The following is a 112642-nucleotide window of genomic DNA, read 5'->3' on the forward strand; positions in this document are numbered from 1 at the left end:
AGGTTGTAGGTTGGGCCCTTGGAATACGAAACCCAACAGCATCCCTATAATGTCTTAATATGTGTTTGTGTTGGGTTGCACTTCGTTTAACCCAACCTACTGATTATTTTGAGAGAGATATTGAGTCAAGGAGATCGCACTCAATGATGGTTGAAGAAGATTATTTTTAGCTTGTAGGTTGTAGGTTGGGCCCTTGGAATACGAAACCCAACAGCATCCCTATAATGTCTCAATGTGTATTTGTGTTGGGTTGCACGTTTGTATACCCAACCTACTGATTATTTTGAGGAGGATATTGAGGGAAATGATATTAGTAACTAATTGTCTAAAATTTTGTAAAATCAAAGCATGTAGGCCACTAGCTGGAGGCATTAGTTTAAGTTTTCCGTTGACTAATTCATATTTATTATCTGTTTTGTCTTTATAGTTTAAATATTCAGTGAAAGAATAAGTTTTTGTTTCTAGTTGAACCATTGTAAATAAGTAATAGTTAATCTTAGATTTAAACAAGCGATCGCCCTTTTATAGCGCTACGCATTCAAGTTAGGAGATTTTTAAGTGGTGAAACCGAATACTAGAATAACTATTTCCTGTTCGGGAGTCAATACTGCTTTTGTTAAGAGAAAATTATTGATTAGAGTAAGGTTGAAAGGAGATTAGGTACAAAGCCAAAAACCCCTCTGTTGAAGCTCCCGTGCTCCGGTGCTCCCTGCTTTCTCAGAAGGAATATGTTTGATTCAAAACCTACGCAGTATTGGTTCGGGAGTTCCTTTTGTATCAAGTAGCGATATAACTTAGTTTAACGTAACCGAAAAAAAATCCTCGGTATTTTAAACCGAGGAATGTTTGAGATTAAGTAGTTTGAGCTAATTTTTGCATTGCTTTAGATAACTCTGCGGCTACTTCAGGGCGAGAAAATTGTGGAGGAGGCAACTCTCCACGTCGAAGCATTTCACGTACTTTTGTTCCAGAAAGGTGTATACGTTGTTCTTTAGTAGCAGGACTAGTTTTAGTGGTTGCCATCTGTTCTGTTACTTTACAGTAGAAGGCGTGCTCAAATTTCATTGGTACGATACCCAGTTCCCCTGGTTCAAACTTATCAAAAATATATTGAGCGTCATAAGTACCATAATAATCGCCTACCCCTGCATGGTCCCGACCTACAATAAAATGAGTACATCCGTAATTTTTACGAATTAAAGCATGAAAAATAGCTTCTCTTGGACCTGCATAGCGCATAGCTGAGGGATTAATCGCTAAAACCACTCGGTCTTGAGGAAAGTACTTATCAATCATGATTTCATAACAGCGCATTCTCACATCAGCGGGAATATCATCTTGTTTAGTTGCCCCTACGAGAGGATGTAAAAATAATCCATCTACTGTTTCTAGAGCACATTTTTGAATATACTCGTGGGCACGGTGAATGGGGTTACGAGTTTGAAATCCGACGATAGTTTTCCAGCCTTTTTCAGCGAAGATAGCTCGTGATTGAGCCGGGTCTATTTGATAAGCTGGAAACTGAGGATGAGCTTCTCTTTCTAACAGCCAAACAGGACCTGCTAAATTTACAGGTCCTTGTTCATAGACTACTTTTACTCCAGGATGTTTATCTTCGTCAGTACCATAAACGTTAATAGCTTCATGGGCTTTGCTGTAGTGATACTTATGGGTTAATTCCAAAATACCAATGAAGCGACCTTGGGAATCATCTAAGCGTACCCAGTTACCTTCTTTTAGGGGTTCTGCTACTTCTTCGCTCACAGAGAGGGTTACTGGAATTGACCAGGGAGTCCCATCGGACAAGCGCATATCTTCAACTACTTTTTCGTAGTCTCCTTGTTCCATGAAGCCGTTAAGGGGGCTAAAGCCACCAATGGCAATCATGACTAAATCAGAAGTTGCTCTTTTATCTAATTGGACTCTGGGCAATTTATCAGCCTGTTCTAAGAATTCGGCTTTTTCTGCTGCTGTGGCCACTCTATTTACTAGTTGACCACCGTGGGGTGTGATTCCTTCTACCTGTATACTCATATTTTTTTTTGTGATTATTCACCAATCAATAGTATCAGTCTTTAGCACATTTGTTAACTCAATGTGAACAGCTACTAAAAACTTTGCACAGAATCACGTCCTTGGGCTTTAGCTGTATACAGGGCTTGATCTGCTCTTTGAATTAATACTTCTGTTGATAAAAATATATGGGGAATAATACTAGCTACTCCTAAACTTAGGGTAACTTGATGATAATTGGAACTAGCATGGGTAATATTCAGAGCTTTAACTTGCTTACGAAGAGAGAGAGCAAGGTTGACACTGAATTGGCTAGAAACTCCCGGTAAAATAATCGCAAATTCTTCTCCTCCGTAACGGGCTACTAAGTGCTCGGGATTAGTTACTGAATTAGCAAGGGTGTTGGCGATCGCTTGTAAGCATTTATCTCCTGCTAAATGTCCGTATGTATCGTTATACTTTTTGAAGAAGTCTACGTCACAGAGGATTAGGGATAGGGTTTCTTGTGACGTTAATAACTCCTGCCAACATTCTTGTAGATAGGCATCGAAGTGATGACGATTAGCCACTTGAGTTAAACCATCTATACAGGAAAGCTTTTGTAGTTTTTTATTCGCTATTTGTAGCTGTTTGTATAGTTCTCCTTGATGAATAGCGATCGCTATTTGGGTTGCTAATTGACTTAAAAGACTTATTTCTTGTTCTTTCCATTTACGAGTTTGGTAACATTCGTGAGCAATTAGTAAGCCCCATAATGTTTTTTGATGAATTATTGGCAGTACCAGATTACTTTTTATCTGGTAGCTTTGCAGTAAATTTAGATGACATTCTTGTATGTTTGCTGTCGTTACATCTTCTATAGCTCTAATTCGTCCTTGGAGATAATATTCTACGTACTTTTCTCCAAAACATTCATCTTTTATCGATTTTCCCAGTATAGATAGTTTTGATTCTGAGACTGATTCTACTACTACTTCCCCTAGATAGTGTTCGTCAAATTTAAATAAAATCACTCTATCTGTATTTAGGACGTGGCGTACTTCGTTAACCGTAGTCTGTAAAATATCTTCTAAGTTTAGAGATTCTCTAATTTTTTGAGCTATTTCTCTCAGCAAATGCTCTCGCGTGCTGTTTTCTTTTATTTCCTTTTGTAGTTCTTCATAAACTTGTATTTTTTGAGTAAGTTTTGTTTCTATCGAGATAATATTTGACTTATTTATATCTTCACATACTTTTTCTTGAGAAGTTCGACTATTAAGAGGGGCTGATATTTGAGTTGCTGGCAATTCTAGTTTGTTTACAATATTTTTAACTAGCATATTAGTGAGATGTTCACTATCAAGAGGTGGACTAATAAAATAGCCCTGGATTTCATCACAATCGAATTGTTTTAGTAAACTAGTTTGTTTTTTATTTTCTACACCTTCGGCAATCACTCGCAAGTTAAGAGATTTTCCCAGCATTATAATACTTTGACAAAGTTTAGCTGAATTTTCTGATTTTTCTAGGGTGTCTATAAACGATTTATCGATTTTTAAAACATTTACTGGTAAATCTTTTAATATACTCAAGGAAGAATAACCTGTCCCAAAATCATCAATGGCTATGCTGATTCCTTTTTGAGTTAGCTTAGTAAGAAGTTTAATAGTTTGATCGATATTTTTTAATATAGTACTTTCAGTAATTTCTAATTGCAAGTAGCGAGGATTAATTTGAGTAGATTCAAGTATTGACTCTACTTCTGCTAAAAATGTTGGTTTTTGCAGTTGAATAGGTGATATGTTCACTGACATTTTTACACTGGGAAATCCGGTTGATTCCCAAAAATGTTGTTGTTTACAAGCTTTAGTTAAAATCCACTTTCCTAATTCATGAATCATGCCAATTTCTTCGGCTAGGGGAATAAATTGAGCGGGAGAAATCCAACCTAATCTTGGGTGATGCCAACGCATTAAAGCTTCTACGCCGATGATTTCTCCTGTTTTTAAACATACTTGTGGTTGATAGTGCGCGATTATTTCTTGACGTTGTATTGCTTGTCGTAAGTCTGATGCTAAGGTTAACCAGTTTAGATTTTGTTGTTTTAATTCGGGATTATAAAATTTATAGGTGTTTTTCCCTTGGTTTTTTGCTTTATACATTGCTGTTTCAGCATTTTTAATCAGGGTATCTATGTTGTCTCCGTCGTAGGGGGCCAGGGATACTCCTATACTAGTACTTATATATATGTATTGATTTTGACATTGAAATGGCTTTTGCACTATGGCTAATATAGATTTACATATTCCAATTAATTGATCTGCATAAGTTAATTTGTGCCATAATATCACAAATCTATCTCCATGCCAACGAGCTAAAAAAGGTTCTAAGTTTGGTAAGGTATCTATATAATTTTTTAGTCTTTCGGCTATTTGTTGTAGTAAATAGTCTCCAACTGTATGACCTGCTGATTCGTTAATACGCTTAAATTGGTCTAAATCAAGCATCACGATTCCAATAATCTCACCTTGGTAGATCGCATCTACTAAAGATAAGTTGACTTTTTGGCTAAAAATATAATTATTTGGTAATTGAGTTAAGCTATCGTAGTTAACTTGATGCTCAATGATATCGTTTAATCTTTGTTGGGTTAAGAGTATGTAGAGATATCTACCAATTTCTCTGGCTAAATTTATTTCTATCTTAGTCCAGTAGGGAGAACCTCGTTTAGTTTCGCACCAAGCTTGAAAGGATTTACGAGGTTTTAAATGGCGTTTATCTGTGTCTTGTCTCCCTGCCCAGAGAATCTCCCATTGTTGCTCTTTACGGAATAAAGCTATACAACCAATCCATTGATGATGATGATGTAGAGATATAAATAGAAAAGAATGAATATTAGGATTAAAGAAGTTTACTAATTCTTTATTTCCTAAAGCTGCGATTAATTCTTCCCTTGTATAAATTTGAGGATTGTCAGGGGAGGTATTTTTTTTCTTAATATCGTTGAGAGCTATTTCTTTAATTACATTCAAGCAATCAGAAGAAATTTTCGGTTTTTCATGGCAGACGACTTCTCCGTAATCATAGATTTGAGCTGGTGCTCCTGTCAAATCTGGTACAAGATAAACTAAGCCTCCATCTGCCTGGAGATATTCTGTCCCTATAGCTAAAATCTTTTGCCATTTCTCTTGCTGGTTTGTTTGATTATCCCACCAAATATTATTAATTCTTTCTGTAATTAATTGTTGGGTTTTTTGATATTGGGATTGAGCCATCAGAGTTTCTTTATTTAGACCTAGGGAAATTTGCTTACTTAGTATTTGTACTAGGTGTATTTCCGATTGCTGAAAGCGACGAGGTTGGCTATGATGAATAACTAATAATCCCCAGAGTTTTCCCCAGTCAAGTATAGGAATAGCTAATGAAGACAATACTCCCATGGCTAATAAGTATTCTAAGTGACAAGGATCTACTAGTTGATAAGTTACTTGATTTGCCTCATCACTACTATTATGATCGCAGGAATAATCTTGATAGATAATTTTACGCTTTGCTGTAACATCTATTGCCACTCCTCCCAGAGATTTAATTAGTGATTGTCTCACTTGAGATGGTATATCTGTGTGAGGAAAATGCAATCCTAGAAGAGAGGGGAGGCGATTTTCCTCGTATGCCTCAGCTATTACTTCTCCATTATTCTCTGAGTCGAATTTGTAAATTTTCAGTCGATCTACTTTTAAGATGTCTCTGGCTTCTGTGGCGATCGCCTGTAAAATTAGACAAAAATCTTTATTTTCTCGTTGCGTGTAGATTAAATTTGTCATTTTTGCTAAAAATATTTTTTGACTTATCATTTATTTTTCCTTCTTAAACGTTTTATCTCTTGATATTTTTTTATTAATAAATAAATTTTATAGTAATCTTAACTCAAGTAAACTACAATAATTATTGCTTTAATGTTGAAGGTAGAAGAATCAGCTTTCTGGGATACCGAGCAGAGATGAGACAATAAAAATGCTATATTTTATTTGACACTAAGGTTAACTTATAAATAATCGATCTAATTATCAATTTACCTTGTTTTCGTGTGAAATGCCAGCAAGCACATTAACTATTTTAATCTTTCCCTGTTGCTTTTTCTCTATAATTTATGGGTTACGTGCTTCGCGGGGTTCACATCCTACCTTTTAACTTGCATCTAACGGGGTGACAATAAGGTTAAAATCGAAGCAGGTGTAAGGTTTGGTGGTTTTTAAAGACAACTGACTTTTATTATCAAGGGAAATTGGTATTGTCAAGTCAGTCAGAATAATTAAGGACAAGCTATAATGAGTAAAAATATATAGATAGAAAGATGACACCAGAACTTGAGCAAAGAATTAAACAACTAATACAAACTCACAAAATTTTAGTCTTTATGAAGGGCTCTAAACTAATGCCTCAATGCGGTTTTTCCAACAATGTTGTGCAGATTTTAAACAGTTTGGGTGTTCCCTATGAAACAGTAGATATTCTCGAAGATCCTGAAATACGCCAAGGAATAAAGGAATACTCTAATTGGCCTACTATTCCACAGGTTTATGTTAATGGGGAATTTTTAGGAGGTTCAGATATTATGATTGAACTTTATCAAAGTGGGGAATTACAAGAATCCTTAGAAGTCGCTTTAGCTTCATAGTGTGAACTTGAAATATTTTCATCTGAAAACATCTGAATAGGTAGGGTGAGATTCAATTTCACCCTACTTATTATTGTTAATAATATTCTACTTCTGCTTCTGGTAAAGGTTCTACAAAATTAGAAGAGTCTTGGAGAAAGCGAGTTGCTTCTTCTTCGAGACGATGAATCAAGTAAATTTCGAGAACATTAGTCTGACGAAGACAAGTTAAATAGCCTTCTAAGTACATTTTTAGATGATCGTAAGTATAACCGCGATGGTGAAAATCGACGAGATTATCAGTAAGTTTTTGATAGTATCGGATGGATTGAGTATTTTGTAGCATAAGTTTATTTTATCGTCCTGGTCAGGGGCTCACAATGAACCTACTATTCTATCTTAACAATAAGATTTCTCTGTTCTAAAGTATTTTTATAGCTTCATATCAAGTTCTTCTCTCACAGTGAGAATAAAACAGATATGTTAAGACTGAGATGATCACCTCTAAAACTCAGATCTTGCATCTTTACCTAATGTTACTGGTTGTGGTTGAGTAATGAGTTTTGAAGTAATGAGTTTTGAAGTAATGAGTTTTGAAGTAAGAGAATTAATGCTCAATCGTTTTTTAGAATTTTTTAATCAATTTGATATAACAGGCAGTATTTTCAGGAGGATAAGTTAGGGATCCTTGAACTAGAATAGACATAAATAAATTAAAATTAGTTTAAGATAGAAAATAGTCTATGATATAAAATATTAAAGCAAAATCAAGTTATGATTCACGCAACCCTCCATCAATTAGCCGTTTTTGAAGCTACAGCACGCTTAGGTAGTTTTACTCGTGCCGCCGAAGAGCTATTTATTACACAACCAACAGTTTCTAGTCAAATTAAACAATTAACTAAAGTAGTTGGTTTACCGTTATTTGAGCAAATTGGAAAGCGTTTATATTTAACCGAAGCCGGGGAAGAGTTATTAAAAACTAGTCAGGACATTTTTAACCGTTTAGAAAACTTTGAAATGAAAGTCGCCGATCTCAAAGGCACAAAACAAGGAAAATTACAAATAGCTGTGATTACTACGGCAAAATATTTTATTCCGAGGATGTTGGGAGCTTTTTGTGAGGAGTATCCAGGCATAGATGTTTCTCTAAACGTGACTAATCATCAACAGATGCAACGTCGGATGTTAGAAAATCAAGATGATTTATATGTTTTAAGTCAACCACCCAAAGAGATTGATTTACATAGTCAAGCTTTTCTGGATAATCCTCTAGTAGTGGTAGCCCGTGCTAATCATCCCCTAGCTGGGAAAAAAAACTTGCCAATTCAAGCTCTCGATGGTGAGCCTTTTATTATGCGAGAATTGGGATCCGGCACCAGGGCTGCTGTGGAAGAATTATTCTCTAAATATGGAATTAAAGTATCGGTTAGATTAGAGTTAGGTAGCAATGAGGCAATTAAACAGGCGATCGCTGGTGGCCTCGGTATTTCTGTTTTATCTCAACATACTCTAACTTCCGAACAGTGTAATTCTGAGTTATGTATTTTAGATGTACAACATTTCCCCATTAAACGCCGTTGGTTTGTTGCTCATTTATCAGGAAAACGTCTTTCAGTAATTGCTCAAGCTTTCTTAGCGTATTTAATTGAAAAGAGCAAATATATCAATATATCTTTTGAGCCTAGTCTAGTGGAAAAGAAAAGTTCATACAGGTGAGATAGATATATAGAGGGCGGGTTTATTCCCACCCTCTATAGCCTTACGCATTAATATTAGGACATTTTTTGTTGTTCCCGTCCGGCGTTGGACCCCGCGCCGGGTAACGGCGCTCTCTTCCCTCCGCTATTCCAAGCATTGCCTAGGCGTAGCGCTATCTTACTAACTTTGGTTAACAGAAATGGGCTGTGATTGATTTTGAGCTAGAAACTTCTCTAACTCTGTAATAGCTTCGCCATCGATTTTAGTTTGCATAGGACAGAATTTTGGTCCACACATAGAACAAAACTCAGCAGTTTTGTAAATATCTGCGGGTAGAGTTTCATCATGATACTCTTTAGCCCTATCTGGGTCTAGAGATAGTTCAAATTGGCGATTCCAATCAAAATCATATCTAGCTTGAGATAGTTGGTCATCTCTGTCTCTAGCACCAGGGCGGTGACGAGCAATATCAGCAGCATGGGCAGCAATTTTATAAGCAATTAACCCATTACGTACATCTTCTGCATCTGGTAACCCTAAATGTTCTTTTGGCGTTACATAACAAAGCATAGCTGTGCCGTGCCAACCTGCGATCGCTGCTCCGATAGCGGAGGTTATATGGTCATAACCAGGTGCTATATCTGTTACCAGAGGACCTAGTACATAGAAGGGGGCTTCTGAACACTCTTCCATTTGTTTTTTGACGTTAAATTCGATTTGGTCGATGGGCACGTGTCCGGGACCTTCTACCATCACTTGTACATCATGTTCCCAGGCTCTGCGTGTTAATTGCCCGAGGGTTTTCAGTTCTGACAGTTGAGCCTCATCTGACGCATCGTGTAGACAGCCTGGACGTAGAGAGTCTCCTAAACTGAAAGATACATCATATTTTTTGAAGATCTCAATAATCTCATCAAAGTGAGTGTATAAAGGGTTTTGTTTGTGGTGATGTAGCATCCATTTAGCGATAATCCCTCCACCTCTAGAAACAATTCCGGTGATCCGATTTTTTACTAGTGGTAGGTATTCAATCAGCAGACCTGCATGAATAGTCATATAATCAACGCCTTGTTTTGCGTGTTTTTCAATTATATGAAGAAAATCTTCTGCCGTTAGATTCTCGATGCTGCCATGAACACTTTCTAGGGCTTGATAAATAGGTACCGTCCCGATTGGTACAGATGAAGCTTTAATAATTGCTTCGCGAATTGTGTCGAGATCTCCGCCTCCTGTAGATAGGTCCATTACTGTATCAGCACCGTATTTTACTGATAGTTTTAGCTTTTCTACCTCTTCTTGGATATTGGAAGAATTTGGAGATGCACCAATATTAGCATTTACCTTACATTTAGAAGCGATACCTATACACATTGGTTCTAGATTTGTGTGATTGATATTCGCTGGAATAATCATTCTGCCTCGGGCTACTTCATCGCGAACTAGCTCTACAGGGAGATTTTCCCGCTTGGCGACGTAATCCATTTCTTCTGTTAATATTCCTTGACGAGCATAGTGCATTTGAGATACATTTGCCTGTCCACGTCGCTTAGCGATCCATTCTGTTCTCATATTTGTTTTCCTCTATTTACAGCTTCCCTCCGCTGGTATTATCCAGTCTCAGGTTCTAAGAGTATATCTCAGCTTGGTTGAGCCAAGCACCCCTAGCTATAGAAGTTCATTTTAGCATAATTTATCTTATTGTTTTCTTAACTTATATATAATTACTGCTATCAAAAAAGCAGCAAAAATACCAGCACTAATAATCACAGAAGAGTTATCCTGATTAGCTACTCCAATCCAACATAGAGCCCAGACAATTACCAGAGGATAGGCGAAATCAGACTTTTGCCCACAGGGGATTGCTCCCAATATAGTTCCCACTCCCATCATAATTATCGTCCAAACTGAAGGACTCAACCCCCAACCATTCCAGTTATTATAATCTAAGGCACTAGCTATGTTAACAATAGTCGCCACACTAATCCAACCCAGATAAATACTCACAGGTCGATGTATCAACCATTTAGTTTTACTGGATCTACTCATAGGTATACGATAATAGAGAATACTTAACATGGACAAAATCACCAGCATAGGTAGGATAGAAGCTGTAAACCAGCGATACTGAAAAAATACTATCCAGATAATCTGCGCTAAACTAGCCAAAGGTAAAAAATAACCTAAATAGCGTGTAGTTTGACTAGATGAGGGGAAAAATTGGTAAATAGCGAGACTGATTAATCCTAAATAAATTACTCCCCAAATTATAAAGGCAGAATTAGCCGGAATTATCAGCACGTTGGCGAAAAACTTATTAGAAATTTCGCCTATGTTTAAACCATTTAAAGGCACTATATTAGCTAATATATTGGCAAAAAAAGCTCCAATAATAGATATTAAATTACTCCATTGTCTGAGACGGTCTGAGGTTAGCTTAATCATAAGGGGCCTGTTTAAATCGCCAAAGTTACGTACATTATCCCTCACTTCTTATGTTTTCTCAAGGCAGAGAAAAAACCTAAATTAATATTAATTGTTAAACTTTGAAAAGAAAGCTCCTATCTTACTGAACAACTTATAATATTGATAATGTGGATTAATTATATACATTTCTATGTAGAAGATGCAGAAAAATGGCGAGATTGGTTTGTGACTAGCATGGGGTTTCAGGCGATCGCCTCTATAAATGATGGTAGTACCCTAACTGAGATTATCTCTACTAATAAGATTACTTTTGTTGTTTCTAGTCCTCTAACCCTTGGTAGTCCAGTCTCTCAATATTTTCTCAATCACTCCTCTGGAGTAGTTGACTTAGCTTTTTTAGTTCCAGATCTAGATAAGATTGTTACTATAGCAAATAAACAGAAGACTAAATTTTCTCAGCCTTTACAAGTAGATATTCAAACTAATCGTAAATGGTGCCAAATTATCAATCCAGTGGGATTTAAACATACCTTAGTCGAAGGTAGAGATGATTCTCAGTTTATCTTTCCTGCTGTGGATTTATTACCCATCTCACCTGTTACCAGCAATAATAATATATTTACTCATCTAGATCATCTAGTTTTAAATGTTGGTAAAGGTAAACTAAACAAGGTGGTAGATTGGTATCAAACTATTTTGGGGTTTCAACCACAACAAACTTTTGAAATCGGTACTGAAAACAGCGCTTTATCTTCCCAAGTCATGGTTCATCCTGATACTGGAGTACAACTACCGATTAATGAACCTATAGATAATAATTCTCAAGTGCAAGAGTTTATTAACTTTAATGGTGGTGCCGGAATTCAGCACATTGCCTTAGGTACAAGTAATATCATTGCTGCTACTTCACATCTTAAAGCTTTTGGGGTTTCTTTTTTAAATATTCCCGATGAATATTATGAGTATCTACCTTCAATGGATTTATCTAGGGTAGAATATCAACAATTGAAAAACCTGGGTATTTTGATAGAGTCCCAAAGCACCACGGTAACAGGTTGGCAACCTTTGTTGTTACAAATTTTTACTCAACCTATTTTTTCACTACCTACGTTCTTTTTTGAATTAATTGAACGTCGTCATCAGGCTATTGGCTTTGGCAATGGAAATTTTCAAGCTTTATTTGAAGCCATTGAAAGAGAACAGTTAAAAAGAGTACTAAAATAATAAAAAAACTACATCTAACTCAACTAAACAAGTTAGATGTAGGAGGAAATACCAAGATTTAAGCTAATTAAAGCCCCTGCTATCTTGCCAAAGCAATTCAGCAGGGGTTCTGTGCCTTTATACGGCTTCTAAGTCTTTTTCTCCGGTTCTAATTCTCACAATTTGTTCCACAGGAGAAATAAAGATTTTACCATCCCCAATTTCTCCTGTTCGTGCTGCTGCAATAATCTTGTCAACTACAAGGTCTAATTGATTATTTTCAACTACTATTTCTATTTTGAGTTTTTGTAAAAACTCAACTGTGTATTCTGAACCGCGATAACGTTCTGTTTGTCCTTTTTGACGACCAAAACCTCTAACTTCTGAAACTGTCATTCCCACAATTCCGGCATTGACTAGGGCAATTTTTACTTCGTCAAGCTTAAATGGTCTGATAATTGCTTCTATTTTCTTCAACTTTTTAGACTCCTCGATTGATTAATTTAAATTATTGTTTACTTAACTAAGTCTGTAAACTTTTATCACTAGAGATCAAGAATTTTTGTAACTTATTTTACAATTATTGATTTTCAGAGTGCAACCATTTTATGATCATAAGAGGTAAGGGAGTTTTTAGTCTAGTTTGGGAATTGATAGCAATATGTTTAGTCATAGCTTTAGCAACAATTTCCTCTTCTTTTAGTACATGATAGCTGATGTTAAAACTAAATTCACTAGTTTGCCTGGGCCATAGTTGAATTAGTAATTCATCCCCACAAACTAAAGGACGAAAAAAGTCAATTTCTCCATGAGTGATTGGTATGGCGATCGCTCCTTCCCTAACTATTTTTTTAAATTCTACCTTGGATTGAGACAAACACTCTTCATAAGCTTCGTGACATATTGATAACAGTTTAGCGAAATAAATCACCCCAGCTGCATCTGTATCTCCTAGGTATACTCTTCGTCGGTAACTATAAATGATTTTGTTTTACTCCTTTTTTGCTTAAATCAGCATATATGCTTACCGGATATCTGTATAAAAATCAGTAAAATAGAATACATTTTTCCCAAAAAAAAAGATATAATAAAGTTAATTAAGAAATCATCTGAGGGGAAAAAAATGTTAAAAGGAAACAAAAGTGAAATTCTCAAAGAAGCCACCGCTAATCATCGTCAAAGTTTGCTCAAAAATCTACAGCATCGCTTAGAAGTAGCAAGAGCAAAAGGTGATGAAAAGCTGATAAGTCAACTAGAAGCAGAAGCCAAATATTTACATATCATGTAATTTGGGGAATTTTGGGAATTTTGGGAAAAAAGGATAATCGTACAATACATATTGAAATAGCCCACATAGTGAAAAAGGAACTAATGTGGGTATTTTATATGATTTTAAAAGATATGAGTATAAAGGCCAACTAAAATGGTTATAATTAGACAATAAAACCAATCAACAAATAACTTATTAATATTGAATGTCTGCTTATTCTGATGACCAGTCAAAACCAAAGTCAGAAAACCAAAACCAACAAGAAGAAAAAAATTGGGTAGATGAAGATATAACAGAATCTCCTCAATCATCTGTACCAAGTAAGCCTTCACCCTTAACTCAAGATTCCAGTAAAACCATAGCGATGGTGGAAACAGCTTTTTTAGCGAGTACTTCGGCGATAATCTGGCTAATTAACTATTATTTTCCCCTAGGACCAGTACTGAGGATTTTTTTCCCGATTCCTATTGCCTTAGTTTATTTGCGACGAGGAAATCGTGCGGCTTGGATGACAGCTTTGGTATCAACCCTGCTATTATCAGTACTAATGGGACCAGTAAGGAGTATTGTTTTTTTGATCCCCTATGGTCTAATGGGAGTGCAACTGGGTACTTTTTGGCGACGAGGAGGGAGTTGGTACTTTTCCCTAGCAGTAGGAGCAATTATTGGGACTTTTGGGATCTTTTTCAGAATATACCTATTCTCAATATTTTTAGGGGAAGATTTGTGGAGTTACTTTATGGTTCAAATCACAGAATTAGCTGATTGGATTTTTCTAAAATTAGGGCTACTAACTCAGCCAAGTATGTTGTTAATAGAAATATTAGCCCTGATCATGATTATCTTGAGCAATCTTTTTTATCTTCTGACTGTTCATTTAGCAGCACTATTAGTTTTAGATAAATTGGGGAATCCTATACCTCGACCACCAGAATGGATTAAAGTAATCTTAGACTATGATTGAAGTCTATACAGCTAAGAAAACAGGAGAAAACTGGTTAAACAGCTATCGAGGCAAAAAACCCCTGTTTGCTTGCATTTTAGGATTTACAGCCACAGGACTAATTCCCAATATTTCGGCAGCGGGGGCAACACCTCAACAACGTCAGTATACAGCGATCGCTGATGCAGAATTCTTAATCAACGGTGGGGCAAAAGTACCAAAATATCCTTTACCACCCTTAACGGCGGGTGCCTCTCCAGCCTTAATCAGTCGAGCAGTGGTAGAAAGTTGTAATCTACCAGTTTATTTGTTTAATGCCGGATTACCCACTCCTCCAGCAGTGCCAGCCATTGACTTAGGGGGAAAACCTGCCCAATGTGTAAGTAGTGGACAAGCATTATCAAAAGAGATAGTTAAGCATTTATGGCAACAAGGTTTAGAATGGGGAGCAAAGCTAGGGAAATTAGCTCAAAACAGTTACGTAATTATTGGTGAATGTGTAGTAGGAGGAACAACTACAGCCCTAGCCTTACTTACAGGATTAGGTATAGACGCAAAAGGAAGAGTAAATAGTAGTCATCGCCTTTGTAATCATCAGCAAAAATGGGAAATTGTCCAACAAGGATTAACTCAGGCAGGATTTAAATCTCCTTACCAGAAAATTGATCCTTTTGAGTTAGTAGCTGCCGTGGGAGATCCCATGCAAATAGTCGCCGCGGCGATGGCGATCGCCGTCAGTAAATATGCTGGGGTAATGTTAGCAGGGGGAACCCAAATGTTAGCTGTTTATGCTTTAATTAATGCTGTAATGGCTAAATATAGTCTTGAAGCTAAACTAGAGCAAATGGTGATTGGTACAACTCGCTGGGTGATTGAAGATTCTACAGGTGATACGATTGGTTTAACTACCTTGATTAGTCAACAATATCAATTAGGTACTATTCCTCTGATGGGTACTCAACTCAATCTGAGTACATCAGCATATCCTAGTTTAAGAGCTTATGAACAAGGCTATGTCAAAGAAGGAGTTGGTGCGGGAGCTTGTGCGATTGCTGCCTCTGTTTATCAAGATTATACCCAAGAAGATTTACTTGGAGCTATTGAGAAAATAACTAAGTTCTGCTGAAAAAGTAAATCTTTATGAAGAGGTGGCAACCACTCAGAGACAACGAGTTAGATTGTTGGGTTTCGTTACCAAGGGCCCAACCTACAGTATATAATATGAAACTAGGGCGTGCTGAATAAATCTAAAACTGTTAAATTTTTCGTATCACTCCGGCTATATGAGGACTGACCACAGGGAAGTCTAATAGAAATTCACGGTAATCTAGAATTTCCCATTCCAACTGTTGAAGAAAACTTCCGGTTTCTCGATTGGTGTGGCAGTTATCAAAGAAAGTTTTCCATGCTGGTTTAAGGCTATCTTGAACTCTTCTGGTCCAAGTTCCTGATTTGGCAGCCACATGTTCAATAAAAATGAATTTACCCCCAGGTTTCAATATGCGTTTAATTTCTTGAAGACTGCGGCTGGGGTCTTGAACGGAACAGAGAACATGAGTACTAACAACGGCATCGATACTTTCATTCTCTACAGGTAGATTTTCTGCTGTTCCTTGATGAATTTGAATGTTACTGAGCCCCTGTTTTTTTGCTTCTGTAGCTAAATAGGAGTGCATAAAGGCATTGGGTTCAATTCCTATCCACTCAATATCTTGAGGATAGTAGCTTAAACTTGCCCCAGCACCGGGACCTATTTCTAAGACTCGTTCCTCTAAATTACCTAGTAATGATTGTTTTAGCTGTCCTAGGCTTTGATACTTGGGGCAATCTTTGAGCTTAATTTTATGAGCATCAGCAGCATTAGCTCTTCCCATACCCCAAGCAAATAAACGTTTTTGTACAGTTGAAAAATCTAACATGATGATTAACTTTTAAGAGAATTCAGACTTGTGAATAGGTTTACAGTATTTGTGGCTAATACCTTGAACTGTTTGGTTAGCAGTTTTAATTTTAAGTTTGTAACCCGCGATGATTAAGTTCGGCGCCCCAAATTAAATTATTTTAATTAATTTATTGAGCATGTTCTTCTATTATCGGTGGCCCAAAGATTCTGTCGGTTAGTTTCACATACCAAGCGGCGGATTGAACTTGAATAATGTATCCCATGGCAATAATTAGAGCAATTTCTGAACCTTTTTCTGAACCAAAGACGGTAATGGCGATCGCCAAAGCAATGGAAAGATTACGCATGACTGTACCATACACTAAAGCAATAGCATCATCACGATTAAAGAAGCTTTTGCCAATAACCGTACTAATCAGGAAATTCAAACCATAAATAATTAATAGAGGTACAAAGAAGGAAAGAACTTCTACGGGATTGTTGATTATTGATTTAGCTTTTAAAGCCATAGCTACACAGACAATTCCTAATACACCCACAGTAGAAAAAACTGGGAATTTTTGTTTGATATTTTTATTGTATTTACTTTCCCCTACTGTGGCGATTAAAATTCTTTTGGTGACAAATCCTAACAACATTGGCAGAAAGACGATGAACACAATTTGCTTAAATACATCAATTAAGGGAATTTCTACCACTGTACCCATCAAAAACTTAGCATACAATGGTGCAGCTAAAGACCCAGCAATTAATCCAATTACTGTCATTTTGATGGCTGCATTAAGATTTCCTTTGGCAAATCCTGTCCAAGAAATGGTCATACCACTAGTGGGTAATAGGGAAGTCAGTAACAATCCTAATAAGATTAAGGGGCGATCGCCAAAAAACAGTTTCCCAATCCCAAAGGCGAAAAAAGGAATTACTGCAAAGTTTAGTAACTGAGTAATTGCTTGTAATTTTAAATCCCCCCCAGAAAAAACTTTGGCAATCTGCAAATTAATCATCATTGGATATACCATCAAAAAAGTTAAGGGGATAATCGCTGCTTTCAAGAAACCAGCATCAAATACGGCACCAAAGATAATGCCACCAATCATAAAAGCTGGTATTGACCACACTAAGTTCTCTTTGAGAGCTGATAAAATTTTCCACATTTGCTTAAATTCCTCTAAATTTACTTATTTTTTTGACTCTTTTGCCCTAGGGGCTTTCCCTTTACTCATAGGCAGTCCTAATTCTTTCCAGGCCATCATTCCCCCAGTAATGTTGTAAACTTGAGTAAATCCGGCTTCTTGTAGTTTCTTTGCCGCAATAGGACTACGATGAGCCGAAAGACAAATTAAGGCGATTGGTTCATCTTTTGGTAATTCTCGAAACCATTGAGGTATTACCCAACGACTGAAAAAAGAATTTACTCCCATCAAAATGCGCGGCAAACTGAGATTAATGGCTTCTGGAGCATGAAATAAACGATATTCCAAATTACTACGTACATCAATTAAGCGGGGAGGATTAGCAATTTTCCTAAATTCTTCTGGTGATAAGTTAGTAATTTCTCTTTGAGAATCTTTAGTAAATGTCATAGATAACTTCCTGGTATTGTTTCAACTAAAATTTTTTACCTAAGTTTATAAGTAGGCTGAAGTACCTTCGGTCCTTGCATACTTTCAAACTCTGATCTAGGCTTAAGTATGCAAGTTTTGATTAAACTTTCTCACTTTCGTTTTACTTCTTCTGCCTCAAACTTCTTTCCTTGTACATTTTCTTTCCCCTTACTGAGTAAGAGATGGAAAAGGGGGGTCAGTTTGGGGAGAAAGGGTAAAGTTTTGATAAATTTGCTGTTCAAGCTATTGGCGTGGAGATTACTTTGGTCTAGGAGAAAAAATGCGCTCTATGAATAGTGGTGGCTCATATCACTCCCATCAAAACCCACTCATTTACTGGTTAGGCAGCACCGGGAGCACCGGGAGCACGGAAGAGAAAAACCAGAGAATTGCCAAAGCATTGGGTCAAAAGCTTGGTGCGCGTTCCCAGATGCGAGGTCTCCTCGCATCTGGTCGCACCGCAAAATTGACTTTTTCTCTGGTTAATTGAGTACAAAAATACTGGTTTAAGTGATGTGAGAACAAGGAAGATAATATAACTACCCAAAGTATTTTTTTGGCTTATCTTCACTACAAGTTCTTGGTAAAAAACTGAAAATAACCCCATCAGGAGAAAGTCTCCAATTTCTTTTTATCTTTCTCATAATTAAACCTTAACAGTCAGCTATAGGTACTTCAAGAGATATGCTTATTTCTCTGCCAGTTCTTGTGTTTTTATTGGCTTTTATCTTTAGTTAGCATAGATCTTGCACCCAGTACCTTTTTACGATAATTGGTAAATAGCTAGAAATTTATTTAGTTTTTTTGAGGATTACGAGTGTTAATTCCTAATAAACCATAAAGGGCACAAGAACCAGCTAACGCACTAATGCCTAAAATACCCGCACCAACGGTTAAACCTATACTAAGAACTGAACCACTGTAAATAAATATTCCTAAATAGGCTAGGATACTCCCTAACAGAATACGCATAATACGATCAACTATGCCAACATTATTAAACATAGTTATTTCCTCCTTTAAGTTAAATTAAGTTTGAGTTACTAGTTCTGGTTTATTTAAATGTTCCATGACTGCCTGCATTTTTTCACTGGCTTCAATGGCTATTTCTTTCGCTTTAGGACTGTGAATGGTTAAAAACATGATGATTGGATTTACCGCTGAAACTTCTACTCGGCCATCTTCATGTTCTTGGACAACTACGTTACATGGATAGAAGACTCCCGCTTTGTCATCTTCTTGCAACATGTTATAGGCGATGCCTGGATGACAAGCTCCTAAAATTTTATATTTACGAAAATCTGCATTAAGTTTCTTTTTGAAGGCACCTTGCACATCGATTTCTGTAAGAACACCCATTCCTTCTTCTTTGAGAGCCTGAGTTACTTGTTCAATTGCTTCTTCAAAGCTCATGTCTAGTATTTTACTGAAGTGATTCATATATAGTTCCTCTTTTTTCTTGAGGTAGTGATAAGCCTTATTTTAGGCTCCTTGCTATAATCATATAACTACTTGTTCATTTTAGTCAAGTAAAAATTAAATTATTTTTTAACACTTTATCATACATGGAGATTATAAATTTCTCCTCATCGGGGATCAGTGAAGATGGTTTTTTGAAGTTTTGTTTTACTTATTTTGACAAATAGTTAAATTATGATATGATGATTGCATGATAAGCTTAATTAGGTAAATAATTAATAAATTGTCAAAAAAAGTGAGTGTTCACGATCATGAAGCTTATTGTTGATAGATAATAATCAAGAAAAACCAGAGGAATATATCAATGGCTAATGTTGTAGTAATTGGAGGAGGACTCGGAGGATTACCGACAGCCTATGAACTAAGGCATTATTTGCCCAAAGAAGATAATGTAATTCTGATTTCGGATAAGCCAGAATTTACATTTATTCCGGGATTGATTAGGGTGGCATTGAATATGAAACCCCTAGAACATATTCAACTAGACTTAGAGAAATTAACGAAAAAACACCGGATAGAATGGGTATTAGGAAAAGTAACAAACCTAGATAGTCAAAGCCAAACAATTACAGTAGCAGGAAATCAAAGTATAAATTACGATTATTTAGCGATCGCCACAGGAGCATCGTTAAACTTTGCAGAAATGCCAGGACTAGGGCCCCACGGAGGTTACACCCAGTCGGTATGTACACCTGAACATGCGTTGCAGGCTAGAGAAGCTTGGTTAGAATTTCTCAAAAATCCAGGACCACTAGTAGTAGGGGCAATGCCAGGGATAGGTTGTTTTGGACCAGCCTATGAATTTGTGTTCATGGCAGATTACGAATTACGGAGAAAAGGAATTAGAGACAAAGTAGAAATTACCTACGTGTCTCCAGAGCCCTATATTGGGCATACAGGAGTAGCAGGAATTAAAAATGCTGAGAAATTAACCAAAGAACTAATGGCGGAAAAAGGAATTAAAGCGATCGCCAATGCTAGAATTAGCAGAATAGAGGAGCAAACTATCAGCTTAGGGGATGGTCGTCAAATTCCCTTTAAATATGGAATGATATTACCCTCTTTCTTAGGAGCTAAATTTCTCAAAGAAGTACCAGGCTTAACAACAGAGAAAGGATTTGTGCCCATCTTACCCTCTCAAAGACATCCAGATTTTGCCAATATTTATGCCTTAGGGGTAGCCGTTAATTTAGAACAACCAGACAAAACACCAGTGCCCATTGGTTTACCAAAAAGTGGAGAAATGACTGAAGCTATGGGAGCGGCAGTAGCTCACAATATTGCTGTAGAATTAGGTGCTCTCAAACAACCCTTAACCACACCCACTCTAGAAGCCCTTTGTTTTGCTGAATATGGGGATACAGGTATAGCCTACATAGCTGCCCCCGTATTACCAGATCCGGTTACAGGTAAAAGACGCTATTCCTACGCAGTAAGAGGAAGTTGGGTAAACTGGGTTAAAGCGGCCTTTGAAGAATATTTTCTGCTGAAAATGCGTTTAGGCTTAGGTATGCCATGGTTTGAGAAGTTAGGCATCCGTTTATTATTTGGTTTATCCCTATTGAAAACTTGGCAACCATTAGCCACTAATCCACAAGCAATGATTGCTAAAAATCAAAAAGTGGTTAGTTAAAACATGTCAATAAAATATTTACAAAATTATCTAGGAGATATTGTCAATGACTACTAAATTAGTAACTCAACCCCTGAAAACTGGTCAAGTCACAGTAATGAGTAATGTCAGCAGTTTTACTGTTACTGGGCGTCAAATATCAATATTAGAAGATCAACCCGAACCAGGTCAACAAGATTCTTCTGCCATTCATTTAACTTTTGATGTAGAAAACCCTCAAAAACTACCCAGTGTTTTAGACGCAACAGAAGAATTATGCTTTATTATTAACCGAGATGATGCAGTAAAAATTAGTTTATCACTCTTAACCATGGCTATGGACAATAGGACTCCTGAAGATATAGAAGAGATTAAAAGCAATTTGTCAAGAGTGATTCCTCAATTAGCATAATCTAGTATAGTTTGAAAGCTTCTCTCACCCTGCACCCTACTCACCAAGCTCCCCTGCTTGTTTATAAGGGCTATTTCAATCTCCAGAAATCTGTGATCATTTTCTGGAGATGATTTTTTATTATACTAGATCCCCCTGAGAAAATTGTCTCTCGCTACAGCCAAGGATCAAAAAATAAACTTTTTCTCGGGTTAATTTAGGGCGCTTTGAATGAGCGCCCCTACTGGTGCGAGTGATGTGAGGTCACTAAACTAGAGCAAATGTTAATTGCTACAAATACCGGGGCATTGAAGACTCTACTGGTGATACAATTGGTTTAGCTTTCTTGATTAGTAAACAATATTAATTAGCTACTAAGCTCACTAATACCAGAGTATTTAAACCAAGTACGTGTTAATCTTAAGCTTAGTTTAATCTAAATTTAAACTATCTCCTGATATATATGATTACATTAAAGAGAAATTAGGTGTTATTTTATGTTATCGTTAGAATTGCCAAAGGATGCCTCTCTTGCCTCAAGTAGTGAATCTACTCCTAGAAGTCGTATTTTACTTATAGAAGATGAAGAGCTAATTTGCGATATGGTCATTTTAGCTTTAGAAGAACAAGGATATGAGGTTGTAGTGGCTTCTGATGGACGCAAAGCCATAGAATTATTGCAGAGTCCTGAGGTAACTACGGGAGAATGTCCCCTAGAACTCGTGATTCTTGATTTAATGTTACCGTTTGTTAACGGCTTAGATATTTGTAAACTATTGCGTTACCAAGGTAGCACAATACCTATTTTAATTATCAGCGCTAAAGCAACCGAAGCAGACCGAGTGAGGGGTTTAGAAATAGGCGCAGATGATTATTTAACTAAACCTTTTAGTGTGCGAGAATTAGTAGCGCGTTGCGCTGCTTTATTACGTCGCAAAAACTACACATATTTATCTAAATCACCAATGCGTCAATTTCGCGACGTGATTCTTTTTGGGGATGAATGTCGTGTTATAGTTAGAGGTAGAGAAATTAGCCTATCTCCCAAAGAGTTTAAACTTCTAGACTTATTCATAAGTTATCCTCGCCGAGTTTGGTCCCGAGAACAGCTAATCGAACAAGTATGGGAACCAGATTTTATTGGAGATACTAAAACTGTAGATGTACATATTCGTTGGTTAAGAGAAAAGCTAGAAATCAATCCCAGTGAACCAGAATATTTGATTACTGTACGCGGTTTTGGCTATCGCTTTGGCTAAAAAGCATGATTTCTTTTCCCTTGATCAGCTTTTGTTTAGGTTTGGCGATAGGCTTTGTTATTTTCTATGGCAGAGAACGTCGCCTAAAACGGCGTTTAAAACAAATTTTAAGTTCATTATCTGTAGAACACGATAGTCAAGTTTCTCTATCTATAACTTGGCAAGTACGCCGACAATTTTATCTATTTGAAGAATTAGTCAAAGAACAAAAACAAGAATTACACACTTGTTATGATTTAATCTCTAAAATACCTCTAGGTTATCTACAAGTTGACAAGGATAATCAACTAGTATTTTGTAATCACAAGGCCCAAGAGTTACTAAAAATAACCAGTTGGCAGAATCATCCAATACGTTTACTATTGGAGTTAGTACGCTCCTATGAATTAGATCAACTGATACAAAAAACTCGTCAATACCAACAGCCTCAAGTAGACACTTGGGAATTTTATACCAAAGACTCAACAAATCCACATCAAATTAAAGCAATTACTCTCAAAGGTTATAGTTTTCCTTTGTTAAAGGGAAAAGTAGGGGTATTTATCGAAAACAAACAACCAATTATTGAAGCAGAAAGATTACGGGAACGAGCTTTTTCTGATTTGACCCACGAACTGAGAACTCCCCTAACTGCGATAAATTTAGTAGCAGAAACTTTAGAACAGCGTTTAGAGAATCCTGAAAAAAAGTGGGTAACCAAAATGCTCAAAGAAACAAAACGTTTAATTGAATTAGTAGAAAATTGGTTAGAATTGAGCAAAATTAATGACAATCCCGCAGCTTTTCTTGATTATCAAAGTTTAAGTTTACGAGAAGTTATTTTAACAGCATGGCAAACTATTGAACCCCTAGCTATGCAAAAAAGAATAAGCTTAGATTTAGAGAGAGATAAAGATATAGAGATAGATGGCGATCGCTCTCGTCTTACCCAAGTTTTTCTCAATCTCTTTGATAATAATATCAAACATAGTCCTCTCGATGGTAGGATTGAAGTTTCACTAGAACTTCTTGACTCTAATCAAGTAAAAATTGATATAGTAGATTCAGGCGCAGGGTTTGTCCCTCAAGACTTACCCTATGTTTTTCAGCGTTTGTATCGTGGCGATCCTTCTCGCACTAGACAACAAACTAATGCGGGAGGTAGTGGTTTAGGCTTAAGTATTGTAGAACAAATTATTAAAGCTCATCACGGAGAAATTAAAGCACAAAATCATCCTGAAACTGGTGGTAGTTGGCTGCAAATAATTATACCTCAAAAAAATTAGTTATAATATCATCAGAGTCAGTAAATCTATCTTTCTATTTAATTATTTTTATAATCAGAAAGATAAATGATTGTTTAGCAAAAGACGAAGTTAAACTGACAACATCAGCAATAGTGATTTATTACTATAAATCCCTAAATTCCTCCTTTATCCTCTTTAGATACTAGCTATCTGCCTTATAAACAATTCCTGTGGATAATAAACCTCACAATAATACTAGTACTAGTGATTTTGCTCACTTTAACCCCTCCATAAAAAAGGTTGAAGAAAATGTTTTAAGGATGGGATCCCTTGTGGAGCAATCTTTTCGTCTCAGTCATCAATGTCTATTTGAAGGTAATTTAGATGCAGCTAAACAAATAATTAGTCTTGACAAAACAATAGATCAGTATTATCGTCAAATAGAGTTAGACTGCGCCATGAATATTACTTTACAAGCGCCAATGGGTAAAGATTTACGCTCCCTAAGTGCCTCTATGCAATTAGTTAGAGATTTAGAGAGAATTGGCGATTATGCTCAAGATTTAACCGAAATTGCCGTAAAGCTGTTTTGCTATCCACCTCATCCTTTATTAAGCAAGATTCAGCCTATGTCTTATCATGCTCAATTTATGTTGGCAACTAGTTTAGAAGCATTAGCTAACTCCGATGCTACTAGTGGACTATCAGTAAAAAAGCTAGATGATACCGTAGATGATGCCTATGAACAATTGTATCAACAATTGTCTGCTCAGCGAGATATAAAAGGTTCAATAGAACCTACTCTACTTCTCGCTTTAGTAATCCGTCACCTAGAAAGAATGGCAGACCATGCTACTAATATCGGTCAAAGAGTTGCTTATATAGTCACTGGTTATCGGAAATAAAAGATTATTTCAAAAAAACTAAATGCTACCTGGTCACAACTCGCTTTAATAGAAAAAAGAAAGGTTGAGATATATTCTTTAAATCCATAACCCCTTAGCTTTTTAGCAGAAAAGTAATATTTATACGTAGAGGAGTACTTCGGATACAATCTTAAATACAACATGTATTTTTAAAAGTACCCTGTTAATCTTAAACTACTTTAAGAAAATATTAATTGATGAATGTTTACTGAAGAAATTGGGTTATAAAAAACAGGTAAGTGTTGATGGTTAAATTATATCATTTACTTAAGTTTTATTATTGAGGATATACCTGTGTCACAATCTTTAGTTTATTCTGCTTTTATCGTAGGGATTATTAGTGCTTTTTCTATGCCTCTAGGAGCATTCACTTCTCTAATTTGGAGTCCAAGAAATCGTATACTCGCTTTTTTAATGGCTTTTGGCGCTGGAGCTTTACTTTCAGCATTGGTTATTGATTTAGTGGGCAGTGCTAGAGAAAAAGGACATATTATAGAATTAGTTGTTGGTTCAATCATTGGTAGTTTATTTTTTACCATGATTAATAAAGTTGTTAATAACTCAGGAGGATTTTTACGCAAATCTTCAACAACTTTAGTACATTTGAGCGAAAAACAAAGTCAACAGTTTACCAAAAAAGCTAGTCAATTGAAGCGAATTAATTTATTTAGGGATTTAGAACCAGCATGGCGGCAAAAATTAGCAGAAAACTTACTACTAGGAAGCTATCCTGAAGGCACAACTCTTTATCGTCAAGGAGACTCTAGTGAAAGTCTTTATATTATAGAAAAAGGTGAAGTAAATTTGTTAGATCCTAACAATAATTTAGAGCTGATGGCAAAATTAAGTGTTAACGACACTTTTGGTAAGTTAGCTTTTTTTACTGGTAGTCCTCACCAAACAGTAGCAGTGACTGTTAAGGATACCAAGGTAAATATTCTACCACGTCCAGATTTTGAAGATTTGTTAGAAGTATCGCCTAATTTATTAGAAATTACTACTAACTTTTTACAAAGTGAAGAAATTGCTAATTATTTACATACGAGACAAAGGTTAAGTGTCGATGAAATTAAGGCTTGGGTATATGCGGCGATACTAGCTTTAAAAAAAGAGAGGAAAATTCTGGCAGCAGTGGAAATTGAACAAAAAAAAACAGAATTTTTGCAGTTAAGTCGCCAAATTAATCGCTTTCCTGTGTTTAGTTACTTGCCAGAGGAAGATTTAGAAGATATCGCTAGTCGTTTAATTTATCAAAATCAAGACAGTGGTTTTGTTTTTTTTCAACCGGAAAATATGTGCGATCGCCTCTATATCCTTCATACTGGAGAAGTAGAAATTATTTACAAGAGTGAAGTTAAAAAGCAGCCTATTGTCTTAACTGGTGGAGATGCCCTTGGGGAATTATCATTTGTGACAAAAAGTCTCCATACAGTAACGGCGATCGCCAAAACCGATGTTAGTTTTTGGATGTTGAGACAACAAGACTTTAGTGAAATGCTACAACAATCTCTCAGTTTAGAAATAGCTGTTCAAGACTTTTTAAAACAACCTAAACTTAAAAAATATTTAGAAAATCGACAAAAGTTAAGTTCTAGTAAAGCAGGAGATTGGGTAAAAATAGCCTTAAAACAAATGAATGCAGAACATCTGATTCCCTCAGCTAGAAATATGAAGGAAACAGAAGAACATCAAGATGCCCCCATGGCTATCTGGTTAGGCTTACTTATGGATGGCATTCCCGAAGCCTTAACAATTGGCGCTCATTTAGCGAGTAATCCTATCAGTGCTTCTTTATTAGCAGGATTATTTATGTCTAACTACCCTGAAGCTTTATCTAGTTCTGAAGGGATGAGAGAACAAGGTTTCAGTGTAACCAAAATTCTGGTTATGTGGACTTCAATTATGTTAGTCACTGGCATTTTGGCTGCCGTAGGTAGTGTTATTTTTTTTAATGCCCCGGAATCAATGATATCATTACTTCAGTCTATAGCAGCTGGAGCAATGCTTACAGTTATCGCAGAAACTATGCTACCGGAGGCTTATGCTATAGGAGGCTCCATTGTTGGCATGTCTACACTCTTAGGCTTTTTGAGCATTATTGTAATTAACACAATTATTCCAGAAAGCTAATTTAATCATTCCAAGGATAATAGCTTAATGAATCGATAATCTTTTACTTCTCCCAAAACACGATAAGGAATAGATAAATTATCTTCTTTTTCCTTAGATATCCAAATATAGCTATTAGAGGAAAGTTCTGTTACTTCTTTTAATTGTTGAGCAGATTTAGGAGTATAAAAATTTAGCAAAACTCCCGTCTTACCACCTACATCAACAAAATCCACTTGATTATTATCTAACAGTTGTTGTATCTCAGATTGTTGAAAAAACCCTTTAACTTCTGGATTATAATCACCAATTAAACCATTACTTCCTGCTACTGCTAAAGCAAGCCAGGGAGTAACCAACCAACAAGTTATCCAGTAATTTGTGGTTAGGGAAATATTCCCCCAATTGTGACGATTAATCCAGACTAATAATAAAATTAACCAACCACTACCTGTAGCTATACCAATATTAATATAGGAGCGCAAATTATGATCGCCTCTAAGAGTAAGAATTAAAGCTGCTAATAATAATAATAAACCGATGATTCCTAGAAAATAACTAAGAGTGTTTAACAATTTACTATAATTTTTTTGTTTCATTTGTCTAGCCAACCAGTCTAAAGCTAGAGCTGCTAAAAAAGCAGTAAATGGATATAAGCAAAGACTATAATGAGGTAGGCGTGTAGAAAAAATACTAAGTTCTATTAATAGGGTTAGAGGGAAGCCAACTAAGATGGATTTGTAAGCCATTGTAGAGTTACGAATCGTTAAAATAAAACCTAAAATTGATAAAAATGACCAAGGAAAAGATTTAATAGGTACATTCCAAAAGTAAAAAAAAATATTATTATTATTGCGTTCTTCGGAACTCAAACGCCAAAGAAATTTAAATAATTCCTGAAAACCATCACTACCATAGTGTAAAAAGCTTTGCCAAATCCAGACAAAGCTAGGAATTAAACTAATTATTAATCCTAAATATAAAGTGGGATTGAATAGATGACGATGCTGGCGATGTTTTGCTAATAAGTATGGCAATAAAGCAACTATTGGCAAAATAATCATAAACCCTCTTATTAAAAAGCCTAATCCCCAGCTAATCCCCGCCATAAATACCCACAAGTTACGATATTTTATGTTTAATTCTCCTTGAAGTAAAGACCACAGAGATAATAGAGTCAAAAAAATCATGGTTACATCAGGAGTGCCTAATCGACAATATTGTAACCAAAGAAATTGTACATTTAAAATTGCCGCAGCTAACCAAGCAATTCTCTTATTGAGAATAATTTTACCAATTTCGTACAACACTAAGGTGCTCAAAATTCCTAGAATCATGCTAGGTAGTCTGACACTAGTTTCATTAACTCCAAAAATACTATAAAAACAGGCGATCGCCCAATAAAAACCGGGTGTTTTGTGATGGGCAGTTTCCCAGGGATGTATCCACTCTCCAGAATCAAACATTTGACGTGCTCTCAAAGCATATAGTCCTTCATCATGAGCCATTAAACTATTACTTTCAGAACTAAATAGTAATAGTGGAAGTATCCACAAAAGTAAAGTTATATAAGGAAATATAAAAGATAAACTTTTAGGTAGCGACAGAAAATCAAATCGGTTTTTATGTAACATTTATAAGATAAAAGTTTAATGCTATGAATTCCCAAAATATAACCGAAAAAGCTGTGATTGGCAAAAAATTAGCTTGAGTATTAACTCATATCAAAGCACCAGTACTTATGTACTAAATTAACCTCAGAAAAAGGGCGTTGCTGAGTGAACAGTGGATTAGCTAGAATAAGGTAAGTAAAGAAAGCTGATAAAATTTTATGGATTGTCCTCAATGTCACTCTTCTAATGTTAGGAAAGATGGTCATCAAAATGAATCAGTGCAAGTCTTTATATTAATAGCTTTTCAGGCAATTTTCTTTCTTTCATGCAACCCGCTACCAGTTCTCATAAAAGAGCAAGTAACGATGAATTTTCATCTTCATAAAATAATTTTATCGTGTTAAACTCTCGACGAAGCAAATTTTCAACTTGTGATGTGGAACAATTCCCAATTCGTAGCCAAATGACTTTTGGTGGACTCCCAAAGACTAAACTCAGATCGTGCATATCGGAGTCTTTCGAGACGAGCATTAAGTTGTTGTCTTTTGCATAATCCCAAACTATCGGATCAATTGTCGCTTTCATTCCTATATCTCGAACATGAAGTGAGTTAGGAAAAAGCTCAATCAAACGATTCGGCAATTTAGGCGATAAGTTTTCGTCAAATAGTAACTTCATGGGGATAAAGGGGCGATAATTAACCGACGTTCACGATCAGCGGCATACGCAATACAAGCCTTTAAATCTTCTCGTGTTAGATCAGGAAAATCATCAAGAATTTCTGCTTCTGTCATCTCAGAAGCCAAATATTCAAGAACCTCATAAACCGTAATGCGCAAGCCACGCACACAAGGCTTACCACCCCGTTTGTTTGGTTCGATCGTAATATAATTTCTGTAGTTCATAGTCAATCTTCTCATGATTTAGAAATATCTACAGTCAATAGTAACACGCTGGTTAGTCATAATGGTGATTTCGGTTCTGTTGCAAAAAATATCAGTCAAAGCGTACCGATGTTAGAATATCTCAGACCAAAGCATCTTTACCCAAAGTTACTGGTTGTGGTTGAGTTTTGAAGTTTTGAAGTGAGGAAGTAATGAGTAAGAGAATTGATGTTAAACCCGCTACCAGTTCTAAGAATGGTTTTAGCTGTTGGAATTCTCCAATGAAGTTATGGCAACTGCTATAATTACTTAACTAATCTTAATATTCCCCTGGTTTATTCATGAGATTAAGTGAGTTAAATTCATGCTACTAGCGAAGATAAGATCTGCTATAAAGATAGCAAAAAAATTACAAAAGGAATTAACCTAAAAACGTTAAACTAATTAACTGTCTCAAAAAATTACGGAGTTTAAAACTAAATGTCTCAAAGTGAAGCGGATGCACGTTCTCAGAAAGTTAGTCTCTTGCGAGAACAAGGAATTAACCCATATCCTAGCCAATCATTTTCCCGAACACATACCTCAGCGCAAATTATAGAGTTATTTAGTCAGCCAGGAAACGAAATTGAAAAGGGAAAAGCAGACCCCAATCAAATTCCCATCACAGTTTGTGGACGAATTGTTTCTAAACGTGATAGTGGTAAACTGATATTTATAGATTTGCAAGACATAGCTGGCAAAATCCAGATTTTAGCCAGTAAAAGCGAACTTCTTGGAGAAGAAGGTTTAGACTTCAAACAAGTAGGAAAACTTCTTGATGAAGGAGATTTTATTGGAGTAGAAGGAGTGGGATATTGTACCAACAGGGGACAATTATCAATACAAGCCAAGAAACTTACTTTATTGTCAAAAGCCACTATTCCTTTTCCTGACTCCTACTATGGAATCAACGATCCAGAAATTTGCCGTCGCCATCGTGAAATGGATATGGCTTCTAATTCAGAGGCATTCAATCGTTTTGTGATGCGCAGTAAGATAGTTCAAAGCATTCGCACCTATTTGTGTAATGCAGGATTTTATGAAATAGAAACGCCGATTCTCCAATCAATATATGGAGGTGCAGCCGCTAGACCCTTTATTACACACCATAATGCTTTAGATATTGATTTATACTTACGAATTGCTCCAGAATTATTCTTAAAAAGAGCAATTTGTGGCGGCTTTGAAAAAGTTTTTGAAATCGGAAGAGTCTTTAGAAATGAAGGGATTGATAATACCCACAATCCCGAATTCACTTCCCTAGAAGCATATCAAGCTTATGGAGACTACTATGACGCCATCGAACTTATCGAAAGTATTATTGTCTTTGCTATTGAGTCTGTAGGTCTTGACAAAACCAAAATAGAATATGGTGATAAGATTATCAATTTTGAACGTCAATATGATTATAGTGACAAACTTCCTAATTTAAAAGGAAAGCACTGGCAAATCAAAACCATGGTGGAAGCAGTAAAAGATGAAACTGGTTTAGACTTTGAGCAATTAGATTTATCTGAGGCACTTACCGCAGTAGAGAAATTAAATATAAAATTATCTGATTTAGAGAAACAAAACTTAGGATATTTACTTTATGCGGTATTTGATAAAAAAGTAGAAGAAACCTTGATTCAACCTACCTTTGTCATCGATTTTCCCGTGGAAGTTAGCCCTTTAGCTAAACGTCATCGGCATCAACCTCAATATACAGAAAGATTTGAATTGTTTATTGATGGAAAAGAGTTTTCCAATTGCTTTTCGGAATTGAATGATCCTCAAGAGCAATTTGAACGTTTTCAACAACAAATAGCTCAAAGAGAGGCAGGAGATGATGAAGCTCATCCCATGGATACCGATTTTATTCAAGCTTTATCTCTTGGGTTGCCCAACTGTGTGGGAATATCTATTGGAATAGACCGACTAGCTATGCTGTTAACCAATTCTAAGAGTATCAGAGATATTGTGATGTTTCCAACCATGAGAACTATTAAAGAGTGAAGTTAACAAACCTACACTGTACCTCAAGCCTCAGTGTAGGAAAATTTCATGAATTTATAGAAATGTAATTAGGTTGAGACTTAACTCTTTTTATCCAAGCTTGAATACCAGGAAATTTAGTTAAATTAAAACCTCCTTACTTTTTCTATTTTACGTTTAATTTTGACTACCTACTTAAATATGAATAACAATGAGCAACCAGAAAATAAACTAAAAAACTGGTATTCAAAATATAAAGATAAATTTACTAATTGGTTTTCTCAAGATACTCAAAAAGAAATTATTCTCCCTCAATCTTTAGAAGATATTCCTCCAGAAATAAGCGATAAACTCAATAAGTTAGTAAAAAATTTATCTCCATGTAAAGCTACCAAAGAAAAAACTACAGAAGAAATTAATAATGCTATTAAACAATGGCAAAAAAAACCAGATCAGCCTGGTAATTCTCTAACAATTATTAGCAATTCAGTAGAATCAAGGAGAGAAATTATTACAGAAAGCTTAGGAGAACTATCAACAGAAATTAATTTACCAATTACTTGGTTAGAATGGTTACAAAGACCAGAAGATATTAATAAAATTGCTGAAAAATTAAGACAACAGCTAGGAAAAGTTAGTATTTATCATCAAGAAAAATTAAAAGAAATAGTGGTTATTCCTAGCTTAGAATGGTGTTTTTTACGCTCAGTATCGGGATTAAACGGTATTGATTCCCTGAAAAAAAATATCTTAGCTGATTCTTCTAGATTTTGGATAATTTCCTGTAATCAAATAGCTTGGAACTATCTTAATTGTGTCTGTCAACTACATGCCTATTGTCCAAAAACTTTTGTGATACCTAGTTTAGACAGGGAAGAATTAGAAGCTTGGTTAACTCCAGTGATGGAAGAAATAAACGTAAATTTTGATTTAGATCAAGATCTCGCGCCAGATAAAAAAACTGAGTTTTTTCAGCAATTAAAAGTTGTTTCCCACGGTCTAAGTACTGTAGCCGCGCAATTACTGAGACATTCTCTTGCCTTTGACTCTTCACAACTTGTTACTAAAGTTCCTACCTTACCAAAATTACCAAACTTATCTTTAGAAGATCACTATCTACTTTATTCTCTATTGCTACATCAAGAAATTACTTTAGAACATTTAGCTGTTACTCTTGGAGATCCCCCCGCTACTGTACAAAATGGTTTACAAAAGTTGTACAGTCAAGGAATAATTGAAGAAGATTCACAACTATTTCGATTAAATCCTATCTACTATCCTAAAGTAAAAGAAGAACTGGACGGCAATAATTTTTATATTGGTGAATAAACCATGATCTTGGAGTTGAACAGCTTGATTTTAGCTCAATCTGGGGATGATATTACTTCAGAAACTAAAAATCAAGCAGAAAAATTATTAAATGAAATAACTGTTAGTAAGATTACTCAAGCTGTCTTAGTAATTGTTGCTGCTTACTTAGCCATAATTTTATTAGAAAAACTAATTAATTGGTTCTCCGAACGAGTTAAGCGAGAATGGCGTTTAGGGATTAAACAATCTCTGCCTTTTTTCCGCACAGTAGTTTTGCTGATAGCAGTAACTATTCTAGTTAATTTATTTATTAACTTGTCTAGAGAAAATATTTTTGCTTTGACTGGTACGGTTGCTGTAGCTTTGGGTTTTGCTTTTAAAGACTATGCTAGTGCTGTAATTGCTGGATTAGTTAGTTTATTTGAAAGTCCTTACAAGGTAGGCGATCGCATTCAAATCAATGAACACTACGGAGAAGTAATTAACTATGGATTACGCAGCATTCGTTTACGTACTCCCGACGATTCTATATTAATTATTCCTCACAATTTAATTTGGACAAATGTAGTTTCTAACTCTAATGCTGGTCAATTAGAAGCCCAAGTTGTGACAAAATTTTATCTTGCCCATGAAAATGATTTAGACTTAGCAATACATCTTCTCTATCGAGTTGCTTACGCTAGTAAATATACTCAAGTTAAAATGCCTGTAGTGGTTATCGCTGAACAAAAACCCTGGGGTATTCTCTTGAAACTAAAAAGCTATCCCATAGACGCTAGAGACGAATTTATTTATCAAACTGATTTAATTAAACGAGCTAAAAAAGCATTCTCTCATCATCATTTTACCTATCCTAAAGTAACTAGGTTGGTTTAATTAAGTTTGTTTATTGTTCACAATTTCCTGTTGATTTTTTCTGGGTAGCGATCGCCTTTGGGGTTTTTTGGGAGATCGCTACAATTTTTTTGCCTAAAAACCCATAATTTCGTAACCTGCATCTACGTAGATAATTTGTCCAGTAATGCCACTAGCTAAATCGCTACATAAAAATGCAGCAGTGTTTCCCACTTCAGCTTGAGTCACAGTACGTTTTAGGGGTGCTTTGTCTTCTACATGGCGAATCATATCTAAAATACCCCCTACCGCCGAAGAAGCCAAAGTACGAATTGGTCCTGCGGAGATTCCATTAACCCGGATATTACTAGGTCCCATCTCGGCTGCGAGATAACGAACACTCATCTCTAAAGCAGCTTTAGCCACACCCATCACATTATAGTTGGGAACTACTTTAACACCGCCTATATAAGTAAGGGTAACTATACTGCTACCTGGATTAAACAAGGGTTTAGCCTCTTTAGCTAAGCTAGTAAGAGAATAGGCACTAACATCTAAGGCGGTACTAAATCCTTTTCTGCTAACATTACTAAAGTCTCCTGAGAGATCTTCTTTGTTAGCAAAAGCTAAACAGTGAATGAGAATATCGAAGTTACCCCACTTTTCTTTGACTTGGGCAAAAGTTTCTCTAATCTGTTCGTCATTTTGGACATCACAGGGGAGAAATAGAGTAGGATTAAGAGGTTCTACTAATTCTCCTACTTTTTTTTGGAAACGTCCCTTGTCATCCGGTAAATAGGTAACACCTAATTCGGCTCCAGCTTTGTTTAGTTGTTGTGCAATACCCCAAGCAATTGAGCGGTTATTGGCAATTCCAGTGACTAAAGCTTTTTTCCCTGATAAGTTTAACATAGTGGTGTAGTTGAAAATGTTTTTAAATTTAAAGTTGACAATCTCTTGATATTATATGAAGAAGAACTATTTGAACAGATATTAAATATTCTCTAAAAAAAAAGTATAATGCTATACCAAAGGGTGTAAAATTATTCTGTAAAATCTGTAGCTCTAATCTTTGATTAATGTAAAGCTTTTTTAGTAACTAAAACTATAATGGAACTATCCGTAAGTCAAGATAAACCTTTAGCCTCCGTTTTCCGCCAAGTAGGAGGGGGAATATACCCCCCCGTAGTAGAAAGCTTTGATCGCGGGAAAACTATATTTTTTCCGGGAGATCCAGCAGAAAGAGTCTATTTTTTGTTAAAAGGTGCTGTAAAACTATCCCGAGTTTATGAAGCAGGAGAAGAAATTACTGTAGCTTTACTAAGAGAAAATAGCGTTTTTGGAGTATTATCACTAATTACAGGGGAAAAATCAGACCGCTTTTATCACGCAGTAGCTTTTACACCAGTAGAACTATTAAGTGCTCCAATCGACAATTTCCGCAAATCTCTGAAAGATAATCCAGAACTGTCAATGTTAATGCTACAAGGACTATCGTCAAGAATTTTACAAACAGAAATGATGATAGAAACTTTAGCACATCGAGATATGGGTTCTCGTTTAGTAAGTTTTTTGTTGATTTTATGTCGCGATTTTGGCGTACCAACAACAGAAGGAATTAGAATAGATTTAAAATTGTCTCACCAGGCGATCGCAGAAGCAATAGGATCAACCCGCGTAACAGTAACTCGCTTACTAGGAGAATTAAGACAAGAAGAAATGATTTCAATTCATAAGAAAAAAATAACAGTACATAATCCAGTAGTATTGAGTCAACAGTTTGCCTAAAGCTATATATGACCACCAGTGCTTTAGTATTAATAATAGCAATCATAGTATTAGGTGGAACGATCGCAGCTTTAGGCGATCGCCTAGGAACAAAAGTAGGTAAAGCCAGACTAAGAATATTTAATCTACGTCCTCGGCAAACCGCTATGTTAGTAACAATTTTCACCGGATTAGTAATTGCCGCATCAACTCTGGGCATTCTCTTTAGTTTAAGTGAAAACTTACGGAAAGGAATATTTGAAATTGATCAAATTCGTAAAGAACGCAGAGAAGCTCAGAGGGGATTGTCGCAAGTAACTGAGCAAAAAAAAGAAATAGAACAACAACTAAGTATAGCTAGACAGGAAAAAGAAGCAATAGAAGATTATTTAGTTGAATTAAATCAAAACTTCCAAAAAGCAAACATTGAACTAGAATTAGTCAGGCAACAAGTCTCTAGCTTAGAAGAGGAAGTAGAATCTTTAGCTACAGAAAGAGAAGAATTAATTGAGTTGAGAACACAATTAAATCAGCAAATCGCCTCCTCCAAAGAAACTATCGCTAATCAAGCAGCACAAATAGAAAATCAAAACCAAGACTTAGTACAAAGACAAAGAACCATCGAACAATTAGCCCGACAACAACAAGCTCTACAAACAACTATAAAAGAAAGAGATCAAAAAATTAGAATCCTCGATAAAGCAATCACCAGGAAAAATACTCGATTAGCAAACCAACAACAGCAATTAAAAGAATTAGAAGAACAGATTAGCTTTTTGAATCGAGAAGTAAATACCCTTGAACAATACTACCAAGAGTATCAAACACTACGAGAAAGTCAAATAGCTATTGTCAGAGGACAAGTTTTAGCCTTCAATGTGGTACAAATTTTAGACCCCGAAGCCGTTACCGAAGCAATTAACTTCTTACTGCGACAAGCCAATCAAACGGCTATTAAAGCCGCTAATCTTGATAATATTCAAAAATATCAAAGAATCGTACAAATTACTGAATCTCAAGTCAAACAATTAGCCAGAGAAATAGATGATGGAGAAGAATATGTGGTGCGTATTCTCGCCGCCGAAAACTATGCCGCAGGAGAAGAACAAATTAGAGTTTTCACAGACGTAACACCCAATAGAGAAGTATTTTCCCCAGAACAGGAAATAGCCTCAGTTTCTCTCGATATAGAAGAGATGAGCGAAGCACAAATACAAGCTAGACTAGATTGGTTGTTAGCTGCTTCAGAATTTCGTGCCCGTCGTGCGGGTATTCTCGGAGATATTCAAATTGAAGAGGGAAAACTCAAGACAATTGTTAACTTTGTTGAAGCAATTACCGAAGCAGAAGAACCTCCTGACGAAATAATTGCCTTGGTTAGCGAAACAGCCTATACTTCAGGACCCCTGAAGCTTCAGCTCATTGCTTTAGTTGATGGCAAAATAATTATTAGTACCTAAGTCATATCTGCTTTGGATTTTAAATCGAGGGTTTGTCATCATAAATTCAGTTATGAAAAAATCGTAGTTATAAATAAGCAGGGAGAGAAAAGATGCAGAACTTTAGCAGAAATGACAAATAAAGATGTGAGTGAAAACCTATGGTCAAAAAATCTTCCCCTTCCTTTGTTAGTATTGCCAAAATCGTTGCCTTAGCAACCCTGATTAGTAAAGCTTTTGGTTTAATCAGAGAACAATTAGTCGCCGCCGCCTTTGGTGTAGGACCTATAATTAATGCTTACGCATACGCCTATGTGATTCCTGGCTTTTTGCTCATTCTCTTGGGAGGTATTAATGGACCATTTCATAGTGCTTTGGTAAGTGTATTAGCTAAAAAAGATAAATCAGTTTCTGCTTCTTTAGTCGAAACTGTCACTACTCTAGTTAGTTGTTTTCTGTTATTAGTGACGGTTATCTTATTTATTTTTGCACCTTTATTCATTGATTTACTTGCCCCAGGTTTAGATACCCAAGTAAGAGATATAGCTATCACACAATTAAGAATTATGTCTCCTCTAGCTTTACTGGCAGGCTTGATTGGTATCGGCTTTGGGATACTTAATGCTGCCGACCAATATTGGTTACCTAGTATTAGTCCACTCTTTTCTAGTAGTACTATTATAATTGGAATAGCAATACTAATTTGGCAACTAGAAGAATCAATTAACGCCCCTGAGTATATACAACTCGGTAGTCTGGTGTTAGCAGGAGGAACTCTAATTGGCGCAATTCTACAATGGTTAGCTCAGTTATTCGCTCAATGGCGATCGCATACAGGGGGCTTACGGTTACGCTTTGATTGGCGCACCCCAGGAGTTACTGAGGTTCTCAAAATCATGGCTCCCGCTACTCTTTCTTCAGGGATGCTTTATATCAATGTGTATACAGATTTATTTTTTGCTTCTTATTTAGATGGTGCGGCCGCCGCAATGCGGTACGGTAATTTTATTGTTCTTACACCCTTGGGTATTATTTCTAATATGATTTTGGTGCCTCTATTACCAATGTTATCCCGTCTGAGTGCCACAGAAAACCGAGAAGAATTAAAATTACGTATTCGCCAAGGATTAATTTTAACAGCTTTGACGATGTTGCCATTAACAGCTATTTTTATTTCTCTAGCTTTACCAATTGTTCAAGTTATTTATCAAAGATTTGCTTTCTCTGAATCTGCTTCTTTGTTAGTTGCCCCTGTGTTGATGGTTTATGGCTTAGGGATGTTTTTCTATTTAGGGCGTGATGTTTTAGTAAGAGTATTTTATGCTTTAGGTGATGGGGCTATTCCTTTTCGTATTAGTGTTATTAATATTCTTTTAAATGGTGTACTTGATTATCTGTTGGTGAATATTTTTGGTACTCCTGGATTGATTTTAGCCACTATTGGGGTCAATTTGATTTCTATGGTGATTTTTCTCTCCATTTTAAATCGCCGCTTAAATAAATTGCCCTTGGGAAGTTGGTTAGTTACTATTTCTGGCTTATTTGCCGCTACTGCTATTGCTGGGTTAGGTAGTTGGTTAACCAGTCAAGGTTTAGAGAGTGTTTGGGGGTTTGGTAACTTGTGGATACAGTTATTAAACATTGGTATTAGTTCTTCAGTCGCTCTAATTTTGTTTTTCTTAAGCGCTTTGGTGTTGCGATTACCTGAATTAAAAATGCTCTGGCAAAGAATTAAAGCTAAGTTTTCATAATAATTTAACAATATTTAGCCTTCGTTTGCTAGAACGAGACTCAGTAAACTTAGATACGCTTTGTTGTTTGGGTCATAAGGCAATACTGCTAGGTTAAGAAGATTATCTGTTGAGACTGCAAGGGAGCACCGGAGCAGGGGGCGGGGGAGAAAGCCGAAAATCCCTCTCCCTGCTTCGGTCTCAGAAGCTCCTCTGCTTGCCTCAAAGAAAAGTCAAAATCCAAAACCTACGCAGTATTGGGTCATAAGGCCATAGGCAGTAGCGCTATACTTTAATAATCCTCCCGCCTACGCCTCATCTTGTTTTCATACATTCTTTTATCAGCTAAAGCTATAGTTTCTTCTAAGTTTGTATGAGCTGTGCGTCTTGCCCAACCCACAGAAACCTTAATTTTGCCCTGATGTAGTTTAACTTGAATTCGTTGAGCAACTTCTCTCGTTTCTGCATCCGTTACTTCAAGTAATAAGATAGCAAATTCATCTCCACCAATTCTGGCGACAATATCCTCCTCACGTACACATTCCCGCAGATACTTTGCTGTATATTGTAAAGTAAGATCCCCTTTAGAATGACCGTATGTATCGTTAATAGTTTTAAAATCATCTAAATCTACAATAATCACACTCATTGTCTGTCCATAGCGTTGACAACGAATTTCTTCTGATTGTGTTAAATTATCCCAACCACGACGGTTATAAATACCTGTAAGACTATCCATTTGAGCTTCCATTTCCGCCCTTTCGTAAAGACGGGCATTTTTTTCAGCTTCTAGTTGATTATACAAAATAGTCGTTAACAATTTCGATAAAAGATTAATTAACTCTCTCTCCCTATGTAACTCTTCTGACTGAGGTTGAGGATCTATGGCACAAAGAGTTCCAAATAGCTCCCCATCTCGGTTGCATATTGGAATACCTATATAAGCTTTAATCGGTACCGCTTTACCTATAGGAGAATTTACATAAACCTTAACTTGATCTGAATTTGGTGCTATTTTTGGGCCTAAACCTTTAGTCATTCGCGAACAAAAGGAATCAGACCAGTTAAACACATCTCCGGTTTGAACACCATAACCGTGGTCATTCGCTTGTAAAACAACCCAGTCATTTCCTTCTACTCGCGTGAACATCCATAGCTGAAATCCTAAGCGTTGATGTAAAAAATCTAGAACGCTTTGAACAGCAAATTCAAAATTATCATAGGGTTGAATAGTAGGTATTTTCATAAGTGCATTATTAAACTCAAACCATAAAATAAATATACAATAATATTAAGTAGACATTAAGTTTTATTAATTATGACCGTAATTACCGACAATATTAAAAACATTAATTCAGCAGAAGCATCCTCCGCGGGTGGTAAAAATCCAGAGCGCTTTGATTGGTTAGAGGTGTGGTATCCCCTCTATTATGTAGAAGATTTAAATAAACAAAAACTCAACACTTTTACTTTATTAGAAAAAAATTTAGTAATTTGGTGGGAAAAAGATACAGAAACTTGGCGAGTTTTTATCGATAAATGTCCCCATCGCTTAGCACCTCTATCTGAAGGTAGAATTAATGAAGAAGGTTATCTAGAGTGCCCTTATCATGGTTGGACTTTTTCTGGCACTGGTGAATGTCAAGCCATCCCACAACAAAATCCCGGAGAAAAGGCTCAAACCTCCCGGAGGGCTTGTGTTACCTCATTACCTACCCAAGTAGCCCAAGGCTTACTATTTGTCTATCCAGGCACACCAGAATTAGCCGATACAACTAAATTGCCCATAGTAGACGCTTTAGAAACAGATTCTTCAGAATGGGTATGTTTAAATACTTTTAGAGATATCCCCTATGATGCCCTAACTCTCATGGAAAATGTCCTGGATTCAAGTCATATTCCCTATACCCATCACAAAACTGTGGGAAATCGCTCTAATGTAGCTCCTGTCAATCTAGAAGTAGTAAATTTTGGCAAAGAGGGTTTTACTGGAGTATGGGAAGAAGGTCCTCGACGAGGCACATTAGGCAAACAAGATACTACTTTTATCGCTCCTAATTTAATGTGGCACGACCTCACCTCCAAACAATTTGGAAGAACTTTAACAGTAGTATATGCTACACCAATAAGTAAGGGAAAATGCCGTTTATTTGCTCGTTTTCCTTTTAAGTTCGCCTCGAAGTTTCCTAAGCTATTTTTAAAACTGACTCCCACATGGTATTCTCATTTAGGACAAAATCGTGTTTTAGAAGATGACCAAATCTTTCTCCACTACCAAGAAAGATATTTAGAAAGTGATGGGGGTAATCAAGAATTTGCTAAGGCATTTTATTTGCCAACAAAGGCAGATTCATTCGTAATAGCTTTACATAATTGGATTAATAAATATCAAGCTCAACCTTTTCCAGAAAGTAAGTTATCTCCACCCCTATCTCAAGAATCATTATTAGATCGCTATCACTCTCATACTAAACATTGTGCAAGCTGTAGTCAAGCTTTACTCAATCTACAGCGAATTAGAGTGGGAATGTTAATCGCCTCTGGTTTGATTTGGGCTTTGACTCCAGTCTTACTAATTTATATGAATAAATTGCAACTAGTGCCAATATTAGTGAGTAATTTAACAGTAGTTAGTACCCTGTTAGTTTGGTGGTTATTAGGTAGATTAGAAAGAGGATTTAAACAGGGGAAACCTATTCCACCTCGCAATTTATAAATAAACTATGGATACATCTACAGGTACAACAATAGCAGGTATCGCCACAGCGGTGGTACCTCAACAGGGTAGTATTAATATTGTCAGAGTTTCCGGTGACAAAGCCTTAAGTATCGCCGAGAAACTATTTTACGCACCAGGTAAACAAGCCAGGTCAACCCATCGTATCCTTTACGGCTATATTATTCACCCCCAAACCTCAGCTACTATTGATGAAGCCTTGTTACTAATTATGAAGGCACCCCGTTCCTATACCAAAGAAGATGTGGTAGAATTTCACTGTCATGGGGGTATCATACCTGTGCAACAGGTGTTGCAATTAGTTTTAGAATTAGGCGCAAGATTAGCTCAACCGGGAGAATTTACCCTGCGGGCTTTTTTGAATGGGAGACTAGACTTAACTCAAGCAGAAAGTGTCTTAGAAATAGTTAAAGCTAATTCTAATGCAGCAGCAGCAGTAGCCTTAGCAGGATTAAAGGGTAAACTCGCTCAACCTCTTCAAAATTTGCGCCATAACTGTTTGGATATTCTCGCAGAAATTGAAGCTAGAATTGATTTTGAAGATGATTTACCCCCTTTGGATATAGAAAAAGTTAAATCTGATTTGCAACAAGTTTCTAGGGAAGTTGAAACAATTTTGAGTACAGCATCCCGAGGAGAATTACTGCGCAATGGTTTAAAAGTAGCTATAGTAGGACGTCCTAATGTAGGTAAATCTAGTTTACTCAATGCTTGGAGTCGGTGCGATCGCGCCATTGTTACTGAACTACCGGGAACTACTCGCGATGTGATAGAATCTCAATTAGTAGTAGAGGGGATTCCCATTCAAGTACTAGATACAGCGGGGATTCGGGAAACCACAGATACAGTAGAAAAAATAGGAGTTGAGCGATCGCGTCAAGCTGCGGTTACTGCTGATTTAGTGCTTTTTACCATTGATACTGTAACGGGTTGGACCTCAGAAGATGATGAGATTTATCAGCAAGTTCAACATTTACCAATCATTTTAGTAATTAATAAAATTGATTTAACTAAGTTAGATACAGTAAATTATCCTCAAGAAATTACTAGTATTGTGACTACTGCGGCTATTGAAAACCAGGGTATAGACAGTTTAGAACAGGCGATTGTTAAATTAGTGCAAGAAAATCAAATTACAGCAGCTAACCTCGATTTTGCCATTAACCAAAGACAAGCAGAAGCCTTAACTCGTAGTCATCTAGCACTTACTCAAGTACAAAATACCATCAAAGAAGAGCATCCTTTAGACTTTTGGACAATCGATTTAAGAGCAGCAATTCAAGCGTTAGGAGAAATTACTGGGGAAGAGGTCACAGAATCGGTTTTAGATAGAATATTTAGCCGATTTTGTATTGGTAAATAAATTTAAAATAAATTTATTGAACATCAGAATTTGGAGGAGCTAATTGATAGCTTTCTTGAGGTTCACAATGTTTAACCCCCTCAATTTGATAAAGACTATTAAGTTTATCATTAGAAATTGAACCTATGATAACACCAATAGTTAATAGAGTTTGCTCTACATTCATCCCACATAATTCTAATTGTTTAGAGACTTGTTGAATTTGAGGTAAATGAGCATCATCAACAGAAACGGATATTTTAACTTGAGACATATTAGGTGCGTCAACAAAATTTAGTCAGGAAGAGTTAATATTTATTTTAACTTATTAGCCAATTTAAAGTGACTTTCAATCCTCCGTTGAATCTTAGAGAAATTCACGGAGGAAGAAGCAATTAACCACAACTTATGTTAAGCTAATGCGCATTTAAACTATATATTATCAAATTCACGAGACTTAGACCAAAGCAAGCAAGTGCAAAAGTACTAAATAGGCCAACAGGCGAGAATCAATTTTTAAGGGGTTAGGATCAATTCTTTAACTCATTACTCATTACTCATTACTTATTACTCAACCACCACAAGTAAATGAGTGATAAAGAAGCAAGATCTGAGTTAAAGTGGTGCTTGAACTAAACCAATTCCCACATCAGTTGAAAAAAGTTCTAATCTTTGAGCATTACTCATTAAAAGAGCCCAAAGTTCTAAACCTCTTTTACCAGTTGCTTGAGCATACAAAGCAGCAATTCCTGCTACATGAGGAGTTGCCATGCTAGTGCCGCTAATGGTTTGATATCTTGATGGTCCGAAACCAGCAGGAGGTTGAATTGCGCTGGGGTCTGTTGACCAAGTCGAGTAAACATCTACTCCTGGTCCCGCAATATCAATTGCTCCACCATCAGGATTAATTGAACCATTGGAGAAAGAGGCAACTTCTAATTGATTATCCAAAGCAGCTACAGCCATAATAGAGGGGCAGTTAGCAGGGCGACCTACAGGCGCTATAAATCCTGGTCTAAAACTATCATTACCTGCTGCCGCAATAATCAAAGTTCCACGGGCTAAAGCTCGTTTTGCCACTTCTTCATAAATTGGAGAAAAAGAAGTTCCTGGTCTAGTCGGCGCACCTAAAGACATAGAGATAATTTGACAGCCATTAGCAATTGCCCAATCAATTCCATTTAAAATACCACCATCGGCACCAGAACCCTGATTACTCAAAACCTTGCCCACGAATATTTCTGAATTATAAGCGACACCGTAACGTCTTAGAGAAGATGAATCCGGTGGGTTCAAAGGTCCACAAGCAGTTCCAATACAGTGAGTCCCGTGACCTTGTAAATCTTGAGTGTCTTCTCCCAAGATAAAAGAGCGCTCTGTTATATTTCTCTCAGCAAAATCAGGATGTGTTAAGTCTAAACCTGTATCCAGGACAGCGACTTTGATACCAGCGCCAGTGTAAGGACTATCAACAACTTTAGTAGCTTGTAGCCCCCAAGTATTATTATTAGTATCAGAAAATACAGAAGCAGTTAATTGTGAATCTGGTAAAACTTCACCTTTGGTTAAATTGTTCACCAGATTTGTTACACCATCTTTATAACCTTGAAGGTAGTTTGAAGTATTACCACTAATTGAAGGGCCGCCAATGGCATACATAATTTGTTCTGGTTCGCTCGCCAATATAGGTTGTGAACCAGCCACAGCAGCATTGAGAGACCTTACTTGATCTGGATCTAGAGTAACTACTGCAACCCCTAGATTGCTCATACCTGAATCATCAATATCTCTAGCTCCCGTGGAGTCAGTTAATGCTGACATTCCTAATCTAACATCTTGTTCAGGTAAAAGAACTAAATAACGACCAGTTGTTTGTACTGGTTTGATTGATATATTATTAGCCATAATAATTTTGTGTCAGTGTCTAATAACTAAAATAATCCTCAAATGACACATTTAAGTGTTAATAATCTTTAAGATCAAAAAGGGTATACTGTTGAGAAAAGAGGCGATCGCTTCTTAGAAAAAAAGATGTAGCATTTTCGGACTCATGATGTTGTACCTAACTCGGAGCCTCTCTTGCCTCATATCAAAGCACCAAAACAAAAGTACAGAAATTGGCCGACAAGGGAGAATCAATTTTTAAGCGCGATCGCATTAATTCTCTTACTCATTACTCATTACTTATTACTTCAAAACTCAACCCTCACCAGTAAATGAGTGATAAAGATGCTTTGGTCTGAGGTGCCTCCTGCCTCAAAAGGATAACTGCTGTACCTCACCAGTATGATAATTGCTATATAGTAGCTATTTTAGTCAAAAATCATGACCACCTTCTAACACACATAACATAAAATAAAAAAGTTAAATCTTTGATCGAACTCTAATTTTATGACCATAAACAAAATTTCCCTGAAGGAAACCATAGAAGCACTTAGGACTGAACTAGCTTGATCAACATTGTCTGCTGAAGGAAAAGAAATTGGTTTTGAGGTAGGAGAAATTGAATTAGAAGTCCAATTCCTGGTAGAAAAAACGAAAGAGGGAAAAGGAGGAATTAAATTTTGGGTGCTTGAAATGGGAGGGGGAGTGAGTGAAAAAAATGCTACTGTACAAAAATTAAAAATTCCTCTTAAACCTATTTGGAAAAATAACCCTAATCAATCTTTTTATACTGGTAGTGATGATATTCCTGATTAATATATAGTCTTGTACGGTGCGTTAGCGCGAAGCGCGTAACGCACCATCATTGAGACATTGCTATAGCAATGAGCGTTGTATTGTTAACAATATTTATATTTACAGATCCCCCCTTCCCCCCCGCAAACTCGGGCAGGGGTGCAATAAACTTACTCAAAATTGCCAGCCTTGCGGAGAGCGCCTTAGAGGCTGTTTTTTGGTCAATAATCTTGAGTTATTGGGAGGCGCTCTCCGCCACTTCATAAGTTATTTGTGACCCCAAACCATTAACTGGTAAAGGCTGGCAATTTTGAGCAGGTTTTCTCTCGCGGCTGTTTCGTTCTTGACAAAGAAAATGGTGAGGAGGAGCACCGGAGCACGGGAGCAGGGAGCAGGGAGAAGGGATTTTTTGCTAATAATAAATCACCTTTTTTCTAATAATAGCTAAAAAGAGCGTCAACTTTTGTGGTGTCTAGCTTCTAGCTTACGAAAAATTTTAGAACGAAACAGCCCTGCCCCTTAACAAGGGGGGCTTTTCATGATAACTGTAAACATCTATTTGGTCATTGCTACATTTACATTTTGACTGTAATAAGCAAACATAAAATTGTATTAAAATAAAATAAAAGAGCAAAAATTGACTTTACAGCTATATTCCAACAATCGCCATAACAGTTACTACACTGCTATATCAAGTCTTGTAGGGTGCGTTAGCGTCAGCGTAACGCACCATCATTAAGACATTGCTATAGCAATGAGCGTTGTATTGTTAACAATATTTATATTTACAGATCCCCCCTTCCCCCCCGCAAACTCGGGGGGCTTTTCATGATAACTGTAAACATCTATTTGATCATTGCTATAAATTTACATTTTGACTTTAATAAGCAAAAATTAAATTATATTAAAATAAAATAAAAGAGCAAAAATTGAGTTTACAGCTATATTCCAACAATCGCCATAACAGTTAATACACTGCTATATCAAGTATCAACCATCATCTATGAACCAAATTCAGTAGATGGAAAAGTTGTTCCCCCAGAGCGATCGGGAGAAATTAGGCTAAAGTTAAATATAAAACGGTAGTGCATCAAATAACTGTGGGATAACAAATGAGGTCATTCCAACTCCATCTGTGTTCTGTTAATCCGGCTCTCATTGCTGCTGTTGTTTATAAACGAACGTTTTCCCAAATCCAGTTGTAATAGCTGATTACTAATTTGGTCGTTGCTTTCGTTGGTAGTGTTGTAGATAGAGTGAAATTTTGTTAATTATCAACTTATCTACAACACTACCGTCTGCATGATGCTCTAGATAATGCTTTTAGATTACTGTCCTAACCAACTCTTTTGTTGCTATAGAACTTAACCATAAATACTTGTCTTAACTAAGAATTTTTTAAAGCTTCAACTGTCCCCAATTGGGGACATCAAATTGCTATCGGTGGCCAATCAAATTATTTTAATTTCATAATTTCACCACATCTATAACTACTATCAATATTAAACCTATCGCACTGGTTCACTCTAAATAAAAGTGGATGAAAAAGAAAGTTTATTCAGCCACTCCTACAATACAGGGATGAGCAGAACTCAAAAGACTCGAATGCTGCTATACCAATTGTACTGCTTAATATTTTTTTAGGTTTCAAATGTCTCCAAATTGGAGACATTAAATTATTATCATTTATCTTTATTTACTATATAGTTATTAAAACATAAAAGGTTTTAATTTTTGCGATTAGGGAACAATTTGTTCCCTTTTAGATTGAATAATAATTTTATCGTCTAGGAACAGACCAAGATTTCTGTAGAGTCACTTGACGATAATCACTCCTGTCAGCAACTCACCTACACCCCCTTCAGCTTCTCGAATCTCACCTGATAAACAAAACTTGAATAAAACCTTAAAATTGTTGTTAAACAATAGCCATGGTGATATTTGTTAATGTATCATGAATATATGAGTTACATTGAATTTCATGCCCAGAAAAGTTATTCACGAACCAATTAGAACTTTAACAATTCAACTCCCAGAAAGTGAGTTTGAATTGCTGGAGAAATATTGCTTTCAACAGCAAGAAACTAAACGTCAAGTAATTCGTATGTTCATAAAGCGCTTGGCAAGAAAGGTGAGTGATGAATGAGTTGGAACTTTTAGAACATCTGGAGCAATTAACTCCTGTTCAGTTTAATAGGTTGATTTTTGCCTGTGGAGTTTCTCAGACCCTTTTACCTGCTGAAAATACACCTCAAACAGAAAGAGCGATCGCACTAATGGATTTAGCTAAAACACCTGGAGGAATAGGACTGGACAAAATAGAGGAAGTTTTAGAAAAATTGTGGAGTGTTAGTAGAAATGAAGACAGTATCTTAAAAAATTCTCAAACAAACGAGATTCAACCAATGGAATTAAAAGATCGCCAAGAAATACTCGCCAGTGTGGTTTTTTTGTATATTAACAACTATGATTTACCAAAGTTTTCTCAAGGAGATAGAAGTGAATTAAGTAAGAGATTTCGCTCAGTAATTGATAGCTTAGAAAAAGTCAAGAAAAAAAACATTTTTCCTAGTGGTGAGAATTCATTTTTCTTTTCACCAGGTGGCGATGGGGGAATATTAGTTTTACCAACCAAGCAAGATGTTTCTCTTGAAGAATATACAGAATTAGCCTTTAAATTAATTGAAGAATTAGAAGTCGAGTCAGATAGCAAACAAGAAAATATACAGGTAAAAAGCAGAGTGGGAATTCATTATGGCCCTATTACTTTGTATCAAAATGCCGAAGGAATTAGCAGACCAACTGGGAGCAACTGTTTTATTGCCGATGAAATTGCCTCCGATGCGATCGCCAAAGAAAAAGGCGGTATTGTAATTACAGAGAAGATTAAAAGTTCACTTTTTGGTGGTAATGAGCAAAAATTTCAAGAAGAATATGAAGAACTACCATTTTTAAAGGAAGGACCAGCAAAAAATATTCAAAGATACGTAAAAAAAAAAGTTTTCCAACCGGCAAAAATTTTGAAGCCACAGAAGGAAGGGTATAAAGGGGTTTTTATCTCCAAGATTGAAAATCCTCCAGGTAATGAAAAAGGTAGTAAATCAAGAATTTGGATTGGAAACACTACTAGTTGCACGATCTATTTTGATTCAGTTAGGATAATTCATACAGAAGGGCGTTGTCAGTCGATGCTTAAGACTGGTCAATATGATATTGATGCGGACCTACAATATAATTTTAGGTGTGGTTCAGATACTCAACATATCATTGAAAAAACGTTAATTGTAAGTGCCAATACCACCCGAATGGGTAAGGAGTTAATATTTGATTTAGATTTAATACCAGAAGGACATTTTGGCAGTAGCGGAGGTCATGTAACAGCAATACTGTATTATCACTACAATGGTTGTAATGGTCAAATACCTTTAATTAAACAAGAAACACACAAAAAGCTTTTTGCTCAAATTTTACAAAGTCCTATTATTGATTCTCTTTGTATATCATCTTACAGGAGCATAGGAAGTCCTATTATTGATTCTCTTTATATATCATCTTACAGGAGCATGGGATCAGAAGAAATTAAATATGTCATCAGTGAACAGGGGGTAATCTACGGATATGATAATAATAATGCTAACCTACCTATTTTCGATTTTAAATTTATAGATATTCCTAACTTTAATTATATGAATAAGGCTGATTTCTTAAATTTCCTTAATACACTTAATACAAAAGAAAAAAAAATAAAGAATATAGATATTGTTTTTAGTTGGTTTAAAAAAGTAAAAGATCGTCCAGAATTATTAAAAGAAGAGATTTTAGAGAAAAATATTTATGCAATTGAATTAAGCATATTTTCAGAGGATGATAGCATTATAAATTCATTACTTAAAATCTCTGAGACTGAGAATGATAGCTCATTGTTTTATTTTTATTCTGTTTGTGAAGCATTTGCAATTAGTTCATTAATTGGGAAAGAAAGGAATATTTATGATTTTATTCGCAAAAATGTGCATCGAACCATTAATTCAAGGGTATCATTATCACCTAGTATCCAATGGTTGTTGATAGCTGCGTACTTTAAAGATCGGAAGCAGTTTTCCCAACTTCAAGACTTAATTACGCATGATAGTTATTATCAAGATTTTATTAACAATTTGATGAATTGCGGCGTTTGAGTAGCTGTAACGGACCTCATTCTAACGGATGAGAGTGGGGGAGAAAATTTCTGGCAACGATTCCTGAAAAGTTGCACGGAAGAATAGAGGTTTCAGATGATGGTGTTACACCTAACTGGGTGACAGGTGGGCTGAAAAGCTTGTGGAGATTGAGGGGGGTTTTTGGCGATCACGCAGTGGCTCGCCTAAGGCGAGATCGCGTCTGGCCATAATAAGTAAAAATTAGTAACTATTGCTACCAACTGACATTGTATTTGAGCAGAAAATGATTGTAACCAACCAGCAAATTCCATCCACCCATCTTCATGAATAATTCTGATAACTGTTTCAATTACACATTCCCAATCAAGTTCCAGAAACTGTGCTAAAAGCTCATCTGACTCTCTCTCTAAATTATTAGAAAACCTACTATTAGTACTAAGTAGGTTTTCTAATAATTTTTTCAAACCTCTCCAATCCCCTAAAGGAGAATCTTTCAGGATTTGAGATACTCGCCCTTGACTAACTCCCAAAGCAAGTGCGATCGCACTTTGAGTAACCTTCTCTCCTAACTTATGTAACTGTTGTGCAATTTGCCAAATCTTCCAACGATTCTGTTGCTGTTGTGTTCCTGCGAATGGAGTCCAACTGAACCCATCGGAAACTTTATGAGTTATATTCAGGTGAGAGAGGAAATCAGAGTTGATATTTGAACCAATCAGATAGATAGTAAATTGCTGATGGAGATAATGATGATGCCTAGCACGTCCAATCAATTGAAGATACTCTGATTCAGTTAATTGTTGATAGTACTCATCAAATCCCTGAGTAGTTCCATGTAAAATCAAATATTCGTCCAGTGCAGCACCCACATTAATATTAGGTGACCCAAATGCTGTAATAGCTGTTTTCCCCTTTAATTCATTAGTGCCACGATTATGAGCAAACCACCAGCCGTCAAGTTTTAGTTTGTTTTGCCATTTTTTCAATCCCAACACAGTTAATTCAGGATGCAAGGTTTGGAGTTTTTCAGTTAAGGCGATCGCGCGTTGCAAAGCAGTCTCACTTGCCTGGGATGAACCTAGACCTTTAACGTTGATAACCTCGACATTAAGATTATTCATAGATGGTGGTTCTTGCTCAATTTGTGTACTTTTAATTAATTGACCTGCTTCTTCTATTACCAGTGTCGAATATTGGTAATCATAGTCTGGCGCTAATTGTTCAATATGTGCCCTTTTCTTGGGAGTAGCGATCGCATCTTTCCTCAACTTCCGAAACCCGTAGCCATCACCGACTTGACTAGAACAAAGAGGCTTTCCGTTGTCTCCTTTTTGCTTAAAGAAAGGACATCTGGCACATATTGAATTAACTTGATATGAGTTGCCATTAGAAGTTTGTCTTTCCTCCTGACTAAAGTCCGGGTCATAGCCCTTTTCTTTGAGTTGATAAAACAGTTCAGCATTGATACAGTTGCTGCTTACTGCGACATCTTGATTATCTTCAGTGGGGGCAGTTACTAAAAAAGGGTTTCCTAATGCTGTCTGTCTGGAGTGATTGTGATATAACCCATTATGCTTAATAGGTAAATCAGTAAAGTTTTGTTCTATGGTAGCTACAGAAGGGTTGCGGTGATTCAAGTCTAAGTACCAAATCTCGCCATTTCTAGTTTTCATTTCTCCAGAATTAGCATCCATAACTTGATAGTTATCTGGTTCTAATAAACCTAGTTCATGAGATTTCCCTAACCCCATAAAAGATTTATCATGTACGAACTTCCAACCGGATTTTTTAGCTGTGGCAATTACTTTCAATCGTTGTTTTGGTTTAAATCTAATCACCCCATTAAATTGATTGGGCGATGGTAAGACCATCCCTTCTTTAAAGTGAATTATATTGGGCATAGACAAAGGTTTTGTGGCCTTAAGCATTTGCTGAAAACTTGACCCAAAATATTTAGTAGGACATAAGCCAAGACTTAATTGCTTTCTCAACCAATCAAAGAAGTTATTCTTGGGTTCTAGTTCCGTTTCAATTAACTCTTGTTCGGCAAGTGTTTCTACAAATTCCTGATATTCTTGCTCATCGGGTTCAAATTTTGATTCTATTTCTTTTTGATGAAAAGCAATCCATTGTGCTTTTAGTTCCTCTTTTGCCCATTGGGGATATATCCAGTTTCCTAAGTCCTTTGCTACTCTAAATAAGACTGGAGGTGGCAAGTCCTTGTGTATCGCTCTTACTACTCCTGGTATATTCCAGCCACATTGATACGATGGAGAATGCTGTTCTAATAATGCGATCGCTCTTTCTTCTCCATACCTACTTTTAAGTACAGTAGCCACTTTGAGGTAATATTCGTAGGTGTTCTGCCCTTTGATTCTTTGGGGAATGACTGATAGAGCGTCGGTAATTAGACGGTCTACTAACTCATCAGAATCATAACTAAACGTACTACGATAACGGGGCTGTAAATCTTCTTCTTTTTGGTTAAGTACCGTCCTAACTTGAGCATAATCCCTTTCAAGACGAATAGCCTTCTTTATTTCTCGCCATCTGTTTTCGCTAATATTCTCAGGTAAGGGAAGGTTTAAGGCAGCAAAAGCTTTCTTAAAACCAACAATAAATTCTTCGTAACTATAGCGATTATGGCTATATTGAATTAATTCTTGCTCGCCTTGTTTCTCCTTACGATAAAACCCAGGGAATCGCATCGGTTGATGAGGATTAACTACAGCAGGGTCCCCCATGGTGGCAATACATAGAAGCTGGTCTAAGTAAGTAGCCTTTTTTATGTCTATTGCTTCATCAAGTAACCAGTGAGGATGAAGAGATTTACCCCCAGAAGTAGTCGTAAATGCTGGTTCTAAGCCAGATACTTTTATAAACCAGTCGATTTTATCTAATTGTTATTCAGTTGTACCAAAATCAAACTCAGTACTAACATCCTGTGAGGTATGAATATATTCCTTAAGAGGGAATTCTTCGGCATTGGTGGGGATATAGAAAACTCCACCAACAACAAGTTCTGATTGCTTACGTAGATAACTAAATCCATCTTCAATCAAGTCGGTAGTAACGCGATTGGTTCTATTCCCTTTGGTGGCATGTAAGGAAAAGTTACCGCTGCTATTTACTTCACCTACGAAGAATCTGTCATGTCCTAGTTTGAACCATACTTTTTGAGGCTTGGGGTAGATGAGAGCGATCGCCAATCTAAATGCTTCGATATTTTTCATTGTCAAATTCGTGAATTCCTTTCTATGTGGGTCAATAAGAAAAGCACCCTGGAGAAATATTTCTTTTCTCCAAGGTTTATGTGATGGTTATTTGTCCTGTCCGAACTCGTAGTTCATGTGTTGGCTTATCCAAACCAAGTTTTTCTTCTTGCTAATGGCGATCGCAGATAAATAATTGCGATAAACTTGAAGATGTTTTTCCGTCGGATTATCTCCAAAAACAGCACCTCTACTCCAATCTCTGGGAGGATGGCTACCGTTAAAGGATTTTTGAAAGCTTAAGGTCGCCCATTCTGGAGAAAAGCCTCTCAGGTAAGCAATTTTTAAATGTTCCCTGTAAAAATGAAATTTATGTATATCTTCTCGTCTGATTAATCGCTCCAATTTTTGCGTGGGAGTTAGCTTGTCTGGTCGAGGAAATACATAACCGCAGTGGGGACAGATTTGGGCAAATTGATTAATAATTGCTCCACAGCCATATTCATCTTCGGGACAAATTTTTGTTGGTGTTTCCCCTAGAGGTATGTCGTCCGCATTGTTGAGAGTTACTTTTTTCAAGTTCTCGATAAAGCCAAAACGTTTAATTAATCCGGCTTGGTCTAGAACTAAACAATCGGTCTTATCTTGAGCGGGTCTTAATCCTCGTCCTAGTTGCTGAAAATATTTAGCTTTAGATTTCGTAGGACGACACAGCATAATGCAACTTACACTGGGTACATCAAATCCCTCAGACAGTGATTCACAACTGGAAATTACTAAAAGTTCTCCACTTGCCAGTTGGTCGTAAAGTAGAGAGCGCTCCCGATAACTCATCGAACCATCAACACTGGCTGCTGCTATCCCCTGCTCATTAAAAGCTTGAGCAATACTTTGTGCGTGGCTTACACTTACGGCAAAAGCGATGGTTTTTCTTCCATAAGCCAGTCTCATCCATTCTCTGACTGCTGCATTGATGACATGGGGAACATTACAACGTACCTCTAAATCGTTATTGGAATATTCCCCATCAGTAGTTTTTACTCCCTTGAGATTGGCTTGTTTTAATCCGTAGTAAACAGGAGATACTAAAAAACCCCTGGCAATTAATTCCCAAGGGTATGGAGCTGTTATTAATGTTTCGTAGATATCTCCCATTTCTTCCCGTTTCGATAAGCGCCAAGGTGTTGCTGTTAACCCAATGCAGATTGCTTGATTTTGAGAGTTTTCTGAAAGAGGAGGGAATAGACTGAGACTAGTTTTAAACCAATTGGTTAAATGGGCTTCATCGAAAATGTAGATATTAGGAGTAAACCAGTCAATATTCCTCCTAGAAAGTGTTTGAATAGAGGCGATTTGGATTGAAGCTGAATGGTTTTCTGGATAACCACCTGCTATTACTCCAAATTTGTCTTCTAATCCCCATAAAGCAAATTTATCTAGTGTTTGCTGAATGAGAACATCTCGATGAACAATGAAAATGACTTTTTGCCCTGATTGGACGGCATCGTAGACAAACTGCCCGGCAATTATTGTTTTTCCAGCACCAGTGGGGGCAAAGACTAGGATTCTTTGATATCCCTGCTTAATCAAAAGATTAATTTCTTGAATGACCTGCTGCTGATAATCCCTAAGTCTTGGTAAGCAAGGCTGACAAGAGGAATCTAGAGCTAAGCTAAGTTGACTCAGCTTGCCCTTCACGTATATTTTAGGTATCATAATAAGTATGGATATTTTGTTTGACTCTTTAGTTAAGGTCAAGTCCTTTTTACTTGAACCTTAATGGAGTCTTATTTTTTATGGTTGTCTGAACTGAGTATGGATAGAACTTTCCATATCAAAAAACAACTTGCTTCTATTATAGCCTTGTAAGCTAAACAATTAAATTTATAAGCTATTAAAATAGCTTATGGATATATAAATATAAAAATAAGCATAGCTTATGAGTATTGAGATTAAGTTTTATAAGCTATACTAGAAATTGTTCTAGCTTTTACTTGAGTGTGAAACTGAGGAAACAAATGATTAAAAGAATCCCAAAAAGTTAAACACCGAAGAAAATTAAGAGTAGAAGTTAATATTCTGCTCATTTCCTAAGTAAAAGATAGATTTGAAGTCGTAAATTATTTGAGTTGAACGTGAGTAAAGTTCGTTGGAAATTGAGAGCAATCATGGCAGATCGCAAGATTACTAACAAATCTCTTGCGCAAGAATTGGAAATGAACCCAGTGAGTATTTCCAAGCTCAAAAGTAATGATGACTTACCTGAAATCGGGGGTGAAACTCTAGCAAAAATTTGTGATGCAATTACAAAACTTAGTACACAACCTTGTACTTTAGATGATTTGATTGAATATATTCCAGAACCCATCTCTCAATAAATGGGGATGATTTAACAAAAATATAGAGGGTGGTATAGCTGTCTCTGTGGGTAGGCAAAAAAACTTCTTGGTGAAACTCGTATTGACTGAAGTACAGTTCAATCACTTGCATCTTGTCGGAAGTGGTATTTTTAAGTAACAAGTTGTTTTTCGGGAACAATTTCTTAATTCTTGCTCTCAAACGCGCCTTGAATTGACCTTTGGTGAAACCGCGTTTCAAACGCGAAAATCAAAAAAGGGATGACAGACGAGAGCGAATATTATGAGTATGGCAAACCTTTGAGCATTGTTGAAATACGGTTCTGATTAGTTAAGAGATCGCGTCTTAATCCTGTCCCAAAGTGGTTATGATTGCAGTCCCAGTGCTCGATAATTGCAGTCCGCCACAATTAATAAATTGATACGAATAAAACACGAAGACAAATTCTTCAAATTGCTTTTTTGTTAAAGATGTGGCAATCGTTCTCCATGACTGGGATTGAACTATCAAAACTATTTTTAGGTGAAAACTAAAATGACTATTATGCTTTTATTATAAATCAGCTTAACCCCTTATCTCAATAGCTTTTCATCCAAATTTATCTTCTATCAAAAACCCGCTACCAGTTCACTGTAGGGTTGTGCCATAAGTTGCCAGAGGTAGCAGAGAATATCTTCAGAAGCAATTAGGCGGCACTGGATTACGGAGAACGAGATTCTTTTTGATTTATAATGTCTTTAGGACAATATTCTAGACGATTTAATGTACTTTTTTCCGCTAATCCTTTCGGTTCTTTTTCAACAAAATTTAGTTTTGATAATGCGAGCATCAAGGTTGGATCATGTCTTAAATTTTCATGATCATTCAAATCTTCATACCCTAAAATTAAGGCATAAATCCTTTGTGCTAATAATTCCCTCAGGGTATAATCTGTATAAGAAATATGCCGATAGTCTTGAAAACATTTTGAAAAGTTTTCTGTGATCTTTAACTTTCTATCTAATTCAGCTATTAATATAATACCCGCATTCGAGGTAATAAGTCCACCACTAAAATCTGCAATAATTTCTTTTCCTTTTTGCTTTTTAAAGTATAATTTTTGTCTCTTTTTATTACTCATTTACTGTAAAATATAATTAATATAAACTTATTTAAATTATACCAAATAAAAGTATTATAATAAGATTTAATTTAGGTTATTTTCTAAGAGTTAGTAGAGATTTTTCTCCCCCCCAAAATAATATTTGCTACTTGGTTCTCTCAAACCTTATTTTGTTATCGAACTTTTTTACAGAGTGTTGTTTTTTCAAAGAGAGCTAAATCTAAGTTAAATCCTTATCTTATGAGGCTTCTGAGATTAGCGATCGCTCTTTTTGTGAGAAATGCGGGTATTGTGAAAATAATATTGAATATGCCACAGGGTTACATATACAAGGAATCATTAAAGTTGCCGATCGCCCTCCCAACGGTAATTTAAGATTAAATATCATCGATGAAACCATACAACCAACTGATGAACAATTGAGACGATTACGGGAGGGTCATTCCCCTTGGTCGGGAACATCAGGATCTGCTATTATTTGTAAGGGATTAGTGGTAGGAGTACAATCAAAACACCCTCAGATAGATCGCCCTCAATCTTTAGAAGCAGAATCTTTAGCAAGAGTATATGGTAATCAGGAATGGATTGAGATATTAAGCAACCAGGGGATTGATCCTAAACCAACACAAGTTGAATCCAACTGGTTAAGTGAAGCAGGAAAAAGAAAGGCGATCGCCGACTTACTAGAGGAAATAGAATCATTTGACAATAAGATTAAATTATTTCATACTTCTCAAGAAATAACCCTCAAAGATCAATATATACCCATTCAAGTTACCTTAGAAAGACGATACCAAGATAAGTTAGAAACCATTGGGAGTTATGCAGAAACCGAAGCAGAATTAAGAAGAATTTATGCCTTAAAAGGATCCAGTGAAGAAGAGATTAAACAGGAGATTCAAAAGACACAGGAAGACTGGAATAAAGCTAAACAAAATCAAAATAATATTATTGTTTTAGCAGATCCAGGGATGGGAAAATCAACCCTCTTACGGATGGAAGTTTGTCAAACCGTTAAACAATCTTTAGAGGAATTAAATCAAGGGGAATCTCTAGAGAGTTTAATCATTCCTTTGTTTATTCGCTTATCTAGTTTAGCTGATGAGCAAGACTTAACTATTGATGAAACAATTATAAAACTGGTTAAACAGCGTTATTCTCGCTTATTACAGCATCAAGAAAATAAGACAGTGAGCTGTTTTTTAAATAGTTTTCTGGAAAAGCAATTAAAAGCAGGAAAAGTTTTATTATTATTAGATGCACTAGATGAAGTCCCCTTAGAGAAAAGAAATAAATTAATTGAAAAACTGAAGATTTTTGTGAAAAACTTTTCTTGTGGGATTATTGCCACTTCGAGAATTGTTGGTTATGGGGGAAGTTTCATTAATCAGGGTAAGGAAATGGAAATTGTTCCCTTTACCCAAAAGCAAACAGAAGAATATATAATTACATGGTTTAATAACGCTAAAGATTATTTAAAAGATAGTTCAATTACTGCACCGAATTTAATTCAAGCCTTAAAAGAAAGACCTCAAATTAGTGGGTTAGCCCAGAATCCTTTGTTATTATCTTTAATTTGTAGTTTATATCAACATGACCAACTTCAGTTACCAGCTCGTAAGGGACAAATTTATCAGAAAGCGGTTAACTGTATGCTCGAAGTTTGGGTACAAAATCGTCCTGTGTATAATACTGCACGAGTCGCAGCTAAGATTCGTTTATTAGAAGCAATGGCTTATGATTTTTCCTGTCAAGGGGTAGAGATTTTTAATTATGATACTCTTTATGATTGGTTAGAGAAATATTTAAAAAATCCACCCACGGATTTAAAAGAAGATAAAACAGGGGAATTAATCATCGAGTTATCAAAGGAAGATGGTATTTTACAAACCCTATATCGAGGCACAGATAAGCCTCAATATTTGTTTTTACATCGTACTTTTCAGGAATATTTAACTGCTTCTTACCTCAGTCGCAAGATTAATGACAATCCCACCGAGGGGATAGGATTAATTCAACCTTATTTCTGGGATTATGATTGGCATGAAACCATCACGTTATTAGCAGGATTGTTGAAAAACCCAATGTTGTTGCTTGAGGCAATTAGGAAAGAAAAAGATGATATTTTTAAGACACAGTTAATTTTAGCAGGGCGATGTTTAGGGGAATGTGATGTCATTAAGCATGAGATGATTGGGGAGATTATTGAGGAGGTTTTTGTCTGGTGGAAACAGTATCCACAGATTGAATTATATAAAACAGTGGTGATAGAAATCGGACAAGCTTATGAGAAACGAGTAGATGTGTTAGTTTCTGCTTTTAATCATCAAGATTGGATGGTGAGAAGGATTGCAGTAGAGGCATTAGGAATCATAGGGGGTGAGAAAGCCCTAGAGGCGGTACTTTCTGCTGTTAATGATCAAGATTGGATGGTGAGAATGTATGCAGTAAAGGCATTAGGAATCATAGGGGGTGAGAAAGCCCTAGAGGCGCTACTTTCTGCTGTTAATGATCAAGATTGGATGGTGAGAAGGATTGCAGTAAAGGCATTAGGAATCATAGGGGGTGAGAAAGCCCTAGAGGCGGTACTTTCTGCTGTTAATGATCAAGATTGGATGGTGAGAATGTATGCAGTAGAGGCTTTAGGAAGCATAGGGGGTGAGAAAGCCCTAGAGGCGGTACTTTCTGCTGTTAATCATCAAGATTGGACGGTGAGAAGGTATGCAGTAGAGGCTTTAGAAATCATAGGGGGTGAGAAAGCCCTAGAGGCGCTACTTTCTGCTGTTAATGATCAAGATTGGACGGTGAGAAGTTATGCAGTAGAGGCTTTAGGAAAGATAGGGGGTGAGAAAGCCCTAGAGGCGCTACTTTCTGCTGTTAATGATCAAGATAGTCTTGTGAGAAGGAATGCAGTAGAGGCTTTAGGAAAGATAGGGGCTGAGAAAGCCCTAGAGGCGCTACTTTCTGCTGTTAATGATCAAGATATTTATGAGAGAAGTTATGCAGCAGGGGCTTTAGGAAAGATAGGGGATGAGAAAGTCCTAGAGGCGCTACTTTCTGCTGTTAATCATCAAGATAGTCTTGTGAGAAGGTATGCAGTAGAGGCTTTAGGAAAGATAGGGGGTGACAAAGCCCTAGAGGCGCTACTTTCTGCTGTTAATGATCAAGATAGTCTTGTGAGATGGAGTGTAGCAGAGGCTTTAGTAAAGATAGGGGGTGACAAAGCCCTAGAGGCGCTACTTTCTGCTGTTAATGATCAAGATAGTCTTGTGAGATGGAGTGTAGCAGAGGCTTTAGTAAAGATAGGGGGTGACAAAGCCCTAGATGCGCTACTTTCTGCTGTTAATGATCAAGATATTTATGTGAGAAGGAGAGCAGTAAAGGCTTTAGGAAGGATAGGGGGTGACAAAGCCCTAGAGGCTCTACTTTCTGCTGTTAATGATCAAGATAGTGATGTGAGAAGGAGAGCAGTAAAGGCTTTAGGAAGGATAGGGGATGAGAAAGCCCTAGATGCGCTACTTTCTGCTGTTAATGATCAAGATATTTATGTGAGAATATACGCATTAGAGGCTTTGGGAAGGATAGGAGGTGAGAAAGCCCTAGAGGCGCTACTTTCTGCTGTTAATGATCAATATATTTATGTGAGCAGGTATGCAGTAGAGGCATTAGGAATCATAGGGGGTGAGAAAGCCCTAGAGGCGCTACTTTCTGCTGTTAATGATCAAGATCAAGATAGTCTTGTGAGAATTTATGCAATATGGGCATTAGGAAGCATAGGGAGTTTAACCGTTTTAGAAACTCTTATCCAATCGCCTAACATCAATCTTTATGATCATGATATCTTTCCTTTGGTGAGGAGATTGGCGATTAAACATAGTAAGTCAGGATCATCTTTTATCCCTGTTTATCCTGAATGAAGTAATTAGGGAAAATTTAAATAAAAATCCTCTAAAACTTATTTTTTCAGCAACCCCTAAAAGAGCGATCGCCCTTATTCACCGGTGCGCTATGACTTAAAGTGTGAAATTTTAATGTGTCTATTGGACTAAAGGTCCAACTACGAACCTACCTTGAGTGCGATCGCCCTTATTCACTGGTGCGCTATGACTTAAAGTGTGAAATTTTAATGTGTCTATTGGACTAAAGGTCCAACTACGAACCTACCTTGAGTGCGATCGCCTTTGGGATACCTTACTCGGTGCGCATTACTTCTTTTACTTCAAAACTCCTTACTTCAAAACTCATTACTCAACTATAGGCGATCGCCCTTATTCACCGGTGCGCTATGACTTAAAGTGTGAAATTTTAATGTGTCTATTGGACTAAAGGTCCAACTACGAACCTACCTTGAGTGCGATCGCCCTTATTCACTGGTGCGCTATGACTTAAAGTGTGAAATTTTAATGTGTCTATTGGACTAAAGGTCCAACTACGAACCTACCTTGAGTGCGATCGCCTTTGGGATACCTTACTCGGTGCGCATTACTTCTTTTACTTCAAAACTCCTTACTTCAAAACTCATTACTCAACTATAGGCGATCGCCCTTATTCACCGGTGCGCTATGACTTAAAGTGTGAAATTTTAATGTGTCTATTGGACTAAAGGTCCAACTACGAACCTACCTGGAGTGCGATCGCCTTTGGGATACCTTACTCGGTGCGCATTACTTCTTTTACTTCAAAACTCCTTACTTCAAAACTCATTACTCAACTATAGGCGATCGCCCTTATTCACCGGTGCGCTATGACTTAAAGTGTGAAATTTTAATGTGTCTATTGGACTAAAGGTCCAACTACGAACCTACCTGGAGTGCGATCGCTATTCTTACTCAAACTTTAGGAGAAAATCATCCCCATACTCAAACATGTATTGGTAACTATCTACAAATGCTCCTGGAATTACCAGAATAAGAATTAAAAGCAATGGTATCTGAGGAGTTTTATCAAGCAATTATGAGAATTAAACAATCATCTCAATAACAGGTTTGCGATGTTTCTTTGGCGAGAAAACTTCATATCAAGTTTGGGTGAATACTTACCTCTGACTTTTGTCAAGTTTTATGTTAAGAAAGATGTTTATAAAGGATAGCTTTACTCATATCTTGCACTCCTAAAAAAGTACTAAATAGGCCAACAGGCGAAAATGGGAGAGGGGGAGAGGGGGAGAAAGATGGTTTTTAAGTATTTGCATCAATATCTCATAATATAACTGATTAAACGGACTTGATATTACTTCAAAACTTCAAAACTTCAAAACTTCAAAACTTAACCACCACAAGTATAGCAATGAGCCAATAGATGTTGACAAAAATGATGAAAAGCCCCCCTTGGTAAGGGGGGAAGGGGGGAAAAGTTAGTGATAAATGTTGTTAACACGAACTACTGCTATAACTTTGGGTAAAGATGCAAGATCTGAGTTTAAGTGGTTAGGATCAATTCTTTTACTTCAAGACTTCTTACTTCAAGACTCATTACTCATTACTCATTACTCATTACTCATTACTCATTACTCAACCCCAACCAGTAACATTAGGTATAGATGCAAGATTTGAGTTATACCTGTAGGTTGGGCCCTTGGTAACGAAACCCAACAGTCTAACTCGTTGTCTCCGACTGGTTGCTACCTCTTCACAAAGACTTACTAAAAAAAGAATGGGCACAAATATAAGCGCCCTACTTCTAGCACCCTGGTAGAAATATTACTCAGAAATCGCCTTTTGGGCAGAAATTCCCTGGTCTTGAAACCCAAAGCGCCACAAAACTGCCGCAGCTTCAGCACGAGTAACACTTTTATCGGTTAAAAATAGAGTACTATAACCAAAAGCTCTAGTTATATTCGGTTGACTATTTTGATAGTCTATATAAATCTTAGGCAAAACATAAGCATCTATTTTACTAGCATCTTGAAAACCCCAAGTTTCTCTAATATCTTCTATTGAGGTAGGTGGTAGAGGTTTACGGAAGTCTAGAGGCACTTTCCAAGCAATTAAATCACCACGAGTTAAATCATCCTCAGGGCGAAAATTTGCCGACATAGTACTATCATTAAGGGGTGAAGGAATCAAGCCCGTTTCTGCTAATGCTTGGATAATGGGGAAATCGGGATCTTCTGAATTCACATCATCGAAGGCAGGTTTACTAGTAGGTGCCGCTAGACGCACTTGTTTTTCTGGTGTATCTTGGTAAAAAAGATTATTAGCAACAAACAACCACCGCGCATAATCTCGACGGGTTATCATTTGGTTAGGTTGAAACTTTTGATCCTCTCCCCAATCTGATTCTCTAAATACTCCCAAAACTGCTAAGTCTTGGATATATTGGCGAAAAGTTGGCGATAGACTCTCTACATCAGTGATTACTATTGATTGATTGATAGGAGAATCTACGGGATCTAATTCTGAACTATCTCCTCTTTGGTATTGTAGTAAAATTTCTGTAACCGTCGCCTGAGGTTGTAGAGAAACTGTAACTGTTAAGTCATCTTTACTAGCGGTAATATTATTTTCACTAGTTGTTGAAGCTATTGTCCAATTGTTTGATTCAAATTGTTGTAAATAGTAATTTTCTACCAAATTACTTGGATCTGGTGATTCCCAAATCACTCTGCCATTTCTTGGGGTTAGTTGAGAAGCAACTTCTTTTACTTCCACTTGGGGATAAATCGGGATATTATCAGGAAAATCCCCCGGAATTGAGCCGCTAGTTTGAACAGGATTGGAAGTATTAGATAAATTTGGATCTGGACTTATTAGTTGCTCCCAGGTTTCTCTAGAACCACAAGCTGTAATTGTTGAGGTAATCAGTACCAAACTTAACAGATGATATACTCTTTTTTTTAAGTTTATAAACATTATAATTAGCAAATGGTGGGCTTAAGATTAGTCAACTCTTGAGGTTTTACAGTACCTTTTTCGGTAATGATGCCCGTGATTAATTGAGCAGGAGTGATATCAAAGGCTGGATTATAGTAATCTATTCCTAGAGGAGAGATAATAGTTTGACCAATTTGATAGATTTCTTGAGGGTCTCTTTCTTCAATGGGAATTTCACTACCTAAGCTTAATTGAAAATCTATAGTAGATAGAGGTGCCGCCACATAGAATGGGATATTATGATACTGACTAGCTATGGCTAGGGAATAGGTACCAATTTTATTAGCTGTATCACCATTAGCAGCAATACGATCTGCTCCCACAATTACAGCATCTACCATCTTTTGTTGAAGACAAACCGCCGCCATACTGTCAGTAATTAGGGTAACAGGAATACCTTCTTGAACACATTCCCAAGCTGTGAGTTTTGCCCCCTGAAGACGAGGGCGAGTTTCATCTACGTAAACCCTCCCCAGGCGATCGCACTCTTTAGCTGTGCGAATTACCCCTAAGGCTGTGCCATAGCCTGCTGTAGCCAAGGCTCCTGTATTACAGTGAGTTAATATATTTAACTTCTCAGGTGTTTTTGGCAATGCCTCTAAACCATGCTTACCTATCTCCCTACACACAGAGTAATCTTCATGTTGAATATTTTGGGCAGTTTGCAACAAAGCTTTTTTTATTTCTGTAATTCCTCCTAGGGTTTCGTAGGCAGTTTTCAACATTCTGGCGATCGCCCAGGATAAATTAACGGCTGTAGGCCGAGTTTTGCGTAATAATTCGGCTACTTTCGCCAATTCAGCCAAAAACTCAGCTCTATCCGCTGTTTCTATTTCTCTTGCTCCCAAATACAGCCCATAAGCTGCTGCTACTCCGATTGCTGGAGCACCTCTTACAATCATGTCTTTAATTGCCGAGGCTAAGTCTTGGCAACGAGTAATTTCTACTACAGCATACTCATTTGGCAACCTAGTTTGATCGATTAATTTTAATCTTTCTTGTTCCCAAACTACAGGATAAATAGATTGATGGTAATTTGCCATAATTATGCTTTATGAATAAAAGATTCTACTAACTCTACATCTTCTTTACTACCAGCAATAATGGGAGTGCGGGCGTGGAGTTGGTCTGGCACTATATCTAATATATTTTGACTCCCTGTTGTAGCCTTACCACCTGCCTGTTCTATTAAAAATGCTATTGGTGCTGATTCATAGAGTAATCTTATTTTACCATTAGGTTTCTTGTTAGTACCGGGGTAGAGAAAAACACCTCCCTGCATCAAAATCCGGTGGATATCACCGACTAAGGCACCACTATAACGAGCTGTATAACCATCATGGGAATGTACATAACGGATGTATTCACGAATTGCTTCATCCCATTGCCAGAAATTCCCTTCATTAACACTATAAACGGATCCATGCTCAGGAATCTTGACATTTTCTTGAGCTAGGATAAATTCTCCTAAACTTGGGTCAAGAATAAAATAATGTACCCCTGTACCTATAGAATATACCAGAACCGTAGCCGGACCATAGAGTACATATCCTGCGGCAATTTGTTTATGACCGTTTTGCAGTAAGTCTCTAGCTTGACCATCTATATCATCTCCTTCTTGCTGACGAATGGCAAAGATGGAGCCAACATTTAAATTGATATCAACATTAGAAGAGCCATCAATGGGGTCATAGAGGAGAGTATAACGACCGATGGGGCAATTTTCTGGTATGTAGTAGGGGTCTTCCATTTCTTCTGATGCCAGACGACAAACTAAACCACTTTGTTTAAATACCGAGATAAACACCTCGTTAGCGTAGATATCGAGTTTTTTTACTGATTCTCCCTGTACATTAACATCTCCTGTAAAACCTAAAGCTCCTTCGACTAAACCTGCTCGACTTAAACGCCTAGCCACCAATTTAGCGGCTAGGGCGATTCGATTCATAATCGCACTTAAATCCTGGGCGCTGGAGTCATAAGTTTGTAGTTGTTGCAACACGTGACGGGATAGAGTAGTACAGTCGCGATCTAAACTGTACTGGGGGATAGTGATTTCTGGAGTATTAACCATAAGTTTTTTTGAGTTTTGAAGTAATAAGTAATAAGTAATAAGTAATGATTTATCAAAGCATACTTTAAACTTAACAAAAGAATCTAATTAGATCCTAACTCATACTAAAAATTTTGCTATCAACTCTTTTATTTGGGCTAAACAGCTTACCTCATATCAAAGCACCAGTACTTATGTACTAAATTAACCTCAGAAGAAGTTCATTTCTCTTTACCCTAAGATTTTGCACTCGGTCAACCAATTTTTAAGCGTTGAGCATTAATTCTTTAACTCATTACTTCTTATATCAAGTTCGGGTGAATACTTACGATAAAAATGAGGTGAGGCAGGAGGCACCGCAATACTGCTCGGTTAGTGTCGAAAACGCCTCTGTGAGGGTAATTTAGAATTTAGAATTTAGAAACAAGATTTCATTGAAATTCTTAACCTTTGCCCCTTGCCCTTTGCCCTTTGCACTATCCTCACCGACAATTATAAATTCCTTAACCGAGCAGTATTGGGAGGCACCGAGGCAGCTATGCTGAAGGGAAGGAAGAAGGTATCAAGGAAGAACTTTATCATAACTAATTAGACGGACATGATATTACTTCAAGACTCCTTACTCCTTACTTCAAGACTTCTTACTTCAAGACTTCAAAACTCATTACTCATTACTCATGATTCATCCACAAGTAACTTTGGATAAAGATGCGAGGGTCTGAGTTACCTTAGGTTGTTTGTTTTTTCCGGCGCGTAGTGGTTTTTTTCTTAGTAGTTTTCTTCTCACCCGCTTTAGCGGCGATTAAACTCAAAGCTTGTTCGAGAGAAATATCCTCTACTTTTTCTTCTTTGGGAATAGAAGCATTAATTTTACCGTGTTTGACATAAGGACCATAGGGACCTTCATATAGATTTACTGGCTGTTCGTCTTCAGGATGAACTCCTAATTCCCTCAGAGGTTTTTTAGTTTTTCCTTTGCCGCCTCGGGACCTTTTAGGCTGAGCAAGTAATTCTAAAGCCCTCGGTAAATCTATAGCTAAGAGGTCATCATCTTTTTTCAAAGAGCGATATTCTTTACCCTCTTTGCCTTGGTCGTGGACTACGTATGGTCCAAAACGTCCTATATTTGCTAAAACTTTGCACCCTGTTTCTGGATGTTCTCCCAATAATCGGGGCAAGGATAAGTATTTTTGGGCCATCTCCAGGGTAACATCTTCTGGTTTAATTCCTTTGGGAATAGATACTCGTTTGGGTTTGGGATTTTCATCGGTTACTTGTCCTAACTGAATATAAGGACCGTAACTACCAATTAAGATGTAGATATCTTCACCAGTTGCGTTATCTGTGCCTAGAGATTGAGGACCTTCGGTTTTTTGGCGCAGTATGGTTTCTATCTGTTCAGAATTGAGGTCTGCTGGAGTCAAGTCTGAAGGTAAAGAGGCTGTAATTGTTTCTTCTCCCTGATGGGCTTCTATATAGGGTCCATATTTACCAATTTTTACCGCTACTTCTAGGTTGTCTAGATTTATGGCTTTAGCTTCACTCGGGTCTATTTGTTCTTCTCTGACTTTAACTTGGTTTTCTAGTCCTTTTTCTCCTAAATAGAATTCTTTGAGATAGGGCAGCCATTGGGCTTCTCCTGTGGCAATTTCATCGAGGGTTCTTTCCATTTTTGAGGTAAAACTGGTGTCTACTAAGTCGGGAAAGTTTTTTTCTAGGAGACTAACTACGGCAAAGGCTGTGAAGGTTGGTACTAAAGCTTTGTTGCGTAGTTGAATATACCCTCTATCTATGATTGTGCCTATGATACTTGCATAGGTACTTGGACGTCCTACACCTTCGCTTTCTAAGGTTTTCACCAGGGATGCTTCTGTATATCTGGCGGGAGGTTGTGTTTCGTGTCCTACTGTATCTATTTGTTTACAATCTGGTGAATCTCCTGTTTGTAATTCTGGTAAGATTACTTCTTGGTTGTCAAGGGCTGCTTCTGGATCATCTGACCCTTCTACGTAGGCACGGAAAAAGCCTGGGAAGTCAATACGTTTGCCTGATGTGCGAAATCCAGCATTTTCTACTTGTAGAGAAACACTAATTTGAGTTAGTCGCGCTGGTGCCATTTGACAGGCTACTGTACGCATCCAGATTAGTTGATACAAGGCTAGGTCTAAAGCCCCTAATCCTGTTTCTTGGGGAGTACGAAAGGTATTCCCTGCTGGTCGTATTGCTTCGTGTGCTTCTTGTGCTCCTTTACTTTTGGTTTGATATTGTTTCGGTGAAGGACTGAGATATTCTTTTCCATACAAGTCTTCTACACAACTTCTAGCGGCGGCGATCGCCTCTGCTGATAAATGTACGGAGTCTGTTCTCATATAGGTTATATAACCGTTTTCATAGAGTTTTTGGGCTATTTGCATGGTTTCCCTGGCAGATATTCCCAATTTACGGTTGGATTCTTGTTGCAGTGTTGAAGTTGTAAATGGTGGTGAGGGATGGCGGGTTACTGCTTTTTCTTCTACTTCTTTTACTTCCCACTTTTTCCCTGCTATGTTTTCTTTGAGGGCGATCGCTTCTTCTTCATTCAGTAAGACTACTTTTTTATTTTTCGCTATTTTTCCTGTATTTGCGTCAAAATCACTGCCTGTGGCTAGTTTTTTTCCATCCAAGCTTACTAGTTTTGCTTCAAATTCCTGTTCTTGTTTTGCTAATAATGCTTTTAAATCCCAGTATTCTCCTGAGTTAAATGCCCTTCTTGCCCTTTCTTTTTCTACTACTAAACGTACTGCTACTGATTGCACTCTCCCTGCTGATAAACCTCTCGATATCTTTTTCCATAGCAGGGGTGATAGGGTATAGCCTACTAGTCTATCTAAAATACGTCGAGTTTCTTGAGCATGAACTAAATTATAATTAATTTCACGACAATTTAACAGAGCTTTTTCTATTGCTTCTCTGGTTATTTCGTGAAATACCATTCTTTTACTTGGTACTTTTGGTTTTAATAGCTGTAACAAATGCCAGCTAATACTCTCTCCTTCTCTATCTTCGTCTGTGGCTAGGATAATTTCGTCTGCTTCTTTGAGTGCATCTTTTAGCTGTTTGGCGACTTTCTTTTTTGTTTTAGGAATTATATATATAGGTTCAAAGTTTTCCCGCACGTTTACTCCCAAGGATGCCCATTCTTGGTCTTTATATTCTGCCGGGATTTCCTCTGCTTTCGAGGGTAAGTCACGAATATGCCCCATTGATGCTTCTACTAGGTATCCTTGGGGTAAGTAATTACGGATTGTTTTTGCTTTTGTTGGTGATTCTACGATTACCAGAGTTGACATAATATGTTTTTTTACTAAACAATGATTGATTGATTGGTATAATGAAAGTCTAGGTATGATTTACTTATTTTTCTCAAGTCAGTTGTTTTTTATCATACTTATTGTTTTCTCTAACACAATATATTTGCTTTTGACAAGGGGAATAATTACTTACTCTCTTGTTTAATTACTTAACTAACCACTTATGTTGCTTATGTTACCCCATTCTAACTTAGATAAAGTTCATGAACCAATCACGAGCGCTACTCCTGAAATTAAAACAATCATTGAAGAGGTGTTAAAGCTTGAGAAAAGTAAACTATATCAAAAAACCCCTAAACATATCAATGATGATATTCTTAAAATAATTAAAAGTTATATTAACTAGTTTCTATTTTAGACATATTTTTAAAAAACGGAAGATGAAATGAGAATTATTTCGCTGCAATTATATAATTTTCGTCAGTTTTACGGAAAAACGCCGATAATAACTTTAGCATCAGGAGAGCGCAACACAACAATCATACACGGCAACAATGGGGCAGGAAAAACTACAATTCTCAATGCTTTTACTTGGGTGCTTTATAACAAATTTACCTCAGCTTTTGCAGCAAGTGACCAGTTAGTAAATAAAAAAGCCCTAGCAGAAGCTAATATGGGAGATCGCTCGATAGAATGTTCTGTAGAAATTGAATTTGAACATGAGGCTATACGTTACCGTGTCAGACGCAGATGTTTTGCTTATCGAAATCAAAATAATAATCTACAATATAGCACTCCAGAATTGTATATGGATTTTGCAGGAGATGATGGCCGTTGGGAGAAGCCCCATGAATCTCCAGAAGAAGTTATAGAAAATATTTTACCATCTAGCTTACATAAATATTTCTTTTTTGATGGAGAACATATTGATCATCTCTCTCGTAGTGAACAAAAAAGTAATTTAGCGGAAGATACTAAAGAATTAATAGGGATAAAAGTACTAGTTAGAGCAATTAGTCATCTGAAACAAGCGAAAAAAAAGTTACAGGAAGAATTAGCAGAAATTGGTGATATTAAAATAAAAAATTTAGCAAAAAAGCAAAGTAAACTAGAAGAAACATGTCAAGGATATGAGCAATATATTCGAGAAATAACTGATAGTTTAGCAGAAAATGAACGGCTTAAGAGAAATCTTAATGAGGAATTTCTTAAGGTTAATGGCATAGAAGAAATTCAAGGAAAGAAAATGGAATTAGAAGCAAATGAAAAAAAGCTCCGAGAAAATTTAAAAGAGATTAATCAAAAAATAAAAAAGATTATTTCTAGTCAAGGATTTACAATTTTTTTATCAGAGGCTTTTCATAAGTTTTATGTGATTTTAGATGATTTAAGGAAAAAAGGGGAACTACCTAGTGGAATTAAACAAAACTTCGTAGAAGACTTGTTAAATCGTCAAGAATGTATTTGTGGACAAGAATTACACCAAGAAAGTGAAGCATATCAAAAAGTAAAAGCTTGGATGAATAAAGCGGGAATAGCTGAAATAGAAGAGACAGCTATTCGTCTGGAAACTCAAATTCAAAATATAGAAAAATCTACCTTAGGAGAGTTTTGGCACAATTTAGACCAATATCAAGGACAATTAAATCAAGCAAGACAAGAATTATCGAAAGTTGAAACTCAACTAGACGATGTCAAAGAAAAACTAAGACGCTATCCAAAAGAAGATATAAAAAAATTACAACAGAATTTAGACGCGGTAGAGAGTAAAATTAGAGAAGAAAATATAGAATTAGGGGCAACTCAAGAAAAATTGGCGATCGCCAGACAAGAAATTGCTACCAATGAAAAAGAATTACAAAAACATCAAGTCAAAGAAGAAAAACAAGCCTTAGCTAAACGAAGAATTGAAGCAACCAAAGAAGTAATTGAGAGAGTAGAAGCGGTTAAAATCCTGATGGAGAAACAATTTCGTATTTCTCTAGAACAAAGAATTCAAGAAATTTTTAGTGAAATTTCCTTTACCCCCTATATTCCCCGCATCAATGAAAATTACGAATTGCAATTAGTAGAGAACACTTCAGGAGTAGCTAAGTCTGTGGCTGCATCTACTGGGGAAAATCAGATTCTCAGTTTATCTTTTATTGGCGGCATTATTGATCGTGTTAGAGAATGGCATAAGCAAAATACACTGATGGGACCTAATAGTAGCACTTTTCCGATTGTCATGGATTCGCCTTTTGGGAGTTTAGACGAGATTTATCGCAGACAGGTAGCTAAATTAATTCCTCAGTTAGCTAATCAATTGATAGTTTTAGTAACTAAGACTCAGTGGCGTGGAGAAGTAGAAACAGAAATGGGAGATCGCATTGGTAAACAATATGTTTTAACTTACCATTCTCCAAAACCAGATTCTGAGGAAGACTCAATTAACATTAATCATCAGAATATACCTTTAGTTAAAAGAAGTGTTAATGAGTTTGAATATACTGAGGTGGTGGAAGTAGATCTCAGTTAAAGATAGTTTGACTATTGAGCTATATGTTTATTCACAAAATCATAATTATCTATTCATTGGTGCAAGATCTGAGTCTTCCGCGATCGCCATAAGCGAAAATAGATGTTTAGTTTAAACTCTAGTAATAAGCAATAGTAAGCCTTCTCCCAATTGGGAGAAGGCTTGTTTTGATTACCATATTAAACGATTATTCTTGAGGAGAAAGATTAGCTTCTTCTATAGAAAAAGCATCAAAGTCTCTACCACCAAATTCTCCTGTTACTGTTAATTCTTGTCCCACAACCACATTTTTAGTGGTGTTGTCTCCGTAAATATCCCAAGAATCTACCTTGACTGTGCGATCCTCGGTTCTTAATTTGAATCCATCTTCCCATACTTTTTCTACTGTTCCAGTTAAAATAGTTTCAGCTTGACTAGGAAAAATCACACTGCTGCTTAGTAATAAAAACAAGGTAGTTAGTATTGTTTTCATCTTTCTTTTTTAGGTTATTTTTAATTTTTTCCTACATCTTAGCAGTTTTATTTGTTTAGTAATAAATTTTAATATTTAATTATTAAATATTAATCATAGATTTTTATTTTGGTTTATTAGTATATAGCGTTTTTCAGTCTACTGAGGTATAGAGGTTAACGGATTTAGGGAATAGGGAATAGGTAACACCGGATCTGAAAATGCACCTCACTTGCTTTGGAATTGCTATAGCAATAATCAAGTTTATTTATTATTTCTATTTTAATTAATTATACAGTTAATTAACACTTCAGTAAAACTAAGTTTTTTGATGCGCTCTATATTCAGGGTGTCAACTATATCAAACTTAGCTCCAATAATCTGCAACTCCTCATCCAAAGTTTTTAAATATTGAGAAGCTTTTTTATCTTTGCCAATTTGAATAAAAGAAATACTTATTTCTTCTTTGCAATCAATTTTATTAGTCGCATTAATTATGATATTAATTACTTCTTTATGACTATTTGGTTCACCATCTGTAATTACTAAAAAAGTTTCTCCATTAAGCTTAGTTTCACCCTTCGATTTGCGTTGAAAATAATTCTCCAAAGCATCTTGTAAAGCACCTGCTAAATTACTACTGCCCATAGGATCATTTTCTGCAAAGATTTGAGTGACTTTATGATAAGTCACATTATCATAACGCTTAAACCTAGTTGAGAAAAAGTACACAGTGATTCCATCTGGGTCGAATTCATCGCATTTTTTGGCTAAAGCCAGTGTTGATTCTTGCACCTCTTCCCAACGAGTTTTTCCCCTTGGTGTATCGTTAATGGACATACTACCACTTCTATCAATTATGATAGTATAGTCTCGGTTTTTGAGTAGTTCAATTGTTTGCATAAAAAAATCTCCCGATAATTTAATCAATTTTCAAAGGCTGAATACTTATAAAATATCATTTAAAATACCTTTTCAATTTTTAATTTTAATAAAAATCCACATCACCCGATAAGTAATAAAAACAAGGTTTTTGAGCTAAATAACTGCAAAAACCTTGTAATTGTAGGAGAATCTAAATACTTGAAATTGTTAATATCTGAAAACTTCGAGTTTATCAAGAAGTCTTGTTGATATTTTGCAGCTTACAAGTAATTCTTATTTAACCAAGTATACTAATTAATTGGATGAAGCTTTATTCTTTAACAGAGAACTTACACTTACAGGAAGCAATGTTCCCAGAAAGAGTCCTAAAATACTAGCAGGCTCTGGAACAGGGGTAGAACCATTAATATCATAGGTAACATCTGCTGACCCATTATCGCCTCCTCCGAAATCATAAGCAAAAAAACTATCATCTAAAGAGAAAAAACCAGGAACAAAAGAAAATTCCACATCAGTGGAATAACTTAGTCCTAAAAAATTCCCATTATCAAATTCAGCTTGAGCACCAGTAAAAGAAGTATCATCAGCTTCTGTATAAGTTACTCCGAGAAAATCGTAGCTTAAATCAAAAACACTCACAAATTCTGAACCTGTACCAGTAAGACTTGAATCATCAAAACTAAAACTACCAGTAAATGTGCTTCCTGATAAGCTACCATCAAAATTATCTACTGTCATATCATAAGTAATAGTTGCGGCTTCTATTTTTTCACCATTGGTTAATATTATTCCCATGGTAGAAAATCCAAGTAAGAGTGAAACAAGGTTGTTGATTTTCATCGTGATTAATTATCCTAATACTATGTGTTCTTGTCCTTAGAAAAATATTTCTCAATTGGTTATTTAGTGGCGTTAATAATTTTTCCTGTGGGCAAAAAATTATAGCTACAAAAAGAAATATGAGAAATATTTTAATTGGCTATATTTTGACAAAATCTGTTAACCTTATAGCACAAAATTGTCAAGGTTACTCAATTCCTCTGCACCCACATTTTGAAAGAAGATAAATTGTCGGGGAACGCTTAATTCTCCAAAACCATCTCTATCTACGCTGAGAAGAGAACCATTAGCAGTAGGCTCAATGCTAATAAATCCGTCTGCAATTGGATCTAAACCAGTATATCCAAAGCTATCCAACAAATCTGAAAAATCAAGTAGATCTTGACCTACTTCAAAGTCAGTAACAATATCACCTGCATCTACAATGCTATTATAGTCGAGAATATCCTGCCCTGCGCCTGTAGTAATTAAGTCTCTTGCTTGCTTCCCTGTAATTAAATCGTCCCCATCTGTACCTACAAGAGTATCTCTCCCTGATGTACCTTCAATGATGTTAATATCTGTAGGAGTCACTGTAATCACAACACTAGCACTGTCTTGGCCACCATTGCCATCACTAGCAACATAGGTGAAGGTATCAGTTCCAGTAAAGTCAGTATCTGGGATGTAGGTAAAAGAACCATCCCTTTGTAAACTGAGGGTACCATTACTCACATCTGATAATAAACTTGCTGAGAGAGTATCTCCATCGGCATCAGTATCATTCTCTAACACCCCAATTGCGGGAATTATCAGAGTTTCATTTTGATTAGTAGTGTAGCTATCATCTCTGGCTATGGGCGGAGTATTTTCTTGTGCTACTACGACAAATACTGTAGCTACGTTAGAATTACTTGTGCCATCATTGGCGCGATAGGTAAAGCTATCAATTCCATTGAAATCATTATCTGGGATATAGGTAAAAGAACCGTCGCTTTGTAAACTGAGGGTACCATTACTCGGATCTGATACTAAATTTGCTGTCAGAGGATCTCCATCGGCATCAGTATCATTCTCTAATACCCCAATTGCAGGAACTGTCAGAGTTTCATTTACATTAGTGAGGTAGATATCATTTTGGGCGATTGGGGCAACATTTTCGTCCGCTACCACGATGCTTACTGTGGCTAAATTAGAATCATTTGTGCCATCACTGGCGCGATAGGTAAAGGTATCAATCCCATTGAAACCAGTATCTGGGATATAGGTAAAAGAACCATCCCTTTGTAAACTGAGGGTACCATTACTCACATCTGAGACTAAATTTGCTGTAAGCGGATCCTCATCGAAATCTATATCATTCTCTAACACCCCAATTGCCGGAATTATCAGAGTTTCATCTATACCAGTAAGATAGCTATCATTTCTCGCGATCGGGGGAACATTGTCCTCTACTACCAGAATAGTTACTCTAGCTACATTAGAATTAACTGTGCCATCATTAGCAACATACAAAAAGGAATCAAATCCAATGAAATCAGGATCTGGAGTGTAGGTAAAAGAACCATCACTTTCTAAATTGAGGGTACCATTAGTAACATCTAATACTAAATTTGCTGTAAGAGGATCCCCATCTAAATCTATATCATTCTCTAACACACCAATAGGAAAAATTATCAGAGTGTTATTTACACTAATAAGGTAGCTATCATTTCCCGCTATAGGAGGAAGATTTGGTTCAGGTAGTTGATTTACCCCAATCAGCACCGATGAATTGTTGAGATTAGTCATATTTTTAAATACTCACAAAATACAAATTTAACTTTCATTAACAATAATTTACTGCATAGTTAGGTTTTTTTTATCCTGTTCTGTGTTTTTTATATTTTTTTTAATATTTACTTTAAGTAGTTTCATTAAATTATTTGTGAAGCTATTTTTTTCAAAATAACTTACTAGCTTATTAACTATTAATTTAGATAAAAATAAGCTTCTAAGTGTAAAAACTTAAAAGCCTAATTAAAAAACCTTGAAAATGATGGATTTACCTAATTAAATATACTAAAAAATATCATATATTTAAATTTATTTAATTAAGCTTTTTAACTTTTGCTCGCGTCTTGGAACGATAAAAAGGCTTTTTAACTACTTTAGCTGGATATAATTTACCACGAATTTCTACTTCTACTTCCTGACCAACTTTACTAAAAGAAGTCGGTAAATAAGCCAGGGCGATCGCCTGATTCAGGGTAGGAGAGAGTGTCCCACTAGTCACTTTACTAACTATTTTCCCTTCAGAAACAATAGGATAGTCATGGCGGGCAATTTGTCTTCCTTCCATCGTTAAACCCACTAAACGGCGTTTAACCCCTTCATTCATTTGTTTAACCAGGCTTTCTTTACCGATAAAATCAGTTTTTTGCTCTAAATCTATCAACCACTTTAAACCTGCTTCTAGGGGAGTAGTTGTTTCATCGATATCTTGGCCGTATAAGGCCATAGCCGCTTCTAAGCGTAGAGTATCCCGAGATCCTAAACCACAGGGGGTAACCTCAAGCTTGAGAAGCGTGAGCCACAATTCTTGTCCTGCTGTTGATGGTAGCATAATCTCAAAGCCATCTTCCCCTGTATAACCAGTACGGGCGATAAATACCTCATCATCACCTAGTTTAGTAGTTATATGTCCAAACAAGGGGATTGCTGCTAAATTTTCTCCCACTATACTTTCTAATTTATCTACAGCTAGTGGTCCTTGGAGAGCGATTAATACTTGTCCCTCCGTGACATCTTCTAATTTTACTTGATTACTATCTAAATTTTTCAATAACCAGGCTTTATCTTTAGAGGTTGTCGCTGCATTGACAATAATCACACCTGTTTCTAAACCTTGGTTATTTTGGCCTTGGTAGTAAAAAATGATGTCATCAAGAATACCTGCTTGTTGATTTAACAATAGACTATACTGAGCTTCTCCTGGTTTTAACTCACTAATATCTGAAGGAATAAGATAGTTTAACTCTTGCCGGAGATTTTCTCCTGAGAGTAAGAACTTACCCATGTGAGATATATCAAACATACCAACTGCTGTACGTACTGCCAAGTGTTCTTGTTTTAACCCTTGATATTGTACAGGCATTTCCCAGCCAGAGAATGGAGTAAAACGGGCTTTTTGAGCCTCGGAGAGGTTGTATAGGGGAGTTCGCCGCAGATTTTGAGACATTGATTCTTTTGATTGAGTCACTGTTATTTTTAATTTCTTAACAAAAATTTAATATTTTAAAATATACTATAGATATCTTTGGTTTAACAAAATTAGTTTAATAAATATTCATGGTTGTAACTTTAACATTAACAAGTATCTTAGGTTGGTTTCTCAGTAGTTTAACAGGAGGAGGGAGTCCTCTGATTTTGATTCCAGTACTAAGCTTTTTTGTTGAGGCTACCGCTATTCCTCCCATTATTACCATCAGTATGCTCTGTGGTAATAGTCAAAGGGTATTTCTTTACTGGCAAAAAGTCAACTGGGAATTATTAATTTGGTATTTACCAGGCGCTGTGATTGGTGGTAGCCTTGGTGCTTTTATTTTTACTCAAACCGAAGCACAAGGAATGATGATTTTACTAGGATTTTTTTTGATTGTTTCGAGTCTTACCAGTAGTTGGGGTAAAACTGAGCACTTATTTAAGGTAAAAGCTTGGTATTTTTTGCCAGGAGGTTTTATTTATGCCTTTTTATCAGGGCTTTTAGGTAGTGTTGGTCCCCTGTTAAATACATTTTATCTCAACTATGGACTTGATAAAGAAACTATGGTTGCTACTAAATCAACCCACATGATTGTAGTGCATCTAATTAAAATAATAACTTATGGTGCCCTAGGTGCTTTGAGTGGTTCTCATATTAGTTATGGTTTACTTATGGGTTTAGCTGCTTTTCCAGGAAATTGGCTAGGGAAGATAATTTTAGAAAGAATGACTCAGCAACAATTTAAACAAGTTGTCCTTGCTTTTGTTGCTTTGAGTGGTATCTTTATTCTCTGGCAAGAAAGGACCTTTTGGAATGTTAGTTTATTCTTATAGTTATTCTTTATCTTGATCTATCTCAGGAACTATATCAGGACGTTCTTTGTCTTCCCATCCAGGAGGCCGTTTAGAGTTATACCAAGCAATAGAACCAACAGTTACTGCTGCAATAAATCCTATTACATAAACGGCGATAAAATAAACTGGAACACCACCAGTAGCGGCGGTTTCTGCGAATAAGTACATAGTAGACAAGTTTATTGTGGTTAAATTTTCATTATTTTACCAAAAACTTGTACACATTCGATGAATCGAGGTGCAAAAATTAGTTAAAATAAATAAGATAACAGTATTTTTGTACTAATGTGGAGGAAAGTTTAATGAGTATCAACATGGTAAATTTAGTAGGACGTGCAGGCAGAGATCCAGAAATTCGCTACTTTGAATCGGGGAAAGTAGTTTGTAATTTAACAATGGCAGTAAATAGACCTACGAGTAAAAGCGATGAACCAGACTGGTTTAATTTAGAGATTTGGGATAAAACAGCGGAAGTAGCAGCTAATTATGTTCGTAAAGGTAGTTTAATTGGGATACAGGGGTCGTTGAAAATAGAGACTTGGAGCGATCGCAATACAGGCACACTCAGATCTAAGCCAGTGATTAGAGTAACTAGACTAGACTTACTAGGCTCAAAAAGAGATAATCAATTAAATCAAGATAGTAATTATGCCCAAGCAGAATCAGAATTTTGAGAAAATTGACCGATAACCTAAAGTATGCCTTAGTACACGAATGGTTAACCCCTGAAGCTAAAGGAGGTTCCGAGCTAGTAGTACAAGAAATATTAAGTAATATAGACGCTGATCTCTACGCTTTAATTGATTTTGAATCAGTTAACCCCCAAAGTTATTTGTATCAGCGTCAAATTGGCACAACATTTTTACAACAATTGCCCCTAGCTAGAAATGGGGTGCAAAAATACTTACCCCTATTACCCATAGCTATTGAACAACTTGATTTATCTTCATATCAAGTAATTCTCTCCTCTTCCCACGCCGTAGCTAAGGGGATTCTCACCACTCCCGAGCAACTGCATATATGTTATTGTCATACACCAATGCGCTATGCTTGGGACTTAACCTTTGACTATTTAAATAGTAGTCCTTTAGGAAAAGGGGTTATGGGTATTTTCACTCGTTATATACTGCACCGATTGCGCCTGTGGGATGTAATTTCAGCCCAGCGAGTGGATTATTTTATCGCTAATTCTCAACATACCGCTCGTCGTATTTGGAGGTGCTATCGTCGTCCGGCGACGGTGATTTATCCTCCAGTAGATTTAACTCGATTTGAATTAACTTCGGAAAAAGAAGACTTTTTTGTCGTGGTATCTCGCTTAGTTAGCTATAAAAAAGTTAGTTTAATAGTAGAAGCATTTAATCAATTAGAGAAGCCTCTAGTAGTAATTGGATCTGGTTCAGAACTTCCCCAGATTCGTAAGTTAGCTAAAGCTAATGTGGAAGTATTGGGGAGTCAATCTAATCAGGTAGTAAGTAAATATCTCAAGTCAGCAAAAGCCTTTGTCTATGCAGCTATAGAGGATTTTGGTATTGCTATAGTGGAAGCCCAAGCTTGTGGTACTCCAGTAATAGCTTATGCTGGTGGTGGAGCTTTAGAAACAGTTATAGATGTGAGGGAGAATCCAAATCAAGCCACAGGAGTACTTTTTTCTCCCCAAACCACTCAAGGTGTGATTGAGGGGGTTAATCTGTTTTTGCAGCAGCAAGATCAAATATCTCCAGATAATTGTCGTCAACAGGCAGAAAGGTTTGATAGGAGTGTTTTTGCTCAATCCTATTGTGAGTTTGTAGAAAAGTCTATATTAACTTGGCACTAGGCATCAAATTTCTGAGAATCTCTCTACAGATAAGATAAATCCAGGTAAGACTTCTTCCCCTGATAATTGAGTAGGTAAGAGTCTAATTTCTTTATCTTGTTTTAATCTGTAGATCTCAACCTGTTGAGCTTGAGGATTAAATAACCATCCTAGGCGTACACCACTACTTATATACTCCTGCATTTTGGCTTGCAGAGTGGTTAGAGAATCAGTGTAAGAACGTAATTCTAAAACAAAATCAGGTGCAATGGGAGGAAACCGACGTTTTTCTTGAAGGGTTAAATTTTCCCAGCGAGATAACTCCACCCAAGCCGCATCAGGAGAGCGATCGCCGCCTCCTGGTAGCCTAAAAATAGTTGAAGAACTAAATACCTTTCCTAGCTTAGTTTGACGATTCCAAAGGGTTAAATCTGCACCAAATTCCAATTCTTGGTTGCCACTATATCCCCCAACTGGTGCCATAATAATTAAACTTCCTGTAGCGGTGCGTTCCATCCGTAGCTCTTGATTAGCGATCGCCAGATGATAAAATTGTTCATCTGTTATGTTTACCGTACTTATATCCAAAGTCAGGGGCAGATTAACCATTTATCTTCAGAAAATCGTGATCATCTTTTATTTTATCCATAGCTTGAACTAATTGTGCGGCGATCGCCAAAAGTTGATAATCGCTTCCTCTTTTTCCCACTAACTGCACTCCAATTGGTAAATTATCTTGAGATTTACTCCAAGGAATTACCACTACAGGATTACCGCCTAAATTAAACAGCGTAGTATAAGCCCCAATGGCTTGTAAGTAGGGAAACTGTTGGCGATCAATTTCAATAGGTTCACCATACTGACGATGAGTAAAAGCTGGTATAGGTGCTACAGAGAATGACACTGCCCACAAAAGCAATGTTAGATATTTGAAAAATAATTTACTATTACTTATGCAAAAAAAGAGCAAAAACGAGCAGCATGATGATCAATCCCAGTAATAGCAGTACCAACAACTACAGAGTAGGCACCCAGAGATATCGCCTCTCCTGCCATTTCCGGGGTAGCGATTCCCCCCTCACAAATAACTGGCAGAGAAAGCCTAGTAGTCAATTGTGGCAGAAGTGCAAAAGCCGGAGGAGAGAAATTTTTAGTCGCTTCTGTATACCCATACATAGTAGTACTAATTATATCAGCGCCCAAATCTGCTGCATTCATAGCACTTTCGATACTATCTATGTCTGCCATAACTAGTCTTCCCCCTTGATGTATTTGTTCTATCAATTCAGACAAACTATGATTACCAGGGCGTTTTCTGGTGGTGGCATCAATAGCAATAATCTCAGCTTCTGTAGCCAGAAGACCAGTTACTTCTTGCCTAGTGGGGGTAATATAAACAGAAGAATCTGGGTATTCTCGCTTCCACAAACCAATCACCGGAATATGGGGGATTTTTGCCTTGACCGCGTGAATATGGGCAGGAGTATCTATTCTTACAGCAACAGCGCCTCTTTTTACACAAGTTTGGGCGATTGCCGCAATTATCTCCGGTTGATGTAGAGGAGAATCAATAGGCGCTTGACAGGATACAATTACCTGAGATTTGAAAGATGATCTTAACTTATTTTTCATCACGCCAAGGAATTAATTTTTTCTAATAATAAACTTGGTTCTATCGGTTTAGCTATATAGTCATCAATGATATTCAGTGACAAATATTCCCAATCTTTGGCACTCATCCGACTACTGAGGACTAAAACTTTGATTTTATCAATTCTGTTAATATTTTTTAAAACTTGACTAATTTCATAAACATCTGGCAAATCTTGACTTAGAATAACAATACTAGGTTCTAAAACTTCCATTTGTTCTACCGCTGTTGCCCCATCAACTAACCAAATAATTTGATAATCAGCAACGGTAAGTAATTCACAAACTAAAGTAGCAACCTCTTCATCTTGCTCTACAAGAACAATTGTATGTGGTTGAGTGATGTTTAAACCTCCTGTAGGGGGTAATGATGGTAAATTAGAGACTAAATCAAACTGATTGGGTAAGCGCACAGTAAAGATAGAACCATTTCCAGGACTAGATTCCACCTCAATTACACCATTAAGTAATTCTACTAACTGTTTTGTCAAAGCTAAACCTAATCCGGTACCACTATAGTGACGTATGCGGGTTCTCTCTAACTGTCGAAAATTCTCAAACAACTGAGGGAGTTCCTGTTCAGAAATACCAATTCCAGTATCTTCTACCTGAAAAATTGCTTGATTGTCAGCATAGCGAACTCTCAAAGTTACTTTTCCTGGGGATTGAGTGAATTTAAGCCCATTATCAAGTAAGTGTAAGAGAATTTGTTCCACTCTTTCGGGATCCGTCCAGAGGCGATCGCCGTTTGATTTAACCTCTAAATCTAATTCTAAAGCAATTTTCTGTTGTTTGGCTTGAGAGCTAAAATGATTCATCACCAAACGACACAAATGCCTTAGAGAAACTTCTGTGATTTTTAAAGCGGATTTCCCTGCGTTAACTTGGGAAAAATAAAGCAAATCATTCACTAAATCCAATAGTTTTCGCCCATTGTTTTGAATGCTTTCTAAATATTGGCGTTGCTTATCCACAGAAAAAGGAGATTTTTCTCCACTCCAATGCAACATTGTTCCAGACAATCCAATTATACAAGTAAGAGGAGTACGGAATTCATGACTCATACTATCGAGGAATTCAGACTTAGATTGATTAGCAACCCGCGCGGCGAGTAAAGCATCTCTTAATTCTTGTGCCCGTTGATTGACAAGTAATTCTAATTGTTGTTTTTGATTTTGTAATTGTTGATAACTTTGATTTTGGTAAACGGCGATCGCCAAATGTTCAGCTAGATAACGAAGAAATTGAATTTCATTTTCCGTCCAATTCCGAGGTGTATGACATTGATGGGCAATCAAGAAACCCCAAATCTTGCCTTCTACCAAAATAGGAGTAACAATTTTCGCCTTAACTTGTAAGCGTTCCATCAAAACCTTTAAACAGGGAGATAAATCCGTATTAGTTTGAGTGTCATTAATTGCCAAGCTAAAGCCTTTGCGGTATTTACTTCGTTGCTGAGGAGAATCAGCAAAACAAGATTCATCATGGAAGTGTAAAATCGAACTAATTTCTTCAGAAGCTTTAGCCTCATAGGTAACTGTATCAACTAGTTGTTTGACTCCCGTTTCGGGATCTTCTATCTCCACATCTAGCTGATAAATCACGAGGCGATCTAACTGTAATAAATCTTGTACCTGTTCCACGGTTTTTTGAAGAATAATTAACCAATCTAGATTTTGGCTAATTTGCATGGTAACTTGGTTTAAAATTCTCGTTTGTTCCTGTTGATGATACAAAGCTTGATCCACAGAAGATTGGCAAAAACGGGAATAATGGCTTTTAGCTGGGTAAATTTCCTCTGTATGGGGAGTCATCCGTTCCCCGGATTTTAACTCTCGGGTGCAAGCGAAGTGACCGCATTCCGGGGTCAGAATTTCCAGTAACTCAATTATAAATTGATTAAACAGATTGTGATCACTAGCTGTTTGTGTATAATTAATTTCCCGAATACGTTGAAGTAATAGAGGATTATTCTCTAGTTGAGGTTCCAGTTTTTTCACAGTATCGGCGATCGCCAAAGGTTCTAGAGTCATAGTTACCTGATAATTACAAGAGTTAACCTTCTCCTCATAACCCAGTAAACAAGCGCTAAATTCCTGACATAGTAAAAGAGAGAGATATTCGTTAGCCTGCTGTTGATTTTCTTTTTTTGGGCTAAATAAATCTTCCTCAGTAATTAAAATAGCCTCTTCTCCCTCTGCTTGAGAGATTTTTAACATTTGATTCCACAAGCCACAAAGTTCTTCAAACTTGGCTTTAGGCAATATCCGATTTAAGATAAAATTAGGAGAATTAAACATTTTAGATGCTGTTGTGAAAACTTGTCTAGTTAGTCCCGTTAATAACTAAAGCATCCCTCATATTTTCTCCTTTCTCTATTATTCTAATCTTTTTTAAAGATAGTTTGTTAAGAATTATTAAGTTTTATCTATGCACAAAATTACTAGTATATACAGAGATGATAGTTTTGACAGTGATGGAGTTATATTTATCGAACAAAATCCCGCTTCAATTATTCTCCTCACTGCCGCTGATACTGATATTCAAACTTTAGCCGCCTGTTTAAATTTATTACCTACAAACTTCCCCTCAATTCGCGCGGTTAATCTCCTACAATTACAGCAACAATTAAGTATAGATACTTATGCAGATACTGTATTAAGTAAAGCCAAAGTAATTATCCTCCGTTTACTCGGAGGAAGATCATATTGGTCTTATGGTTTAGAAGTAGTCAAAGAAATTGTAGAGACAAACGAAGCTAAATTAATAGTGTTACCGGGAGACAATCAACCAGATCCCGAATTAATGAGTCATTCTACCGTTTCTTTAGCCCAAGTCAATCAATTGTGGCGTTATTTCATCGAGGGAGGCAGAGAAAATTTAGCCAACGGTTTAAAATACATAAGCGATATTACTTTTAAAACCAATTATCAACCGCCTACACCTCAAACCATTCCTTTGATTGGAGTTTACCAAAATTTTGCTACTAATATAACCCCAATTAATAACTCTGTTGCAATTTTATTTTATCGGTCTCATTACCTAGCGGGGAATCTACTAGCAATTGATGCTTTATATCAAGCATTGATAGAGAGAAATATCAACCCTATTTCTATTTTTATAGCCTCCTTAAGAGATCCAGAAGTTCAACAGCAATTATTAACTTATTTGGCTAATATTCAGCTAATTTTAAATACTACCAGTTTTTCTCTCAATAAGATTAGCGAAACTATGAGCACAAATTACTGGGAAAAAATCAATATTCCCATTTTACAAGTAATTTTAAGCAGTAGTACTGAGTCCCAGTGGCAAAATAGTTTTCAAGGCTTAAATCCCATAGATATGGGAATCAATGTAGCACTACCTGAAATAGATGGTCGTATAATTAGTCGCGCAATTTCTTTCAAGTCAGTAGAAACTTGGCAGCCACAGTTAGAAACAGAAGTAGTTATTCATAAGCCTCAAAGAGATAGAGTAGAATTTGTAGCTGATTTAACTCTTAATTGGTTGAAATTAAAACAAACAGAAGCAAATGAACGAAAAATAGCTTTAATTTTAGCTAATTATCCCAATCGTAACGGTAGGATTGCTAATGGTGTTGGTTTAGACACGCCAGCATCTTGTTTAGAGATTCTACTGTGTTTAGCCAAAGGGGGATATCAAGTAGGGGAGATACCTGTATCGGTGACAGCTTTAATAGAAAGTTTAATTAGTGGAATGACAAACGATCCAGAAACCAACAGCATAGAAAGAGCTAATCAAAGTCTTAGTCATCAGAAATATCAAGAGTATTTTTCTACTTTACCAGAATCTGTGCAAATCCAAGTAAAGAATCGTTGGGGAAATCCACCCACAGAAGCCATAGGCATTCCCGGGTTACAATTAGGAAATATTTTTATTGGGATTCAACCATCTAGAGGTTATGACGCAGATCCTAGTTTAAACTATCATGCCCCTGATTTAGAACCCACCCATGATTATTTAGCTTACTATTTTTGGTTAAAAGAGGTATGGAAAGCTCAAGCAATTGTAGATATAGGTAAACATGGTAATTTAGAATGGTTACCAGGTAAAAGTATTGCTTTGAGTAGAGATTGTTATCCCGAGATTTGTTTAGGTCCTTTACCTCATTTTTATCCTTTTATTGTAAATGACCCAGGTGAAGGTTCTCAAGCCAAGCGACGCAGCCATGCTGTAATTATAGACCATTTGACTCCTCCCTTAACTAGGGCTGAGTTATATGGTTCGTTGCAGCAATTAGAATTGTTAATGGATGAGTATCATCAAGCCCAAAGTTTAGATCCAAATCGATTACCCTTAATTGGGACCAAAATCACCGAATTAGTCAATAAATCCCAGTTAAATCAAGATTTAGGTTTAGAGAGTATTCAGTCAATTCCTCTAGAAGAATTTTTAAATCAAGCTAATGGTTATTTGTGTGAGTTAAAAGAAGCCCAAATTAGAGACGGTTTACATATTCTCGGGGTTTCCCCTCAAGGAAGACAATTGAGAGATTTAATTATAGCTATCTCCCGTTTTCCTAGTGGGTCTAGAGTCGGTTTAACTACGGCTATAGCTAAAGATAGGGGGTTAAATTTAGATCCCCTAGTACCTAGTCCTGAGGTTGCTGATTTAGAAGCCATGGCCAATATTTGGGTAGAACAGTTACTAGCTAATGAGGCTTTTTCTCCTTCCCCTGGTAGAGAAACTAGTCAAGAATTGCGCTGGATTCAAACTCATTTACTTCCTAATCTACAGGCGACAGACCAGGAAATTAACTCTTTACTCAAAGGTTTATCCGGGGAATATGTTCCCAGTGGTCCTTCGGGAGCGCCCACCCGGGGACGTCCTGAAGTTTTACCCACAGGTCGCAACTTTTATAGTGTTGATATTCGAGCTATTCCCACTCAAACCGCCTGGGACGTAGGTAGAAAGGCAGCAGAGGCGGTAATTGAGCGCTATACCCAAGAAAATGGGGAATACCCTCAAAGTTTAGCTATTTCTATCTGGGGAACTTCCACTATGCGCACCGGAGGAGATGATGTGGCGGAGGTACTAGCTTTGTTGGGTGTGCGGCCAATTTGGGAAGCGAGTAATGGGAGGGTGGTTGATTTTGAAGTCCTTACACTAGAAGGGTTAGGACGTCCTCGTGTGGATGTAACTATACGAGTTTCAGGATTTTTTAGAGACAGTTTTCCTAATTTACTACGTATATTGTATCAAGCGATCGCTGTGGTGTCAAGCCTAAAAGAAGAACCAGAAAAGAACCCCCTAGCGGCGAAAGTAAAGGCAGAATCAGCGGAATGGCAAGCAAGAGGATTAAAAGAAGATGAAGCAAAAGAGCGATCGCGGTACCGTATTTTTGGTTCTAAACCAGGGGCCTATGGAGCAGGTTTACAAGGACTTATAGAAGGACAAAACTGGGAAAATGAAGAAGATTTAGCGAGAGCATATCTGAACTGGAGTTGCTATGCCTACAGCTATAACCAAGGAGTAAAAGCGAAGGCAGCGCCGGAAGCTTTTCAAGAGCGTTTACAACAGTTACAAATAGTCCTGCACAATCAAGATAATCGAGAACACGATCTCCTAGATTCCGACGACTACTACCAATTCCAAGGGGGACTTACCGCCGCAGTGCGAGCGATCGCCAAAAAAAATCCTCAAGTTTATTTTGGAGATAATTCTCTACCACAACAGCCACGAGTGCGTAAATTAAGTGAAGAAATAGCCAGAGTGTATCGCTCTCGCGTAGTCAATCCTAAGTGGATCAATGGTGTAATGCGTCATAGTTACAAAGGTGCCTTTGAGATGGCAGCAACAGTAGATTATTTATTTGCCTACGATGCTACCACTAATTGTGTACCAGATCATATTTATGCGGGAGTAACAGAAGCTTACGTGTTAGACAAAAAAGTACAGAAGTTTATGATTCAGCACAATCCCTGGGCTTTGAGAGACATCGCCGAAAGGCTTTTAGAAGCACAACAAAGGGGTTTATGGAAACATGCAAGTCAAAAAATGCTGGATTCCTTAGGTGAAATCGTCCATGAAGTTGAAGCAGTTATTGAAGAATATTAAGCTGTTAATATTTCCTAACGCCATAAGACAAAAACAAAAACTCGCCCCTATAGAGCGAGTTTTTAAAACCCCAAGTTTGAGAAAACCCTAAATAACAGAAGGAGTAATATCAGTTACACTCGAAAGTTCATCGGCGGCTAATGATGAGGTATTCAACGATTCTATATTGGTGATTCCTCCAGAGTTAGAAGAACTACCAAGCCCTTGCTCAAAAGCTAAAACTTCTAGTGAATCTCCGATGAACATAAAGTCTTCAATACCACCTGTATTTGATCCACCACCAATACTAAAAACATTCACAGATCCTGATGATTCAAAGTATCTTTGCAGCCACCATGGATAGGGACCATTTCCTAACTCATCATCATTGACAATTCTAACAATAGCATTTCTACGGTCATATAAAGCATTATCTGAGTCTTCTAGTCTAACCTTGAATATTTCATCATTCTCTCTTCTGGTATCCCCTCTAACGAAAACTGAAATTTTACCTTCGGTTTGACCAGGTGGTATGGTTAAAACACCTGAGGTAGGTCTAAAGTCTTCTGATTCTCTGGCCGTATTAAAGGCTCTAGTCTCATAGGGGATGTTTACTTCTTCTTGAATTGGATCTGATAGAGTTACAGTAAAATCTGCTTTTGTGAAACCATTATCTCCCTCAATGACTATTAAGTTATCGATGCTAAAAACTGGGAAATCATCATTTTCGATAACTGCGGTTAATGGTTGATTTGTGATAACATCGTAACCTCGACCATTTGATAGTGTTAATTGTATTTCCTCATCTGATTCAACATTTGAATCAGCTTTAGGATCTATAGTCAAAATTGCTGTCGATTCATTTCTGCTAAAATTGATTCTACCTTGAGACCTATTAAAGTTATTAGCACCCCTTTGGGTATAGTCTTGGTTATAAACTGCATCTCCGCCCACCTCAAATTCTACCAACAGTGGTTGACTGAGATCTCCTGTACGAGAGAAAACGTATTCTATATTTCTATTATCGTCTTCTGAAACAGATCTGGGATTAACTCTTAGACTTACTTGATTATTAGGAGGATTGGGGTCACTAGGAGGATTGGGGTTACTAGGAGGATTGGGGTTACTAGGAGGATTGGGGTTACTAGGAGGATTGGGGTTACTAGAAAGATTATGTTCAAAAGCTCCAATATCAATTCCAGATCCAACCACTCTGGTTTCACCTCGTTGATCTGTTCTCAGGTTATTGGGATTACTTCCTCCATCAATAGCTGGACTATTTGGTCTGAGAGCGTGAGTTTGAGTACGGCCTCCATTATTTCTTAGAGGTTCTAAACCAGGATCTTGATTATTAGTAATATCTCCTCTTTGATTAAATCTTTCAAGGCCACGACCTGTTCCAATCAGGTTATTTCCTCTACTAACTAATGCTAGTGTGTTACCATCTAGATCATTGTTCCGATTCCCTGAAACAATGCTTGAAGTCAGATTTGTTGTACTGCGAATATCATTAATAATCCCTCCCCCATTCCTCGCAGAGTTTTGGGTAATCGTACTATTCTCAATATTGGTTACAGCAAAATAATCGTTGCTAATTGCACCACCACTTTCTCTAGCAGTGTTACCACTAATTGTACTATTCGTAACATCTAGAAGACCATCGAAATTATCAATCCCGCCTGCTTCTTGACCTACGGAGTTACCACTAATAGTACTGTTGTCAATTTTAAATTTACCACCATAATTCATTATTCCCCCAGCATTTCTTCTGGCTGTGTTGTCACTAATACTGCTATCAGTGATATTAACAGTGGTTTGCACCACAAATAAATTATCATTGTAGTTAGTGAAGCCACCGCCAAATATAGCCGCAGAATTATCGCTAATAGTACTGCGATTAATATTTACGTTTCCAGCGCGGTTAACAACTCCACCACCGCTATAATTTGCTCTGTTTCTGGTAATAGTGCTGTCACTAATTGTCAATATACCATTAAAACTAGCGAGAGCACCACCATAAGTATTTGCTTGGTTACCACTAATGCTGCTATTAGTAATAGAGAGATTTTCTAGATTGTAAATAGCACCACCACTACTATCGCTACGACCATTTACTAAATTTACCCCATTTAATTCCACATTGGCGTAGTTGAAAAAATTATTATTATCAATTGTTAAGATTCGAGAACGGTTATTTCCATCGATAGTTATATCGCTATTATTATCGCCATCTATATCCCCATCTATTTTTACAGATTTGTTAATCAATAATTCTGAATTTTGCAAATTAATAGTTCGGCCTTTGAGATTAGACGCGAAAGTTATTTTAGCCCCATTGCTAGAAGAGAGAAGAGCTTCTCGCAGACTAAGGACTCCGTCTGCATTATTGACTACATCCAAATTGGTAGTTACTACCAATTTACTTGCTTCTGCCGTTGTTGGTATCCCGTCAATTACTAATTCTACTTGATCATTTTCTGGGTATGGATTTTCTCCTGCTGTTTGATTTAAGTGAAAACCAAGAACCATCCTTGAGAAGAAGTCTCCTTCATCCCCAGGAGTATCAACAGTATTCACTCTGGTATCGAGGGCATGACCAATTTCTTCTAGTAACACAGCTTCAATCTGCCCTTGCTCCCCACCATTTAGTAATCCCTCAGAAAGATAAATTATATCTATAGTATCTACATAAGCCCCTAGAACTCTTGCTATTTCACTTGCTGGTTTTACTTCTATTTCTGGTAACCAATCAAAATTACCTTCTAGGAGTTTTTGGGAGATAGCGTTGATGGCTTCCCTGTCAGTGTTAGATCCAAAAACAGGCTCTAAATTAGTTTGGTTAAATTTTCCTTCTTGAGCAAAGAGTTGTAATTTGTCTTTAACAGAAGTTAAAGCGGAATTGAGAGAATCTACAGTGTTAGACATAACTTTAAGATTTGTAGCTTTTATTTATATAACTTAAAACTTGATTATATCAATTATTTTTATTTGGTCAAGACTAAAAAGAAAAAAAGTACCGAGATATCGTACTACATCTCTGTTTTTTCATATAAGCATATTTAGCTAGGAGTCGGCTAATATCATAACACCTTTAACCTCTAATACACGTGTACAAGTACTTTATATAGACTTTTCCTTCTCTTCTTAAGAAAAATTTAACCAATTATATGCTCAAAAAAATTAGGCATATTTCATTAATTACAATAGGGAGCATTTTTAAAAATCCTCAAAATCATATATAGAAAACTATCGTTACTCTTTCCAGATATAAATCTTAAAATACTGTTCAATCTTCTGGCTTACTGTAAAATCTGGCTACACATACTTGATAATTAAATTATTAACTACACAAACATATTTTCATAAAAAACCTGTGTTAAAATTGGACGAGATAAACAAAAAAAGCGTCATAAGCATAAAAAAGTATAAATGTCTTTTGTTGGTTTACATACCCATAGTGACTATAGCCTACTAGACGGAGCATCACAACTACCACAGTTGATAGATCGCGCCGTAGAATTAGGAATGCCAGCGATCGCCTTAACAGATCATGGCGTAATGTATGGAGCAATTGAACTATTCAAAACTTGCCGTCAAAAGGGAATTAAGCCCATTATCGGCAATGAAATGTATGTAATCAACGGAGAAATTACTGAAAAAGAAATTAATGAAAAAAAACGTTATCGTAAATACCATCAAGTAGTCCTAGCTAAAAACACCAAAGGATATCAAAACCTAGTCAAGTTAACTACCATATCTCATCTTCAAGGAATCCAAGGGAAAGGCATATTTGCTCGTCCGTGTATTAACAAAGAGTTATTAGAGGAGTATAAAGAAGGGTTAATAGTGACTAGTGCCTGTTTAGGGGGGGAAGTACCCCAAGCCATATTAGCAGGAGACATAAAAAAAGCCAAAGAAGTAGCAAAATGGTATAAAAAACTCTTTGGAGAAGATTACTACTTAGAAATACAAGATCATGGATCAAAAGAAGACAGAATAGTTAACTTAGCCATAGTGAATATAGCTAAGAAGCTAGACATAAAAATAGTAGCAACCAACGACTCTCACTTCACCTCCTGTTACGACGTAGAAGCCCATGATGCCCTATTATGCGTTCAAACAGGAAAAAGGATCATTGAAGAAAAAAGACTGCGTTATAGCGGCACAGAATACTTGAAATCCGCAGCAGAAATGCAGCAGTTATTTCGAGATCATTTACCAGAAGAAATCATTAAAGAGGCGATTAACAATACCCTAGAAGTAGCCGAGAAAATCGAACCATATCACCTGACAGGAGAATCAAGAATTCCAGAGTATCCTGTACCAAAGGGCCACACAGCCGATAGCTATTTAGAAGAAGTATCCTGGTCAGGACTAAAAGATAGACTCAAATGCCGCAGTGTAGAAGAAATAAATCCAGTATACAAAGAAAGATTACAATACGAACTAAAAATGATGCAGAAAATGGGGTTTTCAACTTATTTTCTGGTAGTTTGGGACTATATAAAATACGCAAGAGATAATAATATTCCAGTAGGTCCAGGGAGAGGTTCAGCAGCAGGTTCATTAGTAGCGTATGTACTAAAAATAACCAATATTGACCCAGTACATCACGGCCTATTATTTGAACGTTTTCTCAATCCAGAACGTAAATCAATGCCTGATATTGATACAGATTTTTGTATCGAAAGACGAGAAGAGATGATAGAGTACGTTACGAGAAAATATGGCAAAGATAATGTAGCCCAAATAATCACCTTTAACCGTTTAACCTCAAAAGCAGTACTCAAAGATGTAGCGAGAGTTCTAGAAATTCCCTACGCAGAATCAGACCAGATGGCCAAGTTAATTCCAGTTTCCCGGGGTAAACCAGCAAAACTAGAAGTAATGATTTCTGAAAAAACACCATCTCCAGAATTCAAGCAAAAATATGATCAAGATCCAAGAGTACGACGCTGGGTAGATATGGCGATTCGTATCGAAGGAACCAACAAAACCTTCGGGGTTCATGCAGCGGGAGTAGTAATTTCTTCCCAACCCCTAGACCAAATCGTTCCCCTACAGAAGAATAACGATGGCGCCGTAATAACTCAGTACTATATGGAGGATTTAGAATCCCTAGGATTGCTGAAGATGGACTTTTTGGGATTAAAAAATCTCACCACCATTCAAAAAACAGCAGAACTAATCAAACAACAAAAAGGAGCTGAATTAGATTTAGACTCTCTCCCCCTCGAAGAAAGAAAAGCATTACAAATTCTGGCTAAAGGAGAATTGAAAAAATTACCAGACGATGTGGAAAAAACCCATAAACTTCTAGAAGCAGGAGATTTAGAAGGGATTTTTCAATTAGAATCATCAGGAATGCGTCAAATAGTTAGAGATTTGAAACCATCAGGCATAGAAGATATCTCCTCAATTCTAGCTCTCTACAGACCAGGTCCCCTAGATGCAGGTTTAATACCCATATTTATTAATCGCAAACATGGGAGAGAAAAAATAACCTATCAACATCCCTTGTTAGAACCAATCTTAAAAGAAACCTACGCCGTCTTAGTGTATCAAGAGCAAATTATGAAAGTAGCCCAGGATTTAGCAGGCTATTCCCTGGGAGAAGCAGATTTACTCAGACGGGCAATGGGGAAAAAGAAAATAGCCGAAATGGAAAAACATCGGGAAATTTTTATCGATGGAGCCACTAAAAACGGGGTAAAATCAGATATTGCAGAAAATCTGTTTGAGCAAATGGTTAAGTTTGCTGAATACTGTTTAAGTTACGAGACACAAGTATTAACCGTAGAATATGGACCAGTGGCGATCGGCAAATTAGTAGAAGAAAAGCTACACTGTCATGTATACAGTGTAGATGATCATGGCTTTATTTACACTCAACGGATCGCCCAATGGCATAATCGCGGGGAACAAGAAATCTTTGCTTATTATTTAGAAGATGGTTCTGTCATTCACGCCACCTCGGATCATAAATTTATGACCGAAGATCAACAAATGCTCCCCATTGAAGAAATATTTAATCGCGGCTTAGAATTGAAAAAAATATGTACCAATACGGCCTTGCCATACACACCAGCAGTTCTAGTCTAGGTCTATGCCTAGGAGATTTTGTTAACCCTTTACGAGTAGAAATAACCTCTCTAGACCGAGAAATTTCTACACATCTACATCAACATCTTTTAGATTTTCTTCCCCCCCAAACCTGGTCTGATATTAACTTTTTAGCCGTAGCTAAAGGTCCTGGTAGCTTTGCCGGAACACGCATTGGTGTAGTTACAGCTCGTACTCTCGCCCAACAACTCAATATTCCTGTTTGGGGTATTTCTACTCTAGCGGGAGTAGTTTGGTCCCAAAGAAACAACTATAGTCATGGTAGCCTCATTCCCGTAGAGATGGAGGCGAGAAGAGGTCAGTTATTTGCTGCTATCTACCAACTACAGGAGTCTGGATTGCTTAATTATCTTCCTGAAACCAGTATTCAACAAGAAGTTTGGCAGCAAACTTTAGCAAAAGTGGGGAATGCTAAATCACCAATCAAAGTATCTTTTGAGACTGGAGAGACAGTTGCTAGTATTTTAGAATTGGCCTATTTAGAGTGGCAACAGGGTAAAAAATCCCATTGGAGAGAAGTTCTTCCTTTTTATGGGCAACATCCAATCAAATAAAATCCTCGAATCTCTACAAACATTAGACTTCTTGCAGAAGTCAGGCAACAGGGAGCAGTTAAAGATATATAGCAATTCTCATACTGGTGAGGTACAGAGGTTATCCTTTTCGAGGCTCCGAGTTAGGTACAACCTCATGAGTCCTTTGAAATGCTATAAGTATTATAATAATAATAATAATAATAATAACTATCATCAATCAAGTATTATAATACTATGAGATAGTAATTTAATGAAAGGAAACTTCAGAACAGGAAAGAACAGAAAGATTTACTAATCTTAATGCGTAAGGCTATACAGAAGAATTAAGCAATATAGTAATTATTGTTGTAATTGTAAATAAATTTAAACAAAACATGTACAAATAATTATATTTTCAGATAAAAAACAGTCATGAATAATAGTGATGAACATCAACAAATCAACTTAAATAATGATCAATTAAAAAAACTAGAAACAGAAACCTGTCCAAATTATCCAATTCGCTACATTGAACACATTCAACCCTATGGAATACTCTTCATATTAACAATACCAAGTTTGAAAATTATTCAAGTAAGTAGTAACACCGAAGACTTAATGGGAATTTCTCCAGAGAAACTGATTGGAGAAGATTTGACTAAGCTATTTAGTAGAAAACAAGTAGAGTACTTTAAAAAACATTTACGGCACAATTTAAAAGTATCTCTCTGTAATCAAACTAGTAATATTAATAACAGACTCTGGCAGATTAGATTGCATCGAACAGATGATTTAGTCCTGTTAGAATTAGAAACAATCTCAGAAGAAGAAAATCATAATCTATCTGAACTTATCCAAAACATATACCAAGGAATCGCTTTTATAGAAGCAACTACTAGTACACAAGAATGGGCCAATGTAGTAGCTAAACAAATAAAACACACAACAGGCTTTGATCGAGTAATGATTTACCGCTTCTTACTCGATGACAGTGGAGTGGTAATTGCTGAAGCTAAAAATCCCCAATTAGTTAGTTACTTAGGATTACACTATCCAGCCACGGATATTCCCGAAGAATCCAGAGAGATATTCACAGAAAATCTTCTGCGCTGTATTCCAGAAATCAACTATCAACCAGTGACTCTATTCCCGTCAAAAAACCCCATAACTCAAAAATCTACAGATTTGAGTCTTTCATACTTTAGGGGAGTTTCTCCTCCCCACATAGAATATCTTCAAAATATGGGAGTAGCAAGCTCTATGACAATTTCTTTAATTGTCGAAGGAGAATTGTGGGGATTAATTGCTTGTCACCATTACCAACCTAAATACATCAATCCCATTGAACGCATCACATTGTCGGGATTAGCTAAAACAGCAACTCTAGAATTAATCAGAAACCAAACTCAAGAACGTAGATACTATCAACAAAAAAATACTAAATTATTGAATGAACTAAGAAATTCTTTAACTACAACAGCAGTTCAAGTAGAGAAGATCTTAATTAAATATAGTAATGTACTGTTAAAAATGTTTCAAGCCGAAGGTTTAGCAATCATCATTGATCAAAACTATCAATTATTCGGTGAAACACCAACGGAAACTGAAATAGCCAAAATGATACCATGGTTGTTAGAACAAAGATACGAAACATCATGGAAAACCTCCTGTCTAAGAGAAGAGTATCCAGAAAGTCAGAACTGGTCAACTCCTGTGGCAGGATTACTGGTGGTATCAATTGTGCTAGAAAAACCCCGTTTAGTATCATATCATCTACTATTTTTTAGACTAGAACAATTACAAACGGTACATTGGGCAGGAAAACTAAGTGATACAGTAAAAGTAGATGCCACAGGAAAACTGCAACTATGTCCCCGTAAATCTTTTCAAATCTGGAAAGAACAAGTAGTGGGAAAATCTCTACCTTGGTCTCAACAAGAGGTAGAGGCAGCTAATGATTTACGTACAGCCTTGATGGTAGCAGTAGTGAAATTTTCTGTCACAGCCTTGGAATTAGCAGTAGAAAAAGCTGAAGCAGCTAATCAAGTAAAGAGTGAATTTCTCGCAAATATGAGTCACGAGATTAGAACGCCAATGAATGCAATACTGGGATTTACAGAATTGCTGCAATCAAGAAAAGAAGAACCATTAGTCCAAGAATATCTAAAAGCGATCGCCACTAGCGGCAAAACATTACTAAGATTAATCAATGATATTCTCGACTTATCAAAAATTGAAGCAGGTAAACTAGAGTTACAACATGAACCAGTAAACATTTACAGTTTAACTCAAGAAATATACCAAATTTTCCAAGAAGAAGCCAAAAAAAAACAAATTCAGTTAACTTTAGAAGTAGCTAAAGATTTACCCGATAGTCTCTTCCTAGATGAAGTAAGACTCAGGCAAATTCTAATCAACTTAGTAGGGAATGGGATAAAATTTACAGAATCGGGTCAAGTAAAAATAAAAGTAGAAGGAGAGAAAATTCTCCTCTCAAAAAATAATCAAATTTGTTTAAAAATTAAGATTATGGATACAGGAATAGGTATCTCCTCAGCAGACCAAATAAATATTTTTGAACCCTTTACTCAAAGCAAAGGTCAAAGTAATCGTAAATTTGGGGGTAGTGGTTTAGGTTTAGCTATTAGCCAACGTTTAACCAAAATGATGGAAGGAAGCTTAGAATTAACCAGCGAACTCAACCAAGGAAGTACTTTCACTCTGACTTTTCCGAAGGTAGAAGTTCTTTCACATACTAGTATTGAAAAAATAGTTGACTCTGATGTTAAGATAAGTATAAAAGAATTATCGCCTCTTAATATTCTCATAGTAGATGATCTTGCTGATAATCGAGAGTTAATTGCTGGTTATTTGAATGATACCCCGCATATTTTGCATTTTGCCCAAGATGGTTTAGAATCTCTAGAAATGGCTGCAAATATTCAACCAGATTTAATCTTGATGGATTTACTGATGCCGAATATGGATGGAGAAGAAGCAACTAAAAGGCTAAAAAACTCACCAGCAACCAAACATATTCCAATTATCATTATTACTGCCTCAACGAACTCTCTAGAAACTTTTCAGTTATCAGGTATCCCTGTAGAGTTTATTCGTAAGCCCATAACTGAAGCTGATTTATACAACAAGATTAAGTTGGTAATTGAAAATGCTAAAATAGATCAACAAGTAAATAATCAAACTCCAATTATTTCCCCTTTAACTAACTCTGAAAAACAAATTTTTAACCAAAAACTCAAACAAATAGCCATAGATATTTGGGAACCATTACTGGAGACTATGGAAATTAATCAAGTGGAAACCTTTATTGATTCCTTAGAAAAACTTACCCAGGAGTTTAACTGTCCTCCTCTAGTGGCTTATACAAATCTTCTTAATCAACAATTAACAGAATTTGATTGGAATCAGCTTCCTGAAACTTTGCTGAATTTCAAGAATTTTATTGTTAATGAAAATTAACAAAAAAATAATGCCAAAAAAATAATGCCAAAAACAATAATGCCAAAAAAATAATGCCAAAAACAATAATGCCAAAAAAAATAATGCCAAAAAAATAATGATTGTATAAGTAAAAATGTCAACCAATATTTATCCTCAAGACAATCAGCAAACAACCAATAGCTTGATCCTGATTGTGGATGATGTATCAATTAATCTTAAATTGCTACATCAAGCCCTGCGAAAAACTCATTATCATCTTTCTTTTGCTTCTAATGGTAAACAAGCTTTAGAGCGACTGCAAAAGTGTAAACCAGATTTAATTTTACTAGATTTAATGATGCCAGAAATGGACGGAATCGAAGTATGTAAACATATCAAAAAAAATCCTCTAATCTCAGAGATTCCGATAATTTTCCTGACGGCGAGCCATGAAACTAATCATCTATTAGATGCTTTTAAACAGGGAGCTGTAGACTACATAAATAAACCTTTTTATACGCCAGAATTAATAGCGAGGATTGAAACTCATTTAGAACTATCTAGATTACGTTATCAAGCTCAACGTCAAGCGGCTCAAGAAGTGGTAATTAGAGAAATAATCGCCGCAATTCACTCTTCCCTAGATATCAAAGATACCTTAACCAAAGCCGTAAAAGGTATTGAAAAATTTTTAGGAGTAGATAGAGTGCTGATTTGCCAACGTTTATATTCACAAATGGAAATAGTGGCGATGAGCAGTTATATTCCCTGGTATTCTCACCATAGCTTCATAGATACGAGTCAAAAACAATATCTTTCGGTGAATCTGACTGAAAATTTAACTTCAGAGGATAGTAAATGGCTTCAAGTATGTAAAGTGACTAATGAGTTACGGTGGCCAATCACAGTCAATGATTTAAATTGGGGAGGTTTACTGATTCAATATAACCAGGAAAAAGTTAATTTAATTAATCAAGAATCTTTAATTATACCGATTGTAGCTCAAATGGAAATAGCTATTCAACAGGCGGAACTATATCAGAAACTAACTTTTACTGTTAATCAACTCGAAAGAGCTAATCGCCAACTACATGATTTATCCATCGAAGATCAACTTACTAAAACTTTTAATCGTCGCTACTTCACTATCTATCTCCAGCAAGAATGGGAGCGTTTAAAAAAGCTACAATTACCCCTATCGATTATTTTTATGGACATTGACTACTTTAAACTCTACAATGATACCTATGGTCATGGTCAAGGTGATTACTGTTTACAGCAAGTAGCTCAAGCTTTTAAAAGTGTAATTAAACGTAATTCTGATAAAATTTGCCGTTATGGTGGAGAAGAGTTTATCGCAATTTTACCCGATACTGATCGAGAGGGCGCTATTTACATAACAAAACAGATGCAAGAGGAGATCGCCACCCTCAATATTCCCCATCTCACTCATCAAACTATGAATCGTGTTACAGTTAGCTTTGGTATAGCTACAGAAACTCCAGAAGATACAAGCAACGCTCAAGATTTAGTAAACAAAGCGGATTCTGCCCTATATCAAGCTAAAGCTAATGGACGTAATTGTTATTATTGTCATCCACAATTATAACTAGAATAATTGGGCCATGGCTTTACCTGCTAACCAACCAGTTGTCCAAGCATTTTGAAAATTAAAGCCCCCAGTAATACCATCAATATCTAAAATTTCTCCAGCAAAATATAATCCGGGACAGATTTTACTCTCCATAGTTTTAAACTGAATTTGTTTGAGATTAACACCGCCACAGGTAACAAATTCTTCTTTGAAAATCCCTTTGCCTTGGATGTGAAAAAGTCCTTGAGTTAATTCAAAAGTCAAATAGTGTAAAGCAGAATTTGGCAATTGAGCCCAAATAGTTTTACTTTTGATTCCACTTAATTCTAGGAAACGTTGCCAAAGCCTTTTAGGTAAACCAAGAGGAGAGTATGATTCTAGTTGTTTTTTTGGTGTTGCCGATTTCAAGGCTAGAAGTTTTTCCCGAAGAGATTCAGGATTTTCTGAAGGTAACCAGTTAATAACTAAGGGCATCTGATAGTTATTCTTTGCTAGTATAGTAGCACCAAAAGCCGATAATTTCAGCACTGAAGGACCACTTAAACCCCAATGAGTAATCAGAAGTGGTCCAGTTTGAGTAAGATGTTTAGATTTAGAATTACCCAAGCGTAGTATGGCATTTTTCACACTTACTCCGGCTAAATCCTCTAAACGGCGATCGCTAATTTTAAAAGTAAATAAAGAGGGTATTGGTGATTGAATTTCATGTCCTAAATTAGCCGCCAGACGATAACCAGATGGATGGCTTCCGGTAGCTAGGAGGAGGAGATCGCTTTTTATAGTTTCTCCATTTTTCATAACTATACTAAAGCCACTTTGGTTATCTCTTGTCACTTTTTTTGCTACAGCAGTGGTGCGCAGTTTTACTCCTACTGCTGTTGCCGATTTAATCAAACAGTCAATAATCGTTTGAGAATTATCTGTAGTTGGAAACATGCGTCCATCTGCTTCGGTTTTCAGCTTTACCCCTCTAGCGGCAAACCAATTTACAGTATCTTCAGCTTGAAAACGACTAAAGGCGCCTTGGAGGGCTTTACTACCTCTAGGGTAATTTGCTACTAATTCTGGCACTTCAAAGCAATGGTGAGTAACATTACAACGGCCTCCCCCCGATATTTTTACCTTGCTTAGTAATTCTTTGCCTGCTTCTAATACAGTCACTTGTAGTTTTGGGTTAATTTCGGCGCAGTGGATAGCAGCAAACATTCCCGCCGCGCCTCCGCCAATCACTACTATTTTTCTTGGCATTCTAGTTAGTTACAGGCAATTGTATTCCTAGTTTACTAATTAATGCTTCTAGATCAAAGTATTGGTTAAACAGTTCTTGAATACATTTTACTTTGATTGGTTCTTTGATTCTCACTTTGCCAAAGATATTCTCAATAATTTCTACTGTGGTTAGAGTATCTAAATTCACCAACAATATTGGTATTTCTAGATCTTCTGCCCGATTTAAAACTAGACTTTGGGGAGGGGTATGACCTGTTAGAATCAGACAATGAGTTGAGCTTTCTATAGCTGCTAATTGTACATCTGTGCGATCGCTCCCTGTTACTACTGCCTTGTTTTTCCGTTTTCGGAAGTATTGCATAGCTGAGTTAACATTCATTGCTCCGATTGCCAGGGTTTCCACCATTAAGTCTAGGCGGTCTTCTCTACACAATACCTTTGCTTTTAATTGTTTGCTTATTTCTCTAACACTGATGCTTTTTAGTAATTGCTTTCTTGGCAATTTCCCTAGGATCTCAATCCCTCTTTTTTGCAAAAAGGGTTGTAGATAATCACTTACCTCTGCTGAAGCTTCTGATGGTATATCATTAATCACTACTCCTAGTAAGTTTTCTCCCAGGTCTTGTTTTATTTTTATCAAATTGTCTAATAAGCATAGAGAATCATAAGCTGTGACTATCAACACTGAGGCTTTGACTAAATCAGCTATTTGTGGTACTGATATATCATACAAACTCCCCTGGTAGATATTTTCTGGACCTTCTATGATTACTAAATTTTCCTTTGACTGTGATAAATTGCTTTCAATCAGCTTTCCATAGTCTGGTTGATGCTCTTGTTTTAACGTTTCTTTAATTTTTTCCGGCGATAAGTATACTACTGGCGGGTAGACAGATTCTACAGATAAGTTAAGATTTTCGCTTATGAACTTAACATCTTCTTCTATCTTCTCTGTTTTTTCTGCCCCTATGGGCTTAGCATAGCCAATTGATAGTCCTTTTTCCTGTAATTGTGAACCGATTCCTATTACTGTTGCTGATTTACCACTATAGGCTTCAGTTGAGGCTATTAGTAGGTATTTGTTGTTTATTTTAGATTGTTTCATCCACAAAGTTTAGCATTCTGCTATAAAATTTACGGGGAAAATCAACATTATGGGTACGTTCATAGGTTATTATTATTTCGATGAGATAGTCAATAAACTCTGAGTTTTCTAAGCCTAGTTCGTAGCTTAATTCTGCTTTGCGATCAAATTGCATGCGACAACGAGTTATTTCTGATGGTAAAGAAGATATACCCCAACTAGCTACAAACTCAATGCTATCACTCCCTTCTATTTTCCTTTCTCCTTCTAGCTTACCTTGTTTATAAAGGCTGATAGCTAAAGGAAGTTTTCTCTGTTTATCCTTTGAGTAGTAAGGCGTATACATAATTACGTCTGAATTACTTGCTGGTCTAAGTTTACTAATGCTTGTAGACATAATTAATCATCAATAACTTGCTTATTTGAGGTTTAAAAATTTCTTTAATCATAACATAGATCTCCTCTGAAGTTCTTATTTAAGTTCTCAAAATATTTGTGGAGAATGAGGAATAGTAAATTAAGAGAAACTTTTGTTATTCTGAGAATTGATGCCTAATTAGTTGTATATGTTTTCTCATCTAGTCAGTGTTGCTCCCATGATGGAGCGTACAGATCGTCATTTTCGTTATTTTATGCGCCAAATAACGCGCCATACCTTACTATATACAGAAATGATTACCACGGGAGCGATTATCCATGGCGATCGCCCCAAATTACTGGATTTTCACCCAGAAGAAAAACCCCTAGTCTTACAAATAGGAGGAGATAACCCAGAAATATTAGCAGAATGCGCTCGCATCGGAGAAGATTGGGGCTATGATGAAATTAATCTCAATGTAGGTTGTCCTAGCCCTAGAGTACAAGAAGGGAACTTTGGCGCCTGCCTAATGTTAACGCCAGAGTTGGTAGCAGAGGCAGTAGAGGCGATGGCAAAGGCAGTAAAAATTCCCGTAACAGTAAAACATCGTATTGGAGTAGATGAATGCGATCGCTACGAAGATTTAACTAGATTTGTACGCATTGTTTCACAAGCCGGTTGCCAAGGTTTTACCGTGCATGCCCGCAAAGCTTGGTTACAAGGGTTAAGCCCCAAGGAAAACCGTCAAATCCCTCCTCTTCGTTACCAAGATATATATCATTTAAAAGAAGATTTTCCCCATCTCTCTATTGAAATTAATGGGGGAATTACCGACTTAACAGCAGTTAAACAACATTTAGATTTGGTAGATGCCGTCATGATTGGTAGAGCGGCCTATGACAATCCCTATTTATTGGCGAGAATAGACCAGGAAATTTATGGGTATAATACCAAAATCCCCTCTAGACCAGAAATAATTAAAAGAATGCTTCCCTATATTGATGACTGGGTAAGTAAAGGGGTTAAACTCAATACGATTAGTCGGCATTTATTGCAGTTATGGAAAGGTGAGCCGGGAGGTAAAATCTGGAGAAGATATATTAGTGAAAATGCTTATCTTCCTGGTGCTGATTCTCAAGTAATCGCCCAAGCTTTAAGAGAAATGGAGAAAAAGTTATTTCAACCAGATATAATAGTATCTTTGAAGAAATAATCAACAAAACTAACTTAACTCCAGAAAAAATAGGTTTTATACTTGGCGTCGATATATTAGTATAAATATTGACATTTATAAGCAACAATTAGCAATTATACCAATGGAAACAGATGATCTAACCAAACTGCCATTTGATTTTGATACTACCCTTTATCAGCCAGAAAACGCTTACTGGATGGCTATATTCTCTAACTATGCTTATTTAACAGTGGGCGATCGCACAGGGGATAAAAAAGATTTTAATCCAGACACAGAAACTATATTATCAGAATTAAAAAAATTAGACCCTAAATTTGAACATGTTCAAGGTTTTAACGCCAAAAGTTCTCAGGGTATTATCATTCAACATGAAGATTACGTAGTGGCTGCTTTTCGAGGAACAGACGAATTAGTTGATTGGTTAGATAACATTAAAGTATCTTCTACTCCAGGACCACTTGGTTTGGTTCATTCTGGATTTTACCATGCCCTCCTTGATATTTGGGAAGGACAAAACATGTGGGAACGCATTCAACAATTTAGAGATAGAGGGGAGAAATCTAATCAAAGCGAACTCCCTGTATGGCTTAAGGGATTGAAAAATGACAAACGCTCCCTATGGCTGACGGGACACAGTTTAGGAGGTGCCATGGCCACTTTAGCTGCGGCTTGGTTAGCAGAACGCAAAATTCCTTTTAATGGGGCTTATACTTTTGGTCAGCCTCGCTGTGGAGATGAAAATTTTCAAGTAGCATTCGATAGCAAATTAAATAAAAGGTTTTTTCGTTTTCAAAACAACAATGATATTGTGACGAGAGTTCCTGCTAGATTGATGGGTTATGAACATGTAGGAAGATATATTCATATTACCGAAAAGAGAGAACTAAAAGCAGATATTTCCTGGTGGCATCGCTTTGTTGACCGCCTCGAAGGAGTAGTTAATAATATTTTAGATAATGAGATTAAACTAGAATGGATTAACGACCATCACTTGGAAAAAGAATATATTGAAGGTATAAAAGCTTGGGGAAATAAGCTTCCCGACAAATGGGAACGTTTTTCTGAGGAACAATAGTCAGTATGACTATTTTTGTGAAATCATATATTCATAACAACTAACTGACTGAAAAGAATTGAAAATTCAACGGAGGTTATCTATCAAAATGGTTAATGTAGTTAAATCTACTTATACTGACGATCAAATAACTGCTTGGTTAAGGGGATTATTAACAATCGCTTGGGCTGATGGACATTATACTTCCGCAGAACAAGAATTGATTGGGAAAATCACAGAACAATTAGACCCAGATAAACATAATCAAGTAATATTTAAATCTATAACTCCCGAGGAATTAGCGGAGAGATTAGGAAAAGATCATAGTGTAGGAGAAAACTTTTTAAGAACTGCTGTTTTAGTTTCTATAGCTGATGGAGTTTATTCTAAACCAGAAGCTGAACAAATAGAAAAATTTAGAGCAGCTTTAGGGATAGAAGTAGAAGAGTTAGAATCTTTAGAAGAAACTCTCTATCATCCCGACTCAACGGAAACAAAAGATAAAAAAATTAAGCCCCATCTACTCAAACCAATTAAACACTGGTTAGATAATTTAGAAATGCACGATCCTAGAGTAGCTAAATTTATCTGTAAAATGGTTCCTTCTCAATGTCCTTTTGAGAGAGATATCACCCTCTTTGACCATAAAATAGTTCATATTCCCCCTCTATGTAAGCTTAACCCCCTATATGAGCAGTTAGTGGGATTGAGATTTAGAGCTTTATCTTATTTAGCTGATGAGTGTCAACAAGATGTTTCTGAATACATATAGATAGATAGATAGATAGATGATTGCCGCTTATCTAGGAGAGATTGCTGCTTTAACTGGGGCCTTTTTCTGGGCTAGTGCTTCTACTATTTATAGTTTATTAGGGGCAAAAATCGCCCCTCTAACTTTGAATCTCTCTAAGGGTTTGATTGCGATCGCCTTAATTATTATAACTCTCTGGCTAAAAAACAATACCCACAGGAATTGCTTTAACTCTCTTGGCTACTAGTCCTTTATTTATTTTGCCAATTGTTAGGATCATGGGAGAAAAAATTAGCTTGAGAGCTATTTTTGGCTGTGTTATTGCTATTGCTGGTATTGCTATCTTGTTTTTCAACTATTAAGTTTTAGCAGTTAGAATAACTCCAAAACCTGAGGTGGTGGGTATCACCTCACAGGGTGGAGAGATTAATTGCGAGAGTCTCGATCTCTATCTTTGTTAAGCAATCGCTGATTTAATCTATTTAATTGTGTTTGACTGTTAATGGGAGAACGAGGTTGAGGTAATTCTTGGTTTGGCCAATTATCCAAATCTGTGCAGGGGCAACTGAGAGATGCTGTACCCATACTAACCATAGGTACAGGCATTTCACAACGAGCGCAGTCAACTATATCCCATTTAGAGGATAATAGTTCTTGAATAGTTTGATTAGTTCCCTCTAGGTAAATCTCCTCAGGATTAGAGGTAATAATTTGTTGCCAACAGCTTTCAAACTCAGGGGAATAGTTACCCCCTTGACAAATTTTCTCAGGGGCGATCGCTCTATTCAAGTTGCTAACAATTACCTTTTTCCCCAACTGAAACCAATAGGCTAAATATTCTTTTACTTCTTGTTTTGATGCCATATTATCCAAGTTATCTTTTATCTATCTTAATAGATTTGATGTTACTATCGTATCTCTTTCATCGTAACTTATGCTTTGAGATAGTCGCCACCGCTTTCTTCAACCTCCCCATAACTCACATCTTCCACCTTTGCCAAAAGTTACTGGTGGAGGAGAGGGGGATAATTTCCTTAGCAATTGTCTTAGAGCATTTTTAGTATTTATACTTATGATTGGGTACACCAATCCTTTTAGCCACCAAATAAATAAGTTTTTTCCTGAGCTAATGAAACTACATAAGTTCTGATGGAATATCTGAGGTCCCTTAAGGCGTGAAGCAAAAAAACCTTATTTTTTGTCACCTTATTTCTTGTCAGTAGTGGGCGTTCCGAGGGAACGCCCACCGCAATTAAAGAATATAGAATTCTTATGACTACTGTATGATTTAAATATAGCTTTTATATTTTTCATACAGAGAAAGCCCTGGAGTTGGTTGAGTAAATTCCAGCGGATAGTGATAATTTTCAGGAGAGTATTTTGCTAGTATACTTTGATTTTCTTGAAATAGTTTTTCCCATTGAGTTAAACAGTTAGTTAATGTTTGAAATTGCAGATACGATAGTTCATGTTTACTCACTAAAGCTAAATATTGAAGCAATTGAGCGTAGGTAGTTGGAATATTTTTATACTCAGGAATGTTGATAATTTTTCCTAGTCTTTGCAAGGTTTCGTAATTTACTTTAACTACATAATTAAACTGCTCTATATTTGTAAGATCCTGTTTTAGTGAATTATTAATGAATCCCTCTATTTCTTTGAGAATCACAAAATCCTTCGTATTGCCTGTCTTAAAATTTGCTAAAAGCTCTAACCCAATATCATAGATAGAAATATCTTTCAAGGTTTGGTGATATGCAGATAGAGCTTTTGCTCCTTGGGGAGTCTTTAGTTGTGGTAGTAATTCAGAAAGCTTATCATCAATACTTTGATTGAATGTTTCTCTATCTATTTGCCTCTCTAAATAGCTAGATAGTAATTCGTCTACATACTTATAAAAATCCTTTTGTTTACTACTTTGATATAGAAATTCACTTTCTTCAAATTTTTTACAATTGTCTTTCACAAAAAAAGCTACTCTCAAAGATTCGTAAGAATTGAGTAAATCAGCATAATCTCCTAAATTCTGGCTTAACAGTGAAGTAATTCTTGCGTACAATATGAATTCTTGGTTATTGAACTTTTCTTGATCGAGTAAATAAATTTTTTCTGCTAAAGGACGCATTTTTGCTAAATTTCGTTCGTATATAAAAACATCATCTTTAGAAACTTTAGCTTTTGGATTGTCAATATTACTAAGAAGATGATCTAATAAGCTCTTGTCGCTAAGAAGTGGACGATTGTACCAAGCTTTTTGATTTTTCATATCCATTTAGTTAGCTCTCCTTGAATTTTTTACTTAATTTTAAAACAAATCTTAAAAACATTGTTAAAAAGTGGTTAAGAAAACATCACTTTTTTCTCAACTAATCCTTACTCATTTGTACCATAACTTTTTGAATCCGTCTTCTCAATTCAGGATCTTCTTGTAATTGTTGAGTGATTTGATTAAATTCTCTAACGCTCATACCTGTATTTTCCACAATATTCTCTGAGTCTTGACAGTAGGCGATCGCTATTTCTTGAGCTCCTGCTGGTAAGCTTTCGTAGGTACTCGGATCGTTACATGATATTTCCGGCGTCTCTCCTGCTAACACTTCTTGGATAGCTGCCAAAGCTTCTTGGCGTTCTGCTTCTATTTCTATGACTGCCTGAGCATACAGTTTTATACTTTCATCACTAATTGCTTGAGCGGTAGCAGAGAGAGAGAAACTTAACGGGAATATAAATATACCGAAAATATAAGAAGATAATTTGGAGATATAAAGCTTAGGGAAAGACATAAATACGGACATATAATTCTCACACAATTAATATGCTAACTATTGTGAATGATTTTGTGCGTAATAAGTTCCCTAAGCCAGATAAATTTTAGATTTTAGCGCCACACTCACAGCAGAACTTATGCTGATGAGGATTACTAGCACCACAGACATTACAAGAGAGCAAATCATCTCCGGGAGCTTTTTTGGGGTTAGGAATTCCGAGCATTTGGGAATTTCCCTTACCAGGGGCTACCATGGGGTAACAATTCTCATTTTTAGTGACTTGAGCATCGAGTAAAAAAGGACCATCATGAGCTAACATAGTGGCTATCGCCTCAGAGAGTTCTTCTCGCTTTTTGACTACCATACCTCTAACCCCAAAGGCTTGAGCTAATAGTTCAAAATTAGGCATTCCTGTGTCCATATTAGAAGAAGAATAACGCTCACCATAAAAAGTTTCTTGCCACTGACGTACCATCCCTTGCCAACCGTTATTAATTATTACGGTTTTTACTTTGATATTGTATTGAGCGAGGGTAGCTAATTCTTGAAGATTCATTTGAAAACTAGCATCACCGCTAATACAAATTACTTGTTCATCAGGCAGAGCGACTTGAGCGCCCATAGCTGCTGGTAATCCATAGCCCATGGTGCCTAATCCTGCACTAGAAATCCAACGACGGGGACCATTTTTGAGGAATTGTGCCGACCACATTTGATGCTGACCTACGTCTGTAGTATAATAAGCCTGGGGAGCTTGTTTACCTATTTCTACAATTACCTCTTGGGGAGAGATAGTATCAGGAGGATGAGGTACGATGAGGGGGTAGTCTTGACGCCAGCGGTCTATTTGTTGAAGCCAAGCCTGAGTGAGCTGAGAATCAGAGGGGAGATTTAGCTCTTGTGCTCTTTCTAGGATTTGATCTAAAACACAGGCCACATCGCCTACTATTGGTACCTCTGGCAGACGATTTTTCCCAACTTCAGCCGGGTCAATATCGATATGAATAACCTTAGCTAGGGAGGCAAATTCATCAAGTTTTCCGGTAACGCGATCGTCAAATCGAGCACCCACAGCGATCAACAAATCACAATCAGTAACAGCAAAATTAGCATAAGCTGTACCGTGCATCCCCAACATCCCCACCGAGAGAGGATGGTGTTCATCAAAGGCCCCAATCCCCATCAAGGTGGTGGTTACTGGAATTTGAAATAGTTCTGCTAGTTGTTTAAGTTGGGGATGAGCGTTAGAGGTAATTGTTCCTCCGCCCACGTATAACAAAGGTCGCTGAGAACTTTCTATAAGCTCTAAAGCTGCGTTAATTTGACGAGGGTTTCCTTTTACTGTGGGGCGATATCCTGGTAATTTAACAGTATGAGGTTCTACCGGAACATATTGGCACTCTTCAGCACCAACATCTTTGGGTATGTCGATTAAAACTGGACCTGGACGGCCAGTGCTGGCGATTTCAAAAGCTTCTGCTACAACAGAAGCCATGTTCTTAGCATCACGCACTACATAAGAATGTTTAACAATAGGTAAGGTAATGCCGAAAATATCAGTTTCTTGAAAAGCGTCTGTCCCAATGGCGTGGCGGGGTACTTGCCCTGTTACCACCACCATAGGAATTGAGTCTAAATGAGCTGTAGCAATGCCTGTTACCAAGTTAGTGGCTCCAGGACCGGAAGTGGCAAAGCATACCCCTACTTGACCAGTAGCGCGGGCATAGGCATCAGCAGCATGAGAAGCGCCTTGTTCATGTCTTACTAGGATATGTTTGATGTCCCCTCTAGCTTCAGCGCGATACAGTTCATCATAAATAGGTAAAATTGCTCCACCGGGATAGCCAAAAATGTGTTTAACGCCGTGACGTTTAAGACTATCTATCAAGGCAAAAGCACCTGTTCTAGTTACAGGCTCAGGTACAGGTTCTAAGTTGTTTGTTGATACTTTTGTTGTAGCAACCACTGCTTCTATCTTCCTCTTTTTTTTATGAAGGTTATCTACTATACTGACATAATCGCCAGCTATATTTGTTGATTTATGATAATTTTGTTAACTAACCATCCAAATATCCTGGGCATCTTTATCTCATATTAAATCTGACCAAGGAAAATCAGTGAAATAAACTCTATTGTGGGCTTAGACAGTTGAGCTCTTCCTCTAGCCAAGTAACTGAAGCTTGATTCCCTTTTACCCAAAAACTCACGTTTCTTCCTTCGTAAAGACTGCCACTACCTGCGGGTTGTAAATAACCCACGATAACTGTGTCACCTCGTTCTAAAATTACACTGGGTATATCTGACTGGTAAAATGTAGCGACAATCTCGTTAGCAGGTGTATTGTTACAGGTATAGAAAACTGGATCAGTTCCTTCTACTAATTGATATTGAGACTGGAGTTCGGAAATACGATACAGGTAGCTATCTTCTACACAGGTGCCTACATCTTCACTTTTCCAGCATTCGTTACGACCTTTTATCCATCCTATTTGTTCAGCTTGAAGGATAGATTTCATTTCAGGTCCTGTTTTATTATAGGCAGTAGTGTAAACTTCTTCCATTTTTAAGTCTAATTGAGCTAATTCTGTATCTTGACAAATTAAATTTTCAACTTCACCATCAGCTTGACTACAATCAAAGGAAGGTGCTTGGGCTAATACAGTATGAGAAAATTGATCAGTAAAACTGGCGATCGCTGTTAGTCCTAAGATAATCATGGGTTTTTTCATTCGTTTTTGAGAAAATGCCTATGAGAATAAAAATAATTATAGACAATTTGTCTTTAGCCATAAAAAATTTTAAAACACTTAAACAAGTAGAGTGCGATCGCTTTATTTTAACAATTGTTTCTGATAACATGTACCTTCGTTTCCTGTAAGCTAGACTTGAATCTATAACTTTTAGTTATTTTTAAACCAAACAATCTAGGGTACTATACAAAAAAAAAGGAGAAAACAATGAATAAATTTTCTTGGCGTAAATATCTTATCCCCATTTGTCTAAGCTTGTTATTACTAATTAGTGCTTGTGGACAAGAACCATCTCGCTACGACCAAGTACAACAAGAAACTAGTAGTAGAAACGCACCAGCAGCAGTATCTAAAGAAGCACAACCCGGTGGTGCTTTTAATAAATATTTTCCCAAATCCGCCGACGGTTATAAAGTTGTACCCGCCCAGGAGAAAAAAGGATTCGCCGAATATAAGCTTAATAGAGATGGTAAAACTGTAGCGGTTATGTCCATCAATGATACTATTAGTAACCCTAGCGCTGCGGCTAAGTATTCTAACAGTTCTACTAAAATTGCTGGCTACCCAGCAGTAGCACAAGGTTCTACAGGTACAGGTATTTTAGTGAATGATCGCTATCAAGTGAAAGTTCTCTCAAGAGATCCTAGTTTTACGGAAGAAGATCGCATTAACTGGCTAAAAAGTTTCGATTTAAGAGGTTTAGCTAGTTTAACCACAGCCCAACTTCCCCAACTAAAAGCGCCAGAAATTAAAAACCCCAATTCTATGCTACAAATAGTGACATAAATTGTCCTTTTTTCAATACCCATGTCTTAAGTCATGGAAAAAGAAACAAGGACTGTAAACAGAGACAAAGTCTGTTATGGATTTTAAGCTATACCTAGTTGTTATATGTCTAGAGAGCATAAACCGGGACATTTTGGGTGAGTGGGAGGTATTAGGTATTAGGTCATTCCTTCCCTGGATTTAAAATCCAGGGCATACGAATACCGCAGATACGAGGTTTTAGATAAAGATTAAACCAAAAAGGATATCAGGGTAGATAAGCTGACACCTGAAACCTGAAACCTGACCTGTCTCTGTTTTCCATTCCCTGTTGCCTTCTATCACGGATTAACCTGTTTAGTTAATCAGACAAAAAAAACCGTATATCCACAGGTTAACGAAGCATAATTCAGCAAAACTATATCAATCACAAGAAAATGAGTAAAGCAATTTATAAAATCGTCGATGACCTCCCTAACGGAGGAATCACAGTAATGGCCTTAAGATCCCTAGATATATTTATCCCTGGTAAATGGGATAACTTAGTGGGATTTGATAATACCATTCGCACTGTAACCGGAGAAACAGACGAAGCCCTAATTCAGCAAATTGGCGAAAGAGCGATCACCCTATTCAATGATAAATCAGAAGGTTATCAAAGGGCTCTATGGCTTTATGAAACCGTTGATTCAGCCTCAGGTTTATTGGGTGCTGCAACCCTAGGTAATCGCATTGGACAGGATACCTTTTTAGGATTTTTGAAAAATATTACCCCCAAACCAGAAAAAGCCCAAACTATTGATTTAAGTGTGAAATTAGTCACAGAGGTAGTGGCTTTTTGTCAAATCAACGGTATACCTGGAGATAGTCTTGGAGATTTCCTAGCCGCCTTGGGCGATTACGGTGGAGAATCTTATATGCGTATGGCGGCCTTAGTTTGTTTTGATGGAGTAATTCCCCTTGGGCCTGATTTTATCCTCAAAACCCTATCGATGATTAGGGGAATGAGTCCTAAGGATTTAGAACAAAACCAAACCTTCAAAGGGGTTAAAGATTTGATTCCGGGAGATAACTCCACAGACCAATTAAATTTCATTAACGAAAGTTTTGAATCAACTCAAGGTTGGATGAGTAATTTTGTCTCGAAGAATAATATTAACCGAGGGGATTTAGTAGATAACTTAACTAGTTTTATCGAAGTTGCCAACGATAAACTTGACTATTTAGGGGCATTTCTAGATATGACTGTTAAATACTATAGACATACTGGAATTCAAACCCTAGCCCGTCGCTTGGTAGAAAGAGCTGTAGCTGAGATCTAAAGCTTGTTTAATGTGACTCAAGATTGGATAATAAAATAGTTTGTACATTTAGATTGTTGTAGATAATCAATTATGCCTTTACCTACTAATTTATCCACTCTTGAGGGAAAACCTCTATCCCCAGAAGCTATAGCTAATAAAGTAGTCTTATTCGTCAACGTAGCTAGTCAATGTGGTTTAACGCCTCAATACGAGGGTTTAGTTGCCTTAGAAAAAGAATATAGCGACAAAGGCTTCATGGTTGTGGGTGTCCCCTGTAACCAGTTCGGTAAACAAGAACCAGGTAGTCCTGAAGAAATCAAAGAATTTACTAAGAGTAAATATGATGTGAATTTTACTCTTTTAGAAAAACAAGATGTTAATGGTCCTAATCGTAGTCCTCTCTACCAATATTTAGTGGGCGATGGACCAGATATTGCTTGGAATTTCGGTAAATTTGTAGTCGGGAAAAATGGTGAAGTGGTTGAGCGTTTTGAACCTCAAGTAACTCCCGATGATCCTGGTTTAAAAGCAGCGATTGAAAAAGCTCTAGCTTAACTTGAATCTTTGTAACCGAGAATAGGGGGATTTTGTTTACTCTCATTATTCTCGGTTTATTTTATCTTTAGAGAATTAGATTTAGGCGATAAGAGTGCGCCAATCCCTCCAATAGCTTTGTTAAAAACTAGCAGATGTAACAATATTTTAAGTGATGCTTCATAACCGGATGCGAGTATTAAAGGGTAATTATGATAATTATTAATTTGGATTTATCGAAAGAAGAAGAGTCAAAGCTTAAAGAGTTAATTGCGCTTTCTGATAAAGAAAGTATCTGTCAATTATTAGCATCGGCTTTAGTTCCCACAGTAGAAAATATGTTAAAAGAAGAACGGGTTGATGATTCTTTTGAGGTAATAGCTAACCAGTTAATATCAGAATTTGCTGAGTATGCAGGGGATACATTACCGCAGTTATCTGATTATGCTGTAAGTCGGGAAGGTATTTATTCTGAGCATCCTTGACGATAATTTGTAAGCCCCGATGATTAAGCTCTGCTGCCCAAATTAAATTTTTGCCCGACAAAAGAGCTAAGCCTGTAGTACGACTACCTGGATCTAACTTTAGCTGACAATTATTGTTTGTGTGTAATGGTTTTTCCTCCTTAAGGATAATGGTAAATGGATAACGTTTAAATACGCTGGCTTTCCCTTGATTGAGTAACTTTCTAGCTCTAGCAGGATGGCTTGGATTTAATGGCTTTTTGTGGGAATCTAAAACGAAAACTCCCATGAGTTTAACTCCTATTTCTAGGGTAAAGGTCGCCTCGTCAATGTTTTTAAAG

88 protein-coding genes, 1 pseudogene and 1 riboswitch are annotated in these 112642 nt (G+C 36.7%); of the genes and pseudogenes, 41 read left to right on the forward strand and 48 right to left on the reverse strand.

Going from position 1 to position 112642, the window contains the following annotated elements:
- Positions 1-219: 219 nt before the first annotated feature.
- The 3 genes from MW688_RS11370 to MW688_RS11380 all read right to left on the reverse strand — a co-directional run bounded on the left by MW688_RS11370 (position 220) and on the right by MW688_RS11380 (position 5846).
- Positions 220-474, reverse strand: coding sequence for a Uma2 family endonuclease (locus MW688_RS11370; protein ID WP_486736094.1), 255 nt, complete (start codon positions 472-474; stop codon positions 220-222).
- A gap of 378 nt (positions 475-852) precedes the next feature.
- Positions 853-2034 carry a sulfate adenylyltransferase gene (gene sat / locus MW688_RS11375; protein ID WP_486736095.1) on the reverse strand — a complete coding sequence of 394 codons (1182 nt, stop codon included), beginning with the start codon at positions 2032-2034 and terminating at the stop codon, positions 853-855.
- A 74-nt stretch (positions 2035-2108) separates the two neighbouring features.
- Positions 2109-5846 (reverse strand): diguanylate cyclase domain-containing protein, encoded by a 3738-nt coding sequence (locus MW688_RS11380; RefSeq protein WP_486736096.1) that lies wholly within the window; start codon positions 5844-5846, stop codon positions 2109-2111.
- A gap of 500 nt (positions 5847-6346) precedes the next feature.
- Between MW688_RS11380 and grxD the strand changes: the two genes are divergently transcribed.
- Positions 6347-6670 carry a Grx4 family monothiol glutaredoxin gene (gene grxD / locus MW688_RS11385; protein ID WP_486736098.1) on the forward strand — a complete coding sequence of 108 codons (324 nt, stop codon included), beginning with the start codon at positions 6347-6349 and terminating at the stop codon, positions 6668-6670.
- Between the two features lie 76 nt (positions 6671-6746).
- Here the strand turns inward: grxD and MW688_RS11390 are convergent, their stop codons facing one another.
- The gene (locus MW688_RS11390) at positions 6747-6995 is read right to left on the reverse strand and encodes a DUF6761 family protein (protein WP_486736099.1); all 249 of its coding nucleotides are present in this window, start codon (positions 6993-6995) and stop codon (positions 6747-6749) included.
- A gap of 428 nt (positions 6996-7423) precedes the next feature.
- Here MW688_RS11390 and MW688_RS11395 point away from each other — a divergent pair, with 428 nt between their 5' ends.
- Positions 7424-8368: a LysR substrate-binding domain-containing protein gene (locus MW688_RS11395; RefSeq protein WP_486736100.1), complete on the forward strand. Its 945-nt coding sequence runs from the start codon at positions 7424-7426 to the stop codon at positions 8366-8368.
- Between the two features lie 162 nt (positions 8369-8530).
- Here the strand turns inward: MW688_RS11395 and thiC are convergent, their stop codons facing one another.
- Positions 8531-9919 carry a phosphomethylpyrimidine synthase gene (thiC, locus tag MW688_RS11400; protein ID WP_486736101.1) on the reverse strand — a complete coding sequence of 463 codons (1389 nt, stop codon included), beginning with the start codon at positions 9917-9919 and terminating at the stop codon, positions 8531-8533.
- A 7-nt stretch (positions 9920-9926) separates the two neighbouring features.
- Positions 9927-10023: riboswitch (TPP riboswitch) on the reverse strand.
- A 22-nt stretch (positions 10024-10045) separates the two neighbouring features.
- The gene (locus tag MW688_RS11405) at positions 10046-10792 is read right to left on the reverse strand and encodes a tryptophan-rich sensory protein (protein WP_486736102.1); all 747 of its coding nucleotides are present in this window, start codon (positions 10790-10792) and stop codon (positions 10046-10048) included.
- A gap of 147 nt (positions 10793-10939) precedes the next feature.
- On the opposite strand from MW688_RS11405, the gene hppD reads away from it, so the two are divergent.
- Positions 10940-11998: a 4-hydroxyphenylpyruvate dioxygenase gene (hppD, locus tag MW688_RS11410; protein WP_486736103.1), complete on the forward strand. Its 1059-nt coding sequence runs from the start codon at positions 10940-10942 to the stop codon at positions 11996-11998.
- A gap of 117 nt (positions 11999-12115) precedes the next feature.
- On the opposite strand, the gene MW688_RS11415 is transcribed toward hppD, so the two are convergent.
- Together MW688_RS11415 and MW688_RS11420 are read right to left on the reverse strand one after the other, a co-directional pair.
- Positions 12116-12454 carry a P-II family nitrogen regulator gene (locus MW688_RS11415; protein ID WP_486736104.1) on the reverse strand — a complete coding sequence of 113 codons (339 nt, stop codon included), beginning with the start codon at positions 12452-12454 and terminating at the stop codon, positions 12116-12118.
- A gap of 103 nt (positions 12455-12557) precedes the next feature.
- Positions 12558-12959 (reverse strand): acyl-CoA thioesterase, encoded by a 402-nt coding sequence (locus MW688_RS11420; protein WP_486736182.1) that lies wholly within the window; start codon positions 12957-12959, stop codon positions 12558-12560.
- A 141-nt stretch (positions 12960-13100) separates the two neighbouring features.
- Between MW688_RS11420 and pirA the strand changes: the two genes are divergently transcribed.
- The 3 genes from pirA to cobT all read left to right on the forward strand — a co-directional run bounded on the left by pirA (position 13101) and on the right by cobT (position 15316).
- The gene (gene pirA, locus MW688_RS11425) at positions 13101-13265 is read left to right on the forward strand and encodes an arginine synthesis PII-interacting regulator PirA (RefSeq protein ID WP_486736105.1); all 165 of its coding nucleotides are present in this window, start codon (positions 13101-13103) and stop codon (positions 13263-13265) included.
- Positions 13266-13452: 187 nt separating this feature from the next.
- The gene (locus tag MW688_RS11430; protein ID WP_486736106.1) at positions 13453-14211 is read left to right on the forward strand and encodes a DUF2232 domain-containing protein; all 759 of its coding nucleotides are present in this window, start codon (positions 13453-13455) and stop codon (positions 14209-14211) included.
- Positions 14204-15316: a nicotinate mononucleotide-dependent phosphoribosyltransferase CobT gene (gene cobT / locus MW688_RS11435; RefSeq protein ID WP_486736107.1), complete on the forward strand. Its 1113-nt coding sequence runs from the start codon at positions 14204-14206 to the stop codon at positions 15314-15316. The genes MW688_RS11430 and cobT overlap by 8 nt, the downstream gene beginning before the upstream one ends.
- A gap of 130 nt (positions 15317-15446) precedes the next feature.
- Here the strand turns inward: cobT and MW688_RS11440 are convergent, their stop codons facing one another.
- The 5 genes from MW688_RS11440 to MW688_RS11460 form a co-directional block, all read right to left on the reverse strand.
- Positions 15447-16109, reverse strand: coding sequence for a class I SAM-dependent methyltransferase (locus MW688_RS11440; RefSeq protein WP_486736108.1), 663 nt, complete (start codon positions 16107-16109; stop codon positions 15447-15449).
- Between the two features lie 151 nt (positions 16110-16260).
- Entirely contained in the window at positions 16261-17247 is a 987-nt protein-coding gene (locus MW688_RS11445) for an arsenic resistance protein (protein ID WP_486736109.1), read from the reverse strand.
- A gap of 24 nt (positions 17248-17271) precedes the next feature.
- Complete coding sequence (locus tag MW688_RS11450) at positions 17272-17676, reverse strand: rhodanese-like domain-containing protein (protein ID WP_486736110.1); 405 nt, start codon at positions 17674-17676, stop codon at positions 17272-17274.
- Between the two features lie 816 nt (positions 17677-18492).
- A complete protein-coding gene (locus MW688_RS11455; RefSeq protein ID WP_486736111.1) occupies positions 18493-18702 on the reverse strand; it encodes a YgaP family membrane protein in 210 nt (69 codons plus the stop codon).
- A 24-nt stretch (positions 18703-18726) separates the two neighbouring features.
- On the reverse strand, positions 18727-19137 hold the full coding sequence (locus MW688_RS11460; protein ID WP_486736112.1) for a DUF302 domain-containing protein: 411 nt from the start codon (positions 19135-19137) through the stop codon (positions 18727-18729).
- Positions 19138-19480: 343 nt separating this feature from the next.
- Between MW688_RS11460 and MW688_RS11465 the strand changes: the two genes are divergently transcribed.
- The 6 genes from MW688_RS11465 (at position 19481) to MW688_RS11490 (ending at position 26720) form a co-directional block, all read left to right on the forward strand.
- Positions 19481-20809 (forward strand): NAD(P)/FAD-dependent oxidoreductase, encoded by a 1329-nt coding sequence (locus MW688_RS11465; RefSeq protein ID WP_486736113.1) that lies wholly within the window; start codon positions 19481-19483, stop codon positions 20807-20809.
- Positions 20810-20855: 46 nt separating this feature from the next.
- On the forward strand, positions 20856-21200 hold the full coding sequence (locus tag MW688_RS11470; protein WP_486736114.1) for a hypothetical protein: 345 nt from the start codon (positions 20856-20858) through the stop codon (positions 21198-21200).
- Positions 21201-21676: 476 nt separating this feature from the next.
- Positions 21677-22438, forward strand: a complete 762-nt coding sequence (locus MW688_RS11475) for a response regulator transcription factor (RefSeq protein WP_486736115.1) — start codon at positions 21677-21679, stop codon at positions 22436-22438.
- A 5-nt stretch (positions 22439-22443) separates the two neighbouring features.
- The gene (locus tag MW688_RS11480) at positions 22444-23703 is read left to right on the forward strand and encodes a sensor histidine kinase (RefSeq protein WP_486736116.1); all 1260 of its coding nucleotides are present in this window, start codon (positions 22444-22446) and stop codon (positions 23701-23703) included.
- A 191-nt stretch (positions 23704-23894) separates the two neighbouring features.
- A complete protein-coding gene (gene phoU, locus MW688_RS11485) occupies positions 23895-24569 on the forward strand; it encodes a phosphate signaling complex protein PhoU (RefSeq protein ID WP_486736117.1) in 675 nt (224 codons plus the stop codon).
- A 315-nt stretch (positions 24570-24884) separates the two neighbouring features.
- The gene (locus MW688_RS11490) at positions 24885-26720 is read left to right on the forward strand and encodes a cyclic nucleotide-binding domain-containing protein (RefSeq protein WP_486736118.1); all 1836 of its coding nucleotides are present in this window, start codon (positions 24885-24887) and stop codon (positions 26718-26720) included.
- Between the two features lie 5 nt (positions 26721-26725).
- Here MW688_RS11490 and MW688_RS11495 read toward each other — a convergent pair whose 3' ends face one another.
- The 3 genes from MW688_RS11495 to MW688_RS11505 form a co-directional block, all read right to left on the reverse strand.
- Positions 26726-28207 (reverse strand): ArnT family glycosyltransferase, encoded by a 1482-nt coding sequence (locus MW688_RS11495; RefSeq protein WP_486736119.1) that lies wholly within the window; start codon positions 28205-28207, stop codon positions 26726-26728.
- A 450-nt stretch (positions 28208-28657) separates the two neighbouring features.
- Positions 28658-28990: a DUF5615 family PIN-like protein gene (locus MW688_RS11500; protein WP_486736120.1), complete on the reverse strand. Its 333-nt coding sequence runs from the start codon at positions 28988-28990 to the stop codon at positions 28658-28660.
- Entirely contained in the window at positions 28987-29217 is a 231-nt protein-coding gene (locus tag MW688_RS11505; protein WP_486736121.1) for a DUF433 domain-containing protein, read from the reverse strand. Before MW688_RS11505 ends, MW688_RS11500 begins: the two co-directional genes overlap by 4 nt.
- A 459-nt stretch (positions 29218-29676) precedes the next feature.
- Here MW688_RS11505 and lysS point away from each other — a divergent pair, with 459 nt between their 5' ends.
- The 3 genes from lysS (at position 29677) to MW688_RS11520 (ending at position 33396) form a co-directional block, all read left to right on the forward strand.
- Complete coding sequence (gene lysS / locus MW688_RS11510; protein ID WP_486736122.1) at positions 29677-31230, forward strand: lysine--tRNA ligase; 1554 nt, start codon at positions 29677-29679, stop codon at positions 31228-31230.
- 180 nt (positions 31231-31410) lie between these two features.
- A complete protein-coding gene (locus MW688_RS11515; protein ID WP_486736123.1) occupies positions 31411-32538 on the forward strand; it encodes a hypothetical protein in 1128 nt (375 codons plus the stop codon).
- 3 nt (positions 32539-32541) lie between these two features.
- Positions 32542-33396, forward strand: a complete 855-nt coding sequence (locus MW688_RS11520) for a mechanosensitive ion channel family protein (RefSeq protein WP_486736124.1) — start codon at positions 32542-32544, stop codon at positions 33394-33396.
- 93 nt (positions 33397-33489) lie between these two features.
- Here the strand turns inward: MW688_RS11520 and fabI are convergent, their stop codons facing one another.
- Positions 33490-34266, reverse strand: coding sequence for an enoyl-ACP reductase FabI (fabI, locus tag MW688_RS11525; RefSeq protein WP_486736125.1), 777 nt, complete (start codon positions 34264-34266; stop codon positions 33490-33492).
- A gap of 198 nt (positions 34267-34464) precedes the next feature.
- On the opposite strand from fabI, the gene ntcA reads away from it, so the two are divergent.
- The 3 genes from ntcA to murJ all read left to right on the forward strand — a co-directional run bounded on the left by ntcA (position 34465) and on the right by murJ (position 38311).
- Positions 34465-35142 carry a global nitrogen regulator NtcA gene (ntcA, locus tag MW688_RS11530; RefSeq protein ID WP_486736127.1) on the forward strand — a complete coding sequence of 226 codons (678 nt, stop codon included), beginning with the start codon at positions 34465-34467 and terminating at the stop codon, positions 35140-35142.
- Between the two features lie 8 nt (positions 35143-35150).
- On the forward strand, positions 35151-36581 hold the full coding sequence (locus tag MW688_RS11535) for a DUF3084 domain-containing protein (protein ID WP_486736128.1): 1431 nt from the start codon (positions 35151-35153) through the stop codon (positions 36579-36581).
- Positions 36582-36721: 140 nt separating this feature from the next.
- Positions 36722-38311 (forward strand): murein biosynthesis integral membrane protein MurJ, encoded by a 1590-nt coding sequence (gene murJ / locus MW688_RS11540; RefSeq protein WP_486736129.1) that lies wholly within the window; start codon positions 36722-36724, stop codon positions 38309-38311.
- A gap of 271 nt (positions 38312-38582) precedes the next feature.
- Here the strand turns inward: murJ and MW688_RS11545 are convergent, their stop codons facing one another.
- Positions 38583-39536 (reverse strand): sensor domain-containing diguanylate cyclase, encoded by a 954-nt coding sequence (locus MW688_RS11545; protein WP_486736130.1) that lies wholly within the window; start codon positions 39534-39536, stop codon positions 38583-38585.
- A gap of 72 nt (positions 39537-39608) precedes the next feature.
- Here MW688_RS11545 and MW688_RS11550 point away from each other — a divergent pair, with 72 nt between their 5' ends.
- A complete protein-coding gene (locus MW688_RS11550; protein ID WP_486736131.1) occupies positions 39609-41006 on the forward strand; it encodes an aromatic ring-hydroxylating dioxygenase subunit alpha in 1398 nt (465 codons plus the stop codon).
- 7 nt (positions 41007-41013) lie between these two features.
- Entirely contained in the window at positions 41014-42390 is a 1377-nt protein-coding gene (mnmE, locus tag MW688_RS11555; protein ID WP_486736132.1) for a tRNA uridine-5-carboxymethylaminomethyl(34) synthesis GTPase MnmE, read from the forward strand.
- 13 nt (positions 42391-42403) lie between these two features.
- Here the strand turns inward: mnmE and MW688_RS11560 are convergent, their stop codons facing one another.
- Both MW688_RS11560 and MW688_RS11565 read right to left on the reverse strand, forming a co-directional pair.
- Positions 42404-42643: a ketohydroxyglutarate aldolase gene (locus tag MW688_RS11560; RefSeq protein WP_486736133.1), complete on the reverse strand. Its 240-nt coding sequence runs from the start codon at positions 42641-42643 to the stop codon at positions 42404-42406.
- Positions 42644-42984: 341 nt separating this feature from the next.
- A complete protein-coding gene (locus MW688_RS11565; protein ID WP_486736134.1) occupies positions 42985-44274 on the reverse strand; it encodes a S8 family peptidase in 1290 nt (429 codons plus the stop codon).
- A gap of 555 nt (positions 44275-44829) precedes the next feature.
- Between MW688_RS11565 and MW688_RS11570 the strand changes: the two genes are divergently transcribed.
- From MW688_RS11570 to MW688_RS11580, 3 genes are all read left to right on the forward strand, one after another.
- Complete coding sequence (locus tag MW688_RS11570) at positions 44830-45069, forward strand: trypco2 family protein (protein WP_486736135.1); 240 nt, start codon at positions 44830-44832, stop codon at positions 45067-45069.
- Between the two features lie 1960 nt (positions 45070-47029).
- On the forward strand, positions 47030-47194 hold the full coding sequence (locus tag MW688_RS11575) for a hypothetical protein (protein WP_486736136.1): 165 nt from the start codon (positions 47030-47032) through the stop codon (positions 47192-47194).
- On the forward strand, positions 47187-49226 hold the full coding sequence (locus MW688_RS11580; RefSeq protein WP_486736137.1) for a hypothetical protein: 2040 nt from the start codon (positions 47187-47189) through the stop codon (positions 49224-49226). Before MW688_RS11575 ends, MW688_RS11580 begins: the two co-directional genes overlap by 8 nt.
- Before the next feature lie 185 nt (positions 49227-49411).
- Here MW688_RS11580 and MW688_RS11585 read toward each other — a convergent pair whose 3' ends face one another.
- From MW688_RS11585 to MW688_RS11595, 3 genes are all read right to left on the reverse strand, one after another.
- Complete coding sequence (locus MW688_RS11585) at positions 49412-51952, reverse strand: hypothetical protein (protein WP_486736138.1); 2541 nt, start codon at positions 51950-51952, stop codon at positions 49412-49414.
- A 159-nt stretch (positions 51953-52111) separates the two neighbouring features.
- Positions 52112-52441, reverse strand: a complete 330-nt coding sequence (locus tag MW688_RS11590) for a hypothetical protein (protein WP_486736139.1) — start codon at positions 52439-52441, stop codon at positions 52112-52114.
- Positions 52442-52528: 87 nt separating this feature from the next.
- The gene (locus MW688_RS11595; protein ID WP_486736140.1) at positions 52529-54136 is read right to left on the reverse strand and encodes a DEAD/DEAH box helicase; all 1608 of its coding nucleotides are present in this window, start codon (positions 54134-54136) and stop codon (positions 52529-52531) included.
- Between the two features lie 419 nt (positions 54137-54555).
- Between MW688_RS11595 and MW688_RS11600 the strand changes: the two genes are divergently transcribed.
- The gene (locus tag MW688_RS11600) at positions 54556-54798 is read left to right on the forward strand and encodes a helix-turn-helix domain-containing protein (protein WP_486736141.1); all 243 of its coding nucleotides are present in this window, start codon (positions 54556-54558) and stop codon (positions 54796-54798) included.
- A gap of 689 nt (positions 54799-55487) precedes the next feature.
- On the opposite strand, the pseudogene MW688_RS11605 reads toward MW688_RS11600, so the two are convergent.
- Positions 55488-55898: pseudogene (locus tag MW688_RS11605) on the reverse strand (transposase); the annotation flags it as partial.
- A 401-nt stretch (positions 55899-56299) separates the two neighbouring features.
- On the opposite strand from MW688_RS11605, the gene MW688_RS11610 reads away from it, so the two are divergent.
- Positions 56300-59797, forward strand: a complete 3498-nt coding sequence (locus MW688_RS11610; RefSeq protein ID WP_486736142.1) for a HEAT repeat domain-containing protein — start codon at positions 56300-56302, stop codon at positions 59795-59797.
- A 1782-nt stretch (positions 59798-61579) separates the two neighbouring features.
- On the opposite strand, the gene MW688_RS11615 is transcribed toward MW688_RS11610, so the two are convergent.
- From MW688_RS11615 to topA, 4 genes are all read right to left on the reverse strand, one after another.
- Positions 61580-62731, reverse strand: coding sequence for an S-layer homology domain-containing protein (locus tag MW688_RS11615; RefSeq protein ID WP_486736143.1), 1152 nt, complete (start codon positions 62729-62731; stop codon positions 61580-61582).
- 5 nt (positions 62732-62736) lie between these two features.
- Complete coding sequence (gene mtnA, locus MW688_RS11620; protein ID WP_486736144.1) at positions 62737-63795, reverse strand: S-methyl-5-thioribose-1-phosphate isomerase; 1059 nt, start codon at positions 63793-63795, stop codon at positions 62737-62739.
- A gap of 2 nt (positions 63796-63797) precedes the next feature.
- Positions 63798-64826, reverse strand: coding sequence for a class 1 fructose-bisphosphatase (gene fbp, locus MW688_RS11625; protein ID WP_486736145.1), 1029 nt, complete (start codon positions 64824-64826; stop codon positions 63798-63800).
- A 707-nt stretch (positions 64827-65533) separates the two neighbouring features.
- Positions 65534-68134, reverse strand: coding sequence for a type I DNA topoisomerase (topA, locus tag MW688_RS11630; protein ID WP_486736146.1), 2601 nt, complete (start codon positions 68132-68134; stop codon positions 65534-65536).
- A gap of 406 nt (positions 68135-68540) precedes the next feature.
- On the opposite strand from topA, the gene MW688_RS11635 reads away from it, so the two are divergent.
- Complete coding sequence (locus MW688_RS11635) at positions 68541-70613, forward strand: AAA family ATPase (protein WP_486736147.1); 2073 nt, start codon at positions 68541-68543, stop codon at positions 70611-70613.
- A gap of 187 nt (positions 70614-70800) precedes the next feature.
- Here the strand turns inward: MW688_RS11635 and MW688_RS11640 are convergent, their stop codons facing one another.
- The 5 genes from MW688_RS11640 to gcvT form a co-directional block, all read right to left on the reverse strand.
- Positions 70801-71085, reverse strand: coding sequence for a hypothetical protein (locus tag MW688_RS11640; RefSeq protein ID WP_486736148.1), 285 nt, complete (start codon positions 71083-71085; stop codon positions 70801-70803).
- 261 nt (positions 71086-71346) lie between these two features.
- Positions 71347-71967: a VWA domain-containing protein gene (locus MW688_RS11645; protein ID WP_486736149.1), complete on the reverse strand. Its 621-nt coding sequence runs from the start codon at positions 71965-71967 to the stop codon at positions 71347-71349.
- A 276-nt stretch (positions 71968-72243) separates the two neighbouring features.
- Positions 72244-72744 carry a PEP-CTERM sorting domain-containing protein gene (locus tag MW688_RS11650; RefSeq protein WP_486736150.1) on the reverse strand — a complete coding sequence of 167 codons (501 nt, stop codon included), beginning with the start codon at positions 72742-72744 and terminating at the stop codon, positions 72244-72246.
- 210 nt (positions 72745-72954) lie between these two features.
- Complete coding sequence (locus tag MW688_RS11655) at positions 72955-74559, reverse strand: Ig-like domain-containing protein (protein WP_486736151.1); 1605 nt, start codon at positions 74557-74559, stop codon at positions 72955-72957.
- Between the two features lie 298 nt (positions 74560-74857).
- A complete protein-coding gene (gene gcvT / locus MW688_RS11660; protein ID WP_486736183.1) occupies positions 74858-75988 on the reverse strand; it encodes a glycine cleavage system aminomethyltransferase GcvT in 1131 nt (376 codons plus the stop codon).
- A 110-nt stretch (positions 75989-76098) separates the two neighbouring features.
- Here gcvT and MW688_RS11665 point away from each other — a divergent pair, with 110 nt between their 5' ends.
- Positions 76099-76845, forward strand: a complete 747-nt coding sequence (locus MW688_RS11665) for a sulfite exporter TauE/SafE family protein (protein ID WP_486736152.1) — start codon at positions 76099-76101, stop codon at positions 76843-76845.
- Here the strand turns inward: MW688_RS11665 and psb35 are convergent, their stop codons facing one another.
- Entirely contained in the window at positions 76846-77034 is a 189-nt protein-coding gene (psb35, locus tag MW688_RS11670) for a photosystem II assembly protein Psb35 (RefSeq protein WP_486736153.1), read from the reverse strand.
- Between the two features lie 134 nt (positions 77035-77168).
- Between psb35 and MW688_RS11675 the strand changes: the two genes are divergently transcribed.
- Both MW688_RS11675 and MW688_RS11680 read left to right on the forward strand, forming a co-directional pair.
- A complete protein-coding gene (locus tag MW688_RS11675) occupies positions 77169-77540 on the forward strand; it encodes a single-stranded DNA-binding protein (protein ID WP_486736154.1) in 372 nt (123 codons plus the stop codon).
- A 5-nt stretch (positions 77541-77545) separates the two neighbouring features.
- Positions 77546-78685: a glycosyltransferase gene (locus tag MW688_RS11680; RefSeq protein ID WP_486736155.1), complete on the forward strand. Its 1140-nt coding sequence runs from the start codon at positions 77546-77548 to the stop codon at positions 78683-78685.
- A gap of 3 nt (positions 78686-78688) precedes the next feature.
- Here the strand turns inward: MW688_RS11680 and MW688_RS11685 are convergent, their stop codons facing one another.
- Genes MW688_RS11685 through MW688_RS11700 form a run of 4 tightly spaced genes read right to left on the reverse strand, consistent with a single transcriptional unit; the run spans position 78689 to position 82614 of the window.
- Positions 78689-79273 (reverse strand): Uma2 family endonuclease, encoded by a 585-nt coding sequence (locus MW688_RS11685; RefSeq protein ID WP_486736156.1) that lies wholly within the window; start codon positions 79271-79273, stop codon positions 78689-78691.
- Positions 79266-79568 carry an amidase family protein gene (locus MW688_RS11690; protein ID WP_486736157.1) on the reverse strand — a complete coding sequence of 101 codons (303 nt, stop codon included), beginning with the start codon at positions 79566-79568 and terminating at the stop codon, positions 79266-79268. Before MW688_RS11690 ends, MW688_RS11685 begins: the two co-directional genes overlap by 8 nt.
- 47 nt (positions 79569-79615) lie before the next feature.
- Complete coding sequence (locus MW688_RS11695; protein WP_486736158.1) at positions 79616-80296, reverse strand: N-acetylmannosamine-6-phosphate 2-epimerase; 681 nt, start codon at positions 80294-80296, stop codon at positions 79616-79618.
- The gene (locus tag MW688_RS11700) at positions 80296-82614 is read right to left on the reverse strand and encodes a hybrid sensor histidine kinase/response regulator (RefSeq protein WP_486736159.1); all 2319 of its coding nucleotides are present in this window, start codon (positions 82612-82614) and stop codon (positions 80296-80298) included. The genes MW688_RS11695 and MW688_RS11700 overlap by 1 nt, the downstream gene beginning before the upstream one ends.
- 130 nt (positions 82615-82744) lie before the next feature.
- Here MW688_RS11700 and cobN point away from each other — a divergent pair, with 130 nt between their 5' ends.
- Positions 82745-86392: a cobaltochelatase subunit CobN gene (gene cobN / locus MW688_RS11705; RefSeq protein WP_486736160.1), complete on the forward strand. Its 3648-nt coding sequence runs from the start codon at positions 82745-82747 to the stop codon at positions 86390-86392.
- Positions 86393-86479: 87 nt separating this feature from the next.
- On the opposite strand, the gene MW688_RS11710 is transcribed toward cobN, so the two are convergent.
- The gene (locus MW688_RS11710; protein WP_486736161.1) at positions 86480-89296 is read right to left on the reverse strand and encodes a choice-of-anchor Q domain-containing protein; all 2817 of its coding nucleotides are present in this window, start codon (positions 89294-89296) and stop codon (positions 86480-86482) included.
- A gap of 504 nt (positions 89297-89800) precedes the next feature.
- Here MW688_RS11710 and MW688_RS11715 point away from each other — a divergent pair.
- From MW688_RS11715 to MW688_RS11730, 4 genes are all read left to right on the forward strand, one after another.
- Positions 89801-92473 (forward strand): DNA polymerase III subunit alpha, encoded by a 2673-nt coding sequence (locus MW688_RS11715; RefSeq protein WP_486736162.1) that lies wholly within the window; start codon positions 89801-89803, stop codon positions 92471-92473.
- The gene (tsaB, locus tag MW688_RS11720; protein WP_486736163.1) at positions 92428-93048 is read left to right on the forward strand and encodes a tRNA (adenosine(37)-N6)-threonylcarbamoyltransferase complex dimerization subunit type 1 TsaB; all 621 of its coding nucleotides are present in this window, start codon (positions 92428-92430) and stop codon (positions 93046-93048) included. Before MW688_RS11715 ends, tsaB begins: the two co-directional genes overlap by 46 nt.
- A gap of 393 nt (positions 93049-93441) precedes the next feature.
- The gene (locus tag MW688_RS11725) at positions 93442-96489 is read left to right on the forward strand and encodes an ATP-binding protein (protein ID WP_486736164.1); all 3048 of its coding nucleotides are present in this window, start codon (positions 93442-93444) and stop codon (positions 96487-96489) included.
- 115 nt (positions 96490-96604) lie between these two features.
- Entirely contained in the window at positions 96605-98059 is a 1455-nt protein-coding gene (locus MW688_RS11730) for a diguanylate cyclase (RefSeq protein WP_486736165.1), read from the forward strand.
- Here MW688_RS11730 and MW688_RS11735 read toward each other — a convergent pair whose 3' ends face one another.
- From MW688_RS11735 to ebsA, 3 genes are read right to left on the reverse strand one after another with little or no spacing between them, the layout of a single operon-like run.
- The gene (locus MW688_RS11735) at positions 98060-99292 is read right to left on the reverse strand and encodes a BaiN/RdsA family NAD(P)/FAD-dependent oxidoreductase (RefSeq protein WP_486736167.1); all 1233 of its coding nucleotides are present in this window, start codon (positions 99290-99292) and stop codon (positions 98060-98062) included. It lies immediately after the preceding gene.
- A gap of 1 nt (position 99293) precedes the next feature.
- Positions 99294-100379: a phosphotransacetylase family protein gene (locus MW688_RS11740; protein ID WP_486736168.1), complete on the reverse strand. Its 1086-nt coding sequence runs from the start codon at positions 100377-100379 to the stop codon at positions 99294-99296.
- Positions 100366-100755 (reverse strand): type IV pilus biogenesis protein EbsA, encoded by a 390-nt coding sequence (gene ebsA, locus MW688_RS11745; protein ID WP_486736169.1) that lies wholly within the window; start codon positions 100753-100755, stop codon positions 100366-100368. The genes MW688_RS11740 and ebsA overlap by 14 nt, the downstream gene beginning before the upstream one ends.
- A gap of 169 nt (positions 100756-100924) precedes the next feature.
- On the opposite strand from ebsA, the gene dusA reads away from it, so the two are divergent.
- From dusA to MW688_RS11765, 4 genes are all read left to right on the forward strand, one after another.
- Entirely contained in the window at positions 100925-101929 is a 1005-nt protein-coding gene (gene dusA, locus MW688_RS11750) for a tRNA dihydrouridine(20/20a) synthase DusA (protein ID WP_486736170.1), read from the forward strand.
- A gap of 103 nt (positions 101930-102032) precedes the next feature.
- On the forward strand, positions 102033-102986 hold the full coding sequence (locus tag MW688_RS11755; protein ID WP_486736171.1) for a lipase family protein: 954 nt from the start codon (positions 102033-102035) through the stop codon (positions 102984-102986).
- 88 nt (positions 102987-103074) lie between these two features.
- Positions 103075-103737: a Mo-dependent nitrogenase C-terminal domain-containing protein gene (locus tag MW688_RS11760; protein WP_486736172.1), complete on the forward strand. Its 663-nt coding sequence runs from the start codon at positions 103075-103077 to the stop codon at positions 103735-103737.
- Between the two features lie 16 nt (positions 103738-103753).
- Positions 103754-103963, forward strand: coding sequence for a hypothetical protein (locus MW688_RS11765; protein WP_486736173.1), 210 nt, complete (start codon positions 103754-103756; stop codon positions 103961-103963).
- A 179-nt stretch (positions 103964-104142) separates the two neighbouring features.
- On the opposite strand, the gene MW688_RS11770 is transcribed toward MW688_RS11765, so the two are convergent.
- The 5 genes from MW688_RS11770 to MW688_RS11790 form a co-directional block, all read right to left on the reverse strand.
- Complete coding sequence (locus tag MW688_RS11770; protein ID WP_486736174.1) at positions 104143-104580, reverse strand: hypothetical protein; 438 nt, start codon at positions 104578-104580, stop codon at positions 104143-104145.
- 424 nt (positions 104581-105004) lie between these two features.
- Positions 105005-105988, reverse strand: coding sequence for a hypothetical protein (locus tag MW688_RS11775; protein WP_486736175.1), 984 nt, complete (start codon positions 105986-105988; stop codon positions 105005-105007).
- Positions 105989-106082: 94 nt separating this feature from the next.
- Positions 106083-106511, reverse strand: a complete 429-nt coding sequence (locus MW688_RS11780) for a DUF4168 domain-containing protein (RefSeq protein ID WP_486736176.1) — start codon at positions 106509-106511, stop codon at positions 106083-106085.
- Between the two features lie 76 nt (positions 106512-106587).
- A complete protein-coding gene (gene ilvB / locus MW688_RS11785; RefSeq protein ID WP_486736184.1) occupies positions 106588-108369 on the reverse strand; it encodes a biosynthetic-type acetolactate synthase large subunit in 1782 nt (593 codons plus the stop codon).
- A 244-nt stretch (positions 108370-108613) separates the two neighbouring features.
- Positions 108614-109213 carry an MliC family protein gene (locus tag MW688_RS11790; protein ID WP_486736177.1) on the reverse strand — a complete coding sequence of 200 codons (600 nt, stop codon included), beginning with the start codon at positions 109211-109213 and terminating at the stop codon, positions 108614-108616.
- A gap of 228 nt (positions 109214-109441) precedes the next feature.
- On the opposite strand from MW688_RS11790, the gene MW688_RS11795 reads away from it, so the two are divergent.
- From MW688_RS11795 to MW688_RS11805, 3 genes are all read left to right on the forward strand, one after another.
- Positions 109442-110020: a hypothetical protein gene (locus tag MW688_RS11795; RefSeq protein WP_486736178.1), complete on the forward strand. Its 579-nt coding sequence runs from the start codon at positions 109442-109444 to the stop codon at positions 110018-110020.
- A gap of 416 nt (positions 110021-110436) precedes the next feature.
- Positions 110437-111321 (forward strand): hypothetical protein, encoded by an 885-nt coding sequence (locus tag MW688_RS11800; RefSeq protein WP_486736179.1) that lies wholly within the window; start codon positions 110437-110439, stop codon positions 111319-111321.
- A 72-nt stretch (positions 111322-111393) separates the two neighbouring features.
- Positions 111394-111858: a glutathione peroxidase gene (locus MW688_RS11805; RefSeq protein ID WP_486736180.1), complete on the forward strand. Its 465-nt coding sequence runs from the start codon at positions 111394-111396 to the stop codon at positions 111856-111858.
- Positions 111859-112218: 360 nt separating this feature from the next.
- Here MW688_RS11805 and MW688_RS11810 read toward each other — a convergent pair.
- On the reverse strand, positions 112219-112642 hold a 424-nt coding region (locus MW688_RS11810), incomplete at its 5' end, for an RRXRR domain-containing protein (protein ID WP_486736181.1).

It is taken from the genome of Johannesbaptistia floridana (assembly GCF_057440575.1).

What these genes read in the sequence shown, in the direction of transcription:
- MW688_RS11550 (WP_486736131.1), top strand. Translation starts at nt 39,609, where the DNA reads ATGACCGTAATTACCGACAATATTAAAAACATTAATTCAGCAGAAGCA.
- dusA (WP_486736170.1), top strand. Translation starts at nt 100,925, where the DNA reads ATGTTTTCTCATCTAGTCAGTGTTGCTCCCATGATGGAGCGTACAGAT.
- topA (WP_486736146.1), bottom strand. Translation starts at nt 68,134, where the DNA reads ATGTCAACTCTGGTAATCGTAGAATCACCAACAAAAGCAAAAACAATC.
- MW688_RS11395 (WP_486736100.1), top strand. Translation starts at nt 7,424, where the DNA reads ATGATTCACGCAACCCTCCATCAATTAGCCGTTTTTGAAGCTACAGCA.
- MW688_RS11640 (WP_486736148.1), bottom strand. Translation starts at nt 71,085, where the DNA reads ATGAAAACAATACTAACTACCTTGTTTTTATTACTAAGCAGCAGTGTG.
- MW688_RS11725 (WP_486736164.1), top strand. Translation starts at nt 93,442, where the DNA reads ATGAATAATAGTGATGAACATCAACAAATCAACTTAAATAATGATCAA.
- MW688_RS11405 (WP_486736102.1), bottom strand. Translation starts at nt 10,792, where the DNA reads ATGATTAAGCTAACCTCAGACCGTCTCAGACAATGGAGTAATTTAATA.
- murJ (WP_486736129.1), top strand. Translation starts at nt 36,722, where the DNA reads ATGGTCAAAAAATCTTCCCCTTCCTTTGTTAGTATTGCCAAAATCGTT.
- MW688_RS11650 (WP_486736150.1), bottom strand. Translation starts at nt 72,744, where the DNA reads ATGGGAATAATATTAACCAATGGTGAAAAAATAGAAGCCGCAACTATT.
- cobT (WP_486736107.1), top strand. Translation starts at nt 14,204, where the DNA reads ATGATTGAAGTCTATACAGCTAAGAAAACAGGAGAAAACTGGTTAAAC.
- MW688_RS11645 (WP_486736149.1), bottom strand. Translation starts at nt 71,967, where the DNA reads ATGCAAACAATTGAACTACTCAAAAACCGAGACTATACTATCATAATT.
- pirA (WP_486736105.1), top strand. Translation starts at nt 13,101, where the DNA reads ATGTTAAAAGGAAACAAAAGTGAAATTCTCAAAGAAGCCACCGCTAAT.
- ebsA (WP_486736169.1), bottom strand. Translation starts at nt 100,755, where the DNA reads ATGTCTACAAGCATTAGTAAACTTAGACCAGCAAGTAATTCAGACGTA.
- MW688_RS11380 (WP_486736096.1), bottom strand. Translation starts at nt 5,846, where the DNA reads ATGATAAGTCAAAAAATATTTTTAGCAAAAATGACAAATTTAATCTAC.
- tsaB (WP_486736163.1), top strand. Translation starts at nt 92,428, where the DNA reads ATGTACCAATACGGCCTTGCCATACACACCAGCAGTTCTAGTCTAGGT.
- MW688_RS11595 (WP_486736140.1), bottom strand. Translation starts at nt 54,136, where the DNA reads ATGATACCTAAAATATACGTGAAGGGCAAGCTGAGTCAACTTAGCTTA.
- hppD (WP_486736103.1), top strand. Translation starts at nt 10,940, where the DNA reads ATGTGGATTAATTATATACATTTCTATGTAGAAGATGCAGAAAAATGG.
- MW688_RS11655 (WP_486736151.1), bottom strand. Translation starts at nt 74,559, where the DNA reads ATGACTAATCTCAACAATTCATCGGTGCTGATTGGGGTAAATCAACTA.
- MW688_RS11700 (WP_486736159.1), bottom strand. Translation starts at nt 82,614, where the DNA reads ATGTTTAATTCTCCTAATTTTATCTTAAATCGGATATTGCCTAAAGCC.
- MW688_RS11695 (WP_486736158.1), bottom strand. Translation starts at nt 80,296, where the DNA reads ATGAAAAATAAGTTAAGATCATCTTTCAAATCTCAGGTAATTGTATCC.
- fbp (WP_486736145.1), bottom strand. Translation starts at nt 64,826, where the DNA reads ATGGTTAATACTCCAGAAATCACTATCCCCCAGTACAGTTTAGATCGC.
- grxD (WP_486736098.1), top strand. Translation starts at nt 6,347, where the DNA reads ATGACACCAGAACTTGAGCAAAGAATTAAACAACTAATACAAACTCAC.
- MW688_RS11735 (WP_486736167.1), bottom strand. Translation starts at nt 99,292, where the DNA reads ATGCCAAGAAAAATAGTAGTGATTGGCGGAGGCGCGGCGGGAATGTTT.
- MW688_RS11710 (WP_486736161.1), bottom strand. Translation starts at nt 89,296, where the DNA reads ATGTCTAACACTGTAGATTCTCTCAATTCCGCTTTAACTTCTGTTAAA.
- lysS (WP_486736122.1), top strand. Translation starts at nt 29,677, where the DNA reads ATGTCTCAAAGTGAAGCGGATGCACGTTCTCAGAAAGTTAGTCTCTTG.
- MW688_RS11475 (WP_486736115.1), top strand. Translation starts at nt 21,677, where the DNA reads ATGTTATCGTTAGAATTGCCAAAGGATGCCTCTCTTGCCTCAAGTAGT.
- MW688_RS11445 (WP_486736109.1), bottom strand. Translation starts at nt 17,247, where the DNA reads ATGTGGAAAATTTTATCAGCTCTCAAAGAGAACTTAGTGTGGTCAATA.
- cobN (WP_486736160.1), top strand. Translation starts at nt 82,745, where the DNA reads ATGCACAAAATTACTAGTATATACAGAGATGATAGTTTTGACAGTGAT.
- MW688_RS11565 (WP_486736134.1), bottom strand. Translation starts at nt 44,274, where the DNA reads ATGGCTAATAATATATCAATCAAACCAGTACAAACAACTGGTCGTTAT.
- MW688_RS11465 (WP_486736113.1), top strand. Translation starts at nt 19,481, where the DNA reads ATGGCTAATGTTGTAGTAATTGGAGGAGGACTCGGAGGATTACCGACA.
- fabI (WP_486736125.1), bottom strand. Translation starts at nt 34,266, where the DNA reads ATGTTAAACTTATCAGGGAAAAAAGCTTTAGTCACTGGAATTGCCAAT.
- MW688_RS11470 (WP_486736114.1), top strand. Translation starts at nt 20,856, where the DNA reads ATGACTACTAAATTAGTAACTCAACCCCTGAAAACTGGTCAAGTCACA.
- sat (WP_486736095.1), bottom strand. Translation starts at nt 2,034, where the DNA reads ATGAGTATACAGGTAGAAGGAATCACACCCCACGGTGGTCAACTAGTA.
- MW688_RS11665 (WP_486736152.1), top strand. Translation starts at nt 76,099, where the DNA reads ATGGTTGTAACTTTAACATTAACAAGTATCTTAGGTTGGTTTCTCAGT.
- ntcA (WP_486736127.1), top strand. Translation starts at nt 34,465, where the DNA reads ATGGAACTATCCGTAAGTCAAGATAAACCTTTAGCCTCCGTTTTCCGC.
- MW688_RS11500 (WP_486736120.1), bottom strand. Translation starts at nt 28,990, where the DNA reads ATGAAGTTACTATTTGACGAAAACTTATCGCCTAAATTGCCGAATCGT.
- MW688_RS11575 (WP_486736136.1), top strand. Translation starts at nt 47,030, where the DNA reads ATGCCCAGAAAAGTTATTCACGAACCAATTAGAACTTTAACAATTCAA.
- MW688_RS11480 (WP_486736116.1), top strand. Translation starts at nt 22,444, where the DNA reads ATGATTTCTTTTCCCTTGATCAGCTTTTGTTTAGGTTTGGCGATAGGC.
- psb35 (WP_486736153.1), bottom strand. Translation starts at nt 77,034, where the DNA reads ATGTACTTATTCGCAGAAACCGCCGCTACTGGTGGTGTTCCAGTTTAT.
- MW688_RS11455 (WP_486736111.1), bottom strand. Translation starts at nt 18,702, where the DNA reads ATGTTTAATAATGTTGGCATAGTTGATCGTATTATGCGTATTCTGTTA.
- mtnA (WP_486736144.1), bottom strand. Translation starts at nt 63,795, where the DNA reads ATGGCAAATTACCATCAATCTATTTATCCTGTAGTTTGGGAACAAGAA.
- MW688_RS11370 (WP_486736094.1), bottom strand. Translation starts at nt 474, where the DNA reads ATGGTTCAACTAGAAACAAAAACTTATTCTTTCACTGAATATTTAAAC.
- MW688_RS11520 (WP_486736124.1), top strand. Translation starts at nt 32,542, where the DNA reads ATGATCTTGGAGTTGAACAGCTTGATTTTAGCTCAATCTGGGGATGAT.
- MW688_RS11800 (WP_486736179.1), top strand. Translation starts at nt 110,437, where the DNA reads ATGAGTAAAGCAATTTATAAAATCGTCGATGACCTCCCTAACGGAGGA.
- MW688_RS11685 (WP_486736156.1), bottom strand. Translation starts at nt 79,273, where the DNA reads ATGGTTAATCTGCCCCTGACTTTGGATATAAGTACGGTAAACATAACA.
- MW688_RS11675 (WP_486736154.1), top strand. Translation starts at nt 77,169, where the DNA reads ATGAGTATCAACATGGTAAATTTAGTAGGACGTGCAGGCAGAGATCCA.
- MW688_RS11615 (WP_486736143.1), bottom strand. Translation starts at nt 62,731, where the DNA reads ATGTTTATAAACTTAAAAAAAAGAGTATATCATCTGTTAAGTTTGGTA.
- MW688_RS11545 (WP_486736130.1), bottom strand. Translation starts at nt 39,536, where the DNA reads ATGAAAATACCTACTATTCAACCCTATGATAATTTTGAATTTGCTGTT.
- MW688_RS11585 (WP_486736138.1), bottom strand. Translation starts at nt 51,952, where the DNA reads ATGGGGGACCCTGCTGTAGTTAATCCTCATCAACCGATGCGATTCCCT.
- MW688_RS11430 (WP_486736106.1), top strand. Translation starts at nt 13,453, where the DNA reads ATGTCTGCTTATTCTGATGACCAGTCAAAACCAAAGTCAGAAAACCAA.
- MW688_RS11805 (WP_486736180.1), top strand. Translation starts at nt 111,394, where the DNA reads ATGCCTTTACCTACTAATTTATCCACTCTTGAGGGAAAACCTCTATCC.
- MW688_RS11715 (WP_486736162.1), top strand. Translation starts at nt 89,801, where the DNA reads ATGTCTTTTGTTGGTTTACATACCCATAGTGACTATAGCCTACTAGAC.
- MW688_RS11535 (WP_486736128.1), top strand. Translation starts at nt 35,151, where the DNA reads ATGACCACCAGTGCTTTAGTATTAATAATAGCAATCATAGTATTAGGT.
- MW688_RS11580 (WP_486736137.1), top strand. Translation starts at nt 47,187, where the DNA reads ATGAATGAGTTGGAACTTTTAGAACATCTGGAGCAATTAACTCCTGTT.
- thiC (WP_486736101.1), bottom strand. Translation starts at nt 9,919, where the DNA reads ATGAGAACAGAATGGATCGCTAAGCGACGTGGACAGGCAAATGTATCT.
- mnmE (WP_486736132.1), top strand. Translation starts at nt 41,014, where the DNA reads ATGGATACATCTACAGGTACAACAATAGCAGGTATCGCCACAGCGGTG.
- MW688_RS11560 (WP_486736133.1), bottom strand. Translation starts at nt 42,643, where the DNA reads ATGTCTCAAGTTAAAATATCCGTTTCTGTTGATGATGCTCATTTACCT.
- MW688_RS11495 (WP_486736119.1), bottom strand. Translation starts at nt 28,207, where the DNA reads ATGGCTCATGATGAAGGACTATATGCTTTGAGAGCACGTCAAATGTTT.
- gcvT (WP_486736183.1), bottom strand. Translation starts at nt 75,988, where the DNA reads ATGTCTCAAAATCTGCGGCGAACTCCCCTATACAACCTCTCCGAGGCT.
- MW688_RS11515 (WP_486736123.1), top strand. Translation starts at nt 31,411, where the DNA reads ATGAATAACAATGAGCAACCAGAAAATAAACTAAAAAACTGGTATTCA.
- MW688_RS11460 (WP_486736112.1), bottom strand. Translation starts at nt 19,137, where the DNA reads ATGAATCACTTCAGTAAAATACTAGACATGAGCTTTGAAGAAGCAATT.
- MW688_RS11440 (WP_486736108.1), bottom strand. Translation starts at nt 16,109, where the DNA reads ATGTTAGATTTTTCAACTGTACAAAAACGTTTATTTGCTTGGGGTATG.
- MW688_RS11770 (WP_486736174.1), bottom strand. Translation starts at nt 104,580, where the DNA reads ATGGCATCAAAACAAGAAGTAAAAGAATATTTAGCCTATTGGTTTCAG.
- MW688_RS11755 (WP_486736171.1), top strand. Translation starts at nt 102,033, where the DNA reads ATGGAAACAGATGATCTAACCAAACTGCCATTTGATTTTGATACTACC.
- MW688_RS11505 (WP_486736121.1), bottom strand. Translation starts at nt 29,217, where the DNA reads ATGAACTACAGAAATTATATTACGATCGAACCAAACAAACGGGGTGGT.
- MW688_RS11730 (WP_486736165.1), top strand. Translation starts at nt 96,605, where the DNA reads ATGTCAACCAATATTTATCCTCAAGACAATCAGCAAACAACCAATAGC.
- MW688_RS11590 (WP_486736139.1), bottom strand. Translation starts at nt 52,441, where the DNA reads ATGAAAAATATCGAAGCATTTAGATTGGCGATCGCTCTCATCTACCCC.
- MW688_RS11790 (WP_486736177.1), bottom strand. Translation starts at nt 109,213, where the DNA reads ATGAAAAAACCCATGATTATCTTAGGACTAACAGCGATCGCCAGTTTT.
- MW688_RS11780 (WP_486736176.1), bottom strand. Translation starts at nt 106,511, where the DNA reads ATGTCCGTATTTATGTCTTTCCCTAAGCTTTATATCTCCAAATTATCT.
- MW688_RS11635 (WP_486736147.1), top strand. Translation starts at nt 68,541, where the DNA reads ATGAGAATTATTTCGCTGCAATTATATAATTTTCGTCAGTTTTACGGA.
- MW688_RS11775 (WP_486736175.1), bottom strand. Translation starts at nt 105,988, where the DNA reads ATGGATATGAAAAATCAAAAAGCTTGGTACAATCGTCCACTTCTTAGC.
- MW688_RS11760 (WP_486736172.1), top strand. Translation starts at nt 103,075, where the DNA reads ATGGTTAATGTAGTTAAATCTACTTATACTGACGATCAAATAACTGCT.
- MW688_RS11765 (WP_486736173.1), top strand. Translation starts at nt 103,754, where the DNA reads ATGATTGCCGCTTATCTAGGAGAGATTGCTGCTTTAACTGGGGCCTTT.
- MW688_RS11740 (WP_486736168.1), bottom strand. Translation starts at nt 100,379, where the DNA reads ATGAAACAATCTAAAATAAACAACAAATACCTACTAATAGCCTCAACT.
- MW688_RS11795 (WP_486736178.1), top strand. Translation starts at nt 109,442, where the DNA reads ATGAATAAATTTTCTTGGCGTAAATATCTTATCCCCATTTGTCTAAGC.
- MW688_RS11390 (WP_486736099.1), bottom strand. Translation starts at nt 6,995, where the DNA reads ATGCTACAAAATACTCAATCCATCCGATACTATCAAAAACTTACTGAT.
- MW688_RS11450 (WP_486736110.1), bottom strand. Translation starts at nt 17,676, where the DNA reads ATGACATTTACTAAAGATTCTCAAAGAGAAATTACTAACTTATCACCA.